Below are 113158 nucleotides of genomic sequence, written 5' to 3' on the forward strand. Positions count from 1 at the left end.
TAATCGGGGTTTTCTTTTTCGCGCACTTCTCTTTGAGATAATCTGCGTTAAACGCCTCTGAGAGCGGCTCAGGTCCGAGATGCGCCAGCACGTTGTGTCCTTCCAGCTCTTTGGTCCACAGCCATGCGCCAAAGCGACGCGGGTCGGTGTAACGCAGCACTTTGCCGTTACTCATCACCAGATCAACGTGGTCGTGCTTTTCCGCAGGCAACTCTTCGGTAAGAATACGCAGGCTTCCCGACATGCCCAGATGGATAATGATCCAGCCGTCAGGCAGCTCCAGCAGCAGGTATTTCGCGCGGCGCTGCACGCTCAGGACGGGTTTGTCACTTAACGCGTGGATCTCATCGGACACCGGCCAGCGCAGACGCCCGTTGCGAACGACAGCATGAAGAATAGTCGCGCCAACCAGATGGGGCTCAATGCCGCGGCGGCTGGTCTCTACCTCAGGTAATTCAGGCATGGTTCCTCCGTTGAGATGCAGAATGCAAAAAACCCCGCAGTTGCGGGGTTTTTCAATACAAGGAGACTAAAATTATTTGATTTTAGCTTCTTTGTACATTACGTGCTGGCGTACAACTGGATCGAATTTTTTCAGTTCCAGTTTTTCCGGCTTAGTACGTTTGTTCTTCGTGGTGGTGTAGAAGTGACCTGTACCAGCAGAAGAAACCAGCTTGATTTTCTCGCGAATACCTTTAGCCATGATTTATTTCCTCTTTAAGTACTTAGTACTTTTCGCCACGGGCACGCAGTTCGGACAGAACTGTATCGATGCCTTTCTTATCGATTACACGCATACCTTTAGCAGATACGCGCAGGGTGACAAAACGCTTCTCGCTCTCAACCCAGAAACGGTGAGAGTGCAGGTTCGGCAGGAAACGGCGTTTAGTCGCGTTCAGTGCGTGGGAACGGTTGTTACCGGTCACCGGACGCTTGCCAGTAACTTGGCAGACTCGGGACATGTCTATTCTCCAAAAATCAAATTAGCTCGAGCTTCGTATGGGGTATCGGCGCCTCGTCAGGCTTTACAGCCCGGTCATCGCATAGTTCTATTGAACTCTCGATTGCCAGGCCCAAATGCCAAACCCGAGATTCTCAAAGGTGGCGTAGTATACGCTGACTCGGCGGTGTGCTCAAGTCCCGAACAGACAAAGATCCCGATGGATCGCGAGAAAAGGCCTAAATCCAGCCACGTTCGGCAAAAGAAATGTACTCTCCGCGGCCAATTATCAGATGGTCCAGCACACGAATGTCCATGAATTGACAGCATTTGATAATACGTTCGGTAATTGCTTTGTCAGCTCTGCTTGGTTCTGCACAGCCAGAGGGGTGATTATGCGCGAGGATCACGCCGGCTGCATTCACTTTTATCGCTTCCCGCACAATTTCACGCGGATGCACCTCAACATGGCTCAATGTTCCCGAAAAAAGGCGGGTATGTTTCAGTACCCGGTTTTTGTTGTCGAGAAAGATCACCATAAAGATCTCCCGCTCCAGATCGGAGAGCTGGCTTTGCAGAAATTCGCGGGTCATGTCGGGGGTGAGGATCGGGTCTTCTTCCTCCATACGCACGTTGTAAAATCGCCGGGCCAGCTCGGCAATGCCCCGCAACTGGGCATATTTCGCCACGCCAATGCCCTCAACGTGCGTAAACGCCTCCAGCTCAGCGGTCAGCAATCCATACAGTGAACCGAAATGGTCTATCAGTTCTTTCGCCAGCGTAAATACCGTTTTCCCCGGCGTGCCTGTGCGTAAAAAGAGCGCCAGCAGCTCGTCGTCCTTTAACAACGTGACGCCATGACGCAGCATTTTTTCACGCGGTAGCAGCAGTTCAGTCTCTTCCATGCCTGGCCTCCTTCTGTTTGCCATTATGCTGCCACAGGCAAATTCGGGGTTCGATGCTGGCATTTCGTTCTTGCGTAACGCCTCGCAAAGTGAATTAAGGACATCATCACCCCGTTTTAGGGATTGTGATAAAATGCCCGCTCTCTGGTGAAACCCAACAGGAAAGAATCATGATGAGCCTGGCCGGTAAAAAAATCGTTCTTGGCGTCAGCGGCGGTATTGCTGCCTATAAAACGCCAGACCTGGTGCGCCGTTTGCGCGAGCGCGGGGCCGACGTACGGGTCGCGATCACCGAAGGCGGCAAAGCCTTTATCACCCCGCTGAGCCTGCAAGCCGTCTCGGGATACCCGGTATCCGACAGCCTTCTCGACCCGGCGGCCGAAGCCGCAATGGGCCACATTGAGCTGGGGAAATGGGCCGATCTGGTTATCCTTGCCCCCGCCACGGCAGATTTAATTGCCCGCCTGGCAGCCGGTATGGCGAACGATCTGGTAACGACCATTTGCCTCGCCACGCCTGCGCCCGTCGCGGTTGTGCCCGCAATGAACCAGCAGATGTACCGCAACGCCGCTACCCAGCACAATCTGGACACGCTGGCCTCGCGCGGCCTGCTGATTTGGGGACCGGACAGCGGCAGCCAGGCCTGCGGCGACGTGGGGCCAGGGCGTATGCTCGACCCATTAACGATTGTTGATATGGCCGCCGCCCATTTCTCGCCTGTCAACGATCTGCAACATCTCAACATCATGATTACCGCGGGCCCCACGCGCGAGCCGCTGGATCCGGTGCGTTACATCACCAACCACAGCTCCGGCAAAATGGGCTTTGCGATTGCTGCCGCGGCAGCCAAACGCGGCGCGAACGTCACGCTGGTGAGCGGCCCGGTGTCGCTTACCACCCCTGCGTTTGTGCAGCGTATTGATGTGACGACCGCGCTGGAAATGAACGCCGCCGTACAGGCACATGCTCAACAGCAGCATATTTTTATCGGCTGTGCGGCCGTCGCTGATTACCGCGCCGAAACCATTGCTGACGCCAAAATTAAAAAGCAAGGCGATGAATTAACAATAAAAATGGTGAAGAACCCGGATATCGTTGCCGGTGTCGCCGCACTGAAAACTCATCGTCCTTACGTTGTTGGGTTTGCCGCAGAAACGAATAATGTGGAAGAATATGCCCGGCAAAAACGTACCCGCAAAAACCTCGATTTAATTTGCGCGAACGACGTATCGCTGTCCACGCAAGGATTTAACAGCGACAGCAACGCATTGCACCTTTTCTGGCAGGATGGAGATAAAGTCTTACCGCTTGAGCGCAAAGAACTCCTGGGCCAACACTTACTGGACGAGATCGTTACCCGTTATGATGAAAAAAATCGACGTTAAGATTCTGGACCCGCGCGTTGGCGAGCAATTTCCGCTGCCAACGTATGCCACCTCCGGCTCTGCCGGTCTTGACCTGCGCGCCTGTCTCGATGACGCCGTAGAACTGGCGCCGGGTGCAACGACCCTGATCCCGACCGGGCTGGCGATTCACATTGCTGACCCGTCACTGGCAGCGGTGATCCTGCCGCGCTCTGGCCTGGGCCATAAGCATGGCGTCGTGCTGGGTAACCTGGTCGGCCTGATCGACTCTGACTATCAGGGTCAGCTGATGGTATCCGTATGGAACCGTGGCCAGGACAGCTTCACCATTGAGCCGGGCGAGCGTATCGCGCAGATGGTGTTTGTACCGGTGGTGCAGGCAGAATTTAACCTGGTGGCAGACTTCGACGCTACCGACCGTGGCGAAGGCGGCTTCGGCCATTCCGGGCGCAAATAACCGCCCGACAAACACGCATCTCACAGCGCCATAATGCAATAACAAACCGCAAACGTCAGTTTGCGGGTCGCTGTGTGGTTGCCAGCCTGACAAGTGCTTATTTTCAGGGGTATTTTGTAACATGGCAGAAAAACAAACCGCGAAAAGGAATCGTCGCGAAGAAATACTTCAATCTCTGGCTCTGATGCTTGAATCCAGCGACGGCAGTCAACGCATCACCACCGCAAAACTGGCGGCCTCTGTGGGCGTGTCAGAGGCGGCGCTGTATCGTCATTTCCCGAGCAAAACCCGGATGTTTGACAGCCTGATCGAGTTTATCGAAGACAGCCTGATCACGCGCATCAACCTGATTCTGAAGGATGAAAAAGACACCAGCACGCGTCTGCGTCTGATTGTGCTGCTGATTCTGGGCTTTGGTGAACGTAACCCGGGTCTGACCCGTATTCTGACCGGCCACGCGCTGATGTTTGAACAGGATCGTCTGCAAGGCCGTATAAACCAGCTTTTTGAGCGTATCGAAGCCCAGCTGCGTCAGGTTCTGCGCGAGAAGAAAATGCGGGAAGGCGAGGGATATAATACGGATGAGACCCTGCTGGCAAGCCAGATCCTGGCATTTTGCGAAGGGATGCTCTCCCGGTTTGTGCGCAGCGAGTTTAAATATCGACCAACGGACGATTTTGACGCCCGCTGGCCGTTAGTGGCTGCTCAGTTACAGTAACGCCATCGCCGGATGGCGGCTTCGCCTTATCCGGCCTACGAACGGGTAGGCCCGGTAAGCGCAGCGCCACCGGGCAATTGAATTAAACGCCAAACTCTTCGCGGTATTGACGCACCGCCGCCAGATGATCAGCCATCTCAGGCTTCTCTTCCAGATACGCAATCAGATCTTTCAGAGTGATAATCGACGTCACTTTGCAGTTGTAGTCGCGCTCCACTTCCTGAATAGCAGAGATGTCGCCGCGCCCACGCTCCTGACGATCGAGCGAAATCAGCACGCCCGCAAGCGTTGCACCGTTAGCCTGGATTATCTCCATCGATTCACGGATCGCGGTACCTGCGGTGATCACGTCATCCACCAGCATCACGCGGCCCTGCAACGCACTGCCTACCAGATTGCCGCCTTCACCGTGGGTTTTGGCTTCTTTACGGTTAAAGCAGTACGGTACGTCGCGGTCATGGTGCTCCGCCAGCGCCACTGCCGTGGTGGTTGCGATTGGAATGCCTTTGTACGCGGGGCCAAACAGCAGGTCGAAATCAATCCCGGAATCCACCAGCGCTTCGGCATAGAAGCGGCCTAACAGTGCCAGGTCGCGCCCGGTATTAAACAGCCCGGCGTTGAAGAAATACGGGCTTTTACGCCCGGATTTCAGCGTGAACTCGCCAAACTTAAGTACCTGCTTGTTAAGCGCAAACTCAATAAACTGGCGCTGATACGATTTCATGGATTTGCTCCTTTGTCTTTTCAGTCTTACAGGCAAAAAAAAGGCGACTCATTGGTCGCCTTAAAATCAATTTTCTAACGCCGCTTTCTGCGTCGCTACAATAGATTCGATTCCCCCTCGGGCCAACGCCAGCAAGGTGAGCAGTTCTTCGTGGGTGAATGGCTCGCCTTCTGCCGTACCCTGCACTTCAATGATGCGACCATCTTCGGTCATCACCACGTTCATGTCGGTTTCTGCGGCAGAATCTTCAACGTATTCCAGATCGCAAAGCGCTTCGCCGTTAACGATACCAACGGAGACAGCAGCAACCATCCCTTTCATTGGGTTGGTTTTCAGCTTACCGGCGGCAACCAGCTTGTTCAGGGCGTCTGTCAGCGCCACACAGGCACCGGTAATAGAGGCCGTACGCGTGCCACCATCGGCCTGGATCACGTCGCAGTCCAGCGTGATGGTGAACTCACCCAGCGTTTTCAGGTCAACCGCGGCGCGGAGCGCACGCGCGATCAGGCGCTGAATCTCCATAGTACGGCCGCCCTGCTTACCTTTTGCCGCTTCACGGGCATTACGGGTATGGGTTGCGCGCGGCAACATACCGTATTCGGCGGTGATCCACCCCTGGCCCTGACCTTTCAGGAAGCGAGGCACGCCCTCTTCAATGGACGCGGTGCAAAGCACTTTGGTGTCACCAAACTCAACCAGCACGGAGCCTTCAGCGTGTTTTGTATAGTTACGGGTCAGGGTGACGGGACGCACCTGGTTGGCGCTACGACCTGCTGGACGCATGATGGATTCTCCGGCTTGAAACGAATGTGGCTGCGCATTATACGGATAAAGGACGCTTATTCCTATCCTGAGAAGCCCCTGAAAGCTATAATCCCCCCATCTCTCCTTTAAAAACGGGAATGTCTATGATCCGCAGTATGACCGCCTACGCCCGGCGTGAAATCAAGGGTAGCTGGGGTAGCGCTACCTGGGAAATGCGCTCGGTAAACCAGCGCTATCTGGAAACGTATTTCCGTATGCCGGAACAGTTCCGCAGCCTGGAGCCTGTGGTGCGTGAGCGTATCCGTACGCGTCTGACCCGCGGGAAAGTGGAATGTAACCTGCGTTTTGAGCCTGATGCCAGTGCACAGGGCGAACTGATCCTGAACGAAAAGTTGGCAAAACAGCTGGTTAATGCGGCGAACTGGGTCAAAATGCAAAGCGATGAAGGCGAGATCAACCCGGTTGATATTCTGCGCTGGCCTGGCGTGATGGCCGCCGGAGAGCAGGATCTGGACGCGATTACCGCTGAGATCCTGGCTGCACTCGACGGCACGCTGGACGACTTTATCGTTGCCCGCGAAACCGAAGGCCAGGCGCTGAAAGCGATGATTGAGCAACGCCTTGAGGGCGTGAGCGCCGAAGTCGCTAAAGTGCGCGCTCATATGCCAGAAGTGCTGCAATGGCAGCGTGAGCGTCTTGTCGCCAAACTGGAAGAGGCGGAAGTCCAGCTGGAAAACAACCGTCTGGAACAAGAGCTGGTGCTGATGGCGCAGCGTGTGGACGTGGCTGAAGAGCTGGATCGTCTGGAAGCGCACGTTAAAGAGACCTACAACATTCTGAAGAAGAAAGAAGCGGTAGGCCGCCGTCTCGACTTTATGATGCAGGAGTTCAATCGCGAGTCGAACACGCTGGCGTCTAAGTCTATCAATGCAGAGGTAACCAATTCAGCGATTGAACTGAAGGTCCTGATTGAGCAGATGCGCGAGCAGATCCAGAATATCGAGTAATTCCTTTCAGGGTGGTATTGCCTCGCATACCACCCATTACTTTTTCTAATCCTTTCTTATCCCAACTTCCTTTCTATCCCGCCTTATATCAAGCCTGCCTGGCATGCGTTGATAATTTTATGTAGGGCAAACTCCCTCACCTTAGAAAATCTCAATCGTGATCTTCCGCACAAATCGCTAATCTCCTTCTCTTCATTCCGGAGGGTTTATGCTGCTTCACATTCTTTATCTTATTGGCATTACCGCAGAAGCCATGACCGGCGCGCTCGCTGCCGGACGTCGCCGTATGGACACCTTCGGCGTGATTATCATTGCCACAGCCACCGCGCTCGGCGGCGGGTCCGTACGCGATATCCTGCTTGGCCATTATCCGCTCGGCTGGGTAAAAAACCCTGAGTACGTCATTATCGTGGCAACGGCAGCCGTGCTAACCACGATTGTGGCCCCGGTGATGACTCATCTGCGCCGCGTGTTCCTGGTGCTGGATGCGCTTGGGCTGATTGTTTTTTCCATCATTGGCGCACAAATCGCTCTCGATATGGGTGAAGGCCCGGTTATCGCCACCATTGCTGCCGTGATCACGGGCGTGTTTGGCGGGGTGCTGCGGGATATGTTCTGCAAACGTATCCCGCTGGTTTTCCAGAAGGAACTGTATGCCGGCATCTCCTTTGCCGCGGCAGTGCTTTATGTCGCCTTGCAGCACTATGTCACCAGCCACGATGTGGTGGTTATCTCCACCCTGCTGTTTGGCTTCACCGCGCGTATGCTGGCATTGCGCCTGAAGCTGGGCCTGCCCGTTTTTCATTACAAACACAATGCGCATTAATGTCAGAATGGGCAGGCGCCGGATAATCAGTTACTCGAATAGTTGTAACCGTAGTGATGGTAGCCGTAGCCGTAAGCGTTGCTTGCCCGCTTAACGACGCCGTTGAGAATCACTCCTTTGGTATTGACGCCACTCTGCTCCAGACGCTGTACACAGACCAGCATCTCCTTCACGCTGTTCATCCCGAAGCGGGCGACCAGCAGCGTGGTGCCTGCGCGACGGCCGACAACCGCCGCGTCGGTGACCGCCAGGATCGGTGGCGTATCGATAATCACCAGATCGTAGCGTTCATTCGCCCAGTCCAGCAGCTGCTGGAAACGCGTATGCATCAGAAGCTCCGCCGGATTAGGAGGGATCTGCCCGCGCACGATGGTATCGAACCCGCCTTTATCGAAGGTCTGAACGCTCTGGGTATACTCCGCCTTACCGGACAATATCTCCGACAAGCCGCAGGTATTGTCGAGCTTAAACAGATCATGGGCATACCCGCGACGCATATCCGCATCAATATAGAGCACTTTCTGGCCCGCCTGCGCCACGACGGCCGCCAGGGTACTGCTGACAAAGGTTTTACCGCTGTCAGGCGTGGCGCCAGAGATCATTAGTATATTGTTCGCTGACTCCATCATCGCAAAATGCAGACTGGTGCGCAGGCCGCGAATCGCCTCCACGGAGAGATCGACCGGGTTATCCGCCGCCAGGAAGGGGATATGTTTGGTTTTATGGCGCAGCCCTGAGGACATAAAGTCTTTTTTGCGCAAACGCATCTTTTTAGCCAGCCATTCCGACAGCGGTACGGTGGCATAGACGTTAATCCCGTGCTCCTCCAGCTGCTCCGGCGTTTCAATGCCCATACGCAGCATACTGCGCGCCAGGATCCAGCCCGCAGAGACGAACAGACCCAGGAGAACCCCCAGAACGACGACCAGCGCTTTTTTCGGCTTGACTGGCTGCGGCCGGGTCACGGCCGGATCGATAATGCGGACGTTACCAATTGCGCTCGACCGGGCGATGCTCAGCTCCTGTTCGCGGTTAAGCAGCTGCTGGTAGATAACGCGTCCCGACTCCACATCACGGCTCAGGCGCAACACCTCCTGCTGAGTTGACGGCATGGACGATACCCGTTTATTCAGGCGGTTTTTTTCCTGCTCCAGCGTCTGGCGTTTCTCAATCAGCGCCCGGTAGGTGGGGTGATCTTTTTTGTAGAGCTGCGAAATTTCCGCTTCCCGGAAGGTCAGTTCATTGAGCTGATTGTCCGCATTCACAATCTGCTCCAGCACCGCTTTTGCCTCCAGGTTCAGGTCAACGGAGTCGTTTTGCTGGCGATAGCGGTTGAGCTTCTCCTCGGCCTGGTCCAGCTCGCTGCGCACCTGCGGAAGCTGCTGCTTCAAAAATTGCAGGCTTTTCGCATCCTGCGCCGCCTGGCGAGCCACGTTCTGTTGTAAATAGTTGTCGGCGATGCAGTTAAGCACGCGAGCCATCTCGTCGGGGTCTTCCCCCGTGATGGTCAGGCCAAGCATCCCGCTGTCCTTGCTGCGCTCGCTCACGGAAAAACGCAGCTGTAGCGCGTCAATGGCCTCCAGCTCACTCTGCTGTGTAATCGTAAATTGCGTACCCGGCTTCGCCTGGATATCGGCAATGGTAATGGCGATATTCGCCGCGCTCAGGGATTGTCCCACAACGCCCTGTAACGTCACATTATCGCCTTCCAGCTGATAGTGGCCCTTCTCGCCGACGGTCAGCGTCAGCTTTTGCGCCCGGCCCGCAACAGGGGGAAGATTGAGCATACGGATATCGACGATGCCAGGCTGTTGCCCGGTGAGCCGCGCCCAGCCGCGTCCGACAAGGGGAAAATAGTTTTCACTTACCTGCGTGCGCAGGTTCAGGTCATCAATCGTTTTACCGAGGATCATGCGCGACTGGAGAAGCTGAAGCTCCGGTGCCGACTCCGGCGAGGAGTCAGGGATGAACTCGCTAAGGTTACTGAGTAGCGCGTTGCCCTGCTTCTGTTCCACCTGTATCAGCGCATCGGCCTGATAAACCGGTGTGGCAAAGAGCGCATAAAGCAGGGCCACCAGCGTGAACAGCGCGGTAAGGATGAGAATGAATTTTCGGTGGTCGAGCAGCTCACCCAACAGGCGCACAAGATCGATCTCGTTATTCGCGGCAGACGCATCATGGGCGTGAAGGTTATTTGTTGACATAAAACGTAACTATCCCGTGTGATTAACTGAGCCGTTTCGCCCATTCCAGACTGGCCTGCTCCAGCAGCCCATAAACATATTCAAATGCGTCCCGGTTTTTACGGTAGGGGTCCGGGATCTCTTTTCTGCCCGTCCAGTGACCAAAGAGCATCATTTTGCCGCGCGCCTCCGGTGCGATAGCCGTGACCTGCTCGATATGTTCCAGCTCCATCGCCAGAATCAGATCGTAGTCGCGCACCATGGCGGGGGTGAGCCTGCGCGCCACGTGGCCCTCAAGCAGGGTGCCGCGTTCGGCGGCGATCTCTGTCGCCTGTAAATCGGCGGTGCGCCCTTCCAGGCCACACGTTCCCGCTGAATCGACCCGGGCAGCGGGAAGCAGCCGGCGCAGCAGCCGTTCCCCAATGGGGGAGCGGCAGATATTGCCGGTACAGATCACCAGGATGGCGTTAAACGTTAGTTTGGCCATGTTCTGATATATCTCCCTGTTTCAGTCAGGTCATGTACGCCGGTAATGGTCGGCACAAGCTGAGAGATCACGCGGTTCCAGCGCACCAGCGGCGCGGTGGTGACATAGACGATGTCGTAGGGCTCAAGCTGAAATTCGGTGCTCAACACCATCGCGGTGGCATCCCGGGCGTTAAGCTGGTAGACGTTGGCGATTTTGCCGTTCTGCTTGCCCTGCAACGGACGAATCACAAAGATTCCGGTGGCGTCGGCCATATCCTGATTCACGCCCTGTGCATTACCCAGCGCTTCCGCCAGCGTCATGCCGCTACGGTCCATCTTCAGGGTGCTCTGTTTACCCACCTCGCCCATGACAAACACTTTCAGGTCGTCATTACGGGGAATGAAGAGAATATCGCCCGGATAGAGGAGTTTGTTCTGGGTGAGATCGCCGCGCTGCATCAGCGCGTAGAGCGAAATGTGCGTGTCCTGGCCGTTGTGGGTCAGCACCACATGGCGCCAGTCCGCCTCAGATGTCAGGCCGCCAGCCGCATTGATCGCATCCATTATCGTCAGCGGAATGTTGGTGATGGGCTGCTGGCCCGACTTAGCCACTTCGCCCGTCACGTAGGCTTTTTGCGAGCGGAATGCCGCGACGCTGACATCCACCTGCGGGCTCTCAATCACCGAGTCCAGCCGGGCGGCGATCTCATCGCGCACCTGGGCCAGCGTTTTGCCGACGACGCGGATTTTGCCGATATAGGGGTAGAAGATCGTGCCATCGGCATTCACCCAGTTGCCCGTATCGCTGGCGCTGCGGTACTGACCTGCGGGGGTGGTCAGCTCCGGGTGGTCCCAGACGGTAACCATCAGCACGTCGCCGACGCCGATGCAATATTGGTAGTTCTGAAGCTGGCGATCCAGTTCAGGATTCGCGCGGGAGTCGACTTTGCCAGGCAGCAACTGCTCCACCAGCCCCGGCGTGAGGGGATAGACGTTGACCATCTTATTCAGATCGTAATTGCTGTCAGGCAGATCGATAATATCTTTGCCCTGGGTGCTAAGTCCCTGGCCCGGTACGATAGTACAACCGCTTAACGCCATCATAGCCAACGCCAGCACGGAAAATTTAACGTTTTTCATTCAGGAAAATCATCTGGTTAAGTAATGCCTGTTTCATCCGGTACTACTGCCCTACCGGGGTTTCGCGTTCTGACGTCATGTCATAGAGCTGATATTTACGGCCTAACATCTGGCCGCCATCACGCGTGAGAGGCGTCCACGAGACTACCGCCCGGTTGCGATTTGGGCCGATCGTCATCAGATCAAGCGGGATCGAGATGTAGAAGCCTTTGCTAAAGCCACCTTCGCCATAATCCTCTTTCGAGACGTTGGTCAACGCCGCCCAGACGCCTACCGTCACGCCGCTGTCGAATCGTTTCGCGACGTCGAGGGTGGCGCCTTTATCCTTCGCCAGGTACTGCCCGACGCTCAGCTTCATTAGCACACTGTTGAGCTTCGCCGGGTTCCAGTAGGCGGTGATAAATCCGGTTGGCACGCTGTAGTCGGTGAAGCGCATCATGTCGTCCCAGTCGCGCTGCTTGACGTAATTCGCATCCACGCCCAGCGCCCAGTCGCTATCCAGCGGGCGCCAGAGCGCCTCTGCTCCCACGCCGCCGTACATGGTTTCGAGGTAGCCGCCATAAATCTGGGCATAGAAGCCGTTCCCCAGCGCATCGACATAGTTGGCTTGTAAGTTGTTGATGTAGACGTCATTGCTGACATAATCGCGAATATGGGTTCTGACGCGCGGCAGGCTGGAGTCAGCGGGAAGTAGCGAGGATTTGAACTTGTCGTAGTTGTTATAGAGGTTGGCGAACACGCCGCCGTCGAGCAGCAGACGATCGGTCAGCCAGTAGCTGGCGCTGGCCATCACCCCCACCTGGAACATATAGAAATCTTCCGGACCGCCCAGCGACTGCGCCAGCGTCGGTTTAACGCTGTAGCTGAAGCGATCGGCGCGAATACGGTAGCCACGCCCGAATGCTGTGGTATCCACAGGCTCGACGCGCTGCTGCCTGAGCGCCTCCTCCTGGCCGAGCGGCTGCCCCGCCAACTGTTTGCGCAGGCTGGCGACATCGGTTTGCGTCGTGACCAGCGGCAGATGATCACGCTGCTGGGTGATAGCGATCGTGTCGACCCCGTCGGGCAGGTTATTGATCAGAATACGGTTGGCACGATCCACCGCTTCGCGCGGATCGCGATAGCGATACTGTTCGCCGGTCATGTATAAGGTATTGCCGTGCTGAAGGATCTCCGGCGCATCGAAGCCTGCGTTGTACTTAAGCGCGGTGAGCTGGTTCGCCGCAGAGGAATAGTCCAGCGTCTCGCCTGCCGGTGCCGGTTGCCAGGCCGGTTTCGGGTTATCACGCAGCGCGGGGCGCAGGTCGTTAAAGTTGGTCCGCAGGGTGAAGCCAAACATCAGCGTATTGCCGCGCTCGTAGCTGAGGTTGAGATCGGCCCAGTCGGCAACGCGATAGACCGCCCCCACGTTAATATGGCTCGACTGCTTAATGGAGCCGGCAAAATCATCGGCATAATTGTTGCCGTCATACTCAAGCTTCAGGCGCAGGGGCTGCCAGGGCGTCTGATACTGGAGGCCGCCAAACAGAGACGCCGGACCACGAAACATATCGCTAAAGCTGATATCTCCGGCATCATGCGACTCGCCGCGGGTGCAATACTTATTGTTGTCATGGCAAAGCGGGTTACCCACGTTGTCGCTATTACCGGGATATCCCCAGGCTATTCCAAAGGTAAAATCGACCGGTCCGGCCATTTTACTGGCAACCAGATATTCACCATCGAACAGGCCGGTGCCTGCAATATCACGCTTGCCGAGCGCCACCTGCGGCAGGCTATAGTCCCCTTCCCACAGACGAACTTTAAAGTCGAACGACTTATCCTTGTAGCTTTGATCGCCGCTGAAATCCTCGTCGCTGCTGTATTTGCGGGTGCGGACGTCAGTATAGCGAATTGTCCCTTCCAGCCACGGGAAGAGCACGACCGAAGAGGAGTAAAAACGGTACTGGTTGTTATCGCGGTAGTTGACGCTGAATTCCCCTTCCCGGCCAAAGCGCGCGTCGGGCATTTGCATCAGGCCGGTGCCGCCAAAATCGGACTGTGACGGTCCGGTCGGATCGGGCCAGGTACGCAGCTCCGCGTGGCAGGCAGAAGAGATCGCCAGAGCAAGGCCGCTCAGTAAAAAAAGTTTGTTCATCAGTCAGGTATCCGCCGCGTCAGGAGCGCAACGATTTGCTCATTCAGACCGGTAAAATCGTCCGGTACCGCCCGGGGATCAAACCCCACCCACAGAACAGCGCCCGGCTCTGCTTCAATATGGCGTGCGTTCCAGTACGCCACCGGCGCAACAACCTTACTGCCGTCAGGATCGATAACGGTTACGTTATTCCTGTCGGCGCCGGCCAGCCGCAACTGCCCCTGTAAGTAGTCCCGGATGCTTGCGCCCGGTCGCCAGGCCCGTTTCCCCGGCGTGACGACCGCCCCCATCAGCGTGACGGTACGGGGCGCAGGAGAGAGCCACAGATCGTAACGGCCCTCAAGGGAGCGATCGCCGCGGGCGTCGGTACGCACGGCATCTGGGTCGAGGCTGACAAACTGCCGCCCGACGATCCGCAGGGAGCGGATCTGTGCAGCGACAGCGCGAATGGTCGCGATCCGCTCGTCATCGGCGCGATTCTGCCAGGCTGAAAGCGACGCCAGCACCTGCTGTTGCGTCTGTTGCGCGCGCAGCGTGGCGGAAGGGGTTGCGATGACAGCCCCCTGCCACCAGACGTTGTTCAGCTGCGGCTGGGTGACCAGCCGGGAGAGCGTATCAGCCGGTTCAGCAGACCACGTTTTGCCCGGCTGATGCACGGTAACGACGCTTGCGCATAGGGCGGACAGGCTGAAGAGAGATAGCCCTACGCCAGGTAACCATTTTCTGAGTCTGTTCATGGGGCGGGCTTCAACATCGTCATGGCGACAGGGAATACGCCCGCGCCGAGCATCTGTTCGCTCTGGCGTACCTGGCCGGTAGCGGAATCAATCCAGAAGGTGTTATGCCAGCGACGATCGAGGCCGTCGGCCTGCACCGCCTCCTGCCAGACCTGACAACGTAGCGTGTTTCCGGCAAGGGTCAGGTTTTCCGTCCCGCTCAGGGAGAAGCGCGAGGTCAGGTGTGCGGAGCGATACCGCCCCTCTTCCTGCCAGCGCACATCACGCGACCACTGGCTGCCGTCGCGGAGCTGCGGCGTGTGGCGCAGCGGATCGTGCTCAAGATTGGTTACCTCAAGCAGGTTATAAGGAAGCTTGAGCGTGTGGATAAGGCGACCGTTATGCGTGACGATCATCGCATTATCCTGCGATAACCATTTACTGTTTCCCTGTTCGATGTATCCGAGAACCACCAGGATCCTCGGGCCATTATCCAGTCGCAGGTACATGGTTGAGTATGGGAACGCCTGAATCTGCCCGTCCGTTACCGTCACATCCTGGCGCCCGTCCAGACTGGCGTTAAAGGTCTCAATAATGCTCTGCTGGCTCGGCGTACACCCCTGGATCAGCAGAGTCATGATGAGCAGAATAAACAGTCTCACCAGAAATCCTTGATTAAATAACATTGAAATCAATTAAATACCCGGCTTTGATATCGACGCCGGGTCAAGTCGTTGCGCTGTTCAGCACAAGGTTATATCGCCTTGCGCACCAGCCTTAGCGGGTAACTGTCGTCGTGGAAGTACCATTGCTTGAGTCATCGCCACTGTCGCTTGCCGCGACAACGGCTAATGTCGCTACGCCGGCAATCGCAGCGGTGGTGACAACAGCGGTTGTCCCAATCGCCCCTGCCGCCAGTCCCCCCGTAGTGCCAGCGGTAGTTCCCACCGTTGCTCCGGTTGTTGTTCCGGTTGTTGCTGCGCTGGTGCTACCTGCTTCGGTGGTAGCGCCTATAGCAGGCAAGGCAGTCGCCAGCGTGAGTGCCGTCAGCACTGTACAAAGCGTCCTTTTCATTTTTGGTCCTCATTCAAATGAAGGAAAATATGAGCACCTGGAAACCAGGTCCCGGTTAACGGGCATAAAGCCCGGGGCTGAATTCCGGCCCGACAGGGACGGAAAATCATCCATGTAAAAGCCCTGGGCTCTGAACACCAGCGCATATAAACCGCCAGGATATATTTCGGTACCCTTAATTGCTTCAATTGGAGTTCAGATAGTTAACTCCCTCACGGGGTGCAAAAAGAAAGGAAAACGCAGAAGTGATGCAAAATGCACCCCAGCGGTAACTACCTTAAAAATTTTGGATAAGATAATTCTTATAATAATTTGACGCAATGATTTCCGGCAGAATAAATATGACCAATTGTTAACCAGAAAAAACTCAATATATTATTAATTAAACATTTAACCAACTGAAATTAAAAGCAAAACCACGTCAAGCAAACAGACTACATCACCTATAACGCCTTCATTACCGGCTAGTGTTCTCGATTAATAATGATTGAGATCAATTAAACCAACCTCTCGAGAAAAATAAAAACACAAGCAGAGTAAACCCTGAAATCAGGATCGGGAATAATATTTCCTCAAAATATATTTATCATGAATAATTCATTTATATTCATAATTACTGCGTATATAAACCGCGTCTCATAAATACGCTATTTCACGGCAGCGAAAATGTTTTCCTCCCTCGCCAGTCTGTTCAGGAGCGCACGCAGATTAAAATCCACCGATGTGCTCTGCGGCCAGCCACTTTGCCAGGGCATCAATCTGAGGCTGATGCAGCCAGTTTACGATCTGGCGGGCTTTCTCCTGCCCGACACCCGGTAGCATCCGCCACTCCGCTTCGCTTCGCTGAATCAGCGCCTGCCAGGTGCGATCCCCTGCCGCCTTGAGCGTCGACCGGGCCAGCGGTATTCCCATCGCGGTGATCCAGCGGATAAAAGGACGCTCCCGCGCCAGGTTAAACTGATGCCACAGCGCAGCGCCATGCGATGCCGATATCCCCGGCGTCGCGGTGAGCTGCGCCTGCGTGAGCTGTAGCCAGGAGAAGAGGTGCTCAAACCGATGCGCCTGATAGAGGGTCCGCCATCCTGATTCGCCCATACCTTCGATATCTAACGCCTGCCTGGAACTTAGCCACGTCAGCCGGGCAAAAAATTGCTCCATGCACTCCGGGGAGGCATAGAAACAGGTTAAGCCGTTATAGCGCGATGAGGGCGGCTGCGGTTTACGGCGATCCACATTGCGCCACACCACGTTATCCAGCCGGGGAATACCTTGTCCCGCCAGGCTTACCAGCACCTGATCGCCGGGGGCAATATCCAGCCTCTGCCAGCGGTTAACTGACCCTAAGCTGACGCGCTGTACGCGTTTATCGTCGAGCATCAGCGGCTCAAGCTGCGCAATCGCGGTGATCCGCCCGGTACGGCCAACGGTAAAGTGAATCGCTTTGACTTCAGTCACCTGGGCCACAGGAAGGTATTTCCATGCGACGACCCAACTTCCTTCCCCCGGCAGCCACTCCTCGCCCGGCGGCTCTGCCGAGGCGCGGACCACGATGCCATCCGTGGCGAAGGGCAACGAAGCCTTAAACCAGGCCGTCCGCTGCGCTTCCACGTCAGCCGCGTTTTTAACCGGCAGGGTATATCGCGCCGTCAGGGTAAAACCAGCCTCCGCCAGCGCGGAAAGGCGTGCTTTCATCACTTTTGGGCCGTTCGGCCAGGCCCAGATAAAAATGCCTGTCTGCTTCAGCGCTGCGCGATCGGTCGCGCGCATCATCGCCCCCGCTACCTTCGCACGCGCGTTCATCCCCCCCATCCGCTGCTGGATATGCCCCTCGCGCAGCAGAAAAAGTTCCCCCTGCAACACACTGTTGGCAAGCGGCCCGGCCAGCGTTTGCGGAATAGCGGGGATCATTCGCGCCTGTGCCGTCCACTCTTCCCCCTGTAAGCCGTCGCCCCGGCTGATCGCCTGCGCCAGCTTGCCGTTTTTGTAGACCAGGGTGACCGCAACACCATCCACCTTTGGCTGTACCCAGAGATCCTGCTGCGTCGCCATCCAGCGGCTAAGCGCCTGCTTGCTTTCTACCTTATGCACGCCGGTATGGGCGAAGGGATGCTTCACCGTCCCGCTGGCGGCAGGAGGATCGTCATGCAGCGGCTCATCGTGAAAACAGCGCAGCCACTGTTTTAAGCGGGCGTTAAGCCTGTCGTAAACGTCGTCGCTTACCTCGCTGCTGCCCTGCTTCCAGTAATCTTCATTCCAGCGGGTCAGCTGCGCCTTCAGGGCCGCGATCTCCTGCCCGGCTTTAGCCGGTGACCAGACCGGGCAGATAGCCATCGCCCCGCTGCTTAAGAAGATCATCAGTATGCTTATCCATTTCACCATTATTACCCCTCCCTGTTTTGCGAAGGGTATACCCTGCCCGGGAGCCGCAGACCAGCTGCAAAAATGCATTTTACGAGCGCGCTTCAGCGCATTGTTTTTGTTGCAGCAAAAGGAAGGTAAAAGCTGAAAACGGCACGCAAAATTTAATCATCCGGGGGAAAAAGTGTGACAAAGGCTACGTCACACAGCGGCGACGTGTATAATAAGCCCGTATGTAGGACTTCTTCGTTAACACATACAAAAGACTCTCATGGCTCAAGGCACGCTTTATATTGTTTCTGCCCCTAGTGGCGCGGGTAAATCCAGCCTTATTCAGGCACTGTTAAAAACCCAACCGTTGTACGATACGCAGGTTTCTGTTTCTCACACCACGCGAGCACCGCGTCCGGGTGAAGTGCACGGTGAACACTATTTCTTTGTGAATCACGACGAATTCAGAGCGATGATTGGCAGAGACGCGTTTCTTGAACACGCAGAAGTATTCGGTAACTACTACGGTACTTCTCGTGAAACCATTGAGCAGGTTCTGGCGACCGGCGTGAACGTGTTCCTGGATATCGACTGGCAGGGCGCGCAGCAAATTCGTAAGAAAATGCCGGATTCGCGCAGTATCTTTATTTTACCGCCATCGAAAGATGAACTGGATCGCCGCCTGCGTGGTCGCGGCCAGGACAGCGAAGAAGTTATCGCGAAGCGTATGGCGCAGGCTGTTGCAGAAATGAGCCATTACGCGGAATATGATTACCTTATTGTGAATGATGATTTTGATGCCGCGCTGAGCGATCTCAAAACTATCCTTCGCGCAGAACGCCTGCGTATGAGCCGCCAGAAGCAGCGACATGACGCATTAATCACCAAACTGTTGGCAGACTGAACCCACTTTCAGTATCATGCCCAGTCATTTCTTCACCTGTGGAGCATTTTAAGTATGGCACGCGTAACTGTTCAGGACGCTGTAGAGAAAATTGGTAACCGTTTTGACCTGGTGCTGGTCGCCGCGCGTCGCGCTCGTCAGATGCAGGTAGGCGGTAAAGATCCGCTGGTACCGGAAGAAAACGATAAAACCACCGTTATTGCACTTCGCGAAATCGAAGAAGGTCTGATCAACAACCAGATCCTCGACGTGCGTGAGCGCCAGGAGCAGCAAGAGCAGGAAGCCGCTGAATTACAAGCTGTTACCGCTATTGCTGAAGGTCGTCGTTAATTAAACCTGCGGGTCGCCCTTGTATCTGTTTGAAAGCCTGAATCAACTGATTCAAACCTACCTGCCTGAAGACCAGATTAAGCGTCTTCAGCAGGCGTATCTCGTTGCACGTGACGCTCACGAGGGCCAGACACGTTCAAGCGGTGAACCCTATATCACGCACCCGGTAGCGGTGGCCTGTATTCTGGCCGAGATGAAACTCGACTACGAAACGCTGATGGCCGCCCTGCTGCATGACGTGATTGAAGATACCCCTGCCACCTACCAGGACATGGAACAGCTGTTTGGCAAAAGCGTTGCCGAGCTGGTGGAAGGGGTCTCTAAGCTTGATAAGCTGAAATTCCGCGACAAGAAAGAGGCGCAGGCCGAAAACTTCCGCAAGATGATCATGGCGATGGTGCAGGATATCCGCGTCATCCTCATCAAACTCGCTGACCGCACCCACAATATGCGCACGCTGGGCTCACTTCGCCCGGATAAACGTCGCCGCATCGCCCGTGAAACCCTCGAAATCTACAGTCCGCTGGCGCACCGTTTAGGTATTCATCACATTAAAACCGAGCTGGAAGAGTTGGGTTTTGAGGCGTTGTACCCGAACCGCTATCGCGTGATTAAAGAGGTGGTGAAAGCCGCTCGCGGTAACCGTAAAGAGATGATTCAAAAGATCCTCTCTGAAATCGAAGGGCGTTTGCAGGAAGCGGGCATTCCGTGCCGCGTGAGCGGTCGCGAAAAGCATTTGTACTCTATCTACTGCAAAATGGTGCTCAAAGAGCAGCGTTTTCACTCGATCATGGATATCTACGCATTCCGCGTGATCGTCCACGACTCGGACACCTGCTACCGCGTGCTGGGGCAGATGCACAGCCTGTACAAGCCACGCCCGGGGCGCGTCAAAGATTACATCGCCATTCCAAAAGCGAACGGATACCAGTCTTTGCACACCTCGATGATTGGCCCGCACGGCGTTCCGGTTGAGGTGCAAATTCGTACCGAAGACATGGATCAGATGGCGGAAATGGGTGTCGCGGCACACTGGGCCTATAAAGAGCACGGTGGTGAAAGCAGCACCACCGCGCAAATCCGCGCCCAGCGCTGGATGCAGAGCCTGCTGGAGCTGCAACAGAGCGCAGGTAGCTCGTTTGAATTTATCGAGAGCGTTAAATCCGATCTCTTCCCGGATGAGATTTACGTTTTCACGCCGGAAGGGCGCATTGTCGAACTGCCTGCGGGCGCGACACCGGTCGACTTCGCTTACGCCGTGCATACCGATATCGGCCACGCCTGCGTAGGTGCCCGCGTCGACAGGCAGCCTTATCCGCTGTCGCAGCCGCTTTTCAGCGGACAGACGGTGGAGATCATTACCGCGCCGGGGGCACGTCCTAACGCCGCCTGGCTGAACTTTGTCGTGAGCTCAAAAGCGCGCGCAAAAATCCGCCAGCTGCTGAAAAACCTTAAGCGCGACGACTCCGTTAGCCTGGGGCGTCGTCTGCTCAATCACGCGCTGGGTGGCAGCCGCAAACTGGCAGAGATCCCGCCAGAAAACATTCAGCATGAGCTGGAGCGTATGAAGCTCGCCTCGCTGGATGACCTGCTGGCAGAGATTGGTCTCGGCAACGCCATGAGCGTGGTCGTGGCGAAGAATCTGCAACAAGGCGAAACGACAGCCGTTCCTGCCACCACGCAAAATCATGGTCACCTGCCGATCAAAGGCGCTGACGGTGTGCTCATCACCTTCGCCAAATGCTGCCGTCCTATCCCGGGCGACCCGATTATTGCGCACGTCAGCCCGGGTAAAGGGCTGGTGATCCACCACGAATCCTGCCGTAACATCCGTGGCTATCAGAAAGAGCCTGAGAAGTTCATGGCGGTCGAGTGGGATAAAGAGACGGCGCAGGAATTTATCACTGAAATCAAGGTGGATATGTTCAACCACCAGGGTGCACTGGCGAACCTGACGGCAGCGATTAACACGGCCTCGTCCAACATTCAAAGCCTGAATACGGAAGAAAAAGATGGCCGCGTTTACAGCGCCTTTATTCGCCTGACCGCCCGTGACCGCGTGCATCTGGCAAATATTATGCGCAAGATCCGCGTGATGCCGGATGTCATTAAAGTCACCCGTAACCGAAACTAGCATTATGAATTCAAAACGTTACGAGCGAATCTGCGAAATGCTCGCCAGGCGTCAGCCTGATCTGACGGTCTGCATGGAGCAGGTCCATAAACCTCATAACGTCTCTGCTATCGTCCGCACCGCAGATGCCGTCGGCGTGCATGAAGTCCACGCCGTCTGGCCAGGCGCACGTATGCGTACCATGGCCTCCACCGCCGCAGGCAGCAACAGCTGGGTATCCGTGAAAACTCACCAGACTATTGGTGAAGCGGTCTCGCACCTAAAAGGGCGTGGCATGCAGGTTCTGGCAACCAACCTCTCTGCTAAAGCCGTGGATTTCCGTGAGATCGACTACACCCGTCCGACCTGTATTTTAATGGGCCAGGAGAAAACGGGGATCACGCAGGAAGCACTGGATTTGGCCGATCGGGACATCATCATTCCGATGATTGGCATGGTCCAGTCACTCAACGTGTCGGTCGCCTCAGCGCTGATCCTGTATGAAGCGCAGCGCCAGCGTCAGAATGCCGGAATGTACGAGCGCAGCAACAGCATGCTGCCGGAAGAGGAGCAGCAGCGCCTGCTGTTTGAAGGTGGCTATCCGGTGCTGGCTCGCGTTGCGAAGCAGAAGAAATTGCCTTACCCCCACGTCAACGCGCAGGGCGAAATTGAAGCCGATGCCGAGTGGTGGTCCACCATGCAGTACGCGGGATAAATCATGAAAGGCCGCCTGCTGGACGCTATACCGCTCAACAGCCTGACGGGCGTGGGCGCGGCACAAAGCAGTAAACTGGCGAAGATTGGCCTGCACACCGTGCAGGATCTCCTGCTCCACCTCCCCCTGCGTTACGAAGACCGTACTCAGCTTTATAAAATTGGCGATCTGCTGCCCGCTATTTACGCCACCGTTGAAGGGGAAGTGCTGAACTGCAACATCACCTTTGGCGGACGCAGGATGATGACCTGCCAGATCAGCGACGGCACCGGTATTCTTACCATGCGCTTTTTCAACTTCAATGCGGCAATGAAAAACAGCCTTGCCACTGGACGACGCGTACTTGCGTACGGTGAAGCCAAACGGGGCAAATACGGCGCGGAGATGATCCACCCGGAATACCGCGTGCAGGGCGATCTCAGCTCACCTGAGCTACAGGAGACGCTCACGCCGGTCTATCCAACCACTGAAGGCATTAAGCAGGCTACGCTGCGCAAGCTCACCGACCAGGCGCTGGAGCTGCTCGATACCTGCGCCATTAACGAGCTGCTGCCGCCGGAGCTGGCGCAGGGCATGATGAGCCTGCCAGAGGCGTTGCGCACCCTGCACCGCCCACCGCCAACGCTTCAGCTTGTTGATTTAGAGAGCGGTAAACACCCCGCCCAACGGCGTCTTATCCTTGAGGAATTACTGGCTCACAACCTGAGCATGCTGGCCCTGCGCGCAGGTGCGCAGCGTTTCCACGCGCAGCCATTAAGCCAGCGTGATGAGCTCAAAGATAAGCTGCTGGCCTCACTGCCGTTTAAACCCACCGGCGCCCAGGCGCGGGTGACCGCCGAGATCGAACGCGATATGGCGCTGGATGTGCCGATGATGCGCCTGGTGCAGGGCGATGTGGGTTCCGGTAAAACGCTGGTCGCCGCGCTGGCCGCTTTGCGCGCTATCGCCCACGGCAAGCAGGTGGCGCTGATGGCACCGACGGAACTGCTGGCCGAGCAGCACGCCAACAATTTCCGTAACTGGTTTGCCCCGCTGGGAATTGAAGTGGGCTGGCTGGCCGGGAAGCAGAAGGGCAAAGCGCGCCTTGCGCAGCAGGAGGCGATAGCCAGCGGGCAGGTGCAGATGATTGTCGGCACGCACGCCATTTTCCAGGAACAGGTGCAGTTTAACGGCCTGGCGCTGGTGATTATCGACGAACAGCACCGCTTTGGTGTTCATCAGCGTCTGGCGTTGTGGGAGAAAGGTCTGCAACAGGGCTTCCACCCGCATCAGCTGATCATGACCGCCACGCCGATTCCGCGCACCCTGGCGATGACGGCCTATGCCGATCTGGATACCTCCACCATCGACGAACTCCCCCCGGGTCGTACGCCGGTGACAACGGTCGCCATTCCGGACACGCGCCGCAGCGACATCATTGACCGCGTGCGCAACGCCTGCACCCACGAAGGACGTCAGGCTTACTGGGTCTGTACCCTGATTGAAGAGTCTGAGCTGCTGGAAGCGCAGGCTGCCGAAGCCACATGGGAAGAGTTAAAGCTCGCCCTGCCGGAGCTGAACGTCGGTCTGGTTCACGGGCGCATGAAGCCTGCCGAAAAGCAGGCGGTGATGCAGTCGTTCAAACAGGGTGAACTGCATTTACTCGTTGCGACCACGGTTATCGAAGTGGGCGTGGACGTGCCGAACTCCAGCCTGATGATTATTGAGAACCCGGAGCGCCTGGGCCTGGCGCAGCTCCACCAGCTACGAGGCCGCGTGGGCCGTGGCGCGATCGCCTCTCACTGCGTGCTGCTCTACAAAGCCCCGCTGTCGAAAACCGCGCAGATGCGTTTGCAGGTATTACGCGACAGCAATGACGGCTTCGTCATTGCGCAAAAAGATCTGGAGATCCGCGGCCCGGGTGAACTGCTGGGCACGCGTCAGACGGGTAACGCCGAATTTAAAGTGGCGGATTTGTTGCGCGATCAGGCCATGATCCCCGAAGTACAACGCCTTGCGCGTCATATTCATGAACGCTACCCCGAACAGGCGGCAGCGTTAATTGAACGCTGGATGCCGGAAACCGAGCGGTATTCCAACGCCTGACGATCAGCCAAACATCGGCAGCATCAGGTAGAGCTTAATGACCAGCGCGTTGACGATATCAATGAAGAATGCCCCCACCATCGGCACCACCAGAAACGCCATGTGCGACGGACCGAACCGTTCAGTGATCGCCTGCATGTTTGCGATGGCCGTTGGCGTTGCCCCCAGTCCAAACCCACAGTGGCCCGCTGCCAGTACCGCCGCATCATAGTTTTTGCCCATCATGCGCCAGGTAACAAAGATGGCATACAGCGCCATAAACACGGCCTGTACCGCCAGGATCGCCACCATCGGCAGCGCCAGCGAGGCCAGTTCCCACAGTTTGAGGCTCATCAGCGCCATCGCCAGGAACAGCGACAGGCTGACGTTCCCCAGCACGGACACTGCGCGCTCAAAGACGCGGTAGAAGCCCATCTGCGCCAGACCGTTGCTCAGGATCACCCCGATAAACAGCACGCAGACAAAGGTTGGCAGTTCGAAAGCCGTTCCCGCCAGCCATTGCGCAACGATTTTGCCCACGGTGAGGCAGATAGCAATCATGGCGATGGTTTCAATCATCACCAGCGAGGTGATGCTGCGGCCAACGTCCGGTTTTTCAAACGCGGTCGGCACCATTTCATCGTCTGGCCTGCCTTCCGGCGTGGTGGAGTGTTTCACAAGATAGCGCGCCACCGGGCCACCAATCAGGCCGCCAAGCACCAGACCAAAGGTCGCGCAGGCCATCGCCACTTCCGTTGCGTTTTCAAAGCCATAGCGTTCGATGAACAGCTTGCTCCACGCCGCGCCCGTTCCGTGGCCGCCTGAGAGGGTAATCGACCCCGCCAGCAGACCCATCAGCGGATCCAGCCCCAGCAATGACGCCATACCGATGCCGATGGCGTTTTGCATCAGAAGCAGGCCCACCACAACAATCAGAAACACGCCCAGCACCTTGCCACCCGAACGCAGGCTTGCGAGGTTAGCGTTCAGGCCGATAGTGGCAAAGAAGGCCAGCATCAACGGATCTTTCAGGGACATATCAAAATCGATTTCCCAGCCCATACTTTTTTTCAGTATCAGCAGGGCCAGCGCCACCAGCAAACCACCGGCGACGGGTTCAGGAATGGTGTACTTTTTCAGAAAGGAAACACTGTGTACCAGCTTGCGACCAAGCAGAAGAACCAGCGTTGCGGCAACAAGGGTCGACAACGTATCGAGATGAATCATAAAAGGCTCCTGTTATGCGCGTATTCCATACACACGCGGCGTTATCCTGGGCCGGGTGATGCTCGTCATGAGCCGCCGGCGCGAAAAGTGTAATTTTTTTTTGCTGTTCGTTGTAGAAAAGCTGCTCACACCGGCAGATTTTCTCTCTTTTTTTTGCTGGCAATCGTTTGCTTTTACCAGGTGGTCAGCTAAAATGCCCGCTTTTCCACCGTGGGATTGCCGCCGATGTCTGTTAACACTCTGGAGTCTGCTAATGCGCAACCGATTGCGCAGAAGCAAAACAGCGAACTGATTTACCGCCTTGAAGATCGTCCCCCGCTGCCTCAAACCCTGTTTGCCGCCTGCCAGCACCTGCTGGCGATGTTCGTTGCGGTCATCACGCCGGCTCTGCTGATTTGCCAGGCGCTAGGGTTACCGGCGCAGGATACGCAACACATCATCAGTATGTCTCTGTTCGCTTCCGGCGTGGCCTCCATCATTCAAATTAAAGCCTGGGGTCCGGTGGGTTCAGGTTTGCTGTCGATTCAGGGCACCAGCTTTAACTTTGTGGCTCCGCTGATCATGGGCGGTACGGCACTGAAAACCGGCGGCGCAGATGTCCCGACGATGATGGCGGCGCTTTTCGGCACCCTGATGCTGGCAAGCTGCACAGAGATGTTCATCTCCCGCGTTCTGCACCTGGCGCGCCGGGTGATTACCCCGCTGGTCTCCGGCGTGGTGGTGATGATTATCGGCCTGTCGCTGATTCAGGTGGGTCTGACCTCCATCGGGGGCGGCTACGCGGCAATGAGCGACCATACCTTCGGCGCGCCGAAAAACCTGCTGCTGGCAGGCGTGGTGCTGGCGATCATTATTCTGCTTAACCGCCAGCGTAACCCGTACCTGCGCGTGGCATCGCTGGTGATCGCCATGGCGGCCGGTTACCTGCTGGCGTGGGCGCTGGGTATGCTCCCGGAAAACACCACCCCACCCAACAGCGCGTTGATTACCGTGCCAACGCCGCTCTACTATGGCCTGGGCATTGACTGGAGTCTGCTCCTGCCGCTGATGCTGGTCTTTATGATTACCTCGCTGGAAACCATTGGCGATATCACCGCCACCTCCGACGTGTCCGAGCAGCCGGTCTCCGGCCCGCTGTACATGAAACGTCTTAAAGGCGGCGTGCTGGCGAACGGACTGAACTCGTTTGTCTCGGCGGTGTTCAACACCTTCCCGAACTCCTGCTTCGGCCAGAACAACGGCGTGATCCAGCTGACCGGCGTGGCCAGCCGCTACGTGGGCTTCGTGGTGGCGCTGATGCTCGTGGTCCTCGGCCTGTTCCCGGCGGTAAGCGGATTTGTACAGCACATTCCCGAGCCGGTGCTGGGCGGCGCGACGCTGGTCATGTTCGGTACTATCGCGGCCTCCGGCGTGCGTATCGTCTCCCGCGAGCCGCTGAACCGCCGCGCAATCATGATTATTGCGCTGTCTCTCGCCGTAGGGCTTGGCGTCTCCCAGCAGCCGATGATTTTGCAGTTTGCCCCGGACTGGGTGAAAAACCTGCTCTCTTCCGGCATCGCCGCGGGCGGTATTACCGCTATCGTGCTGAATCTCATTTTCCCGCCTGAAAAGAACTGATCCCCACACGGCAGGCTGTCAATGCCTGCCGTGACATCTCTTTACACCATTCCCGCCTTGAGCATTGCGCATAATTCGTGCATAACACCCTTATGTGCGTTTCGCGGGAGGGAAGACCATGAAATTTATTGGAAAGCTGCTTATCTATCTTCTGGTAGCCCTGCTCATTGTAGTGCTAGCCTTTTATTTTCTGCTCCAGACCCGCTGGGGCGCATCGCAGGTCAGCAGCTGGATCACGGTGAATACCGATTACGAGCTCAACTTTGACCTGATGGATCACCGCTTTTCATCCCCTTCTCACATCCTTCTGGAAAACGTTACCTTCGGACGAGATGGCAAACCGGCCACGCTGGTCGCTAAAAAAGTGGATATTGGCTTAAGCAGCCGCCAGATCACCGACCCGCTGCATATGGATGCCATCACCCTGTTCGATGGCACGCTGAATTTATCGCCGCAGACGGCGCCGCTGCCGTTCCAGGCCGACCGTCTGCAACTGAATAACATGGCCTTTAACAGCCCGAATACGGAGTGGGATCTCAGTGCGCAAAAGGTGACCGGCGGCGTCAGCCCGTGGCAGCCCGAGGCGGGGAACGTACTGGGGAAAAATGCGCAAATCCAGATGAGCGCCGGGTCGCTCACCCTCAACGGCATACCGGCCAACAACGTGCTGATTCAGGGACAACTCAACGGCAAAGAGGTGGCGCTGAATACCATCAGTGCCGATATGGCGCGCGGCTCGCTTACGGGCTCGGCTCTGCGTAATGCCGACGGTGGCTGGGTTATCAACACCCTGCGTCTGAATGAGATCCGCCTGCAAAGCGACAAATCGCTGCTGGATTTCTTCGCCCCTCTCTCCACCCTGCCTTCGTTACAGATTGGGCGGCTGGAAGTGACCGATGCCCGTCTACAGGGGCCAGACTGGGCGGTAACCGACCTCGATCTCAGCCTGCGTAACCTCACCCTGAGTAAAGGTGACTGGCAAAGCCAGGAGGGACGGTTATCCATGAACGCCAGCGAATTTATCTACGGCTCGCTGCATCTGTTTGACCCTATCCTGAATGCGGAATTCTCCCCGCAGGGCATTGCGCTGCGTCAGTTCACCTCCCGCTGGGAAGGGGGCATGGTGCGCACCTCCGGCAACTGGCTGCGCGAGGGTCAGGCGCTGGTGCTGGACGACGTTGCGATTGCCGGGCTGGAATATACGCTTCCGGAAAACTGGAAAACGCTGTGGATGGACCCGCTCCCGGCATGGCTGAACAGCGTGACGCTGAAAAAATTCGGCCTGAGCCGCAACCTGGTGATCGACATCGATCCGGCGTTCCCGTGGCAGATCACCTCCCTCGACGGTTATGGCGCTAATTTGCGGCTGGCGCAGGATCACAAGTGGGGCGTGTGGGGCGGTAACGCAACCCTCAACGGGGCGGCAGCGACCTTTAACCGCGTCGACGTGCGTCGCCCGTCGCTGGCGCTGAATGCCAACGCCGCAACGGTAAATATTACCGACCTGAGCGCCTTTACCGAGAAAGGGATCCTGGAAGCGACCGCCACCGTGTCACAGCTGCCACAGCGACAAACCACCGTGAGCCTGAACGGGCGCGGTGTACCACTCAACGTCTTGCAGCAGTGGGGCTGGCCAGCGCTGCCGATTACGGGCGACGGCAATATTCAGCTCACCGCCAGCGGCAGCGTGCAGGCGAATGCGCCGCTGAAGCCGACGGTGAACGGGAAGCTGAGCGCGGTGAATATGGATAAACAGCAGGTGCAACAGACGATGACGGGTGGTGTGGTGTCGACGGTGGCTCCGGCACAGTAAATAGCCGGGTGGCGGCTTCGCCTTACCCGGCCTACGATCTCATGTAGGCCCGGTAAGCTAAGCGCCACCGGGCATTTTTCCAGCTCAGAGGTGAACCACCACCTCATCCCCCTCGGCTTTCACCACCACACCCCACTCGCTGCCCGCATGTGAACCGCCTTTTACGCCGCCGACCTTCTGCACGTTGCGCAAGCACACCGACCAGTTTTGCGCATCTCCCGTGCCGGTAAAGGTCACGACGTCGCCCTGACGTGACGCCTTCAGCGTAAACAACACGGAACCGTCCGCCGCAGGCACTTCACTCACCGCCGTTGCGCCATCGCTCAGGTTGAAGAGCTGGAAGGCTGTCCCCTCATGCCACGCATAGTCCGGCTTCTGGTTATTATTGCCGAGCGCCAGCAGCGTGTTGTCGCGCACATAGACCGGCAGGCTCTGGAAATCGTGCTGCTGCTTATGCCAGCGGCTACCCTCGATTTCGTCGTTGTGCCACAGGTGCGTCCAGCGCCCTTCCGGCAGCCAGAACTGCACGTCGCCCGCCTCGGAGAACACCGGCGCCACCATCATTGAATCCCCCAGCATGTACTGACGGTCAAGATAGTCACACGCCGGATCGTCCGGGAACTCCAGCATCATCGCCCGCAGCATCGGCGTGCCGAACTCACGCGCCAGAGCCGCCTGACGATACAGGTACGGCATCAGCTGGCATTTCAGCTGCGTGAAGTGGCGCACCACGTCGCAGGACTCGTCATCGTACGCCCACGGCACGCGGTAGGATTTGCTGCCGTGCAGGCGGCTGTGGCTGGAGAACAGCCCGAACGCGCACCAGCGTTTGTAGACGTGCGCCGGAGCGGTGTTTTCGAACCCGCCGATATCGTGGCTCCAGAACCCGAAGCCGGACAGGCCAATCGACAGCCCGCCGCGCAGGCTTTCGGCCATCGATTCATAGTTGGCGTAGCAGTCGCCGCCCCAGTGTACCGGGAACTGTTGCGCACCCACGGACGCGGAGCGGGCAAACAGCACCGCCTCTTCTTCTCCCACCGTCTCTTTCAGCACGTTCCACACCAGCTCGTTATAGATGTAGGCGTAATGGTTGTGCATCTTCTGCGGATCGGAACCGTCGAACCACTGGACGTCCGTCGGGATACGCTCGCCGAAATCGGTCTTGAAGCAGTCGACTCCGATCTCCACCAGGCCTTTCAACTTGTCGGCGTACCACCGGCACGCGTCCGGGTTGGTGAAGTCGTAGATCGCCAGCCCCGGCTGCCATTTGTCCCACTGCCACAGGGAGCCGTCCGGGCGCTTCAGCAGGTAGCCCTTCTCTTTCAGCTCGCGGAAAATCGGGGATTTCTGGCCGATGTACGGGTTAATCCACACGCAGACCTTCAGCCCTTTCTCTTTCAGGCGGCGGATCATCCCTTCCGGATCGGGGAAGGTCACCGGGTCCCACTCGAAGTCGCACCACTGGAAGGCCTTCATCCAGAAGCAGTCGAAGTGGAAGACGTGCAGCGGCAGGTCGCGCCCGGCCATGCCGTCGATAAAGCTGTTCACCGTCGCTTCATCGTAGTTGGTGGTGAAGGAGGTGGTCAGCCACAGGCCGAACGACCACGCAGGCGGCAGCGCCGGACGGCCAGTGAAGCGGGTATAGCGGTTCAGCACTTCTTTCGGCGTCGGGCCGTCGATCACGAAGTACTCAAGATATTCGCCTTCCACGCTGAACTGCACCTTAGAGACTTTCTCGGAGCCCACTTCAAACGAGACGTTTTCCGGGTGATTCACCAGCACGCCGTAGCCGCGGTTGGTCAGATAGAACGGGATGTTTTTGTAGGACTGCTCGGTGCTGGTGCCGCCGTCGCGGTTCCAGGTCTCGACCGTCTGGCCGTTGCGCACCAGCGCGGTAAAGCGCTCGCCCAGACCGTAGACCGTTTCCCCCACGCCCAGATCCAGACGCTCAAAAACGTAATTGCGGTCGGTATTGCTGTCCTGCACGTAGCCGTTGTTTTTCAGCTGGCTGCCGGTAATGCGCTGGCCGTTGCGCAGGAAATCCAGCGCCCAAAACTCGCCTTTGGTGACGCGCACGCTGACGCTGCCGCTTTTCAGCTCGGCAAAATCGGCGTTGTTTTCGATCTCTACCTTCACGTCTTTCAGAACATTCAGCGGATAGTGCGGGCCGTTGTTTAGCGCGCCCTGGAAGTGCTCGATGCGCACCCCGACAATCCCTTCCTGCGGGGAAAACAGACGCACCGTGAACATCAACGTGTCGAGCTGCCAGGTGCGCTCACGCACGTCGCGCGGCGCAACATACACCACCAGGTCATTGCCCTGCTGCTCCACGTCGAACACCTGAACCGGACAGGTCACGTTCAGGCCCGGTTGAATAAGCCAGTTTCCATCACTGATTTTCATGCTTTCGTCCTCTTAATTCTGCAATTCTTTGCTGACCGGCAGGGTTTCAAATTCCTGCTGATTACGGCGCGCGCCCTGTGCCAGCTCGCCCAGGATTTTGGTCAGGAAGGGGGTTTTCAGCGTGTAGTAGCGTTTGGCGATGATGGCGCTCAGCACGTAGCAGACCGCCGGGGCCAGGGTAAACAGGCCGATAATGATGCTGATGGTCGCGCTGTTCTGGGTTTTGGCCGCCGCGTCGTAGCCGCCGCCTGCCAGCATCCAGCCGATCATCGCCCCGCCCAGCGCCAGGCCGAGCTTCAGCACGAACAGCGTGCCCGCAAAGCTGATGCCGGTCAGACGTTTGCCGTTGGTCCATTCGCCGTAGTCGACGGTATCGGACATCATTACCCACTGAATCGGCGTCACCAGCTGGTGCAGCACGCCGATAACGAAGATGAAGCCGAACATCAGCACGGTGGCATGCATCGGCACGAAGAACATCGCCACGCTGACCACCGCCAGCGCGGCGTTGGTCCACCAGAAGATGCTCACCTTGCACTTCCAGTCGGTGAGCGGTTTCGCCAGCGCGGAGCCGATCAGGTTACCGACGCAGTAGGTGGTGAGGAAGGCGACGAACACCTCCGGCGAGCCCATGATCCAGGTGCAGTAGTACATCATCGCGCCGCCGCGCACGCAGACGGCGAGGATGTTGAGGATGGTGAGCACGCCGACGATACGCCACTGGTCGTTTTGCCAGATGTCGCGCAGATCTTCACGCATGGAGGTGGTGCTCGGCGGCACCTGGATGCGCTCTTTGGTGGTGAAGAAGCAGAACGCCAGCATCAGGAACGCGACCACCGACAGCACGGCGATCCCGCCCTGGAAGCCGAACGCTTTATCGTCGCCGCCAATCAGGTTCACCAGCGGCATCATCAGCACCGTAGAGAGCATGCCGCCCGCCGTCGCCAGCACAAAGCGCCAGGACTGGAGGGAGATACGCTGCGTCGGGTCGTTGGTGATCACGCCGCCCAGCGCGCAGTACGGGATGTTGACCACGGTATAGAGCAGGGTCAGCAGCGTGTAGGTGATGGCGGCGTAAACCATTTTGCCGTTGAGGCTCAGGTCCGGCGTGGTATACGCCAGCACGCAGACGATGCCGAACGGGATAGCGCCAAACAAAATCCATGGACGGAACTTGCCCCAGCGGCTGCGGGTGCGGTCGGCAATCAGCCCCATGCACGGGTCGGAGATCGCATCCAGCGCGCGGGCCAGCAGGAACATGGTGCCGACAAACCCGGCGGGAATACCAAAAATATCGGTGTAGAAAAACATCATATAAAGCATAACGTTATCAAAAATGATATGGCTGGCGGCGTCTCCCATGCCGTAGCCAATCTTCTCTTTTACTGACAGTACTTCGCTCATATTTTTATCCTTCACGCTGTAGGGGGCGCTGAGACCGGTTACCGTTTTTTAAACCATTGTTTCAGGAGCGGGTATTGCGTTTTCTGGTTAAGAGATTACGTTTCTTGTTTTTTGTGATCGGGATAAAAGTTGATGAGCACGAAATGCTAACCTGAGGATTTTCTTAAGAATTAGCTGAAACAGGGGGATTCAGGTCAAAAGAGAGGTGAAAAAAGTGGTGTGGGGTATGTGGTAAATGCCTGAAAGTAGCTATAATGCGCCCCGCCTCCATGTAGCAATGCAGGCGCGGAAGATCGTCATCTCCGGTGAGGTGGCTGGACTTCAAATCCAGTTGGGGACGCCAGCGTTCCCGGGCAGGTTCGACTCCTGTGATCTTCCGCCAAAATCATTCTATTTTTCCTAATCTTGTTAATCCGTTCGGTTTATTAATTCCACTTACGTCTCTATGTTCCTTCTACTCTTAATGAAATTTAATATTTCCTATAATTGTTAAAAATGCACTATTTGTGCTCTTTTTTCACCTACCAGAATACAATATAAAATAAGCTTTGAAATTTTATTGGTAAAGGATTATTAATATCTATGCTCTGCTAACTGAACAGGACACGTAGCATTTAAAACAATCTGGTAACAGATTTAACATTAAGGTGAAATATGTCTCAGCAAAAAGGGAATTATTGTGCTTTTTATGTTTCTGAGCCTTTTAATCAGAGTTCATTAGGGGCACATGCAACTAAAGATTTTGTATATTATAATTTACTAAGATCATGGAAAGGTGCTGACGCCTCATTTCCATTTATTGATTCTCATAGCTCAACTTACAGTGTTCGGGATGGAAGTGATTGGGAAAAAACTCTTAAACCGAGATTACATCAAAGACTTAAAAATTCAAAAAACATAATTCTATTTTTAAGCTCTTCCACCATCAACTCAAGAGCGATAAGAGAAGAAGTTGATTATGCTATAAATGTTTTATCATTGCCTGTAATAGTAATATATCCAGAATTTGAAAATAAAGAAGATATACATGATGCTAATGGCTTCACGAAGAAAATAACTAATCTTTGGGATCTGCTTCCAATTTTCCGTGATTCTAAACACAAAGTTCCAGTAATGCACATTCCTCTAAAAAAGGAACTCGTACAATCAGCATTAAAAGATAAGGACTTCTTTTTAGGTAGCGCCGCTAAAAATATTGGATATTACTATAACTAATAACTTACCGCATTATGTTTTTATATAATGCGGTTTATTGGGACTCTTTATCATGAAGAAAGTAAAATTTTTCGATAGCAGAGTGAGAGATAAGTTCTCTAAGCATATATCAGCAATAAGTACACTCGCCTCTGTTTTATTAATTTTTTTTAATATACCGGAGAACAAAAAAATCATTTTATTCGCTGTTTTTTCGGCGTGTCTTTTTTTACTTTACTGCAAAATATGGTGGCACTTTAATAACCTTCAAGAGATTGAGTTGGATGTTGAAGGTAGTAAAGTTTCAATTAAGACTGGAGACTTATTTTTACAGCCCGGTTTGAAATGTATAGCATTTAACGAGTATTTTGATACCAAGGTTGACGAAAAAATCATATCATCAACATCTTTAAACGGCCAATATATTAATAAGTTCTTCCCTAACTCGGTTAATGAGTTAGACAAAATAATAACTGAGTATGAATTTGAAGAAGAAGAAAAAATAGGTATTAATAATGAGAGAAGAGTAGGGAAAAAAGTAAAGTACTCTTTAGGAACAACTTGCGTTATTGATGATTATTTACTTACTGCCTTCAGCCATTTTGATAAAAACAATAAAGCATATCTTTCTATGCCAGATTATTTATCTTTTTTAATAACCTTCTGGGATAAAGTAAATAAAGTATATGCTCAAAGGAATGTATCTGTTCCTATCTTTGGTTCAGGAATCACACGAATAAAAGAGCATAAGAACATTAGTGATGAAGAACTTTTGAAGATCATGCTTTGGACATTCAGAATAAGTGAAATGAGATTTAAATATCCAGCTAAACTTTCTATTATTATAAATTATGACAAGATAAAAACCATCAATTTATTAGATATCAAATCTGCACGAAATGGAATTTAATTACAGCTCGATATTATCCCTTTGGTTTGACACCTCGGGCGACTAGCGCCTCCCTCGCCAGTTCCTTCAACCAGCTGGCGAGACTCACTCCTTCCTCAGCCGCCACAGCATCCAACTGTTCCTTCAATGCCGGATCAATACGCATCTTAAACTGCGGAGACTGCCCGCCGCCTTTTGGTTTTTTTTCGCGCGATATGATTGACATGAGGCCACCTATCCATCTACTCTGATACATATAGGAGGCCACCTAAACCTCCTGTATTTCAACGCCCCGATGTGCGGGAACACAACCGGAGCGTCTAACCTCACCAACTATCAAGGAGTTGATTATGGCTGATTCGCATTCTACCCCAGACACCGACCAATCCGGAACCGAGCGTTCGTTAATTGTGGGATACCGCCCGAATGTTTACGACAAATCTACGCCAAAAATCATCCTTTCCGGCAAGTGGCTGCGCGCGGCGGGGTTTGATACCGGGCAGCAGGTCACGGTAAAGGTCATGAAAGGATGCATCGTTCTGGTGGCGTATAACGAGCAGGAGCAGCGTTTGCAGGACGATTATAAACGGACGAAAGCAAAGCTTATTGAGATAGAGGACGCGCTTGCAGCGATCCAAATTCCACATGCTGGAAAGCGCCTCGCAAAATCAAATACAAACCACCTGGCTTAGCGGCTGTTTCTGGCATACTACCTGCCTGGTGCATTAGATGTGGAGGCGACATGGCAGATAAAGACGTAATCCAATCCCCGGTAGGCGAATTTGTTATGTTTGCCAGTGATGATGGAACGGTTCGCATCACATGTCGCTTTGAACATGAAACACTCTGGCTGTCGCAAGCAGCCATTGCGTCTCTTTACCAGGTCACCCCTCAAGCTATTACTCAGCATATTAAAGCTATTTATGAAGAAGGTGAGCTTGAACAAAAAGCAACTTGTAAGGCTTACTTACAAGTTCAGCAAGAAGGTCAGCGCAAGGTCAATCGCAACACACTTCACTATAGCCTGCCCGTCATTCTCGCCATCGGCTATCGCGTCCGATCCACGCGAGGTACACAGTTCCGCCAGTGGGCCACCCAAACGCTACAGGAATACCTGGTTAAAGGCTTCGTTATGGACGACGAGCGCCTGAAAAATCCGCCTGTGGGATCTTCCGCCGTCCCTGACTATTTCGATGAAATGCTGGAACGCATCCGCGATATACGAGCCAGTGAACGCCGGGTCTATCTTCGCGTGAGGGAGATTTTCGCATTAGCCGCTGACTATCAGCCGTCGCTCAAAGAAACCACGCAATTCTTTCAGACCATCCAGAATAAACTGCATTTTGCCTGCACTGGGCACACCGCTGCTGAGTTGATTCACCAACGTGCGGACGCCACTCAACCGCATATGGGGCTGACCAGCTATAAAGGCGAAGAAGTCCGTAAAAGCGATGTCACCACCGCAAAAAATTATCTGTCTCAGGATGAGGTGAGCGAGCTTAATCGCGTCGTTAATATGTGGCTCGATTTTGCCGAAGATCAGGCCAAACGCCGCAAGCAGGTATTTTTACGAGACTGGCAAACCAAGCTCGATCAGTTCCTGCAATTCAACGACCGGGACGTTTTAGAAGGCGCAGGAAAAATCAGCAAGAAAGCGGCTGATGAAAAGGCGTGCTCAGAATACATCGAATATGAAAAAAAGCAGCGCCTGCTGAAAGAGGTCGAAGGTGAGAAAGATATTGTCGGCTTATTAAAATGGGATAAGCAGGCTAAGCGCTAATCCCGGTATTCCTGCTCAGCTTCATATGCAACAGCGGAAACGGATTCCCCTGCCCGTCCAGCTCCGAGCGCCCGACCTGCTCAAACCCCATATAACGATAAAACGCCACCCCCTGCGGATTCTGCTCGTTCACATCCACTTCATTTACGCCGAATTCTGCAATGGCATATTGCAGCAGCATTTTCCCGATACCCTTCCCCCGGCTCGCATCATCCACAAACAGCATTTCACTGCGATTTTTATCCACGCCCAAAAAGCCGTGAATAATACCCACGTCATCCCGGGCAATCACAACCCTGAGATTAGGCAAATATGCGTTGAGCAATAACGGACGCAGCGCCGCGATATCGCTTTCCTGCAAAAAGCGGTGCGTGGCGCGAACGGACGACTCCCAGACTGCGACGAGGCGTTCAAATTGTGAAGGGTGTGCGGCTTCTATTTTCATGGTGATATTCCGGTTGAGTAAAGTTTCAGGGCAGCAATGTAATGATATTCAGCTCTGCGACGTGCGCCACACGCCAGGCGTACAACCGTACTCCGTATGAAAATGACGAATAAAGTGCGCGCAGTCGCTGAACCCCATCCGCTGCGCAATATCCGTCACGCTTTGCTGTGAGTTCTTCAGCAGCCAGCAAGCATAGCGCAGCCTGGCGCTGCGGATAAATTCGCGGGCCGTTTTGCCGAATTCTGCGTGGAACAGGCGGTTGAGCTGGCGTTCACTCAATGCCACTTCTCGCGCAAGCCCGGCGGTGGTGAGCGGCCGGGTCAGGAACTGTTCAATCAGCATGACGGCGCGGCGCAACCGCGAGTCAGGGATAAGCGCAAGATTCGCCGGACGTGGGGTGGCAATTTCATGCGGAACGAGCGACAAACGCTGACAGGTGGTGCTGGCGATATCATCCCCGGCATGGGCGCGGATAAGCTCAGTTGCCAGCGTCAGGGTGGAAATACCGCCCGGGCAGGTCAGCACATCGCCATCGTCGATGAAATCATACCCTTGCTCAGCATAAACCAGCGGGAAAGCCTGCCGAAATGCATCAAGGTGGAAAGGATGGATGGACGCTCGTCGTTCATTCAGCAATCCTTCCTGTGCGAGGACAAAACTGCCGGTGCCAATGCCAATGAGCGGAACCCCGGCATGGTGGGCATGTGCCAGATACGCTTTATCCCCCTGATACCCTAAGTCCAGATACTGCAATTCACCGCCGATAACAGCAAGGTAGTTAAAACTGTCCGGCGGCGCATGGGTGGAATCCGGTCTCATGATAATCCCCGCATTGCTGATAATCGGGATATCAGGAAATTCACTTATCAGGCTGATTTTAAATGCTAATTTATCCTGAGCTTTCGCTGCATAACGCAGCGCCTCCAGCAATCCGGAGACGGCCAGGAGTGAATAACGGGGCCATAATATCAACCCAATATGCAGACACTTTTCCGGTACTGATTTTCCCCCATCGGAGGAGTCAAATACACTTTTCATTTACTTGCCAAATTTAAAATTAATTACATTATCGCAACATGATCTGTCGCACTTTATATTTCTAAGATAATGCTGATATTTTAAATCAAGCATAAATGAGACGGGAGGAAAATATAATGTTTTTCTCGTTTATATCATTCTTTTTTTGAACCACGACACACATATGTCGGTAATGTTCCTAAGGTAAAGATATAGTTACCATTATGTTGTTCATTGATCCGCATATAAATACTCTTGCCCGGATAGACAAAAAATTGCGGTTCATATTTTTCCAGCCAGCTGTCGTCAACATTATCGTCCGGGAACGTCATATTTTTTTCTGACGTCAGCAAATAGAGATGATCTTGTCTCTCCACCCGAAAGGAAATTTTCCTGTCGATGGTTTTACCCGGATCGCTCTTTGCCCGGCCATTCATGCTCAGGGTGCCGAATTTCCCGTCGAAGGTGTAATTCAGCCAGACCGTCAGCGTCTCATCCGGATGGTGCTGGACCAGATTAGCCTGGCATGAAAAAGGCTGAACGTAAGTTCGGTGCCACAGGTAATAGCCCGTCAGCACGCCTGCGGTGACGAGGCCCGTCACGATGATATACAGCATCTGCCGAAAACGAGTCATGCTAGCTATCCTTCAGGAAATAATCAGATATACAGCGGTTCGGTTCTTTCATTGGCCGGTCGCAGCGAATAACCGACGCACGAGGAAGCAGAGCGTACCAGCTGATGTAAACCCAGGGATATTGCGCGCATTCAGCCTTGAATTGTTCCACATAGGTCAGCGCGGAAGCGCGTTCAGCGTGAGTCTGAATGTCGTTCGCAAGATAAACGCGACAGGCTCCGACGGATGCCGCAAAACGGTAATCCTCAACAAAACGGTTTTCTGTGGCGTTCATATATCCCGTCACGCCTGCCCCGGCCAGGACGATCAATAGCCCCATGACAACAGCCAGCCAGCGCGTGGGCTTCCTGGCAACGGGCGTTGCTGGCGCGGAGGATGCAGAGACCTCCTCGATCGCTGGCGCCTCCACACATTGTTCCTCTGCGGGTTGAGACGCGACAGGTGAAGACTCTCTGACGGTTATTTGCGTGTCGCTTGCCAGCGTCAACCCAATCCGCGGAATGGTAACGATAGGGTCAGTTTCAAAACCAATCTTTTTGAGCCCTTTGCGCAGGATGGAGATGTTCTGGTAATAGGTATTGGAGGAGACAAGCATGCCGCGGCTTTGCCAGACAACATCAAGGAACTCTTGCTGAGTGACAATCGACCCCGCTCTGTCGATTAATAACAACAGGCATCGGCCTGCTGGCGAATTTAACACAACCACACGGTCAGGATTGTTGATATCACGTAACGTGCTGGCCGCAGGATGAAATTCGACGATATTATTTATAATGTAATGCTTATGCATAGGGGCAGTATGAATTCTCCGGTTAACAGATGTTGAACCTGGGTCACCGCATGTATGGGATGACATTCACGTCGGGATTAATGTGACTGATTAACGGCATGCTGTATATCTTCGCCATTGGCGAAAAATCTTAATTTATATTTCATCCCTTAAGCTTCACTGAACCTGCATAAGAACTCAACCCTTGTAGAATGCGGCTTGCAGAGCCACTTCATCCGCGCTCATCCTCATTATGATGTTTTGTGAAGTGAATTTCCGCTCCACAGAAGTATCTCACTACCGGCAGCATCTCATTTATCAGAGCCTCACCTTTTGGCGCACTCCTCGCCTCTTGACATTGACAAATACCTACATAAAAAAACATTGTACGCCACGGACATGCGTGTCTGAAATATTCAGCACCCTTAAGCCTTAACTTTTCTCAACCAGAACAATATCAATAACTTATGTGGTTTTTGTATGCTTTTCAGCCACCTTTCTATCAGTTTTTATCGATGATAACATTCGTAAATTGTTATTCCCCGTCAGCAACTTCACACCCGCACTGACACCAGACGACAAACTCCTTACAAAACATTTATCAAAGCTAAATTTTCATTAAAAATAGAAGCTATCATAATTTACAGAAAGCGAAGCGGAATAAGACCAATCAGAGGGAAGCGTCGTAACCGGTCTCGATCTTAGTAATTAATACAATTTTAGATTAATTCAGATTACCTCTTTATTGGCCGACGTATAGTAGGCCTACACTATGCAATACGTCATTGCTTCGAGAATACTGGCGATAACCTTATAAATAATTCGCCTGATTACTATTATAAATCGAGGATTAACATGACGAACAATAGCCAAATAACACAGCATATAACTGTTGCACTGATGGGCGGCGATCATTATGCAAGAAACGGCATTAAAACATTATTAAGCAGCATCCGCGACGACCTTCACATCATTATCATCGAAGGAGGTTATCAGGAACTGGATAAGGCGCTGTCGTCGATTCGTGTCGATATCTTATTTATATCCGGCGCAGAGAAATACCATACAGGGTATGACTCACTGAAATATTTAAAAAAAATCAAAGCCACGCACCCTGAAGTGATGATCTGCCTGTACTCAACCTCTGCCCATTCCCTGTTATGGGTCCGGGAAGATATTGATGCCTATATCTCGCTACAGAACACGGTTTATCAGTGGCGGATAAAGCTAGCAAAAATGGTCGATAGCCATTATCGGCCCCAAAAGCAGCCAGCGGCGTTATCGCTGACGCCTGGAGAAAGGAGGGTATTAAAGGAACTCAGGAACGGACTGGATATACGTTACATCGCAGAACTGGAGAAACTTTCTTATCGCCGCGTGAGCGCCTTAAAAAGCTCAGCGATAAGGAAACTCGGGCTCAGGAATAAGACAGATTTGCTGGTCTTTTTAACCAGTTAGACCTGCCGCTTTCAGAGCAAATCTCGTAATAAAAAAACCAAGGAACTATGAAATGAAAGCACGCCTTACTTGCCATTCTCTGCTGGCATTAAGCATTGCCGCCCTGCTGCCAGCGGGCTCAGCACTGGCCGCCACCACCAGCGGCGGCACGGTTAACTTCAGCGGTAAAGTGGTGACCTCCGCCTGTGCCATCAGCGCCGGTAGCGCCAATATCGACGTCGACATGGGGGAAGTGCGTACCGCCACGCTGGCTGCCGCAGGCAGTGAAGCCAGTACCGCAAAAGCCTTCTCCATCACGCTGGAGGATTGCGAAATCGCCGATACCTCCGCGTCCACGGAAAATAACCCCATCGCCGCAACGACCGTGGCTATCACCTTCACCGGTACGCCGGACAGTACCGATGTCAATAGCCTGGCCGCGGGAGTAAACGGCGGCGCGGGCTCGGCGCAGCATGTCGCTATCCGTCTTTATGACGAACAGGGCAACGTCGTCAGGCTGGGTGAGCCGGCAGCAGCGATCCCCCTGCGTGCGGGGGCGAACACCCTGAACTTCAGCGCGAAATATTACTCCCCACTGGGCAACGCCACGGCGGGTGATGCCAGCGCGGTCGCCACCTACACCGTGACCTATTCGTAATCTTCAGGCCCGGTCTGCTGACCGGGTCTGACTCAGCTTTCAGGAGACGCACAATGCGCGTAAACACATGGATTTGTCTGGCTGGCACGTTATGTTCATCCGCCGTGTACGCAGGCGGCGTGGGGTTAGGCGCAACGCGGCTGGTCTACGCAGGCGCGGCTACGCAGATGATGATGCAGGTAAGAAATACCCACCCTGATGCCACGTTCCTGATCCAGTCATGGATGGAAGACGAGAAAGGGAGCCGTACCAACGACTTCGTCATCACGCCGCCGCTGTACGTCATGAAGCCCGCCAGCGAAAGCGCGGTGAAAATCATGTTCAGCGGCAACGCCCTGCCATCCGATCGCGAGACGCTGTACTGGATGACGGTCAAAGCTATCCCACAGCAGGTTAAAAACGGTTCCGGCAATTCGCTGCAATTCGCCTCTGCCAACCGCATCAAGGTCTTTTATCGCCCGGAGCGGCTCAGGGAAGGTGCAGGGGAGGCATGGAAAAACCTTGCCGGCGCCTACCGCGCGGGCAAGGTCACGCTGACCAACCCAACGCCGTATTACCTCACCACCATTAACGTGAAAATTGATGGCAGGCCGGTATCGCCCGTCATGGTACCGCCGAAAGCCAGCGTGACGCTGGCAGACACCTTCAGCCATGCGAGCAGCATGAGCTACCAGACGATTAACGATTATGGGGCCTGGACGCCCGTCACCCGCACGTCATTGTCCCAATAATAAAAACAGTAAGGCGTGACCACATGAAAATTAAAATCCTGTGCGCCACGGCGATCGCCCTGGTGATTCGGCAAGCCGTGGCTGCCGAAAGCGAGCTGCAATTTAATCCTGCGTTTCTCAACGGCGAGCGCGCCAACAGCGCCGATCTCGCCTGGGTCAACGCCGGGAGCGCGTTGCCGCCGGGCGAGTACAATCTTAACGTGTATATCAACACCCAGTTCGCGTTCACAGGTAACGTCACGTTTCGCGTCGCTGAAAGCACCGCCGGTGAAGCCCTGCCGTGCCTTACGCCTGCACAATTCGCCGCACTTGGCATCGACAGCCGTCAGGCTAAAGGGGGTGAGCTGCCGCCTGCGCAGCGCTGCATTTTTTTAACCCAGTCATTCGCCGATACCCGGTTTGATTTTGACCAGAGGACGCTTACCCTCAACTTCACCGTACCGCAAAGCGCGATGCGCGCTCTGCCGCGCGGATACGTCAGCCCGGAGAGCTGGGAATCCGGCATCCCTGCCGCGTGGCTGAACTATGTGGTCAATGGCGCGAATAATGACTACCGGGGCGAGACGCGCACGCGGGAACAACAGCTGTTTGTGAGCCTGAACAGCGGCGCCAACCTGGGCGCATGGCGGCTGCGTGATTTCACCACGTGGACCAAAGAGAGTAACGAGCTCACCCACGTCCAGACCTGGCTACAGCGGGATATCCGCGCCCTGCGTGCCCAGGTTTACGCCGGTGAAACGTTCACCTCCTCGCAGGTGTTTGACGCCGTTGGCCTGCGTGGGATTGCCCTGAAGACCGATGACAATATGTTGCCCGCCAGCCTGAGCGGTTACGCGCCTGAAGTGCGCGGCATCGCGCGCAGCAATGCCACGGTGACGGTTCGCCAGAACGGTAACGTCATCTATCAAACCTCCGTTCCGCCAGGGGCGTTTGTGCTGAAAGATCTCTATCCGACCTCTTCCGGCGGCGACCTCGCGGTCACCATTCAGGAGAGCGACGGTAGCCAGACGCAATACACCCTGCCCTTTGCCAGTGTGCCGAATCTGGTGCGTAACGGTCAGGTCAAATATGCTCTGGGGGCGGGGAAATACCGTCCTGCGGGCAATCAGATCTCGCCCTCCTTCGCGCAGGGCGAGCTGTTCCTGGGCTGGCGATACGGCCTCACGTTTTATGGCGGGGCGCAGTTTTCCGATCGCTACACCGGCCTGGCCTTCGGGATCGGGCAGAATCTCGGCCACTTTGGCGCCTACTCCCTCGACCTCACCCATGCCCGCAGCCAGCTGGCTGATAACCAGCACTACACCGGGGATTCGGTGCGCCTGCGGTACAGCAAGCTGCTGAACGATATCGGGACGCGGGTCAATTTCTTCTCGCTGCGTTACTCAACGGCAGGGTTTTATACCCTCAGCGATACCACTTACAAAGGCATGGCGGGCGGAGCGCCAGAACAGACCGTGGAAGACGATGGCACCGTCACCACTCACTACGACACGGTTTACAACCTGCATATGTCGCGTAAGGCAAAAAATCAGCTGCTGTTGTCGCAGCCGATGGGCGAATACGGCGCGCTGTCGCTGTCCTGGGATCAACAAACCTACTGGAATACGTCAAAAACCACGCAAAGTTTGCAGTTCGCGTGGAACGCGACGTTTCGTAACCTGTCGCTTGGCATCAGCGCCCAGCGTAGCTCTGGCCTGTACGACAACAAGAAAGACAATATCCTCGCGTTGTCCCTGTCGGTGCCGCTGGGTAATCCGGCGCTGTCGACCCGTCTCCGTTTTACCGCTACCCATGCGGATCCCGCTGGCACCACCGCCAGTACCGGTGTCAGTGGTTATCTGCCGGGGCAGGAGAATCTTTTCTATAGCGTCAACCAGCGCTACAGCGCGCAGCAGCACTACGGCGGCGATGCCGCGCTGCAATACGAGGGCGCGTGGGGAGACTATAACCTGGGCTACAGCTACGCCGGTGACTCCCGCAACCTCAGCTACGGGATGAGCGGCGGAGCGGTGCTGCATGAGGATGGTCTGACGCTGAGCCAGCCGCTCGGGAACACCAATATTCTGGTGAAAGCCCCGGGCGCCAGCCATGTCGCCGTGCTCAACCACAAGGGCATCAAAACCGACAGCCGGGGCTATGCGGTGATCCCGTACGCCACGCCGTATCGCGTTAATCAGGTTGCGCTGGATGTCACCACCGTGGGCAATGACGTGGAGCTTGAGAACGCCATCGCCAATAAAATCCCCACCGACGGGGCACTGGTTCGCGCCACCCTCACCACGCGTCAGGGGGCAAAAGCGATGTTTATCGTACGTCACGCTAAAGACGTGCTCCCCTTCGGCACGCTGGTCTCGTCAGAGAATGACAAAGCCAGCGGTATCGTCGGCGACGGCGGCAGCGTGTATCTGACCGGCCTGTCAGCGCAGGGAACCTTGCATGCCGTATGGGGACGCGACAGCGCCCAGCGCTGCACGATCCGCTATGCGTTGAACCCGCAGAATTATCACGCCCGCACCGGGCTTTATTCCCAGGAGGCCATATGTCAGTAACCGTCCGTTTCCTCCCCCTGATCCTGCTGATGGTCATCACCGTCCCCGCGCGCGGCTATGACGTGCTGGTTTCCGTGACCGGCAACGTGATCGGCAATACCTGCATTGTCTCGGAAGATTCGAAGGAGCAAAACGTGCCGCTGGGCACCCTCGGCGTGAAGCAATTTAGCGAGGCGGGGGCGGTCAGCAATATCAAAACGCCCTTCACGCTCACCCTTGAAGCGTGCGGCCCCACCTTTGCTGGCGTGAAAATCCGCTTCAGCGGTACGCCGGATGACGAAAACCCGCAGCTTCTGAAAGTCGCTGACGGTGGCGCGACCGGCGTGGCAGTGCAGATTCTGGATAAAGACAGCGTACTTATCCCGCTGGACACCCAAACCGCTGCTTACGGCGCGGCGGGGGATGACAGCGTAAAAATGACCTTCTATGCGCGACTGGCCGCCACGGGTGCGCCGGTCAATGCCGGAGACGTTTCGGCAGTGGCGACCTGGACGACGGAGTATCAATAATGCGTTTACTGTTTTTAGCCCTGTTTTTTATGTCCTCTCAGGCACTTGCCCTCTCCTGGACATCGGATATCACCCTTTCGCCAACACCCATGTCATGGTCCGGCCCGGCAGACTCCATCGTGCCTGGAAAGACGATCGGCTCTGAATGGAGCGCCTCTGCGAGCGTCTCGGAAGTGTTCTGGTGCGGCCTGGTATTTACCTGCTCCAAAGGGACGCTGGAGCCGAGCAGCAGTATAACCGCCACCGGCATCACGGTTATTCTTGATGGCGCAAATTACATGGTATTTGAAACGGGCGTGCCCGGCATCGGCTTCATTCTTGGGCTCAAAGATTATAACGGCACCACCTATGTGCCGATGCAGACGGGCATTACGCAGAGCTATCCGGCCGATGGGACTAACGGTTACGCCACCGCACTGGGCTGGTCGGCAAAAGTGACGTTTATCAAGACCGGCGTTCCGCTGAAATCCGGCGTATACCAGACCCCGACCATTAACGCGGCGATCCTGACGGCCTATAACAACGAAGTGAAAACCGCGCAGGTGATCATCAACCCCACCACCATCACGGTGACGGCAAGCGGCTGCACGGTAGGCACAAAAAGCGCCAACGTCGACCTGGGCACCATTGATGTTCACACGCTGCCCAGCGTAGGCAGCACCTCGCCGTCAGGGGAGTTTAACGTCAGCCTGACCTGCGATGAGAACGTGGCGGTTAACGCAGTGATGACCGATCAGACCACACCGTCAAATACCTCGTCGGTCGTGACGCTGACCGGGGACTCCACGGCCTCCGGCATTGGCGTGCAGTTTTTCTATAACGGTACCGGGCCGCTGATGATGGGGCCAGACAGCTCGGCCGCAGGCACGACGGGACAGTTTTTCATCCAGACCACCAGCGCAGCACAAACGCTATCCCTGCCGTTCCAGGCGCAGTACATCCGAACCGGAGACCTGGTCCCCGGCTCGGCCAATGCCCTGGCAAGCATCACCTTTTCGTATCAGTAGGTTAGTGCTTCACCCACACCAGCTGATCGACCCGGAAGCCCAGACCGCGTGCGGTGTTCAGGTAGTCCTGTTTTACCGCATCCGGAATGGTCGGGGTGCGCGATAAAATCCACAGGTAGTCACGGTTCGGGCCGCTGACCAGCGCGTACTGGTACTTATCGTCCAGCTTGATCACGTTATAGCCGCCGTAGAACGGGCCGAAGAACGATACCTTCAGCGCAGCCGTAGTCGGTTCGCCGGTAAAGTACGCCTTTCCTTCGCTCTCATTCCATTTGTTCTTCACCGGATCATAGCCGCGGTTCAGTACGCTGATACCGCCATCGCTGCGCTTGCCGTACGTCGCGGTGACCTGTTCCAGACCGCGCTCAAAGCGGTTTTCCAGTCGGGCGACTTCATACCATTTGCCGAGATAGCGGCTGGCATCAAAGCCGGTAATGGGCTGCACGCCTTTCGGCGGCGTGGGAGATTTACAGGCAACCAGAGTCAGCGCAATGGCGACACCGGTAACTACAGGCCATAGCCTCATGAGAACTCCTTTCATTTACGCGGTTGGACGTTAAGTGTAGCGCACCCGTGCGGCGCTTCATCCCGTCGGAGAATATTCGTAGTATATTGAGACAACTCCTTCTCTTCGGATGCAGACATGGCTTACTCCATCGGCGAATTCGCCAGACTCAGCGGCATCACCGCCACCACGCTGCGGGCGTGGCAGCGACGCTATGGCTTGCTCAAACCCGAGCGTACGGACGGCGGTCACCGCCTGTACAGCGATGAGGACGTTCAGCAGGCGCTGAAAATCCTCGACTGGGTAAAAAAAGGCGTACCCATCGGTCAGGTTAAATCACTGCTGGAACGCCCTGCGCCGCGCCGCGCCAATAACTGGCAAACCCTGCAACAGGCCATGATGCAAAAGTTGCAGGAGGGGAAAATTGAATCCCTGCGTCAGATGATTTACGACGCCGGACGCGAATACCCAAGGCCAGAGCTGGTCACTAACGTGCTGCGTCCGTTGCGCAGCCAGATATCGGCCAACGTCGCCGCCGCCATGACGCTGCGTGAGATCCTCGACGGCATCCTCATCGCCTATACCTCGTTTTGCCTTGAGGGCGATAAAAAAGCGCCGGGCGATAACGTTCTCATCAGCGGCTGGTACCTCAACGACCCGTGTGAGATCTGGCTTGAAGCCCTGACGCGCACCGGCCAGGGCCACCGCATCGACATCCTGCCGGTTCCCCCTGCCGCGCTGGCCCCGGAAATTTTCCCGGATCGCAAATGGCTGCTGGTCACCAGCGGCAAACTCACCGCCGCGCGGAAAAAGCAGGTTGCGCAGTGGCAGCAGCAGGTTTCCCTTGAGGTAATTATCCTCTGATTATTTTCTGCTGTGGCAATCTTCACGAAAAGTTGAATATTTTTTCGCGCAGCGAGTGCTAACGTTTTCCTGTCACCGACAACTCAACAGGAAAACACGATGAAAAAGACACTCCCTCTGATGATGCTGGCTGCAATGGCTTTCGCGCCTGCCGCATTCAGCGCCCCGGCAGGCACCCTGAGCGTCCACGTTCTGGACCAGCAAACCGGTATGCCGCCAGCGGATGTGACCGTTACGCTGGAGAAGCAGGAGCAGGACAAGTGGACCCCGATTGCCAGCGGTAAAACCGACCACGACGGGCGCATTAAATCGCTTTATCCGCAGGATCAGGATATGGCACCTGGCGTGTATAAAGTGACCTTCAAAACCGCCGATTACTTCCACGGCAAAAAGCTGGACTCCTTCTTCCCGGAAGTGCCGGTGCTGTTCACCGTCACCCGCACCAATGAAAAACTGCACATCCCGCTTCTGCTCAGCCAGTACGGTTACTCAACCTACAAGGGCAGCTGATTGCTCTTGATTTTAAAGACGATTAAAAAATAATCCCGCCAATACTTGGACAAACTCGCATTGTTGTGTAACTTTTAGATATGAGATCGGGAGGTGCACACCATGACAACAAAACCTGTGCTGGGTATTAGCGGATGTTTGACCGGTTCCGCCGTTCGCTTTGACGGCGGGCATAAGCGTATGGGCTTTGTGATGGATGAGCTGGCGCAGTGGGTCGCTTTCCGCCCGGTATGCCCTGAAATGGCTATCGGCCTGCCCACGCCTCGTCCGGCGCTGCGCCTGGTGATGACCACCGGCGGCGAGACAGAAATGCGGTTCAGCAAAGCGCCCCACGATGACGTCACGCAGAAGATGGCCGCATTTACGGCAGATTATTTGCCGAAAATCGGCGATCTGTCGGGGTTTATCGTCTGTGCAAAATCCCCCAGCTGCGGCATGGAGCGCGTGCGGCTGTACGACGAAAACGGCAACCGGGGCCGCAAGGAGGGTGTCGGGCTGTTCACCGCCTCCCTCCTTGAAACTTTCCCCTGGCTGCCCGTCGAAGAAGACGGTCGCCTGCACGATCCGGTACTGCGGGAAAACTTTGTTGAGCGCGTTTTTGCCCTCCACGAACTGAACGTAATGCGTAAAAATGGCCTGACGCGCCGTGCTCTGCTGGACTTTCACAGCCGCTATAAGCTTCAGCTTCTGGCGCACCATCAGGCAGGCTACCGTGAAATTGGCCCGTTCGTGGCATCACTGCACGAGTGGGACGATCTGGACGCGTATTTCGTGGCCTATCGCGACAAACTGATGACCATCCTGAAAAAACCTGCTTCGCGGAAGAATCACACTAACGTGCTGATGCACATTCAGGGCTATTTCCGTAACCAGCTGAACAGCCGCCAGCGCGGAGAACTGCGTGATGTGATCCTGCATTACCGGGACGGACTGCTGCCGATCCTCGCGCCGCTGACGCTGCTTAAGCATTATCTGGCTGAATACCCTGACCGGTATCTGATGACGCAAAACTACTTTGATCCCTATCCTGATGATTTGGGTCTGCGTCTGGCCGTTACCTGATAAGAAAGAAGCGAAGGCCCCATTGACCCACAGAGGCCCAAAGCTGTACCCCGTTTAGACGACACCCTCACTGTCGTCTTTTTTTTGCGCTCAGCGTAAAATACTGTAATTCTGTACAGGTTAAGCGTGCACAGCGGAGTAACCCGATGATCAAAAATCTGCATATTCAAAACTATCGCTCAATTCGCGATATGTCGCTTGAGCTGGAACAGCTCAATATCGTGTTCGGCCCCAACGGCACCGGAAAATCCAATATTTATAAGGCGATTTACCTGATGCACAGCGCGGCGCAGGGGCAATTCTCCCAGGCGCTGGCAAACGAGGGGGGCATTTTGAAAGTGTTCTGGGCGGGCAAAACCCGCAGCGACCAGCTGCGGCGCATGAACCTGGCGGTGGAAACGGAAACCTATGAATATGAGCTTCAGGTCGGGTTCGTGGAAAAGCTGCCCTACCCCTCACAGTTTCAGCTCGATCCGGTGATCAAAGAGGAATCTATCTGGCTGAGCGGCCAGCACCGTCGTCCGTCGTCACAGCTGATGAAGCGTAAGAACCAGGCCGTATTCCTGAACAACGTACATCACGAAAAAGTGACCCACAGCGGTACGCTGTATGAGAACGAGTCAGTGTTCGGTCAGCTCGGTGAACCGCACCTCTACCCCGAAGTGTCGCAGATGCGTGAGTCCCTGCGTAACTGGCGCTTTTATCATGAGTTTTCCGTTTCATCCGGCTCGGCGATCCGCGCGCCGCAGGTGGGTTTCCGCTCCCCGGTGCTGGCCAGCGACGGCGCGAACCTGGCCGCCGCGTTTCAGACCATTGTCGAAATTGGCGACGAGCTGCTGCTGATGCGCATTCTCGACCAGGCCTTCCCCGGCTGCGTGTTTTACAGCGACAACACCGGCGGGCGCTTCCGCATGATGATGCAGCGCGAGGGGCTGAGCAGACCGCTGGAACCGGCAGAGTTCTCCGACGGCACGCTGCGTTTTTTATGCCTGGCGGTGGCGCTGTTAAGCCCGCGCCCTCCCGCATTTATCGCCCTCAACGAACCGGAAAACAGCCTGCATCCGCAGATGCTGCCCGCCCTGGCAAGCCTCATTGCCGAGGCCAGCCGCTATTCGCAGATCTGGCTCACCAGCCACTCGCCGGAGCTGGCGCATTTGATTGAGAAGCACCGATCGTTTTCGCTGTATCAGCTGTCGATGGCGGAGGGGGAGACACGGATGGAGCGGCTGGGGTAATGCACTTCTTTTATGCTGTCACCACTTTCAAGGTCGCCATCAACGACGAAGATGATTTCCGTCGGTATATACCTTCGGCGAATTCTGCGCTCGCGACAGATTATCCAATTTATTGTTGCCAGTTTCTGATGTCAGGATAATCTGTAAACGTTGGTTATCAGATGAGAAAATTAAAATGGATATTGTAATTTTCCCTGGTCAGAACGCCCGCGCATGGGCTGAAACAATGATAAATCTTGAAGCCCGCAAGCTCATCAATACTGCGAATATTGTCGGAGGGCAACATCTCAGCGACGGACTCGCACGGATTAAATTTATGGATGATATTCGGCAGTTTGTGATGCAACAATTTAGTGCTACCCGGGCAGCCAGAAGTAATGAGGAGTGCATGGAATGCCTGAAAAACATCCGGGCTGAGAACGAAAGTCTTCTTGAGCAAAGCAGAATGCTTCGCTCCCGTACAGCTCAGCTTTTTGCTCAGATTGAACTGGTTAAAGAAAATAACAAAGTCGTCGGTTACGTTATCTCATCGATTAAGGTTGTGCTTTCAGGGTTACAGATTGTTGCAGGTGTTGGTGCAATGATGACAATGAATCCAGTGGGTGCGCTTGCAGGAGCGATTCTGGTTATGGATGGTGCAAATGCCATTTCAAAAGAAATTAACAGAACGCTTCAACATCAACCAAACTCCGAAGGTATGCTGGCAGATGGCGTCATGGATATCGCTCAGTTTATGGGATTTAAACGTGAATCAGCACTTGGGGTATTCAATAGCGTAAGCCTGGCAGCAAGCGTCTATACGGTATTTGGCGCCATCCGGAAACCCGAATCATGGCGTCTGTTTCGTTATCTCCCGCTGGATTTCTACCGCAAAGTCGACGGAATGAATCGCGCAGCGCTCACTATGAAAATTGTCGGCTGGGGTGTCTCTGCAAAAGTCTCGTTTGATTTAATTTCTAATGCGTCTGGACAGAACTAATGTATTTCTTTCTGAAGCGCCAGGCTTTGTAGGTAATGATCGGGGGTTGAAAAAACCAGGCAATAATCAATACGATGAAAAGAGAAATGCCACCGGAAACAATATTATAATGTTCAGCGAAAAAAAGAAGCGCCAGGAAAATCAGGGCCACAGTCGCAGTAATACACAGAACCATGATAAATCGCTTACCTAACTCAAGCACTACCTCGAGCAGGGATGAACCATAACGGCTAATGTTTCGGTTCAGATACGCTAATTCTTTTACGGTGAAACCTGATTCAAGTAACTGCGTTTCAATATTGTTCATGCCACTACCTTTTCTTCTGGAAAGTAACGTGGATTATCTTAACCGGAAGAGAAGTGCTTGTAACCCGTCTGATGCATATCCATTGCCGCCAGCTTTAAAGGCAAAGAAGCCGCCCACGTCTTTTTATTCCATCGCGCCAGCATTATTTTTCGCTGCATACGGCTTAACGCGAAACGTCTTACGCCACTCCGCCGGACTGACACCAAAGCGCGCCTTAAACTGCTGCCGATACGTCACCGCTGATAAAAACCCCACCTGCTCAGCGACGCTTTCGATTGGCAGACTGCCGGACTCCAGCAGGATCTGGCTGCGCCGCAGGCGCTCGGCGGTAAGCCAGTCGGCAACGCTCATGCCCGTCGCCTTGATAAAATGGCGGGTCAGCGTGCGTCGGCTCATCGACACCACGTCCGCCAGCGAATCCAGGTTATGCGGCTCGGAAATGTGCTGCTGAAGGTAGTCAATGAGACAGTTAATCCGCCCGTCGCGGGTATCTTTCGGCACAGGTTGCGCAATAAACTGCGCCTGCCCGCCCTCGCGGTGCGGCGGGACGATCATCCGGCGGGCAATCTGATTGGCGACGACGCTGCCAAAGCGCTGGCGGATGATGTACAAACAGCAGTCGAGCGCGGCGGCGGTACCCGCCGAGGTGATCACATTGCCGTCGTCCACGTAGAGCGCGTTGATGTCCAGTCGAACGTCCGGAAACAGCGTCTGAAACTGGTGTTCAAACTCCCAGTGGGTGGCGGCCCGTTTGCCGCTGAGTATGCCCGCATAGCCCAGTACAAACGAGCCCAGACACAGCCCAACAATTTCCGCCCCGTTGTCTCTGGCCTGAACCAGGCTGTCGAGCAGCGTCTGAGGCGGGCGCTCCAGCACGTGCTGCCAGTAGGGTACAACCACAATTTCAGCCGATGCGATTGCAGAAAAATCCTGCGTCGCATGCAGGGCAAAACCGTCTTTCGAGGTCAGGAATCCCGGTTTTTCAGCACAGATCGTAACGTTAAAGCGCTTTTCCCCGGATACCGTATCGCCAAACAGAATGCAGGGGACGGAGTAGTGGAACGGGCTAAACCCGTCCACCGCGACAATAGCAACGTTAACAAGCGGCATCTGTCTCTCCTTTCCCCTTTAACACTCAGAATATAACGGTTTCGCCGTCCTGAGGAATGCTCACCGCGTCACTTATCTCGTTGGCGTCAACATACTCGCGCAGCGCGCGGCGGGTCAGCAGGCAGTGGTTGATAACTTCCATATGGGTCGCCACGATTTTCGCCTGCGGCAGCAGGAAATGCACGTTAAGCAGATCTTCTTCCCCCATGATAATCGGCCCAAACCCAATGACATGAGCGTAACCGGCGTTGAGCACGACGATATCCGGCTGGTGCTTTTGCAGATCGGCCGCCACCGCATCGCGCCAGATGGTATCCCCTGCGATATAAAGCGTCTTCTCATCGGGATGACGGAACACCACGCCGCAGGCTTCCCCCAGAAACTCTGCCAGCTCCGGCACGGCGTAAGCGCGGTCAGTACCGTGCTGGCCGCCGTGGGTTTTCACTATACGGATATCGCCGTATGTTGTTTCCCCGGTCATGATCGTCAGGTTGGTAAATCCCTGGCTGCGCAGTAGCGCGGCATCGCTATCATTTTGCACGTAGATCGGCTTGCCTTTGGCGATCAGCTCAACGGCGTACTGATCCCAGTGATCGGCATGGGTATGGGTGACGATCACCGCGTCAGCATCCAGAAGCGTTTGAACGTCAACGGGAAGCTCGACCATCGGGTTGCGAATATCAGCCCGCGCCGTGCCGGGAAAACCCGGATAAGTGCCTTTTGGCGCCAGCATTGGGTCGATTAAAAAGCGTTTTCCCGCGTAAGTGATCAGTTGGGTGGCATTGCGAATTTGCGTAATGTTCATGGGCTATCCTCCGGTTGGTATGAGAAGGAGAATAGCCCCAGGGTGCCGTTAAGAATGTGGGCCAAAGGGCGATGATCGATGAAATCGGGTCAATCGATAAACCGCTTGCGCACCCTTTCCAGCGGGGCAATCAGCAGATTGATAAGCGGCTTACGATCGATAACGATATCGGCGTTCACCGTCATCCCGCCCATCAGCATGCGCTTTTTCTTGTCCGGGTCGGTAAACCAGGAGGGGACGCGCACTTTAGCCAGGTAGTAGTTCTGCCCTTCCTGGAGCGGGATCAGCGCCGAATGGGCATCAATGTTTACCTCATAGAAATCGGACAGCGTCGCCTCCACCGAACCGTATTTGTCCACGGGCCAGGAGTCGAAGCGCAGCTTGACCTTATCGCCTTTCGCCACGCGCCCCACCCCCGTTGCCGGAACATACAGGTACCCCTCCATCGTCGCCGCGGTATTTTTACGGATCACCACCACCACCTCGCTATTTTGCGTAATGGCCCGGCCAGGCGGGAAGTTAATCGCCACCACGTAACCATCGGCAGGGGCCAGCATCGCCATGGTGGAACTTCCCCGGCTGGACAGGTTGCGATCGATTTCGCTGATGCGGTTTTTCACATACAGCTGCTCTTCGCTCAGAGAGTCAATTTGCGACTGGGTGCTGTCGGTCAGGCTGGTTTTGCGTGCCTCAAGCTCAAGAATAGTGCTCTCCTCCAGCGTCAGGTTGAGCTGCGCATTGAGCACATCATTGTGGCTTTTATCGAGATCCACTCTGGAGACATAGCCCTTCCCGGAGACGGATTTCCACGCCTCGTAGGTGTCGGTGCTGTTTTTTAACAGCGCGCGCAGCTTCTTCACCTTATCGCGGGAAACGGCGATCTGCTTGTCGGTGAGAGCCAGCTGCTGCGCCAGATTTTTGCGATACGACGCAATCGAGTCCTCAATGGCCTGAATGCGCTGCTCGCTGCGCTTCTTCTCCGCTTCCATCTGCTGGCGGTCAAACTGCACCACCGAGCCCTGCTTGCCGCCATAGTCCTGCGACACGGTGAACAGCGGATCGTTTTCCTTCACGTACTGACCGGGCCGGACGGCAAAATCGACAAGGGTACCGGACTCTCTGGCGCGGACTTCCACATCGCCCTGCGCCGGGATCAACACCCCGCGTGCCAGCGTGGTTTCCGAAAAATTAAAGACAATCGCAAAGACCAGCAGGCAGAGAAAAAAGGCGATGAACAAGGTCAGCACGGCTTTCAGCCGTGGCGCGTTGATGTGATAGCTTTTTGAGAAGTGATGCGGGATCAGCGCCCGCCGCTGTCCGCTTCGGTTTTTTAATTTCACGATATGTCATCCATGATAAATCACTGAAAGATCATCCCATGCACTCCAGAGCGTGGGGGTTTTGCGCAGCGCGTTCAGCGTGTCGGCGGCGGCCTGACGGTAATCCTCCGGCGCATACGTCTGACTCTCCAGCCCAAACTCCGCCGCGTGCAGCGAACAGATCGGCAGCAGCGTTCGGACGCTGTAGCCATAGCGCGATAAAAACCGCGTTGAGACGTCCGTTAACCACGCCTTTTGATCCCCTGCCTGGGTGGAGAACAGCGGCGCATCCGGCAGGCGTTCGTCCATCAGCAGCACCGTCACCAGGCGGTGAGGGGCGAAAAACGAGCTGGCGCGTCGGCCTTCGTGCGCGGCCATCAGCTTATGCAGCGCAGGGTGACGGGTAATAAACTGAAAGCGCACATCGGCTGGCGCGGTGGCGAGCAGCGCATCCACGATCAGACCAAAGCCCGCCCAGCGCATGCCCAGTAGCAGGGTGCGAGATGAACTGTAAAATGCCTGCTCCCGCGTCCACTGCGCCACGTACCCGTGCAGATCAAAACTAACGTTGCGCGCCCAAAGCGCGGGCGGGAAGATCTGCTCCACGAAGTTAAACCCGCTCAGCTCATGCGCATTCTGATGCAGAAAATCAGCCGGAACATCGGCCTCCGGGCAACGCATAAACTGGCTGTAGTTTTGCGTGATCCGGTTTGCCAGCAGCGTGCGCCCGGCCTGGCGCGCGCAGAGTCGCGCATAGAGACGCGGCAAAAACATCATTGCTCACTCTCCCGCAGGGTGCCGTTTTCCATGGTATAGAGACGCCCCTGACAGCCCACCACGTCCGGCGAGTGGGTGACAAACACCAGGCCAATCCCCAGGCTACGCAGGTTCGCCAGCACTTTCTGCGCGGTCGTTTTATCCAGATTCGCCGTCACTTCGTCACAGAGCAGAAGCTTAGGCTGGCTGTACAGGGCGCGCGCCAGAACCAGACGCTGCATCTCCCCGGCAGAGAAAAAGGTGTTCCCCGGCAGCATCTCCGTTTCGTAGCCGTGCGGCAGCCGGGCGACGACGTGATCCACCTCCGCCAGCCGACACGCGGCAATGACCTGCTCTTTATCCGGTGCGCTGTCAAAGCAGGCGATGTTGTCCAGAATCGAGCCGGTGAAGAGAATATCGTCCGCATGGACGATGCGGATGTGCTGACGCAGCGAGGAAAGATCGCACTCGTCAATGGGGATCTTATTGATCCGCAGCGTGCCAGACGATGCCAGCAGCATGCCGGAGATCAGACGCAGCAGCGTGGTTTTTCCCGACCCGCTCTGGCCCACAATCACCGCTTCTTCGCCCTGCTTCAGGGTCATGTTGATATGCTGTAGCGTGGCCTCCCGGCTAGGATAGGCAAATGAGACATCCTCAAATTGCAGACAGACCGGCGAGGTGACAATCCGCTTCCCAAACTGGCTGGTTTCAGAGGGGGCAAACAGCAGGTCGCCCACGCGATCCAGCGGCCCCTTGAGGGCATTTTTGTCCAGCAGCTTCTGCGCCACCTGCACCATGGCATCGGAAAAATAGCGCTTATAGCTGATATAGGCGTAAAGCATCCCGATGCTCATCTGCCCTTCCAGGATCAGCCACGCGCCAAAGCAGACCACCAGCAGCTGCTCGGCATTGATCACCAGCAGCGAAGCCACGTCAAAGCGGGCCAGTAGCCGCTCTTTACGCATCAGCCCGGCGATGTGCTCGCGCTGGGATTTGTCCATCACCGCATCCCGGGCCTGCTCCATGTTGTTCGCTTTGAGCGTTATGATCCCTTTCTGCGTCTCCACCAGCAGAGACTCATACTGGGCGGTGCGCTCGATGGAGTCATCCACCGCGCGTTGATAGGGGCCGATCAGCGAAAAGCGGATCAGAAAAAACACGCCCATCAGCAGCATTGTCAGCAGCGCAATTTTGACGTTATACAGCAGCATAAACAGCAGGCTGGTGACGGCGATCAGGCTGGAAAAGAGAATTTGCACGTAACCATTGCTGATGAACTCCGCGCAGGCGTGGAGCGATTTCTCAATAGCCAGCACGATGCCCGGCGGGCGCGAGCGGAACCAGCTGGTCTGGGTGCGCAGCATGTAGTGGCGCACGGACTGGCTTAAATCGTCATAGGCAATGTTACGCATCAGGATCTCAAGCAGCTGCTTGAGGAATTTACCGATGACTTCAAAGATAAAGACGATAGCGAAGATCGCGGTGAGCAGGATCACCAGATCGCTGTCGCTGCGGGAAATGGCCTCATCCATAATCAGCTGCACGTAGGTGGGGCTTGCCAGCATGGTGATGAGAGTAAAAATACAGAGCACAAACAGCAGCAGCTGGCGCTGGAACAGGCTCGGAGATTTATTGGCTAAACGGCCAAGCGTGAGCGTTTCATCCGGAGATTTCTTTTCGAAGCACGGCGTGGGCTTAAGCTCAAGCACATAGCCGGAAAAGAGTTTTTCCGCCTCTTTCAGACGGTAACGACGCACGCCGCTGGCCGGGTCGTGAACGGTCACGCTGCGGCTGTCGATCTTCACGATGACCACGAAATGGTTGCCGCGCCAGAAGGCGATGAGCGGCAGCTCAGACGTTTCTATTTCAGTGATTTCGCCTTTAAGCACCCGGCCAGACATATTTTTATCGCTGGCAAGGGTCATCAATTCCGCCATTGAGGTTCCCGCATCGGCGGAAACGGAAATCTCCCGGCGCAGCTGGCTGACGGAGACATGGTGGTCGTAGTGCCCCAACACCATCGCCAGGCAGGCCAGTCCACATTCGGTAAATTCATGCTGGCGAATAACAGGGGTCTTACCCTGTTTTTTATACTGAAAGAGCGAAAACATAATGATCCGTGGCTGAAATAAAAAAATGGCCCGGCAATGCGGGCCATGCGTACAACGTGCTTCTCGCTTAGGCGCTGAAGAAACCGCCGATGAAGCCGCCCACCAGGCCGAATACGCCGCCGATGGTGCCGCCCAGCGCGCCTAACATCTGGCTGCCCGCGTTATAGCCCGCGCTTGCGCCCTGAATAGCGGCAGCAAACGGATCCCAACCACCGATGATGGCCTGTGCTTTTTTGAAATCGATAACTTGCATGATACTTTTCCTGTTAACGTGAATTAGTTGTAGCTACCAACCAGCGCGCCCAGGAAGCCCATTGCGCCACCCAGAACTCCGCCAACCACACCGCCAACCATGCCCATGATGCTGGCGCCAGTGTCGTAACCCAGCTGTGCACCTTTAACCAGACCAGCGAACGGGTTTAACGCGCCGCCAATAATGTCTTTCGCTTCTACGAATGAAATCGCTTTCATTTTTATCTCCTGTAGTGATGGATCTTTAGCATGATGCTAAAGGCTAATTTCCTTTTATGAAGGAAAGCGGTTGCTACGGGCAGGTGGTCAGCGGAATGATTTTATTGCCATAAATAATCATCCGCCTTGCAGCCTGCCCGGCATTATCTATTTCCAGCCGTTGCCCCGGTGGAATATATTTTGAATTGTTGTATTGCGTACTGCACCCGACCGAGGAAACATATTTAAAATAGGTATTCCCGGTATTACTCACCACCCCGTTGCTAAACGCATAATCAAAATGTCGTGTCCATGGGCGGACAATCAAAATAGCCTCAAGCGAGACCACCACATCCGACTGGATGCGCTGGCCTTTGCGCGTGATAACCTTTGCCTGGAGCGGCGTCTCGGTGAATTTTACGCGATAGTATCGCTCTTTGTTGTCATGCGGGCCGGTATAATAAAATTTAAAACCCGCGCGCTCACCGCTCCCCAGCGTTAATTGCTTAGGCGAATACATGACTTCGCCGTCTTTTATTTCGGTTTCTTTTCCCTTCTCTTTAGGAACGTCTACCTGAATAAGCGACACGGTATAATTCTGACGCTCGCTGGTATCGTTTTTTATCGGCTGAAAAACAACTTCTCTTTCGGGAAGAAAATCAATATTCAGACTTTCGATAATTAAAGCATTTGCCCCTGTGGAAATGAAGCAATTTATTGCAAAAATAGCCAGGAATTTTCCAGTCATGGTTGATTAATTCCAGGATGCGCTAACATCTATTCTTCCCTGCGCGGTCACTTCACCAAACCAGCTATTTCCGTCATAGGTGGTTTTCGATACCGGATTATCCATAACGAACTGGAGGATCAGCGGTGTTTTCCAGAGCCACATATCGGTCACGCCGGAACTCATTTTGTCCCACTCTTCCGCATGGGTGGCCGGCGCCGGGATCGACAGTACTTCGCCTTTACAGTTGTGCGCCATCAGCGTCTGGCTTTTCCCCACCAGCACGTTGCCCGGAATGGGAACCGTAAAGCCGTTGCCGCTAAAGGCGCAGTAGTCCACCCCATTCAGGCTTTGGGTAGGCCCGGTGACTTTTACCGTGACCGCAATCGCCGCATCTTTTTGCGCCCCGCTGTAGGTGATGGTGTAGGGGATCTCAATGGGCGCTTCGCCGATAATGCCTTTCCCTGAGCCGCCCAGACCGTCAGGATCGAGGGTGTAATCCGGGTTGTCTGGCACAATTTCCAGCCCGGGTTCGATCGGGTTAATCACCAGGCCGCCCCCCGGCTGGAAGCAGAAATCCGCCGCCAGCGAGCTGTTGCCGGGCGTCAGACACAGGCTGACGATATTGCCAATGTTGCTGCCGTCCCCCGCCTGCGCCACGCTCAGAATTAACGCTTTCGGCAAAAAGATTTTAAGGTACGCTTTGCCGCCGTTTTTCTGCGGCGCTGCAAGGAAGGTGTTCGCCAGGACACGCGTATCGCTCAGGATACCGCCGGAGATACTGTACCAGGTGTTTTCATCGAAGGTCAGCTCGGCGGCAAGCCCGGTGCCGCCGCTCATGTGCGATTGCAGCACGCTGTTGACGCGGGAAGAGGTGAGCGCCAGCCCTCCGTTGTAACCGGAGATATCTTCCCCAACAAATGTGTATTCGAGCAGGTCGCACAGGACGCCAGAGACCGTGTTACGGGTGTACTTGGTGCAGGTGGCCCCCGTTGATCCATCGACAATCGTCACCTCGCCGCTGATCGGGTCAATACCCAGGTTAAGCGCTCTGGAGTTGGTCATGGTCAGCGTGCCCACCTTGTGAAGCGTATTGGTGGTGGTCACTTTGTTGATGGAGCTGATTTGCGGCGTGGAGGTGATGGTCACTTCATCCCCTGGCGCGGCGTTGAGCAAATAGTTAAAGAACGGATCGCCCAGTACCCAGCGCCCGTATGACGTGCCGGGCTCCATCACCGGCGGCTTAACCACCATCGACGTGTCGGTATAGCTGGTCGTCGGGGTGTACCCCGTGTTGCCGCAGGACGAGGAACACGCCGTCCCTTTAAAGAACGGAGAAGCGCTGGAACCGGTCACCGAAAAGTCGATAGTTAACGCGCTGCCTGCCGGGCCGTTGAAGCTGTTGTCCGGGATGTAAGTGGCGATACCGTTATTCGTTTTCGCACTCAGGGTCGGCCACTCGCGCGAACCGTGTAAAAACGCGGTCGACGTGCTGTTCAGACTAAACAGCCCCGCGCTGTTTCCCGTACCGTTATTGTCCGGGTTATTAATGGCGAAATAGGGCAGCTCCTGCGCCTGGGCCGCCGCGCTCATCAGCAGTAAATTAAGAGCGAATATCTTTTTCATCGTCACGTTCCTGCGTTCCTTTTGCTTCCTGCCAGACGAAATCGCCTTTGTCGCAGGAGATGTCCCCAAGCCACAGCGCACCGCGGTTAGACTCGATGTCCAGGCGCACTTCGCAGACGCTGTCGTCCGGCGTGGCGATACTCAGGACAGGGTTGTTCTTATCAACGTCGATCACGAAGCGTCCGTCGTTTTCCGTCCGGGTCAGCCCGACGTGGTTTTTGATCTGCATGGCGCCAATCGGGGCCCCGTTTGCATCCACAAGACGACCAAACAGAGTGACGATTTTCTTCACCTGTGGCTTCATCACCACGGTATTGCCCGGATAAACCGTGATATGGCGACGCGCATTCGCGCCAATCTCATAGCTTTCCGTACCGGTTTCACTGTTCATCACTTCCAGGTCATAAGCCTGGTATGCCGGCAGCGACAGCCAGGTCTTATCCCCTTTGATGCGTTCTGCCCGGCCGTTAAGCTTCAGGGTCAGAGCTTCATCAGATTTGAGACCGGTACTGACAATCACCCCTGCGCTTTCGGTGCCTTTCCCGGCGGCGATGGCCTCTTTGGACCAGCCCACGCTGCCGTCACTGGTCAGCGTGGAGTTCCAGCCTTTACTCATGCCGCTCTGGACGCTGAGGATGTTGCTGTTCCACGGCGTGTCGAAGTTGACGCTGCCGCCGCCGCTTACGCTGCGATCCTGACGGCTGTTAAAGGCTTTCGAGACGTTGGCGGTAGCCGATTTCAGGTAATCGCCTTCAAACTGGCGGCTGGCGCTGACGTTCAGCGCCGTGCCGGTATCGCGATTGTGGGAAACGCCAACCGACACGGTATTGCCGAGCGGTATAGCGAAATCGAGCATCACGTAACGATCTTTCTCTTCGTAATACCCATCGTATTTGTTGCGCGACATTCCCACCCGCAGGCGCGCCGTACCGTAGCGACCGGCGTATAACCCCTGGGAGTAGTCCAGCTGATAGCGTTTATAGCGATAGAGGTCGTCCTCCTGGCGCATCAGGCTCAGGTTGCCCGCCGAGGGCAGACCGAACGACGGCAGGCTAAAGGAGGCGCCCCAGGTATTGCCCTTGCTCTCATAGATATCGAGGAACTTGCCACTGGAGAGCTGTTCATGGGAGTACCACACCGAACCGATCTGCCACGGCAGGCTGAGATTCGCCCCATAGTTGGCGCGATACGTTCCGTCGGAGGCGGCCATGGTCTGGGTATTCACCGAGAAATAGCCCGTCAGGTTCAGGGAGGCCCACAGCTCGCTGACGATGTGTTCCCGCATCATGTAGGTGGAGGCGTTCCAGTCGACCATCCCGCTGCGCTTGCTGAACGAGGCTCCCACCAGCGACATGGTGTCTTTATGTTTGGTGTCGTAATCGTAGTAGTAGGTGTTGTCCTGCTCGTTTTTGCGTTTCGCGTATTTTTTATAATTGACGACGGATTTATCGCGGCTATACATCCCGCCCCACATCTGCCAGCGCAGCGTTTCCGACACGTTGCTGGAGAACGGCTTATTTACGGTGTACATGCTACGCGACACGGTGCGGCTTCCGCTCACCACCTCAACTTCGATGCTGTAGATCCCGTAGGGCAGGCTGCTGGTGTCAATTTCATGGTTGCCGACGTCAAAGCGCTGAATGCCGATAAGCTGCCCGTCACGACGAATACGGGCCTCGCCCGCCGTGGGGAAATAGACCACCACCGGCGTCAGAGAGAGCGTGTTATCGCGTTTGCGGGAGTTGGCCTGGTTGCCCATGGAAACGCCGTAGACTTCACCGCCGGAAATCCCGCTGACGCTCGCCAGAGACTGCATCGCCCAGCCGTTCAGCATGCCTGCGGCGTAGCGCATCCCCTGATAGTCGCGCTCCCACATAACCGCGTTCATCTGGGTATCGCTGCTGCTCTCGTTGACGTAGCCAGAGCCATCGATCAGCACATGATCGACGCCCATTGAGATCCAGTTTCTCGCGTTCAGATAGCCCGACGACCAGCTGTCACCGTAGCCGCTCTCGGTGTGATACGCCCCGAGGTTGTAGGAGAACGTGCCGCTCAGGTCGTCAGACTCCGGCGCATCAATATCCACCTCACGCGGGCGAATATTCACCCCGTAGTCGCTCTGCGACAGATTCAGCAACAGGCGCATTTTTTTCTGATCCAGTTCGAACGCCGAACCCGCGCTAACCGGAATACGCATCTGGTCATCAAACTGCTTATCGTTAATGCTTTGCAGTAACGCCCGCATCTCTTTTGACAGACGAATGCCGTTATCAGACTCCTGGACCTGAACGTCCCTCAGCCCCAGCTTCAGATCTTTTGCAAAGAGCGTCACGTCACCGATACGAACATATTCACTCGCCGTGCCTTCGTGGTTCCCTTGTTGTGCTGAGTGTGGACGCGTATTCACCAGATAGACGGGAATTTTGATCCCCTGCTCCAGCAGTGCATAAAGCGAGTCGGGAAAACGGTAATTAGCGATAACCACGGAGCTTGAGGCTGCATGCGCAAGCGCGGGCAGCGTGCCGGATGCGCAAGCCATCATCACCGGCAACACTAATTTATTTTTCACCATGCATCCTTACTTAACAGGAATGAACTGTTTCAGGTCCCATATTCCGAGATGAAAATGGTTATCCGTAACGTTGATATCCTCGATAGCGCGCGAGGTCTCTGGCATCAGGTAGAAGTTTTTGCTACACGGCGTGCCGGGGGATTCCGGATTCGGCTTCAGGCAGGTCCCGGTCGCATTGACGCGAAACGAGGTGTTCCCTTTATTGGTTATTTTTCCCGCCACATAGACGAAATCAATCTTCTTATCCCGGGGCTGAACCACCAGAATGGTGCTCACCACCGCGCGCGTCATCCCGGTGCCGTTTTTTGGCGAACCGCTGTCCACCTCTTCGCTTACCCCTTCATCCGTGAAGGTAATGCGGTAGTAACGCTCTTTGTTATCGGCGTTCCCGTGATAGTAAAATTTGACGATATTGCTGGTACCGGCGGGCATCACCATGCGCGTGGGCGTCAGCAACAGTTCGTCCACTTTCTCCGGATTAATGACGATCCCTTCATCCATTGGGCTGCTGATCCGCTGTGCGCGAACAGAAACAATACGCACGCTGTCTGCTTCGTTTTTTATTTCCTTGGCGGTGGAGTCAGCATCCGCAGAAATAATGGTGGTGACTTTTCCCACATTAATGGCCAGCGCGGAGGAAGAGATAAATAATAAAAATAAGAAGGCGGATTTGAGGTTAAACATGCTATTTCCCTAAACAGGGGCTTGCGCCCCTGGATCGATCAGGCCTTAGCCCCAGGTTGCGCGGAACGCAACAGACACGGTCCCTTCCCACAGGCTGTTGGTCAGGTCTTTGAACTCTTTCGCCGTACCGGCATTGTCCTGAGCGGAGTCAACGTAGAAGACGAATTTGTCCTGGCCGGTAATTTCGGTATCTGCCGCCGCGCCTGCGCTGGTGGTCAGGTTCCACAGGCCAGAAGAGACGCCGGTGTTAGAAGAGGAATCAACCAGCGTGGTCCATGCGGTTGATTTCGCCCCCACGGTGCCACCGATAGAGCCCAGGTCGTTACCGCCCCAACGCGCACCCACTTTCAGCTTGGTCGCTTCACCACCCACGCTGAACAGCGTGTTGTTTGAATCGTCGAGGATAGCTTCGAGTTTGAAGCTGGTCGCCGTAGAGTGATCGCCACGGATAGCCACATCAAACAGACCGGTGTCGGTGTTGAAAGATTTGGTGTTGGCGCTGTAAACAAAGTTCAGAGCACGCGTTGGCGTAACAACCAGATCGGATTCGCTGTCTTTGGTCGCGGTTGCCTGCCATGTGGCAGAAGCCGTCGTTTCTGCTGCATTAACTGCGCTCAGGGCAGAAACAGACAGCAGGGAGCCCAGAACGATAGCGTTCAGTTTGTTCATTTATTTAGTCCTTCAAAAAAGAATCCACGTGTATAAAAAGGGGAGCCCCTTTTTCGAGGCGGAGTATAGACAGCCGCAAAATAACGAGGCAATACAGAAAAATTCACTCGACGGAGAGCAACAATAAAAATATAAATAAATTTCTCGTATCTTATTGTTACGTATTGAGTAAATTACTCATTTTCCCGAGCAATAGATAAATATCGATTTTTTAATAAAGAGAAATATCAGGACGTCGGTACAGCCACACACATCATTACAGGCAACACCAGCCCCTTAATTAACCACGCATGTTTTTTTACGCTGGTAATATAGAAGAAGTTGATATTATCAAGTAACATTTCGTTTACAACGCCATCCGGCGCCGCATCATCTTCAGATTTATTCAGCTTTTTATCCTTAATATAAAAGATATTGCTTCCATCGACTTTTTCCACGCTGAGCGTGTAATTTCGGTCAATCAGGTAGCTTTTGCCCTCTTTCTTGAGCACGCCTTTATGAATAACCGTTACAACATCTTTGTTGTTAAACAGGAAAAGCGTGGTTAGCGACATATCGGTTGACTCACCCGTGGAATATGTTTTCCAGGAAATGGTATCTGACTGGCAGCCAAACCCCTCATCCTGCGTTCTGGTAAAATAGATCCATAACAACGCGATGACAGACAGCGCCAGTACGATACTGAACAGTACACTCATTTTAGTCCTTGACATATTTTAACTCCCGGTCAGGCTTCTGTAAGAAATGCAGTTCTTATAATCGTCGATACTGTCCTGCTGATAACAGATGGCCAGGAAATAATTTTCTATCTGCGACTTTTTAAACCTGGAATAGTAAGCATCTGCAACCTGATGTTGACAGTCGATATGTTGACTGCCGATGACCTCTTTTACGTGATTAAAGTAGTGCTGTCGCGGCTGATACATATTCTTATCGATCAGGTATACCGTACACCGGTCCACTTTACCGAGCAGATGCATATCAGAATCTTTCAGGCTCTCGGCATAGGAATCCCTTTGGTGCAACAGTAAAACAGCGGTGCCGATAACGGTAATCAGTAATAAGGTGCAGAGAGAAATAAAGAGTCTGTGCAGCGATATTAATTGTTTAGGCGGATCGGCATCTTTCTTATGCGCTAGCGTATCGAATGATTCAGAGGCAGATTGTTCACTAAGCGTTGAAACAACCGGCGGCCTGACCGTGTGGTGTTCAATATGCGCGGCAAGGCTAAATCCCTTGCCACGTATCGTTTTTATCAGTAAAGGGTCGCATCCTAATGTACGAAATGCTTTTCTGATTTCACTTATGGCAACATTCAGACTCACCGAAGAACCAGAGAAACCATGATCCTCCCAGACCTTCTTTATCAGGTCGTCTCTGTCGAGAGTTTTACCATTATTGATGATAAGTTCATAAAGCAGACGATCCGCCTGGTTAGATAACTTAATGGATGACTCTTCCTCTCCATTAATCATGATCATACCGGTGTCGACTTCATAAAGCATTGTAAGATCAATGAGATACTTCATATTATTATTACGCCATTGTTAAAATTATGTGCATTTGCCAGGCAATAATAAGTCTAAAGTTTGTGTGGTCAAGTCGCGTGATATTAATTGAGAGATGAATTCATAAAGCTTCATTAATTAACAATTATTAAATCATTAATAAAAATATTTGAACCAACGCATTTAGGTTAAAACATTAAAAAAAACTAACACACAAGATTATAATCTTAAACTTTAGAAATTGTTGGAATAATGTTTTGTTATGTACTTTTTTAGTGCAACATAATATCGTCAAAGCATTCTCCCGAGTCGCCATGCGTCTAGCCGGTACATCAGGGACATGTGTAGCCGATTAACATTCATTTTAAATAACACAAATCTTCATGGAGTTTATCATGTTCAAATCGATCATGACCGTATCACTGCTGGCCGCCGCTATTGCCTCTACCAGCGCAGTGGCCGCAGACAATTCGGCGGGTGGTATTATTAACTTTACCGGCGCTATTACCGATACAACCTGTACCATTAACGGCGGTAAAAGCGCAGACTTTACCGTTGCGCTTTCCCCTATTTCGGTAAAAGATGCGGGCACCACGGTTGGCCTGATCACTAAGAATAAAAAATCTATTGCGCTGACTTTCTCAGGTTGTTCACCAGCAGCCGAAACGACCGGCACCCCGCTGAAAGTGTATTTCTCCAGCGCGGATAATATTTCCACTGACGGTAAATACCTGCTGAATAACAGCGTGAACGAAAGCGATGCCAGCGTGGCACGTAATGTCGGTTTTGCGCTAGTGGAGCCAGGTTCGTCCACGCCAATTACCCTGAACCAGCCTTACACCACGGATATTATGGGTACAGCGACCGCGCCAGATTCCGAGACGCTGACGCTGGATGTTTATTATTATAAAACGAACGCCGCTGCCGCCACCGTGGGCGAGTTAAGCTCCAACGTAACGTATACCATTTCCTACCTGTAATAATGATTATTCAGGCTCTGTTTTCGCAGAGCCTGTATTTAAGGTTGCAATCATGCGCAAGGCAATTTTGCTGGCAGGTTTACTGCTAAGCACCGGTCACTCGTGGGCCAATATTGTCATTAATGGCACCCGTGTCCTTTATCCTGAAAATAACAAAGAGGTGATCGTCCAGTTAATGAATACGGGCGATGCGCCCGCTCTGGTGCAATCCTGGATAGATGACGGTGATATTAATTCCACGCCGGAAACAGCCAATGTGCCGTTTTTGCTGTCGCCGCCAGTGATAAAGGTTAACGAACATAATGGCCAACAGCTTCGTATTAAAAAGCTGCCGTCCAGCTTGCCTGCGGATCGCGAATCCGTCTTTTTCCTGAATGTTCTCGACATTCCGCCCAGACCTGAAAATCTGCAAAATCAGAATACCGTTCAGCTGGCGATTAAATCCCGTATCAAACTTTTTTACCGGCCCGCTGCGCTGAAAGGCACGCTGGATGACGCGGTGGCGAAACTGACGCTCGCCGCCGAAGGCGATCGCTTTCGCATTACAAATAACAGTCCGTTCCATATTACGGTCGCCAATATTTCGCTGGGTAAAACGAAATTGCTCCAGGAGTCCCCTATGGTTTCCCCGTTTGGGCAGGTGACGGTCGCCGCAAAAAATACGGTTAAGCGGGGACAGACCTTCCAGCTGATGTATGTGGACGATCTTGGCGCGTATAAAACCCGGACTTTCACCAGTCAGTGATCGGAAAGACTCACCATGAAAATGAAACAAAACAGACTCTGTCTGCTGGCAGTCTGCACGCTTCTGCTTTCGCATAAATCAGGGGCCGTCTCGTTTGATCCCTCCCTGCTTGCTGGCGCATCCGGTGAGTCCGATCTGTCTCGCTTTTCCGAAAACAACGCCATGCCTGCCGGCAGCCAGGAGATGGATATCTACGTAAACGGCAGCTGGAAGGGACGTTATACCGTCATCTACGGCGAGCAGCGTGACGACATCCGCATTGCCTGGAAAGATGCCCGGTCGCTTGGCATCAACACCACGTCCGTGCCTGCGCCCGCCATTGCGCACGGGCAGGTTCAGCTGCGCGATCTGGTTCAGGGCGGTGAAGTCAAAACCGATACCAGCACCCTGAGTCTGGCGCTTACCGTTCCGCAGGCGGCCGTGCTGCGTACTGAAGAAGGTTACATTGCCCCCCAGTTCTGGGACGAGGGGATACCGGCGCTGATGCTCTCGTGGAACACGACCTGGTACAACACCCGCGCGAAAGGCGCTGCGAAAGACACAAATGATGATTTTTATGCCGGGCTGGATTCCGGCGCCAACCTGTTCGGCTGGCAGTTTCGCGACAGCAGCGCCTGGCGGAAAACGGCCAGCGGAGAGAGTAGCTGGCAGAATAATACCCGCTACCTGCGCCGTCCCCTGGCCTCGCTGAAATCCAACCTGACGCTGGGTGACTTTTATATTCCTGGCGATCTGTTTGATTCCCTGCGCGTGCGCGGCGTGTCGCTGGCGTCGGACATGAAGATGCGCCCAAATTCACAGCAGGGTTTTTCACCGGTGGTTCACGGCGTGGCACGGACGAACGCCCTGGTGAAAGTTATCCAGAATGGCAACGTGATCTATCAGGAGAATGTGCCGCCGGGCCAGTTTACCCTCGACAGCATTCAGCCTACCGGCTCCGCGGGCGATTTGCTGGTGGTGGTGCGTGAAGCGGACGGTTCACAGCAGTCCTTCACGGTGCCGTTTTCCGCCGTACCCGGGATGCTAAAAGAAGGGGTGAGTCAGTACAGCGTGGTGGCGGGTAAAGTGCATCAGAACACGCTCGATGCCGAACCCGCATTCATGCAGGCCACGCTGCGCTACGGGTTTAATAACCTCATCACCGGGTATACCGGGACGATTATTAGCGATAACTACCAGGCCGGGCTTGTCGGTACCGGGTGGAACCTTCCCTTTGGCGCGGTCTCGTTTGATGTCACCCACGCCAAAACCACCCTACAGGATCGCACCAGCAGCGGTCAGAGTTATCGCGTGTCGTACAGCAAATTTATCGATACCACCGCCACCAACTTCACCCTGGCGGCCTATCGCTATTCCACTAAAGGCTATTACAGCTTCAGCGACGCGCTCTATTCGCGCGAAGGGTATCAGCGCCTGAGAGCGCAGTACGACGACTATGAAGATCGGTTTGGCGTTGCGCCCGACATGTCGCTAAGCACCTGGGACGCCATGCGCGCGGCGCAGCCCAAGAATACCTTTACGCTTAACCTTAATCAGCGCCTGCTCAATAACTGGGGCACGGTGTTTGTCTCCGGCACACAGCGCGATTACTGGAACTCACAGCAAACCACGCGCGAATACCAGATGGGCTATTCCAACGCCATCGGCCGCGCCAGCTATACCCTGTCGGCCAGCCGGGTACGGAACAGGGACAGTGAAGAAGAGACGCGCCTTTACCTCTCCCTCAGCCTGCCGTTCTCGCTGTTTGATAATAATGCGTGGATCACCTCCAGCCTGACGGCCAGCGATTCGCATTACGAGCAGAGCAATATCAGCATGAGCGGGAACGCGCTGGAGTCGAACCGACTGAGCTACACCCTCTCCGGCAGTAATGCGCGGGGGGGGAAAAATGCGGCAAGCGTTAACGCCGCGTACCGTTCGAACTTCGCGACACTCGGTGGCTCTTACAGCGAATCCTCCGACTACCGCCAGACCGGGCTCAGCGGACGCGGCAGCCTGGTGGCCTACCCGTGGCACGTTCTCGCCTCAAACGAAACCGGCACAACCATGACTATCGTCGATGCGCCAAAGGCGGAGGGGCTGATGGTGAACGGCGATGAAAGCATTATGACGAACCGCGATGGCGTGGCGCTGGTGCCTTACGCCACCCCGTATCGCAAAAACGCCATTACGTTAACTGAAACTGAAAACAGCGCTGGCGCGGAAGTGATCGGCAATATGGCTAACGTGGCTCCTTACGACGGGGCGGTGAGCTATATCCGCTTTGAAACCGACAAGCGCCAGTCATGGGTACTTCATGCGACGCGCGCCGACGGCAAACCGCTGCCCTTTGGCACCGAAGTGCTGGATGAACATGGTGAATCTGTCGGGTATGTCGGACAGGCCAGCGTACTGTATATCCGTGCTGAACAGCCGCCACGCGCGCTCAACGTGCATCTCCGCGGCGGAAAGTGCGAAATCTCCTCCCCGGCCTGGGGGCTGAACAGCCCCTCATCGGTTTGCCATTAATTACGGATTATCAAAATGTTACGATCATTCATGTTCCTGCTCCTCACCAGCGTTAGCGGGATGAGCTATGCCACCTGCTCCGGCAGCAGCATCGTTTATGGCACACCGATTACCATTGATTTATCGGATAAGCTGAGCCCGGCCACGCCCACATGGACCGGCAGCTTCACCACCCAGTACAGCGGCTCGTTCAACTGTACGACGGGTAATAGCGAATTTTCTTACACGCCGATCCTCTCGACCGACAGCAAATACGCGACCATCCTCGGATTCAGCAACAACAAGTATATGGTGCGGGCGGAGATCACCAATCCCCCGGCCAATAAAACCCTGTCTGCCAGCGGTAGCCATACGGCGTCTGAGCTGAATACACCGTTTACGGTTCGCTTCACCCTCGTTAACCAGAGCGGCACCACCCTGACGGGGGATACGGCGAACATGAGCGACGTTCTGTTCGTCAGCGACATGAGCGGGTTATCTATCTGGGAAATCATCACCTGGCCAATCAATCAGGTCATCAAGATAGCGCAGTGGTTATTCAGCGGGTTCAAGTGGCCTTACGACAACCGCGATATGTTTGGTCAGCCGATGATCATCAAATACGCGCCAAAACTGACTACCTGTTCCTTTGATAATGCGGGGCTGACCGTGGCGCTGCCGACGCTCGGCATTCCCCAGCTCAGTGCATCCTCACAGCCGGGGCTGACGCCTTTTTCACTGAACATGAGCTGTCAGAACGTCGGGGTTAATGGCAATTCCGATCGGGCAATTGAGATGTTTCTGTCCAGCACGCAGCTGCTTTCGACCGACAGCTCGGTGCTGATCGACAGCAGCAGTAGCGCGGCGCAGGGCGTGGGGCTCCGCCTGATAAAACGTGACGCCCCGCAAACGCCGGTGACCTTCTCTACCTCGACCACCAGCCGTGGCAACGCCACAATGATCTTCAGCGTGGCGGCTGGCGCGGCGCTGGACGAACATTTCACCCTTCCGATGGCGGCGTACTATTACGTGTGGGCACCCGCCCAGGTGAGCCAGGGTAAGATCAATACATCGGCTACGCTGAATATTATCTACCCCTGATGTGGACTATTCCTCCATCTTTCCAACCGCCTGCACATACTTAATCAGTTCGCTGTGGTTGGAAAGATTCAGCTTTTTCATCGCATTATGCTTCTGCGTCGCAATAGTACTGACCGAACGGTTTCGATGACGGGCAATCTCCGTCGTTGAAAATCCTTCCACAATAAGATGAAGCACCTCCCACTCTCTGGCCGAGAGGATGGAGCGCGCCCGGGAGCCGGACCGCATTACCCGCCTGAGCCACGAAGAGATCGACGGTTTTTGCCCGTCCGCCATGAGCAACGCGGGTAATTCCTTTTTCAGTTCAGTCAATTCATCCTGCTGACTGATGGTTAATTCAAATTTCATCTCCAGAACTTTTTTTAACAGCCCGTAAGGCAGCTCGGGCACCAACAGAACACGCCTGACGTGATGGGTTTTACATAAAGATGTAAAACGGCTGCTGACCTCCGCGCTCCACTCTTTATGATTAAGCAGATAATTAAATTCAGTGAAGAAAACATCCACGTTATTATCCGCCACCGCCGCCAGCGCCTGTTCTGTGGAATCGACCTGAGTAATGTTCAGTACGTAATCGGGTAAAAGATCCTGGAGCGCCCGGAATATTATCTCTTTAAATATATTTATTTTGTAAAACACCATTACCCTTACGATACGTTCAGTATTATTCATGTCTTTTCTAAATTCTCGTGACCGGAGGAAAATGATAATAGTTTATGTACTCACCACTCACAACCTCTTCGCGCCAGGATTTTATCCTTCTCAGGCTTAAAAATCTGAACAAGGACATTAAATTCATAGAAAAAATTCTATTTTATTCTGCGCGCCGTTTCCCCTTGCAGATAAAGCCTTGTTGATAACTCTGCCACGATCACAATTTTTCTTACAGGAATAGCATTAAGCCACTGAAAAATCGGTGGATTAACCCCATTAATTAACCGTCCGATACTTATTATCCGCTCATTTACAGAATAAAAATCTGGCATGAATATTATTTGAAGATTAAAACAATTGCATATACCATTAAAACCATTTTTCAATTTTATCTTCCTCTAATAATTGGCATCAGCTTTACTCGACGGTTTGTATTGGCTTACATTGATGCCATCGCATCGCGTTATTTAAAAAAGTGCTCGCTATTCTTTTAATAAGAGAGTGCGAACCGCCATTTTCTCTTATATGGACTGTTTACTCAGCGAAAGGAGAATGCCAATGCAAAATAAAAAAACAATTCACGTTGCCGTTGTTGACAGCTGCGAATTCACGATGATTGGCCTGCAATCGCTTGGAAAGCGTGAGCCTGATGAAAAACACGACGTTATTTTCCATGGGTTTACCCATATCGAAGAACTTGCTATGAGTGAACAATTCTTTGATATCATCATTTATGATCCGTTGAATACGCGTCATTTCCGGGTGACGACGAACGACGACATTCTCTGCATTAAACAGAAACAAGTGACGGCGAAGATCTATATCTATTCGTTATCCGCTGGCTATTTGAAATTCAAACATGTTGATGGGGTAATCAGCAAAAGAGTCTCCCTGGGGGATATCAAAGCGCTGTGGCAAATACTGATGAGCCAGACGCCGCAAGAGTCTGGCCGTTACAACGTAGGCATGACGACCCGCTTACGCACCCCGGCGAGGCTGTCCAGCGAGGAGGCCAGCGTATTGCGCGGCTATTCCTGTAATCTCAAAACCAAGCAAATCGCCCGTCAGCTGGGGTGTAACGTCAGGCTGGTTTACTTTTATAAGAACAACGCCATGAACAAGCTTAAAGCCGTGCGTGGCCCCTCGTTTTACCAGAGCATTCGCTGGATCCTGAATTAAGAATTTGACCGTGTGTCGTTTGCCTTTTGTTCCCGTGTCCGCGGGAACCTTTTTTTCATTTCCTGAAGGCTGTTCCATGTATACCGTTCTTCCCTCTCCCCTGTTGCAACGTATCTCAGGGCTGCGCTTCCAGCCGCTTGTCGATCTTCATTCGGGCCAGGTGTTCGCGCATGAAGTGCTTGTGGAGATCCGTAACGTCAATCTTGAGGTGCTGTTTGCCTCGCTGCCCTCGCGCAGCGCGCTGCAAATCTTCTTCTGGCAGGCCAACACTCTCTTACAGATACCCGCCCGGGACGGTTACTGGCTAAACCTTCCGGCAGAGCACCTTCTCGACGAACGCGCTATCCGGTTGTTGCTGGCGTTACGCCATCAGCAGCGGTTAACGATTGAAATTCAGGATCCCCTGACCATCACACGGCTGAGCGAGGCTGAGCAACGTCATCTTCATGCCACGCTTGTTCGGTTAAAAGAGGCGGGATGGCAAATCTGGCTGGACGATTTAACCCGGGAGTTGGCTGAGGCGTTCGCGCGGCTTGCGCTACCGCTGGATGGGGTAAAAATTGACCGCTCAGCGCTGCGCGAGCGCGCGCCGCTTGCCCCGTTTGTGCAGGAGGTCAGGACAGGTATCGCGCAATCAATTCTTATCGAAGGCATCGAAAACTCGCGGGATCTGGCGCGCGCCCGCACGTCCGGCGCACAGTCTGGCCAGGGTTTTCTGTGGCCCGAAAGCCGAACCGATGCCCGCGTAACGCTTTGACGGCCAGCGGAGCGCTGGCCTTTTTACCGGGGCTTACCAGCCCGGCACCGCGCCACCGTTAAAAAGGGTCTCTGCCGCTTTCGCCACTTCCGGCGACTGATAGGACTGGATAAATTCCTTCACGTTTTCAGCGTCTTTGTTGTCTTCACGCGTGACCACAATATTCACATAGGGTGAGTTTTTGTCTTCAATAAAGACGCTGTCGTGTACCGGAGACAGCCCCGTTTGCTGGAGATAGGTGGTACTGATGATGGCCACATCCACTTTCGGATCGTCCAGCACGCGCGGCAGCTGCGCCCCTTCCAGCTCCATAATCTGTAAGTTTTTCGGGTTCGCGGTAATATCCAGCGCCGTTGGCAGCAGGCCAACATCCGGTTTAAGGGTAATCAGCTTCTCTTTTTGCAGCAGCAACAGCGCGCGGCCAAGGTTGGTGGGATCGTTTGGAATCGCAATGGTTGCGCCGTCCTTCAGCTCAGAGACCGATTTAATCTTTCGGGAGTAACCCGCCATCGGGAAGACGAAGGTATTGGCCACGGCGACCAGCTTGTAATTGTGCGCCTTGTTATCTTCTGCGAGGAACGGGCGATGCTGGAAGACGTTGGCGTCCAGTTCGCCCTGGTTGGTGGCATCGTTGGGCAGCAGCGAGCCGCTAAAGCCCACCAGCTCAACATCCAGACCGTATTTCTCCTTTGCCACCTTTTTGGCGACTTCCGCCACGTCCTGCTCAGCGCCATTGATCACGCCGACTTTAATGTGTCTGGCATCATTGCCGCCCTGATCACAGCCCGCGAGCAGCAGGCCAGTCAGGAGAAGCGCACCCAATCGAAGTTTCACGAGACAGTTCCTTTTGATAGACGTTTTGAAGACTATATCGACAACGAGACGGCAGGCTAAAAAACGAAAAGGAATCAGTAAGACGGTTAAGTTATATGCGGCCTGTTGCCGGGTGGCGCTGCGCTCACCCGGCCTACGTGACGGGGGAAGTGTAGGCCCGGTAAGCGTAGCGCCACCGGGCGATGGGCATCAGGCTACGGTAGTCCAGGCGCAAGCAGAACCGCTTCCCTCACGCCTGCCGACGCAGCGGCGCTTCGCGCAAAAACCACGACAGCACAAACGCCAGCACCATAATCCCCGCCGCCAGCATGAATACCGCATGGATCGCCGAGCCGAACGCATCCAGATAGTCCAGACGCAGGGCATCAGGCAGATGGTGTATGGCAACGGGATTAAGTTCGCGCGGCAGTTCCGCCCCTTCCGGCAGCCTGTCGATCAGGCCTGATTGCAGAATATGGGTGAACACCGCGCCAAACAGCGCAACGCCAATCGCCCCGCCAATGGAACGGAACAGCGTCACCCCAGACGTCGCGACGCCGTATTGATCGGCTGACACGCTGTTCTGCACCGCCAGCACCAGCACCTGCATCACCAGTCCCAGCCCCATGCCCAGCACGCCGGTAAACAGGTACAGCTGCCAGGTTGGGGAGGTGATTGAAATGCGCGTCAGTAACACCATCCCCACCACGCCGAGCAGCGTGCCGAGGATCGGGAACAGACGATATTTCCCGGTACGGCTGATGATGCGCCCGCTGATAATGGAGGTGAGCAACAGCCCCCCCATCAGGGGGATCAGCTGCAAACCGGCCTGCGTCGGCGTGGCGTCTTTTACCACCTGTAAATAGAGCGGCAGGAAAGTGACGGAGCCAAACAGCGACATGCCGATAATAAAACCGATCAGGCTACAGAGCAGGAAGCTGCGGTCGCGGAAGAGCGACAGCGGGATAATCGGCTCCCACGCCAGCCGCTCTTCGTAGATAAACCCGGCGATCCCCGTCAGGCCGAAGGCCAGAATACACCACAGCTGCGGGTCGCTCCATTGGCGGATCGTCCCGCCCTCGGTGGTAAACAGAATGATGCACAGCAACGCCATGCTGAGGTAAATCGCCCCCAGGTAGTCAATCTCATGCTTGCTGCGCCGCGCGCTGCCGTGGAAAACCGCGCCAATCACCAGCAGGGCAAACAGCCCCAGCGGCAGGTTGATGTAGAAAATCCAGCGCCAGGATGCGTGCTGAACGATAAACCCGCCGATCAGCGGCCCTATCACCGTCGCCAGGCCAAACACGCCGCCAAACAACCCCTGATAGCGACCCCGATCGGCAGGCGGGATCACGTCCGCCACGGCAGCCATGCTGATCACCATCAGACCGCCGCCCCCCAGCCCTTGCAGGGCGCGCATCAGCACCAGCTGGGTCATGTTCTGCGCCAGACCGCACAGCGCGGACCCTACAAGAAACAGCACAATCGCGATTTGCAGAACGATTTTTCGGCCAAACAGATCGCCGAATTTGCCGTACAGCGGCACCACGATGGTCGAACTGAGGATATAGGCCGTTACCACCCACGAGAGCTTATCCAGCCCGCCCAGCTCACCGACGATGGTCGGCAGCGCGGTGGAGACAATGGTCTGATCCAGCGCCGAGAGCAGCATCACCAGCAGGAGTGCGCTGAACAGCAGCTTAATCGACGGCGCCTTTTTCGCAGGTTGAGTCATTACGTCGGACTCCATAAGACATCACTTGAAATTAATTAATCGTATAATTAATATTTGTGGAAGTGATGAATAAGATCAAGAGATACGGTGACCATGCCAGCACAAAAGGACAATTCTGAACCCCGCCGCCCCGGTCGGCCACGCGGCGGCAAGCGCGTTACCGCCAGCCGTGAACAGCTGCTGGACATCGCCCTGAACCTCTTTTCCCGCCAGGGGATCGCCAATACGTCGTTGAACGCCATCGCCCGCGAAGCAGGCGTGACGCCCGCCATGCTGCACTACTACTTCAACTCCAGAGAACAGTTACTGGATGCGATGATTGAGGAGCGCTTCCTGCCGTTACGCGAGCGGATCGGGGCGATTTTCGCCGACAACCGGGATTCGCCGGTGGATGCCCTGACGGAAATGGTCAGGGTGCTGGCCGAACTGGCGGAAAAGTATCGCTGGTTTGCCCCGCTGTGGATGCAGGAGGTGATTGGCGAGATGCCGGTACTGCGCACCCATTTGCAGGCACGCTTTGGCGATGAGAAATATCACACCACGCTGGCAACCATCAAAGGCTGGCAGCAGGAAGGAAAGCTGAATCCGGCGCTGGCCCCCGAACTGCTGTTCACTACGCTGCTGAGCCTGGTGCTGGTGCCGTTCTCCCGCATGCGCAATGACGAGAGGCTTAGCGCCCTCTCGCCGGAGATCGTGGTGCGCCACGTGTTAGCCGTGATAGGCACCGGGATCGGCGGTTAAAGATTTTTGGACAGATAGTGTCTCTGCATTCCCTGATAAGGGTAATCCTGCAAGGACATCTGCACCTGATAACCCTGTCTTTCATAGAACGGACGCGCCTGGAAGCTGACCGTATCCACCAGCGCGTGACGACAGCCTTTGCGACGGGCCTCCTCTTCAGCCGTTTTGATAAGCTGGCTTCCCACACCCGTACCCCGCACGCTGTCACTGACCCACAGATAGTCGATGTTCAGCCAGTCGCCTTTCCGTACGCCGATTAACCCGCCCAGCATGACGCCATTATCGTCTCGCATATATACGCCAATATCGCCACTAAACGTCGCCAGATCTAAATACTGCGCGTTATAGGCTCTTAGCCCCGTTAATAATTCTTCTTTTTCTTCAGCCGTGACTTTATCTGTAATGCTCAGGTGCATAAATCTCTCCTTATTTTCAGCGCAATCTGAATATCTCACAGCTTAACCTTCATAAAAACTCCTTATTTCCTCCATTGTTTAAACAAGGAAATATTCATTCAATATGTAAATAAAAAAAACCTTTCCAATAGGCTCCGAAAACGTATAATGAGAACGATCATTCTCACTTTTTACGGTAGCCGACGATGAGCACAAAGCTGGAAGAACGACAAAAACTACGGCAGGACGAAATCATCACCGCCGCGCGCCGCTGCTTTCGCGCCAGTGGATTTCACGCTGCCAGCATGTCGCAGATCGCCAGCGAAGCCAGGCTCAGCGTCGGACAAATCTATCGCTATTTCAGTAACAAAGACGCGATCATTGAAGAGATGATCCGGCGCATTATCGACTCACGTATTGAGGAGATGCAGGGCAAAACCCTGGTTGAAGGGATGCCGCAGGCGCTTGCCTGGCGCCAGACGCTTAACGAAGATGATGACGCGCTAATGCTCGAAATGTCCGCAGAGGCCACGCGCAATCCGCTGGTGGCAAACATGCTGATCGAAGCCGAAGCCCGCATGTTCGCCAACGCCTGTGAGCACCTTAAAAAGCAGTTCCCCCACCTGAGCGATGAGCATATTCGCTGCTGCGTGGAGATTACCGCTGTGATGATCGAAGGCACGATTTACCGTCGACTCACGCCTTTAAAAGTACCGTCAGAACAATTAGAGCCCATATACCAGAATATTTTAAATATGCTTTTCTCTGCGAAGTAATCGCATGTGAATAATTAGCGGAAATAATTAATTTCCCTTTTTTCATTTCTGGCTCTGCCAGAGATGCGGGATCGCTGTGCTTTTAATTAGCCCTTCTCCCTGTTAAGCGATTAACAGGGCAGGCTTCGTTCACCCTGGAAAAAGATTATGAAAACCATAACAACCTCCATCGCAGCATTACTCCTCCTGACAGGGTGCGATAATGCGCAAACATCTGCTCCCCAGCGTCCTCTTCCGGAAGTGGGGATTGTCACACTCATGAGCCAGCCGGTGTCCGTCGTCAGCGAGCTGACCGGCCGCACCGCCGCCGCAATGAGCGCCGAAGTGCGCCCCCAGGTAGGTGGCATTATCCAGAAGCGCCTGTTCACCGAAGGCGATACGGTCAAGGCCGGGCAGGCGCTGTATCAGATCGATCCTTCCAGCTACCGCGCCGCTTATAATGAAGCTGCCGCCGCACTGAAACAGGCGCAGGCGCTGGTGCAGGCCGACTGCCAGAAAGCCCGACGCTATGCGCAGCTGGTGAAGGACGACGGCGTATCACGTCAGGATGCGGAAGACGCGAAGTCCACCTGCGCGCAGGACAAGGCCAGCGTCGAGTCAAAGAAAGCCGCGCTGGAAAGCGCCCGCATTAACCTCAACTGGACCACCGTCACCGCGCCGATTGCCGGACGTATCGGCATCTCCTCTGTGACCCCCGGCGCGCTGGTGACCGCCCAGCAGGATACCGCGCTGGCCACCATTCGCGGGCTGGACAGTATGTACGTCGATTTAACCCGTTCCAGCGCCGATCTGCTGCGTTTACGCAAGCAAACCCTCGCCAGCAACAGCGATACGCTGAACGTGTCGTTGATCCTCGAAGACGGCAGCAGCTACAGCGAAAAAGGCCATCTGGCGTTAACCGAAGTGGCGGTGGATGAGTCTACCGGCTCAGTTACCCTGCGCGCCGTCTTCCCGAACCCGCAGCATCAGCTTCTGCCGGGCATGTTCGTCCGCGCCAGAGTGGATGAAGGCATCATGAATGACGCGATCCTCGCCCCGCAGCAGGGCATCACTCGCGACGCCAAAGGCACCGCCACCGCGCTGGTGGTGAACGCCAGCAACAAGGTCGAACAGCGTCAGCTGGAGACGGGTGACACTTACGGCGACAAATGGCTGGTGCTGAGCGGTTTGAAGGCTGGCGATAAGCTGATTGTGGAAGGCACCGACAAAGTCACCGCCGGGCAGGAAGTGAAAGCTGAAGAGATGAAAACCAACGGAGGAAACGCCTGATGTTTTCCCGTTTCTTCGTGCGTCGCCCGGTCTTTGCCTGGGTTATCGCCATTCTCATCATGCTCGCCGGGATACTGGCGATCCGCACGCTGCCCGTTGCGCAGTACCCGGACGTTGCCCCGCCGTCGATCAAAATATCCGCCACCTACACCGGCGCCTCCGCACAAACGCTGGAGAACAGCGTGACGCAGGTGATCGAGCAGCAGCTCACCGGGCTGGATAACCTGCTCTACTTCACCTCCACCAGCAGCTCGGACGGGTCGGTGAGCATTAACGTCACGTTTGAACAGGGAACCGATCCGGACACCGCTCAGGTACAGGTGCAGAATAAAGTCCAGCAGGCAGAATCGCGCCTGCCGACCGAGGTGCAGCAGTCCGGGATCACCGTCGAAAAATCCCAGAGCAACTTCCTGCTGATCATGGGCGTATATGACAAAACCGACACCGCCAGCAGCTCGGATATCGCCGACTGGCTGGTGAGTAATATGCAGGATCCGCTGGCGCGCGTGGATGGCGTCGGTAGCCTACAGGTGTTCGGTGCAGAATACGCGATGCGCATCTGGCTCGACCCGGCGAAGCTGGCGTCGTACTCGCTGATGCCCTCCGACGTGCAGAGCGCGATTGAAGCGCAGAACGTGCAGGTTTCCGCCGGTAAAATCGGCGCGCTGCCCTCGTCGAACGCCCAACAGCTGACCGCCACCGTCCGCGCTCAGTCGCGTCTGCAAACGGTCGATGAGTTCAAAAAGATCATCGTCAAGAGCCAGTCCAACGGTGCGGTGGTGCGCATCAGCGACGTCGCGCGCGTGGAGATGGGCAGCGAAGATTACACCGCCACCGCGAAGCTGAACGGCCACCCGGCGGCGGGTATGGCGGTGATGCTCTCACCGGGCGCCAACGCGCTTAACACCGCCACGGCGGTAAAAGATAAGATCGCCGAGTTCAAAAAGTCGATGCCGGAAGGCTACGACGTGGCCTACCCGAAAGACAGCACCGAGTTCATCAAGATCTCCGTTGAGGACGTGATTCAGACCCTGTTCGAAGCCATTATCCTCGTGGTGGTGGTGATGTACCTGTTCCTGCAAAACATCCGTGCGACGCTGATCCCGGCGCTGGCGGTGCCGGTGGTGCTGCTGGGCACCTTCGGCGTGCTGGCGCTGTTCGGTTACTCCATCAACACCCTGACGCTATTTGCGATGGTGCTGGCGATAGGGCTTTTGGTGGATGACGCCATCGTGGTGGTGGAAAACGTCGAGCGTATTATGCGCGACGAAGGGCTGCCCGCCCGGGAAGCGACCGAAAAATCGATGGGCGAAATTTCCGGCGCGCTGATCGCCATTGCGCTGGTGCTCTCTGCGGTATTCCTGCCGATGGCCTTCTTCGGCGGCTCTACCGGGGTCATTTACCGCCAGTTCTCGGTCACCATTATTTCGGCGATGTTCCTCTCCGTGGTGGTGGCGCTGACCCTGACGCCCGCGCTGTGCGGCTCGATCCTGAATCACACCGCTCCGCACAAAAAGGGCTTCTTCGGCGCGTTTAACCGCTTCTACAGTAAGACCGAGCACAGCTATCAGAACAAGGTGCTGCGCGCCCTGCGCCGTTCCGGTGGCATGCTGGTGATCTACGCCCTGCTCTGCGGCGCGATGGGGTTCGCCATGCTAAAACTGCCGGGCAGCTTCCTGCCAACCGAAGACCAGGGTGAAATCATGGTGCAGTACACCCTGCCTGCCGGCGCAACCGCGGTGCGTACCGCCGAGGTAAGCCGCCAGGTACGCGAGTGGTTCCTCACCAAAGAGAAAGCCAATACCGACGTGATCTTCACCATTGAAGGCTTCAGCTTCAGCGGCAGCGGCCAGAACGCCGGGATGGCGTTCGTCTCCCTGAAAAACTGGTCAGAGCGCAAAGGCGATGAGAATACCGCCCAGGCCATTGCCCTGCGCGCCACGCAGGAGCTGAGCACCATTCGGGATGCCACAATTTTCGCCATGACGCCCCCGGCGGTGGATGGTTTAGGCCAGAGCAACGGCTTTACCTTTGAGCTGATGGCCAGCGGCGGCACCGACCGCGACGCGCTGCTGAAACTGCGTAACCAGCTGATTGGCGAAGCCAACCAGGACAGCTCGCTGCACGCCGTGCGCGCCAACGATCTGCCGCAGATGCCGCAGCTTCAGGTGGATATCGATAACAACAAAGCCGTGTCGCTGGGGCTCTCCCTGAGCGACGTGACCGACACCCTCTCCAGCGCCTGGGGCGGCACCTACGTGAACGACTTCATTGACCGTGGCCGCGTGAAAAAGGTCTACATCCAGGGCGACAGCGACTATCGCGCGGTGCCGTCGGATCTTAACAAATGGTATGTGCGCGGCAGCGACAGCACCATGACCCCGTTCTCCGCCTTCGCTACCACCCGCTGGGAGTATGGCCCGGAAAGCCTGGTGCGCTACAACGGCTCGGCGGCGTATGAAATTCAGGGCGAGAACGCCAGCGGCGCCAGCTCCGGTACGGCGATGAGCAAAATGGAGCAACTGGCGAATAACCTGCCGTCCGGCAGCACCTGGGCATGGAGCGGTTTGTCGTTGCAGGAAAAACTGGCGAGCGGTCAGGCGATGAGCCTCTATGCCCTCTCCATCCTGGTGGTGTTCCTGTGCCTGGCGGCGCTGTATGAGAGCTGGTCGGTGCCCATTTCGGTCATCCTCGTGATCCCGCTTGGGGTGCTGGGCGCGGCCATTGCCGCCTCCCTGCGTGGCCTGAGCAACGACGTCTACTTCCAGGTGGCGCTGCTGACCACCATCGGTCTGTCGTCGAAGAATGCCATTCTGATTGTCGAGTTTGCCGAAGCCAAAGTCGCCGAAGGCTACTCCCTGACGCGCGCCGCCCTGCGGGCCGCCCAGACGCGTCTGCGTCCGATCATCATGACCTCGCTGGCGTTTATCGCAGGCGTGACGCCGCTGGCGATTGCCACCGGCGCCGGGGCCAACAGCCGCGTGGCGATCGGTACCGGCATTATCGGCGGGACGCTGGCCGCGACGCTGCTGGCCATCTTCTTTGTTCCTTTATTCTTTGTACTGGTGAAACGTCTGTTCTCCGGTAAGCACGCAAACCGGAGGTCATAATGTTTCGTGTAACTGTTTTAGCGTTAGCCCTGCTGAGCGCGGGCTGTGTGTCATTAGATCCCACGTATCAGCGCCCGGACGCGCCCGTTCCGGCCACCCTGCCCGGCGCGCACGGCGAAGCCAACGCCGTGGTGAGCCAGTGGCAGCAGGTGATGAATGATGCGCGGTTGAAAAGCGTGGTGACGATGGCGCTCAACAGCAACCGCGACGTGCAAAAAGCGATTGCGGATATCGACGCCGCCCGTGCCCAGTATGGCGAAACGCGCTCGTCCCTGTTCCCGACGGTGGACGCGGAACTGAGCCACACCCGCAGCCGCACGCTGGCGAGCGGTGTCGCGACAAGTGACGAAGCCAACGGCGCGGTCTCCAGCTTCGAACTGGATCTGTTTGGCCGCAACCAGAGCCTGTCGCGTGCCGCGCGTGAAACCTGGCTTGCCAGCGAATTCACCGCGCAGAACACGCGCCTGACGATGGTCAGCGAGCTGACCACGGCCTGGGTGACGCTGGCGGCGGATAACAGCAATCTGGCGCTGGCGAAGTCCACCCTGGAGAGCGCCGCAAACTCACTCAAGATTGTGAAGCGCCAGCAGGAAGTAGGCGTGGCAGCGGCAACGGACGTCAGTGAAGCGATGGCGGTTTACCAGCAGGCGCGCGCCAGCGTGGCGAGCTACCAGACGCTGGTGATGCAGGACAAAAACGCTCTCAACCTGCTGGCGGGCGATACGGTGCCCGAGAACCTGCTACCCGGCACGCTGGAGAGCCTGAGCGACAACGCCATCACGCTGATCCCGGCGGGCGTTAGCTCCAGCGCGCTGCTGCGTCGTCCGGACATTCAGGAGGCGGAACACAACCTGCTGAGCGCCAACGCCAACATCGGCGCGGCGCGCGCCAACTTCTTCCCGACCATCTCGCTCACCGCCAGCGCGGGCGTCGGCAGCGATTCGCTGTCGTCCCTGTTCAGCCACGGGATGAAGGTCTGGTCGTTTGCACCTTCCATCACCCTGCCGCTGTTCAGCGGCGGCAACAATATGGCGCAGCTGCGCTATGCGGAAGCCGAGAAAAAAGGGTTAATTGCGACCTATGAGAAAACCATCCAGAGCGCGTTCAAGGACGTGGCCGACGCGCTGGCGCGGCGCGAAACGTTGAGTGAACAGCTTGATGCCCAGCGTGAATACGTGGCGGCGGAGCAAAAAACGCTGGATGTGGCGACGCGCAGTTACAAGGCTGGCGCGGGCGATTATCTGACGGTGCTCACCGCGCAGCGGTCGCTGTGGTCGGCGCAGGAATCACTGATTGCCTTGCAGCAAACCGACCTGGAAAACCGCATCACGCTGTGGCAGTCGCTGGGCGGCGGGATACAGTAACATCACTGCCGGGCGGCGCAACGTTGCCCGGCCATCAGAGTAAATACCTATGGCAAAACTCTCTTTTTCTTTCGCGGCCATCCTTGGCCTGCTGACGGCGATCGGGCCGCTGTGTTCCGATTTTTATCTTCCGGCGCTGCCGGAGATCGCCACCCAGCTCAACACATCCACAACGCTGACGCAGCTTTCTCTCACCTCGGCGCTGATTGGCCTGGGGCTGGGACAACTCTTTTTCGGCCCGCTAAGCGATCGCATCGGACGTAAAACGCCGCTGCTGTTCTCACTTTTGCTGTTTGTACTGGCTTCAGTGCTTTGCGCCAGCACGCAGAATATTTACGCCCTGATCGGCTGGCGATTTGTGCAGGGCGTTGCCGGGGCGGGCGGCTCCGTACTTGCCCGCTCCATCGCCCGCGATAACTATCATGGCACGATGCTAACGCAGTTTTTTGCCCTACTGATGACGGTCAACGGCATCGCGCCCGTGGTGTCCCCGGTACTCGGTGGCTATATCGCGTCGCATTTCGACTGGCGGATGCTGTTCTGGGTAATGGCAGGGGCGGGTCTGGCGCTGCTGATCGCCAGCCAGCTTTTTATCCGCGAGTCCCTCACAGAGAAACAGGGCAGGGGATCGCTGACGCAAACAGCCAGGACGGTACTTAAAAATCGTCGCTTTATGCGCTACTGCCTGATCCAGGCCTTCATGCTGGCGGGGCTGTTCGCCTATATCGGGGCATCCTCCTTTGTGATGCAAAACGAGTATGGCCTGAGCGCCATGCAGTTCAGCCTGCTGTTCGGTGTGAACGGTATCGGCCTGATCGTCTCAGCGCTGATTTTCTCCCGTCTGGCACGCCGCCATCTGGCGGAAAGATTGATGCGAACAGGCCTCGTTCTGGCGTTGTCCTGCGCGGGGCTGACATTGCTCTTTGCGTGGATGCAGCTTTCCGTTCCGGCACTGGTTGCACTCTTTTTCACCGTCGCCTTTAACAGCGGGATCAGCACCATTGCGGGTTCAGAAGCGATGAGCGCAGTCGACACGAAGGAGTCCGGCACAGCGTCAGCCATTCTGGGCATGCTGATGTTTTTATTCGGCGGGATCGCAGCGCCTCTCGCGGGTATCGGCGGAGAAACGATGCTGAAAATGAGTCTCGCGGTGTTAGTAAGCTATGGCATTGCACTGGCGATCGGATCCCGCACGCAGAATGCGTAAATTCATACTTTTGGCTTGAATCGCGTTGATGAATGTAACGATATATTTCAGGGGAAGCATGTGACTTTCAAAGGAGGTTTCGATGAAATCTGCACACCTGGTTTGCCTGCTCGTTTGCCTGATTTTCGCTGCGTTTGTTCACGCGCAGGAGAAGAGCGCTCCGGAGAAAGAGGCCCAGATAAAACAGCAGGTCCTGAAAGATGTAAAGAAAACCTGTACCCCGCAGAAAAAGCAGAACGATAAAGCCTGGCAGGCGATGATTTTGTCGTCTGAGGCCAATCAGCTGCTGATCAAAAACGCCATCACCGCCGTGAAGCGTGACAACCTGGACGCCTACTGGGATGCAGTAAGTCAGGTGGATTGTATGGAAGATTACTGAGGGTTGAGCGCCGGGTGGCGCTGCGCTTACCCGGCCTACATCACACGTTTAACGCTTCCGCACATCCGGAATAATTAAATCCCCGCGCAGCACGTAGGACCCCAGCATCTGCGTTTTCTCTGTCAGCCAGCTCACGATGCGCGCCGCCATGGCGTCCATGGAATACTCAATGGCCGGGATCACCGGAATACCCGGCAGATGCAGCGAACCGCCGAGGCTGAAAACCATGATGTCTTCCGGTACCGATTTATTAAACGCCTGTAACTGCGGGATCACCCGCTGGGCTTCCTGCTCATCCGCCACCAGCAGCGCGTTGAAGTTCAGCGTGGACGCGTTATTGAGTAATTCCTGAAGCGCAACGGACGATGAAGTTGCGTCCATAAACACGAGGTTGCGATTAAAGGGCAGGAAGTTTTTCTCCAGCGCATGTTTGTAACCCAACAGCACCTGATCGGCAAAGCCGCTGCCGTGCGGGTGGATGAGCGCTATCTGGCGACGCCCCTGGCTGGTGAGATAGTTGCAGGCTGTTTCAGCCGCGAACGCGTGATCGAACTGAATGCTGTTGGCGTTATCGGCTTCCATACAGTCAACCAGAATCACGTTGTCCATGTCCACGTCCAGCGGGAAACGCGCGCCAATCACCAGAATGTCATCACATAAGCCGCAGGAGAGTTCTTCAAGGGCGTTCATCACTTCTGTTTTCGTGTGTGCGAAACGCAGCAGCAGATGTTTTTGATGCTGGCTGAGGTGTTTTTCCAGCGCGTACAGGTAACCGGTGGTCTGGTTAATGTTTTCCTGCGCGCAAATCACCCCAATGCAGCCCGTCGACTGGCTGAGCAGAGACTGGGCGATCACGTTGGGACGATAGTTCAGCTCGTCCACCGCTTTCAGAACAGCCTGGCGGCTGGCTTCTTTAACGCCACGCGACCCGCTCAACACCCGTGATACCGTGGCTTTGGACACCCCGGCCAGACGCGATACATCGTTGATTGTAGACATCTCTCTCCCCTGTCAGACGCAACTGGCGTCTGTAATTTCCATCACCGCTACGGCTCACATTATAGCCAGAACGGAGTATATCCGTTTCCGTTTTCCATGGAAACCGTTTTTCCGTTTCCACTCAATTTGATGCCAAAACAGCCAAATTATGTGACCCACATCCGGTTAATTAGCCTCATAAGTATTGGATCTTGATGGTTGTCACACTTCTGTCTTTTATAAATGGAAACCGGTTTCCGTATCATGTCCAATCATCCTCGCAATAACTTTTTACATTTTGAGGATGGTTGTCGATGTTCAAGATTATGCTGTGCTGCTCTGCCGGGATGTCCACCAGCCTGCTGGTCAGCAAAATGATCGATGTTGCAAAAGAACGGGGCTTACCCGTGAAGATAGATGCGTATGGCGTATCCGAATTTGATACGCAGTTTCCGCACTATCAGGTGGTGCTTCTCGGACCGCAAGTGAAATACATGTTAAAGACACTCTCAGACAAGGCAGCGACGCAAGGCATTCCGGTGCAGCCCATCGACATGATGGATTACGGCATGCAGCGTGGCGATAAAGTACTGGACTATGCTCTGTCGCTTATCGAAGCGGCACACTAAAAGGTGTTCACATGAGTTCGTTATATCAATCTATGGTCGCGGTCATTGAGCAATCAATTACCCCGCTGGCCGCGAAGCTGGGTCAGCAAAAGTATGTGATTGCCATCCGCGACGGCTTTACCGCCGCGCTGCCGTTTATGATCATCGGCTCGTTTATGCTGGTGTTCATCTTTCCGCCGTTCTCGGCGGATACCACTAACAGCTTCGCCCGCGGCTGGCTGGATTTCTCCCAGACCTACCGCGAACAGCTGATGCTGCCGTTTAACCTCAGCATGGGCGTGATGACCTTCTTCATCTCGGTAGGGATTGGGGCGAGCCTGGGGCGTCAGTTTAACCTCGACCCGGTGATGTCCGGCCTGCTGGCCTTTATGGCCTTCCTGCTGGTCGCCGCGCCGTATGCCGACGGCAAAATCTCAACCCAGTACCTCTCCGGCCAGGGCATCTTCACCGCGCTGATCACCGCCATTTACTCAACCCGCGTGTACGCCTGGCTGAAGCAGAACAACGTCACCATCCGCCTGCCGAAGGAAGTGCCCACCGGCGTGGCGCGTTCGTTTGAGATCCTGATCCCGGTGATGGTGGTGATCGGCACGCTGCACCCGCTGAACCTGTTCATTGAAGCGCAGACCGGGATGATTATCCCGCAGGCGATCATGCACCTGCTGGAGCCGCTGGTGTCCGCGTCTGACTCCCTGCCCGCCATTCTGCTCTCCGTGCTGCTGTGCCAGATCTTCTGGTTCGCGGGTATCCACGGCTCGCTGATTGTTACCGGCATCATGAACCCGTTCTGGATGGCGAACCTCTCGGCAAACCAGGCGGCACTGGCCGCAGGCGCGGCGCTGCCGCACGTTTATCTGCAGGGTTTCTGGGATCACTACCTGCTGATTGGCGGCGTCGGTTCCACCCTGCCGCTGGCCTTCCTTCTGCTGCGCAGCCGCGTTACCCACCTGCGCACCATCGGCAAAATGGGCGTGGTGCCAAGCTTCTTTAACATCAACGAGCCGATTCTGTTCGGCGCGCCGATCATCATGAACCCGATGCTGTTTATCCCGTTCGTGTTTGTTCCGCTGGTCAACGCCTGCCTGGCGTACGGCGCCACGAAGCTCGGCTGGCTGGCACAGGTGGTCTCGTTAACCCCGTGGACTACGCCCGCGCCGATTGGCGCCTCGTGGGCGGCGAACTGGGCGCTGAGCCCGGTGGTGATGTGCCTCGTCTGCATGGTGATGTCGGCGCTGATGTACCTGCCGTTCCTGCGCGCCTATGAGCGTACGCTGATTAAAAACGAAGAGCAGAAAGCCCAGGCTGCAACCGTGGGTGCCGCTGAAGCCACAAGCAATTAAGTCAAAGAGGAAGGGTCATGAAATACGCATTTCCCGATAACTTCTGGTGGGGCAGCGCAAGCTCCGCTCTCCAGACGGAAGGGACACGAGAGGGTGAAACCACGTGGGACTACTGGTTTGCCCGCGAGCCGAACCGTTTTCACAACGGCGTGGGGCCGCAGCACACCTCCACGTTTTATCAGCACTGGAAAACGGACATTCAGCTGTTAAAACAGCTGAACCACAACAGCTTTCGTACCTCGATTAGCTGGGCGCGCCTGATCCCCGACGGTATCGGTGAAGTGAACCCGGACGCGGTCGATTTTTATAATCAGGTCATTGATGAGCTGAATGAACAGGACATCACGCCGTTTATCACCCTGTTCCATTTCGACATGCCGATGGCGATGCAGGAGATAGGCGGCTGGGAAAACCGTGACGTGGTGGACGCGTACGCCCGCTATGCGCAGATTTGCTTCGAGCTGTTCGGCGACCGCGTGCTGCACTGGTTTACCTTCAACGAGCCGATCGTGCCGGTGGAAGGCGGTTATCTGTACGACTTCCACTACCCCAACATAGTGGATTTCCGCCGGGCGGCCACCGTGGCGTATCACACCGTGCTGGCCCATGCGAAGGCGGTTCAGGCCTACCGCGCCGGGCACTACGCGGGGGAGATCGGCATCGTGTTGAACCTGACGCCGTCGTATCCGCGTTCGCAGAACCCGGCAGACGTGAAGGCGGCGCACGTTGCGGATCTGATGTTTAACCGCAGCTTCCTCGACCCGGTCCTGCGCGGCGAATACCCGGCGGATCTGGTGGCGCTGCTGAAATCTTACGACCAGCTGCCCGCCTGCAAGCCGGAAGACGGTTTCCTGATTGCGGAAGGGAAAATCGACCTGCTCGGCATTAACTACTATCAGCCGCGTCGCGTGAAGTGTCGCGACAGCACGGTGAACCCGCAGGCGCCGTTTATGCCGGAATGGTTCTTTGATAGCTACGAGATGCCGGGCCGCAAGATGAACCCCTACCGCGGCTGGGAAATCTACGCACCGGGTATTTACGATATTCTGATTAACCTGCGCGACAATTACGGCAACCCCCGCTGCTTTATTTCTGAAAACGGCATGGGCGTCGAAAACGAACAACGCTTTATTGAAAATGGCCAGATTAACGATCAATACCGCATCGAGTTTATTTCCGAACATTTAGCCTGGCTGCATAAGGGTATTAGCGAAGGGTGCAATTGTCTTGGTTACCATATGTGGACGTTTATTGATAACTGGTCGTGGTGTAATGCGTATAAAAACCGCTACGGTTTTATTCAGCTCGATGTAGAGACGCAGCAGCGCACCATTAAAAAAAGCGGAGAGTGGTTTGCCGCCACCGCCTTAAATAATAGTTTTGATAAAGAGTAAAGATAATGATCGCACTAGAAGAAGCCGTAATGGAAATTATCGTCAACGCCGGGCAGTCCCGCAGCCTGTGCTTTGAAGCCCTGCACGCGGCGCGCCAGGGCAACCTTGACGAGGCCAAAAGCCTGCTGCGCGAAGCCGACGGCTACGCGCGCCAGGCGCACAAGATGCAGACCAAACTGATTGAGCAGGACGCGGGCGAAGCCCGCCAGCCGATGACATTAATTATGGTGCACGCGCAGGATCATTTAATGAATTCGCTATTAGCGCGTGAATTATCTGAAGAGATTATTCATTTATATCAGAGATAGTCTATGGCGAAATAATTTAATGTAATACCTCTGTACCTAAAACTAGAAATCCACTTGTTCTGATGATAGCGACATATTCTGTCAGATCGGAGCGGGATGGTTATTGTCTGAATAAAATTAAACTATATTGAGATAACCATGAATACGATTAAAAAACTTCCATTAACCATGGCGGTTATCGCCGCGCTTTGCCCAATTTCCGTCCTCGCTCAGGAATTCACTCAGGAGCAAATCGACGCCATTGTGGCGAAAGCGGTGGATAAAGCCCTGGCCGAGCGTCAGGCTAAAATGGATGCGGCGGTCGCGAAAAAAGCGGACGTGGTGACCGAGCCGCAGAGCGCGGCGCAATCCCCGGATATGGCGATCCCGTTCGGGGTTAAATTTACCGGCTACGCCCGCTACGGCGCGCACTTCCAGGCTGCCGATCAGAAATACGTGGCTGTCGATGGCTCCTACAACGGCGCGTCCGCGATCGGTCGTCTGGGTAACGAAGGCAACGGCGGCGAGTTCCAGCTCTCCAAAGCTTTCAAGGGCGAAAACGGCGCCATCTGGGACATCAACGTGATGATCGACCACTGGGGCGACGAAGTTAACCTGAAAAAGGCCTACGCGGGGGTGACCAACATTATGGCCTCCAACCCGAACGCCTATTTCTGGGCCGGTCGCGACTTCCACCAGCGTCCGCAGCAGGGTATCAACGATTACTTCTGGATGAACCACGACGGCCAGGGCGCCGGGGTGAAGAACTTCGATATCGGCGGCGTGCAGTTTGACGTCGCTGCCGTGGCGGCAGTGGAATCCTGTAGCCCGGAAGTGATGGAAGACGAAGCGAACCCGTCACGCATCACCTGTACCGGCGGGTCCGGCACGGGCGACAAAGGTAACTACGCGGCCACCTCTAAAATCCACGGCATGAAGCTCGGTCCGCTGGATCTGGAGCTGTACGCCAACTACGGCTTTGATTCAAAAGCGGTAGAGAGCGACGAGCGTCTTAACGCCTGGCAGGGTGGCGTGGTGCTGAGCCACACAAACGACAGCGGCGTGAACAAGGTGATCGCCCGCTACTCCGATAATTCGGACAACAGCGTGTTCAATAAAACCGAAGACCTGACCACGGTCTACGCCAGCTTCGAAGGGCTGTACAAATTCACCCAGGCGACGCAGGTGGAGTACATCCTCGCCTTCCACGATTACGACAATAGCCGCGATAAGACCGACAACCGCAAGAACTACAATGCCATCGTGCGCCCGATGCACTGGTGGAACGACGTTCACTCCACCTGGCTGGAAGCGGGCTGGCAACACGTGGATTACGACAACGGCGGCGACAACAAGGGCTGGAAGTTGACCCTGTCGCAGAACATGTCTATCGCCATGGGGCCGGAGTTCCGCCCGATGCTGCGCTTCTACGTGACCGGCGGCAAGGTGGATAACGAACGCACCGCGCGCGTGAACAACACCAAAGATGAGACGCTGGACGACTTCAACGTCGGCGCGATGTGGGAGGCGTGGTTCTAAAGTAAAAGCAAAACGGCAACGAAAGTTGCCGTTTTTAGTGTTCGCTCCCTCTCCCCGTGGGAGAGGGCCGGGGGGAGGGCATCAGGCCGCACACAACCATGCTATGCTGTTGACCGAATTAACGACAACATAACAGGGGAGAACATGGGTTCCACACGCAAAGGGATGCTCAACGTCCTGATCGCCGCCGTTTTATGGGGCAGTTCCGGGGTTTGCGCGCAGTACATCATGGAGAAAAGCCACATTTCTTCGCCTTACCTGACCATGGTTCGTCTGCTGTTTACCGGCGTGATCCTGTTGACGCTCTCCTTCGTTCACGGCGACAAGATTTTCTCGGTCATCAAAAACCGCAAAGACGCCCTCAGCCTGCTGTTTTTCTCGCTGGTTGGCGCGCTCACCGTGCAGCTCACCTTCCTGCTGACGATTGAAAAATCCAACGCTGCGACGGCCACCGTGCTCCAGTTTCTGTCGCCGACCATTATCGTGGCATGGTTTGCGCTGGCGCGGAAAACGCGTCCCGGCATATTTGTCTTATCCGCGATTTTCACGTCGCTTGTGGGTACCTTCCTGCTGGTCACCCACGGCGACCCGACGTCGCTCTCCATCTCGCCTGCCGCGCTGTTCTTCGGTATCGCCTCAGCGTTTGCCGCGGCGTTTTACACCACCTATCCATCAACGCTTATAGCCCGCTACGGCACGCTGCCGATTGTCGGCTGGAGTATGTTGATTGCGGGATTAATGCTGACGCCGTTCTACGCCGGACGCGGCACCACCTTCGTGATCGACGGCGGCCTGCTGCTGGCGTTTTTCTACCTGGTGGTGATTGGCACCGCGCTGACGTTCAGCCTGTATCTGAAAGGCGCACAGATGATCGGCGGGCCGAAAGCGAGCATTCTGAGCTGCGCCGAACCGCTGAGCAGCGCGCTGCTGTCGGTGGTGTTGCTGGGGGTGGCATTCACCCTGCCGGACTGGCTGGGGACGCTGTTGATTGTGTCGTCGGTGGTGTTGATTTCGATGGATTCACGCAGAAGGGTTAAGGCATCGGCGTAGCCTGATGCCCTCACCCCAACCCTCTCCCACGGGAGAGGGAGAAAAGCACTACTTCGCCTTAACCTTCCCCGCCACCAGCAGCGCCGTCAGCAGCATCAGCGTGCCGGAAATCACCAGCGGTGACGTCAGCCCCAGATGGTCGAGCGCTACGCCGCCCACCGCCGCGCCGCAGGTGTTCGCCAGCTGGATCACCGCTACCTGAATCGACCCGGCTTTTTCCGCCTGATCGGCAAGCGAGCGGGTGATCCACGTCGACCAGCCCACCGGCACCAGCGCAAAGGCAAAGCCCCAGATAATCGCGATCGCCGAAGCCACCCACTTATCGCTACCCCACAACACCAGCACCGCGGCGCTGATCGCCAGCACCAGCGGGGCACCCGCCAGCGCCACCTTCAGGGAGCGCTTCAGGAACTGAGACGACAGTGAGGTGCCGACAAAACTGGCGATACCGAAGCTCAGGAGCACCAGCGTCAGGCCGTCCACGTCAAAGCCCGCCATGGTCATATACACCGGGCGGATATAGGTGAAGAAAGCAAACTGCCCGGCAAAGGCCATGAAGATGGCGGTCATCCCCGCCAGCACGCCCGGACGTTTCAGCAGCGCGAACATGTTCTGTTTGTGGTGCGCCGCTTCCCCCGGCAGGGACGGCAGCGCTTTCCACACCCAGATAATGCACAACACGCCCATCACCGCCGCCGCGTTGAACACGTTACGCCAGCCGATAATCCCGCCGAGGAAGCTGCCCAGCGGCGCGGCAATCACCAGCGCGATAGAGACCGCACCGAAGATAACGGAAAGCGCTTTTGGCACCGTCCGCGCGGGCACCAGGCGCATGGTCAGCGAGGCGGACATCGCCCAGAAGCCGCCTAACCCCAGCCCCAGGCAGGCGCGACCCAGCAGCAGCAGGGTGAAGCTTTCAGCGAAAGAGACCAGCAGGCAGGAGAGCGTCAGCAGCACGCTGAACAGAATGACCACTTTACGACGGTCAATGGTGCCGATCGCCTGAGTGATAAACAGGCTGGCGAACATCGCCACAAACGCGGTGACGGTAACGGACTGCCCCGCCACGCCCTCGGAAATGCCCAGATCCTGCGCCATCGGCGTCAGCAGGCTCACCGGTAGAAACTCGACGGTGATCAGGCAGGCGACGCAGAACGCCACGGAGAAAACCGCCGACCAGTTGGGGCGCGACACCTCTTTGGTCTGCGGTCTGGTTGTGGGCTGGATATGTTCTGTCATGGCATCACCTGAAGATAAAAACGTGCGGAAAAGTCGCGCAGTTTATCATCAAAAGTGTGACGAATTTAACGTTTCGACAACTTTTCTTGCATCGCTGCATTCGCCAGCCCAACGATCCACTCCTGGTGCCCGTTGATCATCGGATTCGGCACGGTGCGAGCAAGTTCCTGTGCAGGAACGCCTTTCTGCGACTCCTGAGTCAGAATACGGACGCGGTTTCCCGGCAAGTCTTCAAACAGCCAGGCGTGGATCACATCCAGACGCGAGCTGGCATCGCCCTCCATCCAGCCGTGCCAGGCGATCCGTGCGGCTTCGCCGTCAACGGGCGGAACATACTCCGTGACCTGCGCCTCAACCGGGAAGCCAAAGGTCGTAAAGCGGAAGCGGGCGTTGGCGCTCAGTTCCGGACCGCTGCCGTCGTGAAAACGAATATCTTCGGCGTTACTGTAGTAGTTCGGCCACAGGGTAGTGTCGTTAAGCTGCGCCCAAATCTCTTTTGCGCTCAGCCCGGCGACGATGATTTCGTTGGATGCAAAGTTATCGGTTGTGCCTGGCAGGTAGTCGTTTGGCCAGATAATGGCGGATTGTTTCATGGTTCACCTCATCAGCGAGTGGATGAAGTGATGGTGCGCCTGCGGCAGATATAAATCTAATGACGATGCTTTATACTCTTCATCACGTTTCGTGATATCAGTGCAGATAAAACACGCCCTCTTCCGGGAGGAAAAGCTGGTTATAGCGCAGCTGGAAGGCGTCAAGCTCCTGCGGATCGGGCTCTATCTCGCGCATGAAGCCGAGCGCGAGGCGGATTTGCGCATCGGTGATCGGTGCGGCCAGGCGGGCTTTACGCAGCATGCGGTGCCAGGTATGCAGATTCTCTTCGCTACCGTCGACGATGCAGACCTGCCAGATAAGCAGGACCTGGGCGGCGTTTTGCAGGTGCGCTTCGTCTGGGCGCTCAAGGTAGCGGATAAACTCATTGCCCGGCGTTTTACCGAACTGGTCGATCATCGATTCTACCGGCATCGGGGTGATACCCAGCCGTTCGCTCAAGCGTTTGATGGCGCGGCGGGAATCCGAGGTCAGGACACGAAACCCAACTACAAACACCACGGCAAGCGTTGCCAGCATTATCCAGACCATGCGTTCTCCTTAGACTAGCCGCCCATCATAGCGGGAAACGCAACGCGTCGACAGCGGGCAGCGCCATAATAGTGAACGGAAAAGAGGTAGCAAAACATCATGAAAGCGGATCTGCGCACGCTGGATCTAAACCTGCTGAAAACGCTTCACGCTCTGCTGGATGAACGCAGCGTCACCCGCGCGGCGGCGCGTCTTGCTCTGAACCAGCCCGCCGTGAGCGGCATGCTCAACCGCCTGCGGGACTACTTCGACGATCCGCTCTTTATCCGCGCCCCGCACGGCATGGTGCCAACCACGCGCGCGGAAGCGCTGGCCGCTCCGGTGAAGCGCATTCTCGCGGATATCGACGTGCTGCTTCAGCCCGTTGCCTTTGACCCAAATACCGCTCGCCTCACCTTCACTCTTGCCGCTACGGATTATGCACTTCGGGCGGTTGTTGTGCCGTTTATCGCCGCCCTTAAAACACAGGCGCCTGACATACGCGTGCGCGTGGTGCCCGTTACCCCCGGTAGCCTTGTCAGCCAGCTTGAGCAGGGCGCTATTGACGTAGCGCTTATCACCCCCCACACCACGCCCGATGAGCTTCACAGCCGTGCGCTTTATGATGAACGGTACGTATGCATGATGCGCGCCGATCATCCAAACGCCGGAGAGCCAATGACGTTAGACCGATTTTGCGCCCTTGAGCATGTGCTGGTCTCTTACGAGGGAGACGGCTTTCGCGGGGTAACCGATAGCGCGCTGGAGAAAATTGGCCGGACGCGGCACGTGGGGCTCTCGGTGAGCCACTTTTTGGTTCTGCCGGACGTGCTGGCCCTCAGCGATATGATTGCCGTCGTGCCGTCACGCATCGCGGAAAATCAGACGGGGATGTTCATCTGCGAGACACCAGTTCCCGTGCCAGGCTTTACCAAGAGCATGGCCTGGCACGGCAGAACGCACCGCAATCCCGCGCAGGCGTGGCTGCGCGGGCTGTTGCTGCAAACCAGTCAGCGGGCCTGAAGCCCCTTAAGCAGCGCCTCGTGGAAGCGCTCAGGATCCTGCATCTGCGGCGCGTGGCCCATGTCGTTAAATTCCACCAGCGTAGCGTGCGGGATGCGCTTCGCCGTCTCCTTTCCCAGCACCGCATAGTTGCCGAGCGTTTTGCGGATCTCAGGCGGGGCGAGATCTTTCCCGATGGCGGTGTTGTCCTTCGTGCCGATCATCAATAATACCGGCATGCTGAGTTCGCTAAATTCGTAGATCACCGGCTGGGTGTAGATCATGTCGTAGAGCAGCGCCGAGTTCCAGGCCACACGTTCTTTTCCCGGCCCGTTGTTCAGCCCGGCGAGCATGGTCACCCAGCGTTCGTATTCCGGCTTCCACTCTCCGGCATAGTAGGTATTTTTCTCGTACTGACGAATGCCGTCGGCGCTAACCTTCAGCTCGCGCTGGTACCACTGGTCGACCGTAATATGCGGCACGCCGCGCGCTTTCCAGTCCTCCAGGCCTATCGGGTTGACCATCACCAGCTGCTCCACCTGCTGCGGCCACATCAGCGCGTAGCGGGTCGCCAGCATGCCGCCGGTCGAGTGGCCGATAACCGTCACGCGATCGACGCCGAGGGTTTTCAGCAAGGCGTGGGTGTTATCCGCCAGCTGCTGGAAGGTGTACTGATAATGCTCCGGCTTGGTGGATTTGCAGAAGCCGATCTGGTCGGGTGCGATCACGCGATACCCGCTGGCTGAAAGCGCGCGGATCGTGCCGTCCCAGGTACCGGCGCAGAAGTTTTTGCCGTGCATCAGCACCACGGTGCGGCCGTTGGGTTTTTCCGGCTTCACGTCCAGGTAAGCCATATCCAGAGGCTGGTTCTGCGAGGTAAAGGTAAAGTGTTTTACCGGCCAGCCGTAGTCAAAACCTTCCAGCTTCTCGCCGTAGGTAGGTGCATTCGCGGCCATTGCGGGGGAGGCCAGCGCCATCAGCAGCGCCAGGCAGGACAATCGTCGGGTTAACATGCAAGCTCTCCGTTAGCAAAAGGGGCTAAGGCTGCACGAAAGGCGGCAGCAAAAACACTGTAGAGCATGGAGAGGAGCGGGTGTGTAAAGCGGGGTAAAGGTGTGGCGTACAAATAAAAAAGCCCGGCATCACACACCGGGCAAAGAAGTTACCTGCACACTCAGGCTACTTTTAATTTCTGCGCACGATTCTCACGGCGAATTTTACGTTCTTCCAGCACCGCTACCATCGCCATCAGGACGATACAGCCGATCGCTGCCGCATCCAGCGCCGCGAAGGTGCCCGCCCAGCCGGTGAGACCGAAAATCGGCGTGCCATCGGCGATCATGCCCAAGCCCAGCTTGGCGAAGCTGTCGCCGATCAGGTAGGCGAAGGTGCCCTTAATCCCATCGGCGGCGCCGATCGCTTTTTTCGGGACAAAGCCAACCGCCGCCACGCCAATCAGCAGCTGAGGGCCAAACACCAGGAAGCCGAGCGCGAACAGGGACGCCAGATAAACGTACTGGTTGCTGGCGTGCTGGTAAACGCCGAGCGTGGCGATAATCAGCGCCAGCGCGATGCAGGCCACCAGCGCGCGACGGCCGTTGGCGAGGTCGGAGAGCCAGCCCCACAGCAGCGTGCCGACCAGCGCGCCCACTTCGAACAGGGTGAAGCCCTGAATCGCCACCTCTTTAGAAAGCTTCAGCTCCTGGAAAGCATACACGGTTGACCACTGGTCAATGCCGATACGCACCACGTAGAGGAAGATGTTTGAGAAGCAGAGCAGCCAAATCACTTTGTTTTTCAGCACGTACTCAACAAAGATCTGCCATTTGGTCATCTCGTTCTCTTCGGTCTCTTTGTCCTCTTCGCTGATCTCCTCGCCGAACAGCTCTTCGGCTTTGCCGAGGCCGTACGATTCCGGGGAGTCGCTGCCGTAGCGAAGGCCGATAAAGCCGACGATCAGGGCGATAATCGACGGGAAGATAAACATGCCGATCACATGGCCGTCGAACAGGTAGTTTGCGCCGAACAGCGCTACGCCAGCCGCGCCCGCCCCGCCGAGGTTGTGGGAGATGTTCCACATGCCGAGGTAGGAACCACGCTTGCGGCGCGGGGTCCATTTGGTAATGGTGGAATAGCTGCACGACCCGCCGGTACTCTGGAAGAAACCGCTCAGGGCGTAGAAGGCGATCATCAGGAACAGGCTAACGGAACCCGCGCCCATGCTGGCGCTGAAGCCGAGCATACAGATGGCGGAGAGGATCAGCATAAACGGCAGGAACTGCTTGGTGTTTTTGCCGTCTGCATAGTACGAGACAACGGTTTTCCCCACGCCGTACGTAATGGAGAAGCCCAGGCCAATCATCCCCAGCTGCGTCATGCTCAGCCCGTAGGTCGAGATCATGTCGTTCTGCGCGATGTTAAAGTTTTTGCGGATCAGATACATGGTCAGGTAGCCGATGAAGACCACCAGATAAGACTGCATGAACGGTTTGAACCACATCTTGCGCCGCACGTCGAGCGGCAGATCCAGGGTCGGCTTGCGCACCTGGTTTAAGAAGGCCAGCATGGTTGGTTTACTCCTGAGCTGATTTTTGCAGCATTGTAAAAACCAGCCAGGAGAGATGCCTGAGACAGCGTCCAGGTGAAACCGGGAAAATTTCTTAGTTTTGCGCGTCTCGGCAGCAAAAGGTGAGGCGCGTCACGCTTCGCGCGGCGCCTGCGCGTGCAAAAACGGCAGTAAAAGCAGGGCGGAGATGCCCGCCGCGATGGCGATCACCGCGAAGAACCCGCTCCAGTGCCAGATGTCGATCACCCGCGCCAGCGGCCAGCCGGAGAGCGATGCGCCAAGATAGGCAAACAGCCCGACAAAGCCCGTCGCCGCGCCGGCCGCCTCTTTGTGGGAACACTCCGCCGCCGCCATGCCGATCAGCATCTGCGGGCCAAAGACGAAAAATCCGATGGTGAAGAAGCACGCCGCCTGCATCACGTAGCTGGCGAACGGCATCAACCATAGTGAGCCGACGGAGAGCAAGATCCCGGCGGCAAAAATCAGGTTCATCGGGCCGCGGTTGCCGTTGAACAGCTTGTCCGAGCCCCAGCCCGCCACCAGCGCGCCGATAAACCCGCCCAGTTCAAACATGGTCACCGCCGAGTTGGCGGTCACCAGATCCACGCCGAGCGTCTCGGACATGTACAGATTGCCCCAGTCGTTGATGGCCGCGCGCACCACGTAGACCAGCACGTAGCAGAGCGACAGCAGCCAGATGTAGGGGTTTTTCAGCACGTATTTGGTGAGGATCTCCTGGCGGGACAGCCCGGCCCCTTCCTGCTGCTGGGCGATCTCCATCTCGTCGTGCCGCCAGTCGCCCACCGGTGGAAGGCCGACGGTCTGCGGCCTGTCGCGCAGGCGCCAGCAGAGGAACAGCCCGGCGACAATCGCGAGGCCACCGGCTATCATCATCCCCGCGCGCCAGCCGTAGTGCAGCGCCGCGGCACCCACCACCATCGGGATCAGCGCCCCGCCGACGTTATGCGCGGTGTTCCATATCGCCCACCAGCCGCCACGCTCGTTGCGTGAGTACCAGGCGGTCAGCAGGCGGGCGCAGACCGGCGCGCCCCAGCCCTGGAAAAAGGCGTTCAGCGCCCACAGCAGGGCGAAGGCCCAGAGCGAGGTGGAGAAGCCAAACAGAATATTCACCACGCCGGTGGCGATCAGCCCGACGCCCATAAAATAACGCGCGTTGGAGCGATCGCTGACGATGCCGGAGAAGAACTTCGACAGGCCGTAGGTGATGTAAAACAGCGTCGCCAGCAGGCCGATATCGGTGCGGGTCATCACGCCGCTCGCGAGGATCTCCGGCGCGGCGGCGTTGAAGCTTTTGCGGGTAAAGTAGAACAGCGCGTAGCCGAGCCAGATGGTAATCAGGATATGGCGACGCCAGTAGCGGTAGCGGGAGTCGATTTCCGCTTTGTTGCTTAGCGGGGCGGCGCTGGCGGGGGTTTTAAACATGATGCGTCCTTAACGGCAAACTGACGCTGACGCGCGTCCCGTGGGTGCAGGAGAGGCTCAGCGTGCCGCCAAGCGCCTTTACGCGCTCGCGCATGCCCGCCAGGCCAAAGCCCTGCTGGCCGGAGCCCGGCGGCAGGCCGCAGCCGTCGTCTTCAATTACCAGCATCAGGCGCTCGTCCTGCTGCCAGCCCTGGATCGTGACCGCGCTGGCACTGGCATGTTTGACGATATTGTTCAGCCCCTCCTGACAGACGCGGAACAGGGTTACGCGCTGGCCTTCGCTCAGCGCAGATTCGTTAATTCGCCAGTCGAGATGGCTGACAATGCCGCGGCTTTCCAGCTCCATCTCGCGCATCAGGGAGCGTACCGCCTGCTCCAGGGAGAGATCGTCAAGCTGGCGCGGGCGCAGCCGCCCTAACAGGCGACGAACGGAATCATAGACGCCCAGCGAAAGCTGTTCGATATGCGCCCCGCCCTGCTTCACGCCCGCGTTTTCTGCCGCCAGGCGCTGAACAATGCCCGCCTGGGTACGGATGGCGGTGATGGTCTGGCCGATGTCGTCGTGCAGCTCGCGGGCAACCTCTTGCCGCACGCTCTCTTCCGTCTCCAGCAGACGCTCCGCCAGACGGCGGTTGCGCGCCAGCTCGTTTTGCAGGGACTGGTTCAGCTCGCGCAGGCGCTGTATGCCCGCGCCGAGCAGCAGCCCGGTCAGGCTCTGGGCCAGCAGGGAAAGCAGTAAATCTACCGGATGATCGTGCCAGGTCTGGCTGGCAATCAGCGCGATGGCGTTCATCAGCGTGGCGATCAATGCGCCCTGCCAGCCGTAGTGCCAGGCAAGGGCGATGATCGGCAGCGCCAGACAAAACGGCGTGAAGCGTGATAATTCAGCGGGGAGACCAAGCTGGAGCCACAGGCTCACCACAAACAGCAGCAGATACCAGATGAGATGCCGGGCGCGCCAGTTCACCGGCTGGGAGACCAGCGCCGGGCCGAGCGGCTGCCAGACAGTGCTTGTAAGATAATGCCAGATCACAAGGCAGGTCGGGGCCAGCGTCAGGCCGCCGGTAAGGGTCAGCAGCAGGGCGTTAAGCACCTCCTTTTCACCCACCCACGGCAGGGACTGCAACAGCGCGGCGGCAATTAGCGCCGCCCCCTGACGCAGCAGCGTGCGCCAGTCGCGCTGGTGACGGTAGCGGGAAATCAGGGCGACCGGGATAAGCGTGAGCAGGCTTCCGGTCATCAATAACGGCAGATGCGCCAGCGCCACTTCCTGCGCCAGCCAGATCAGCATCAGCCACTCTGCGCCCAGCAGCACCGGCCAGTAGCCGCGCGGGCATTGCAGCATCAGCCCCAGACGCAGGCCAAAGGGGAACAGCAGCACCGCCAGCTCCGGGCGTTCCACCAGATGCAGGCTGATACTCCACAGGCAGAACCACGCGGCGGAGAAGATAAAAAAGCTGGCGACAACGGCGATCAGCCGCGAAAAAAGGGAGTTCATTGCCAGCTGTCAAACATACGGCGCGCCAGCTCGACATCGTTACTGACGTTGAGTTTTTCCATCAGGTTGGCGCGATGAACGTGAACGGTCTTTGGCGACAATCCCAGCTCTACGGCAATCTCTTTCACCGACATGCCCTGGGCAAGTTTCTCTGCCACCTGACGCTCGCGTCTGGTGAGTGGATCCTGCCGTCCCGCCGCCAGCTTGATGGCGATATCCGGCGTCAGGTAGCAGCCGCCGGTGGAGACGGTGCGCACGGCGGCGATCAGCTCATCCGGGCTACAGCGTTTTGAGAGGAACCCGCGCGCCCCCGCGTTGAGCGCCTGCTCGACCAGCGCCGGGCTGTCGTGGACCGAGAGCATAATGGTCGCCATTCCTTTCGGCAGCTGGCTTAACAGCTCAAGCCCGGAGAGATCCGGCATTGAGATATCGCAGATACAGACCTGCACCCCGCGCCCCGGCAGGCCCGCCAGCGCCTCGCGACCGGAGCCAAACTCGGCCACGACCTGGAAATCCGGTTCGAGGTTGAGAAGCTGGGCAAAGCCAGAGCGGACGATAAGGTGGTCGTCAATAAGGGCGATGGTGGTCATGTGTGTTCCTGCGGTCTGAAAAAGCCGGATGGCGCTGCGCTTATCCGGCCTACAAGAGCGAAAGACGCTTACCTTAAGCGATCTATTCGAAGAACACCGCAATTTTGTTAAACATGGTGGGATCGGACTGGTTGCGCGCCACGTTGGTGACGTCTTCCAGCTTGTCGATCTGCGCTATCATCTGCTCCAGACGCTGGTCGTCGTTGACCAGTAGCCAGATGCGGCTGTGCTCGCTGCCCTGAATCGGCAGGCAGAGAATGCCTTCCACGTTAAATGCCCGGCGGGCAAACAGCCCGCAGACGTGGGTCATGACGCCAGGGTGGTTGCGGACGGTGAGTTCCAGAATGACGTTATCATGTTGTTTCTGCATGGCTTATTCTCCCACCATCTCAGTATTTGCCGCACCCGGCGGCACCATCGGATACACTTTTTGTTCAGGGTCGATACGCACGTGGATCAACGCCGGGCCAGGGCGAGAAATCGCATCCTGCAACGCCGCGTGGGCATCTTCTTCGGCGTTCAGATCGCAGGTGTGCAGGCCAAAACCAGCGGCAATCTGCATGAAGTTGATCATCCCCGGATAGGTCGCCGCAAACACGCCCTGCTTATAGAACAGGCTCTGCTGCTGGTGTACCAGACCCAGCGCCTCGTTGTTCATCAGAATGATTTTGACGTCTAACTGGTTTTCGGCCGCCGTCGCCATCTCCTGAATATTCATCATCAGGCTGCCGTCACCGGAGAAGCAGATCACCTTACGGTCCGGGTTGGCGAGCGCCGCGCCAACCGCTGCGGGCAGGCCGAAGCCCATGGTGCCAAGGCCGCCGGAGGTCAGCCACTGGCGCGGGCGGTTCAGCGGATACGCCTGGGCAGTCCACATCTGATGCTGGCCGACGTCGGTGGTGATAATCGCGCTGTCATCCACGCAGGCGGCAACAGCGTTGATAAGACCATAGTGGCTCAGCGGGTCGCCCTCGGTTGGGATAGCGCCCGGGAACTCGCGTTGCAGATCGGCCACCAGCTGGCGCCAGTCGGCGCGGTCGGTTGCCACCGTCTGCGGGATCAGCTGCGCCAGCACCTCGGCCACGTCGCCCTGGATCGCCACGTGCGGCTGCTTGATTTTACCCAGCTCGGCGCGGTCGATATCCACGTGAATGATTTTGGCGTTCGGGCAGAACTGCTCGGTTTTGCCAATCGCCCGGTCATCAAAACGCGCCCCCATAACTATCAGCAAATCCGCCTCTTGCAGGATGTAGTTGGTGCTGCGCGCGCCGTGCATGCCCAGCATCCCTAAAGATAATGGATGCGCTTTGGGCAGCATACCCAGCGCCATCAGGGTCATGGTGGTCGGCAGGTTGGCTTTTTCCGCAAACTGGCGGATTTCATCCGCGGCGTTGATCGCCCCGCCGCCCAGATACAGCACCGGGCGTTTGGCGGCGTTGATCATTGCCGCCGCATCGCGCACGCTCTCAGCGCTGAACTCCGGCGCGGGGGCACGCTCGCCCGGCTCCGGCAGAATGTCGATCTCGATCTCTGCGGTCTGGACATCCTTAGGAATGTCTATCCACACCGGGCCCGGGCGGCCAGACTGCGCAATGCGGAACGCATCGCTGATAACCTGAGGCAGCTCGCTGATATCGCGAACTAAATAGTTATGTTTGGTGATGGGGATAGAGATGCCGTAGGTATCGACTTCCTGGAACGCATCGGTGCCGATCATCGAGGACGGCACCTGGCCGGTAATGCAGATCAGCGGAATGGAGTCGAGACGCGCGTCGGCGATGGCGGTCACCAGGTTAGTGGCGCCCGGCCCGCTACAGGCCATACAGACCGCCGGTTTACCCTGGGTACGCGCCATGCCCTGGGCGATAAAGCCTGCGCCCTGCTCGTGGCGCGCCAGCACGTGGCGGATCTGTGTGCTTTGGCTTAACGCATCATACAGCGGCAGCACGGTCCCACCCGGGATGCCCGCAACGGTGGTGATGCCCTGTCGTTCCAGTAAATGAACAATCAGCTGCGCGCCTGTAAAACGCGTCTTGGTGGATGTTGTGCCCGAACTTGCCATGCTCCAGTCCTTTTCTTCTGAGCCAGCTTTACGCGTCGTAGTTCAGGTTGCAGATGCGTTGGCTGCGTTCCCTCACCCCAGTCACGTACCTATGTACGCTCCTGGGGATTCGCTCACTTGCCGCCTTCCTGCAACCCGAACTACTTAGCGTATCCGGGAGGGGTCCTAAACGAAAAACCCCGCCCGGTTTGCGCCGGCGGGGTTTTGGATTCGTGTGTTGATCCAGTCCCTACGGCGCATTGCCGACGACCACCACCACACGCACGACGACCACTGCGGCAGGTTGCGCAGTTTTTAGTAGGGTCGAAGTGAAGATGGATGAAGTCATTGGGGACCTGTGTTTGGAATCATTGATTGAATTTATACAAACACAGGTTTTCGGGCGTGACAATGGAAATATTTTCATCTGCGCAAAAATGCGTCAGGGATCACGTTTCAGTAAGTTGCTCGCTCATTCCAGGCATCACTATAGATGACATTGCCGTCACAATACTTCCAGGTGATTTTCTCGTAGCGTATAAGAACCGTTTCAAGGTGTGTTCCGGTGTTTGCGCCGGGATACAGGTCTGGTGTGATTGAGGTTATTTTCACATTCTCAAGGAGGATATTAAAATATTCCTGTTCTAAACCCGCCTCATTAATCTGATACATCTTAATAGTGGCTGACTTGAGCATTCTTCCCGTACTCAGCGCCCGAAATAAAATCGGGGTTACACGATCAAATTCCTTCTGAAACATGACGGGCATGTGTATGCGCGTGCCCGTTAATTTCCCGGTATTTCCGTCGACTGGGATATTGACATTATGAGTGAACGATTTGAGTTCAATTGCACCTTCACGCCCTGACACAAGGCAAGAGCCAACCATGGGAGAACCATTTTCATCTGTTAAAAACAAATAAGCTGGGTTTGACATAAAAAAATCCTTTTTATATTATTTAATCGTACTTATCAAAGTGGCCGAAAATTATCGGATGTACAATAATAAATACAATGATAGAAATGAATGTTAGTAATACCCAGTGGTCAGGCACTAACCACAGAAACAAAGAGGCGCACGCAAAAATATAAACAGGGAATAAAATATCCGTGAATAGAATTGATAACAGACTCTTAAACATGCTCCGTGCTCTTTAAGTCTTTATAAATTGCATCGAAATCCTTATAGAATCCCAACTGCACCTTCTTAATGAGTTCAGACAGGAAAGGCTCAAAAAAGTAGTAAAGCATCTCCAGTTGTGCGGCATAGAGGGTGGCGTAATACTTAGGGTCCAATGTTTTCAGGCGGCGAGCAGCAAGAGCGCACTTCTGTTCCGTTCCAATCAATTGAAGCGCCATGACAACGTTAGGTACGCGGCGTGCAAGCCGTTCGACGACGATTTCAGACAGCAGGCCTGATTCGGACAGGGATTTGGCCAGACCCCATGCTATTGCTAAACGCGCGGCCTTGCTGGTCGGTATGTTATTAACAAGCCCTGTTACTTTTGAATCTATCTTGCGAACGCGATTGTGTTCATTCCCGTTTTCTGAATCGGAAATAACATGTTCAAAATAAAGATAGAGCATGTGTGCTATTACATCGCGATAACGGTAAAGCGAGAGGATTGAGAGGTACATTCTCTTTTCTTCGGAGAGAAGCTCGTCACACACATCGTGATAGCTGGGGATTAAGCATGATGAGTACCAACTTACACACTCAATTCCTGAGTAAATATCAGAGCCAATCCCCTTTAATGCTCGCCATGTTCCTGCAACACCTTGCTGTCCATAAATAGCCAACTGCCTGTCACTCTGGAACTTCATCTTTAAATAATCAGATGCTTGCATAATGTGTCCACACAATGATTGCAGCTATAGAAATATACATTGAAAAGTCCAGAAATTCAAACCAGTAAAATTGCTTTACATAAACATTCACATAAAAAATAAGTCAGTACGATTTTATTTATTAGGTTATATACGAAACAACTTAATTACTTGAAGGGCATTAGCGGTTTTTATTAGTTCACACATTTTTAGTTTAATCATTGCAAAATGAGTCTAATACCTATCTCTATAAAGAGAGTTGCATAAGCGATGCTATCCCGTTCACAACGAAGCTAAATAGCAGAAACCTCGCTTTTACAGCAGTCTTTTTATGGGCAGACCAGAAAACAAAAAACCCCGCCTAAGCGAGGTTTTTATCAGGGTTTTGCGGTTGGTTGCCGCAGAACACACTGTGTTACGTCAACGCGAAAAGTATACGCGATCGAAGACGAACGCGCAATTCCGGCACGGATTTTGACGTTTTTGAGTATGGATCGCCTTCCAAAATTTGTCCATAAAATACTGTTCATGCATACAGTATTTATCTATACTGAGGGTGTTCGCAGTGAGCGAGGGGGCCGCAGTTTACCGGCGCAACGAAGTCCTGGCTGAAACGGGTGGTGCCGTCAGTGCCTTAACCCCTGAAGTGAGCACACTGTGTTACGTCAATCCAGGTGCTGGCCACAGGCGGCGGAAAGGTACGCCAGCATCGTGCTCCTTTTAACCAAAAGGAGACGCGTATGAGCGTCGTGGATATGGTCATACTTGTCCTCAAACTCATTGTTGCTGTATTGCAACTGCTTGATGCTGTCCTGAAATACGTTCGGTGATTCAGGTTCAAGTCGCACCTGAGAGGGGCGGGCAACCGCCCCTCTTTAATAACGAGGGAATGCTATGTCGCGTCTGTTAATTGAGCCCGTCACGCCCGATGAACCCGGGTATATCGCCCTGAAGGCGGAGAGTATCGCGTTGAATTTCAATATGCTGCGCAGGCTGGAAGAGAACTGGCAGCGGGGTGAAAACCGCTTTAACGCGCCGGGTGAAAAACTGCTGGGGGCGTTTCTTAACGGCAGGCTGGTGGGCGTGTGCGGCCTCAACCGCGATCCGTTCAGCCAGCAGCCGCGCGCCGGACGTATTCGTCATCTCTACGTCAGCGAAAAGTGCCGTGGGCAGGGCATTGGCAAACAACTTTTGACCGTGGTGATGGCGGATGCCAGCATCTGGTTTGATTTTCTTAATACCCATGCGCCGGAAACCGCGTACGGATTTTACCATCGGGCGGGCTTCAGGCTGGTGTCAGACGAACCCCGGGTGACGCACCGCCTTTTTTGCGCAGTGTAAGCGGCTGGCAGCATCGACGGGTGAATGTTACAGTTGGATGACATTTCACCAACCGATACGCCATGACCATCACCGTTTTCTGCATTTTACTGTTCGCCGCACTGCTGCATGCCAGCTGGAACGCCATCGTTAAAGCCGGAACGGATAAACTCTACTCGGCGATCGGGGTCAGCGGTTCAGCCGCGCTTATTGCCCTGATTTTACTGCCCTTCTCTCCTCAGCCAACTGCCGCAAGCTGGCCATATTTGTTCGTCTCCTGTGCGTTACAGGTGGTGTATACGGTACTGGTGGCAAAAACTTATCAGGTCTCCGACATGAGCCAGACCTACCCCCTTATGCGCGGGACGGCCCCTATGCTGGTGGCGCTGATCAGCGTAATGGTGCTCGGGGATCATCTCTCCCGGTTTGCGTGGTCCGGCATTGGGGTCATTTGTCTTTCGATTCTGGCGATGGCGATGAACGGCCGCATGCAGTCACGCAAGGGGATCTGGCTGGCGCTGCTGAACGCCTGTTTTATCGCCGGGTATACCCTGGTGGACGGCACCGGTGTGCGACTCTCGGACACTGCGCTGGGCTACACGCTCTGGACCTTCTTCATGAACGGTTTCTGTCTGCTGAGCTGGGCAATGGTGGCGCGGCGTCGCGAAGCGTCCAGCTACCTGCGCCTGCATTGGAAAAAAGGGCTGCTCGGCGGCGTCGGGACGATGGGATCTTACGGTCTGGCACTCTGGGCGATGACCCAGGCACCGCTGGCTGTGGTCGCCGCACTGCGTGAAACCTCTATTCTCTTCGGCGCATTAATCGCATTTGTGCTTTTAAAAGAGAAGGTTGCCGGCCTGCGCATCGCGGCGGCACTGGGAATTGCTGCCGGTGCGATCCTGCTGCGCCTGGCGTAATTCACTGGCAACATTAGTTGCCGATCTTGTTTACAAATCCTGCCTTCACGTCTTCTGTCATTCATCACAGTAATGCTTAAATTGTCATCTCTCTGTGGTAGATTCCTCGCGCATTTATGGGAATGCATAGTCACTTATTCTTCATTTATCTCTTTTGGCAAAAGTATTCAGCGACATGAAAAAGCAACGGAACGTGAACTTATTGTTGATGCTGGTGTTACTGGTGGCCGTCGGGCAGATGGCGCAAACCATCTACATTCCAGCGATTGCCGATATGGCAAAAGATCTGAGCGTCCGCGAAGGTGCAGTCCAGAGCGTGATGGCAGCCTATCTGCTAACCTATGGCGTTTCACAGCTGGTTTATGGTCCCCTGTCCGATCGCGTCGGGCGTCGTCCGGTCATTCTGGTGGGCATGAGCATTTTCATGGTAGCGACGATGATCGCCATTACCACTCACAGCCTGACCGTCCTGATTGCCGCCAGCGCCCTTCAGGGTGTGGGCACCGGCGTCGGCGGGGTTATGGCGCGTACCCTGCCGCGTGATATGTACCAGGGCACACAGCTTCGCCACGCCAACAGTCTGTTAAATATGGGTATTCTGGTCAGCCCGCTGCTGGCCCCGCTGATTGGGGGTCTGCTGGACACCGTCTGGTCCTGGCGCGCCTGTTATGCCTTCCTGCTGGTGCTGTGCATTATTGTCACCTTCAGCATGGGGCGCTGGATGCCGGAAACCCGCCCAAAAGACGCGCCGCGCACGAAGCTCATCGCCAGCTACAAAACGCTGTTCGGTAATGGGTCCTTTACCTGTTATCTGTTGATGCTAATCGGCGGCCTGGCGGGCATTGCGGTGTTTGAAGCCTGTTCCGGCGTGCTGCTGGGCGCGGGCCTTGGCCTGAGCAGTATGGTGGTGAGTATTCTGTTTATTCTGCCGATCCCGGCGGCGTTCTTCGGCGCATGGTTCGCCGGACGTCCGAACAAGCGTTTCTCCACCCTGATGTGGCAGTCGGTGATCAGCTGTCTGCTGGCCGGGCTGATGATGTGGATCCCGGGGCTGTTTGACGTAATGTCGGTCTGGACGTTGCTCATCCCGGCAGCGCTGTTCTTCTTCGGCGCGGGCATGCTGTTTCCCCTCGCCACCAGCGGCGCGATGGAGCCGTTCCCGTTCCTCGCAGGCACGGCAGGCGCGCTGGTGGGCGGTTTGCAGAACATCGGTTCCGGCGCGCTGGCCTGGCTTTCGGCTATGATGCCGCAGACCGGGCAGGCGAGTTTAGGCTTGCTGATGACCCTGATGGGGCTGCTGATTTTGCTGTGCTGGCTGCCGCTGGCGTCGCGTGTCTCGCATCACGAACAGCCGGTTTAACCGAATGATGGCCCGGCTTCTCGCCGGGCTTTTCACAGACGGGCGCAATCATCGCCTGCAATAGCCGCTCTGGGGCAGGCCGCCACGCCCCCTCTTCCCCGTCATAAAACTGAACATCGGCGTTTATCGCATACGGGATGTTGGCATGTTGCAGCTCGCACGCCATAAACGTGGCAAACGCCATCTGCGAGGCGGTTGGCGTCAGGCTTTTCGATTCGCCCACCCCCCAGCCGCCAACCCAGCTCACATGCCCGGTTTTTTGTTGCCAGTGCAGCGCGGCGTTGATTCGGTTACGGATAGCCGCTTTCTCAGCCGCAGTTCCGGACGTCCACGGGTATTTACCGTTCGTTTTCAGCGGACCCCAGGGGAAAATATGCCACTCCGCCAGCAGGTAATTCTGGCTGTGCGCGGGTAGCTTCAGGCTGGATAAATCCTCCGGCGCGGCGCGCAGACGAGGGGCGATAAAAATCATGCGGCTGGCATCAATGGCGTGAATGTCTTTGATCGCTTTCTCATACACCCGGTTGAGCGAAGCAACGTTGTGGTTGAGCTTGTCCGCCGGTTCGTAGATCAGGTCAAAGCCCAGCAACGGCGAGCGCTGACCAAAATAGTGCGCCACGGCAATCCACCAGTTAATCACCTCTTTTTCGGTATCCGCTTTCGGGTCGTTTTTATATTCATCGGCCTGATAAGCGATGATGGGGATGACGCCGTATTGCTCGCAGGCCTCCACCAGCTTACGCAGGTGAATCAGCCGCGCTTCCGTCGGTTCGCCCGCCACCCGAATACGGACATGGTGTATGCCTTTCGCCTGAAAATCACGGACCACCAGCGGGTCGAATTCGCGGATACCGCGCTCGGTGCGTGCCCAGTCCACATCCATCCCGACGCCCAGCTGCTGCGCATAACGGGCAGCCGTCAGCGGCGGCTCAGCGGCAGTCGCCCAGCCGGAAGAGAGTAAGATCGCAGTGGCAATAAAAGGCTTTAACACGGTTTACCCTGGAAAAATCAAAAGCATTACCTGTATTTAGCACGCTTTTTCACATTTGGTGTAGAGCGAAAGCGTAATAATTCTTCAACCCGCCAGCTCTCTTAGCCAGCCGATAAAGGCGTCAATTTTCGGCCACTGACGGCCGGGAAGCGTTGAGACGTAATAATGCTGATGGCACTTGAGGGTTTCCCCATCAAAGGGTGCGATCAACTCCCCCCGTTCGAGACGTTTTTGCACCAGCCGCTTTCTCCCCATCGCCACCCCGACATTACTCATGGCCGCGATAATGGCTAAATCAGAACGATCGAAGCCAATACCCGATGATAACGGCATATTCACCGCGAAATGCTGCGCCCAGCTCAGCCACTCATCCGTACCGGAATCATTGCTCCAGGCCTGACGGTCGTGCAGTAACGTGCAGTGGCTGAGGTTATGGGGGTTTTTCAGCAGTTCATGCTCCCGGGCATACGCTGGCGAGCAGACGGGCAAAATCTCTTCATCCATCAAAAAGTGATGAGAAAGGTGGTTTGGCGGCGTATCGTCGAAATAGAGCGCCAGATCGATGCCGGTTCGCTGCATGTTGACGTAATCATTACCAGTCAGAATAGTAAGTGAAATCGACGGGTAGCGGCGGGTAAAATCCCCCAGCATCGGCACCAGCCAGCACTGGGCGATCGAGGGCCGGGAGTACACCGTTAGCGTACCTGACAGCGCCTGGTTTTTAATGTCCAGGATCTCCTGATTCAGGGTGTCGAGGGACGATTTCAGCGTCCAGTAAACGCGCTTGCCTTCCTGCGTCAGCTCCACTTTACGGTGTGAGCGGACAAACAGCTGAATGCCCAGCTCCTCTTCCAGCAGGTTAATGCGGTGGCTCACCGCGCTGGGGCTGAGCGACAGCTCCGCCGCCGCCAGGGCGAAGGACTCATGCCGGGCAGCCACTTCAAAGGTGTACATTTTCGACAGCTGCCAGCCGTTTAACAGCCGGTTTCTGCCTTCATTCGCATCGGTCATCACAATTCCCACACGTAATTTCTGCGTACAGCATACCGCTCAAGAATGAATTTATGTGAACCAACGGCAAAATAAGTGCGCTTTTTAGAGTCCAGTCACTCAGTTGATCCAATCTGGCTCATCTGAACGCCAATTTATATCGTTTGTCAGCCCAAGCCGTTTTTTCGTCCAATATCCCCAGATGACATAAGGGTGAGGTGAGATATGGGATCTCAGGTCTGGGTTGTGGCAACGCTGCTTGTCAGCATCGTGTTGATTGTTTTAACCATCGTAAAACTGAAGTTTCACCCGTTCCTCGCGCTGCTGCTGGCAAGCTTTTTCGTTGGCGCGATGATGGGGATGAGCCCGCTGGATATGGTTAACGCCATTGAGAGCGGGATTGGCGGTACGCTGGGCTTCCTGGCGGCGGTTATCGGTCTTGGCACTATTCTCGGCAAAATGATGGAAGTCTCCGGCGCGGCAGAGCGCATCGGGATTACGTTGCAGCGCTGCCGCTGGCTGTCGGCGGACGTGATTATGGTCCTGGTCGGCCTGATCTGCGGCATTACGCTGTTTGTTGAAGTGGGCGTGGTACTGCTGATCCCGCTGGCGTTTTCCATCGCCAAAAAGACCAACACGTCGCTGCTCAAGCTGGCCATTCCGCTCTGTACCGCACTAATGGCAGTGCACTGCGTGGTGCCTCCGCATCCGGCCGCACTATTTGTCACCAACAAATTAGGGGCGGACGTCGGGACGGTGATTGTCTACGGTCTGGTGGTGGGCCTGATGGCGTCTCTGGTTGGTGGCCCGCTGTTCCTGAAGCTGCTCGGCAACCGTCTGCCCTATAAGCCGGTTCCGGCGGAATTTTCAGACCTGAAGGTGCGGGAAGAGCACACTCTGCCGTCGCTGGGCGCCACGCTGTTCACCGTGCTGCTGCCGATTGCCCTGATGCTGGTGAAAACCATTGCCGAGCTGAACATGGCAAAAGAAGGCTCGCTGTATACCCTGCTGGAGTTTATCGGCAACCCCATCACCGCGATGTTTATCGCCGTGTTTGTCGCCTACTACCTGCTGGGGATCCGCCAGCACATGGGCATGGGCGCAATGCTGATCCATACGGAGCACGGCTTTGGCTCTATCGCCAACATTTTGCTGATTATCGGTGCGGGCGGGGCGTTCAACGCCATCCTTAAAATCAGTGGTCTGGCGGAGACGCTGGCGCATATTCTCTCGAACCTGCATATGCACCCTATCCTTCTCGCCTGGCTGGTGGCACTGGTGCTGCACGCCGCCGTGGGTTCGGCAACGGTAGCGATGATGGGTGCCACGGCGATAGTGGCGCCGATGCTGCCGCTCTACCCGAACGTAAGCCCGGAGATCATCACCATTGCCATCGGGTCCGGCGCTATTGGCTGCACGATCGTGACCGACTCTCTCTTCTGGCTGGTGAAGCAGTACTGCGGCGCGACCCTGAATGAGACCTTCAAATACTATACGACGGCGACGTTTATCGCCTCGGTGCTTGCACTTGGCGGCACATTCCTGCTTTCTTTCATTAT

At 55.6% G+C, this 113158-nt stretch carries 109 protein-coding genes, 1 tRNA gene and 1 pseudogene (2 of these 111 only partly in view); 53 read left to right on the forward strand and 58 right to left on the reverse strand.

Going from position 1 to position 113158, the window contains the following annotated elements:
- The 4 genes from mutM to radC form a co-directional block, all read right to left on the reverse strand.
- Nucleotides 1–463 carry the 5' portion of a bifunctional DNA-formamidopyrimidine glycosylase/DNA-(apurinic or apyrimidinic site) lyase gene (mutM, locus tag ACOTX1_RS11115; protein ID WP_003860879.1) on the reverse strand. 347 nt of this gene lie to the left of the window's left edge, so only the first 463 of its 810 coding nucleotides appear in the window; its start codon is at nucleotides 461–463; its stop codon lies off the left edge, out of view.
- 72 nt (nucleotides 464–535) lie between these two features.
- Complete coding sequence (gene rpmG / locus ACOTX1_RS11120; protein WP_013094893.1) at nucleotides 536–703, reverse strand: 50S ribosomal protein L33; 168 nt, start codon at nucleotides 701–703, stop codon at nucleotides 536–538.
- 22 nt (nucleotides 704–725) lie between these two features.
- Nucleotides 726–962, reverse strand: coding sequence for a 50S ribosomal protein L28 (gene rpmB / locus ACOTX1_RS11125; RefSeq protein WP_002436699.1), 237 nt, complete (start codon nucleotides 960–962; stop codon nucleotides 726–728).
- A gap of 217 nt (nucleotides 963–1179) precedes the next feature.
- Nucleotides 1180–1845, reverse strand: coding sequence for a RadC family protein (gene radC / locus ACOTX1_RS11130; RefSeq protein WP_006812419.1), 666 nt, complete (start codon nucleotides 1843–1845; stop codon nucleotides 1180–1182).
- Between the two features lie 173 nt (nucleotides 1846–2018).
- Here radC and coaBC point away from each other — a divergent pair, with 173 nt between their 5' ends.
- The 3 genes from coaBC to slmA all read left to right on the forward strand — a co-directional run bounded on the left by coaBC (nucleotide 2019) and on the right by slmA (nucleotide 4384).
- Entirely contained in the window at nucleotides 2019–3230 is a 1212-nt protein-coding gene (gene coaBC, locus ACOTX1_RS11135) for a bifunctional phosphopantothenoylcysteine decarboxylase/phosphopantothenate--cysteine ligase CoaBC (protein ID WP_168714451.1), read from the forward strand.
- Nucleotides 3208–3666, forward strand: a complete 459-nt coding sequence (gene dut, locus ACOTX1_RS11140; protein ID WP_015570042.1) for a dUTP diphosphatase — start codon at nucleotides 3208–3210, stop codon at nucleotides 3664–3666. Before coaBC ends, dut begins: the two co-directional genes overlap by 23 nt.
- Nucleotides 3667–3787: 121 nt before the next feature.
- Nucleotides 3788–4384, forward strand: coding sequence for a nucleoid occlusion factor SlmA (slmA, locus tag ACOTX1_RS11145; protein WP_003860901.1), 597 nt, complete (start codon nucleotides 3788–3790; stop codon nucleotides 4382–4384).
- 82 nt (nucleotides 4385–4466) lie between these two features.
- Here slmA and pyrE read toward each other — a convergent pair whose 3' ends face one another.
- Nucleotides 4467–5108 (reverse strand): orotate phosphoribosyltransferase, encoded by a 642-nt coding sequence (pyrE, locus tag ACOTX1_RS11150; RefSeq protein WP_003860903.1) that lies wholly within the window; start codon nucleotides 5106–5108, stop codon nucleotides 4467–4469.
- Nucleotides 5109–5174: 66 nt separating this feature from the next.
- Nucleotides 5175–5891 (reverse strand): ribonuclease PH, encoded by a 717-nt coding sequence (gene rph / locus ACOTX1_RS11155; protein WP_023315163.1) that lies wholly within the window; start codon nucleotides 5889–5891, stop codon nucleotides 5175–5177.
- Between the two features lie 125 nt (nucleotides 5892–6016).
- Here rph and ACOTX1_RS11160 point away from each other — a divergent pair, with 125 nt between their 5' ends.
- Together ACOTX1_RS11160 and ACOTX1_RS11165 are read left to right on the forward strand one after the other, a co-directional pair.
- Nucleotides 6017–6880: a YicC/YloC family endoribonuclease gene (locus tag ACOTX1_RS11160; RefSeq protein WP_003860907.1), complete on the forward strand. Its 864-nt coding sequence runs from the start codon at nucleotides 6017–6019 to the stop codon at nucleotides 6878–6880.
- A gap of 208 nt (nucleotides 6881–7088) precedes the next feature.
- On the forward strand, nucleotides 7089–7706 hold the full coding sequence (locus ACOTX1_RS11165) for a trimeric intracellular cation channel family protein (protein WP_023315162.1): 618 nt from the start codon (nucleotides 7089–7091) through the stop codon (nucleotides 7704–7706).
- Nucleotides 7707–7732: 26 nt separating this feature from the next.
- Here ACOTX1_RS11165 and etk read toward each other — a convergent pair whose 3' ends face one another.
- From etk to ligB, 8 genes are all read right to left on the reverse strand, one after another.
- On the reverse strand, nucleotides 7733–9910 hold the full coding sequence (etk, locus tag ACOTX1_RS11170; RefSeq protein ID WP_023315161.1) for a tyrosine-protein kinase: 2178 nt from the start codon (nucleotides 9908–9910) through the stop codon (nucleotides 7733–7735).
- A 22-nt stretch (nucleotides 9911–9932) separates the two neighbouring features.
- Nucleotides 9933–10376, reverse strand: coding sequence for a protein-tyrosine-phosphatase (locus ACOTX1_RS11175; protein ID WP_003860912.1), 444 nt, complete (start codon nucleotides 10374–10376; stop codon nucleotides 9933–9935).
- Nucleotides 10364–11497, reverse strand: a complete 1134-nt coding sequence (locus ACOTX1_RS11180; RefSeq protein ID WP_003860914.1) for a polysaccharide export protein — start codon at nucleotides 11495–11497, stop codon at nucleotides 10364–10366. The genes ACOTX1_RS11175 and ACOTX1_RS11180 overlap by 13 nt, the downstream gene beginning before the upstream one ends.
- A 43-nt stretch (nucleotides 11498–11540) precedes the next feature.
- Nucleotides 11541–13634 carry a YjbH domain-containing protein gene (locus ACOTX1_RS11185; protein ID WP_023315160.1) on the reverse strand — a complete coding sequence of 698 codons (2094 nt, stop codon included), beginning with the start codon at nucleotides 13632–13634 and terminating at the stop codon, nucleotides 11541–11543.
- Nucleotides 13634–14371 carry a capsule biosynthesis GfcC family protein gene (locus ACOTX1_RS11190; RefSeq protein WP_023315159.1) on the reverse strand — a complete coding sequence of 246 codons (738 nt, stop codon included), beginning with the start codon at nucleotides 14369–14371 and terminating at the stop codon, nucleotides 13634–13636. The genes ACOTX1_RS11185 and ACOTX1_RS11190 overlap by 1 nt, the downstream gene beginning before the upstream one ends.
- A complete protein-coding gene (locus ACOTX1_RS11195; protein ID WP_023315158.1) occupies nucleotides 14368–15012 on the reverse strand; it encodes a YjbF family lipoprotein in 645 nt (214 codons plus the stop codon). The genes ACOTX1_RS11190 and ACOTX1_RS11195 overlap by 4 nt, the downstream gene beginning before the upstream one ends.
- A gap of 115 nt (nucleotides 15013–15127) precedes the next feature.
- Nucleotides 15128–15424, reverse strand: coding sequence for a hypothetical protein (locus tag ACOTX1_RS11200; RefSeq protein WP_022650140.1), 297 nt, complete (start codon nucleotides 15422–15424; stop codon nucleotides 15128–15130).
- 708 nt (nucleotides 15425–16132) lie between these two features.
- Nucleotides 16133–17803: an NAD-dependent DNA ligase LigB gene (gene ligB / locus ACOTX1_RS11205; protein ID WP_023315157.1), complete on the reverse strand. Its 1671-nt coding sequence runs from the start codon at nucleotides 17801–17803 to the stop codon at nucleotides 16133–16135.
- Between the two features lie 250 nt (nucleotides 17804–18053).
- Here ligB and gmk point away from each other — a divergent pair, with 250 nt between their 5' ends.
- Genes gmk through recG form a run of 5 tightly spaced genes read left to right on the forward strand, consistent with a single transcriptional unit; the run spans nucleotide 18054 to nucleotide 23920 of the window.
- Nucleotides 18054–18677: a guanylate kinase gene (gene gmk / locus ACOTX1_RS11210; RefSeq protein ID WP_006177710.1), complete on the forward strand. Its 624-nt coding sequence runs from the start codon at nucleotides 18054–18056 to the stop codon at nucleotides 18675–18677.
- Nucleotides 18678–18731: 54 nt separating this feature from the next.
- Nucleotides 18732–19007 (forward strand): DNA-directed RNA polymerase subunit omega, encoded by a 276-nt coding sequence (gene rpoZ / locus ACOTX1_RS11215; protein WP_000135058.1) that lies wholly within the window; start codon nucleotides 18732–18734, stop codon nucleotides 19005–19007.
- Nucleotides 19008–19026: 19 nt separating this feature from the next.
- Entirely contained in the window at nucleotides 19027–21141 is a 2115-nt protein-coding gene (gene spoT / locus ACOTX1_RS11220) for a bifunctional GTP diphosphokinase/guanosine-3',5'-bis pyrophosphate 3'-pyrophosphohydrolase (RefSeq protein WP_003860921.1), read from the forward strand.
- Nucleotides 21142–21145: 4 nt separating this feature from the next.
- Complete coding sequence (trmH, locus tag ACOTX1_RS11225) at nucleotides 21146–21835, forward strand: tRNA (guanosine(18)-2'-O)-methyltransferase TrmH (protein ID WP_003860922.1); 690 nt, start codon at nucleotides 21146–21148, stop codon at nucleotides 21833–21835.
- 3 nt (nucleotides 21836–21838) lie between these two features.
- Nucleotides 21839–23920, forward strand: coding sequence for an ATP-dependent DNA helicase RecG (gene recG, locus ACOTX1_RS11230; protein WP_015570052.1), 2082 nt, complete (start codon nucleotides 21839–21841; stop codon nucleotides 23918–23920).
- A gap of 3 nt (nucleotides 23921–23923) precedes the next feature.
- Here the strand turns inward: recG and gltS are convergent, their stop codons facing one another.
- Nucleotides 23924–25126, reverse strand: a complete 1203-nt coding sequence (gene gltS / locus ACOTX1_RS11235; RefSeq protein WP_023315156.1) for a sodium/glutamate symporter — start codon at nucleotides 25124–25126, stop codon at nucleotides 23924–23926.
- A 225-nt stretch (nucleotides 25127–25351) separates the two neighbouring features.
- Between gltS and xanP the strand changes: the two genes are divergently transcribed.
- Nucleotides 25352–26743, forward strand: coding sequence for a xanthine/proton symporter XanP (gene xanP / locus ACOTX1_RS11240; protein ID WP_023315155.1), 1392 nt, complete (start codon nucleotides 25352–25354; stop codon nucleotides 26741–26743).
- Nucleotides 26744–26861: 118 nt separating this feature from the next.
- Nucleotides 26862–28556, forward strand: coding sequence for an AsmA family protein (locus tag ACOTX1_RS11245; RefSeq protein WP_023315154.1), 1695 nt, complete (start codon nucleotides 26862–26864; stop codon nucleotides 28554–28556).
- Between the two features lie 84 nt (nucleotides 28557–28640).
- On the opposite strand, the gene yicI is transcribed toward ACOTX1_RS11245, so the two are convergent.
- Nucleotides 28641–30959: an alpha-xylosidase gene (gene yicI / locus ACOTX1_RS11250; RefSeq protein WP_023315153.1), complete on the reverse strand. Its 2319-nt coding sequence runs from the start codon at nucleotides 30957–30959 to the stop codon at nucleotides 28641–28643.
- 12 nt (nucleotides 30960–30971) lie between these two features.
- Nucleotides 30972–32363: a glycoside-pentoside-hexuronide family transporter gene (locus tag ACOTX1_RS11255; RefSeq protein WP_023315152.1), complete on the reverse strand. Its 1392-nt coding sequence runs from the start codon at nucleotides 32361–32363 to the stop codon at nucleotides 30972–30974.
- A gap of 287 nt (nucleotides 32364–32650) precedes the next feature.
- Here ACOTX1_RS11255 and ACOTX1_RS11260 point away from each other — a divergent pair.
- From ACOTX1_RS11260 to ACOTX1_RS11270, 3 genes are all read left to right on the forward strand, one after another.
- Nucleotides 32651–32745: transfer RNA gene (locus ACOTX1_RS11260), tRNA-Sec, on the forward strand.
- Between the two features lie 272 nt (nucleotides 32746–33017).
- The gene (locus ACOTX1_RS11265) at nucleotides 33018–33578 is read left to right on the forward strand and encodes a TIR domain-containing protein (protein WP_023315130.1); all 561 of its coding nucleotides are present in this window, start codon (nucleotides 33018–33020) and stop codon (nucleotides 33576–33578) included.
- A 52-nt stretch (nucleotides 33579–33630) separates the two neighbouring features.
- Nucleotides 33631–34467: a macro domain-containing protein gene (locus ACOTX1_RS11270; RefSeq protein ID WP_023315129.1), complete on the forward strand. Its 837-nt coding sequence runs from the start codon at nucleotides 33631–33633 to the stop codon at nucleotides 34465–34467.
- A gap of 13 nt (nucleotides 34468–34480) precedes the next feature.
- Here the strand turns inward: ACOTX1_RS11270 and ACOTX1_RS11275 are convergent, their stop codons facing one another.
- Nucleotides 34481–34672 (reverse strand): toxin-antitoxin system HicB family antitoxin, encoded by a 192-nt coding sequence (locus ACOTX1_RS11275; protein ID WP_032634623.1) that lies wholly within the window; start codon nucleotides 34670–34672, stop codon nucleotides 34481–34483.
- A 124-nt stretch (nucleotides 34673–34796) separates the two neighbouring features.
- On the opposite strand from ACOTX1_RS11275, the gene ACOTX1_RS11280 reads away from it, so the two are divergent.
- Nucleotides 34797–35138 (forward strand): SymE family type I addiction module toxin, encoded by a 342-nt coding sequence (locus tag ACOTX1_RS11280; RefSeq protein WP_006812446.1) that lies wholly within the window; start codon nucleotides 34797–34799, stop codon nucleotides 35136–35138.
- 50 nt (nucleotides 35139–35188) lie between these two features.
- Nucleotides 35189–36226: a virulence RhuM family protein gene (locus ACOTX1_RS11285; RefSeq protein WP_023315127.1), complete on the forward strand. Its 1038-nt coding sequence runs from the start codon at nucleotides 35189–35191 to the stop codon at nucleotides 36224–36226.
- Here the strand turns inward: ACOTX1_RS11285 and ACOTX1_RS11290 are convergent.
- The 4 genes from ACOTX1_RS11290 to ACOTX1_RS11305 all read right to left on the reverse strand — a co-directional run bounded on the left by ACOTX1_RS11290 (nucleotide 36216) and on the right by ACOTX1_RS11305 (nucleotide 39113).
- A complete protein-coding gene (locus ACOTX1_RS11290; protein ID WP_023315126.1) occupies nucleotides 36216–36671 on the reverse strand; it encodes a GNAT family N-acetyltransferase in 456 nt (151 codons plus the stop codon). The genes ACOTX1_RS11285 and ACOTX1_RS11290 overlap by 11 nt on opposite strands.
- A gap of 48 nt (nucleotides 36672–36719) precedes the next feature.
- Complete coding sequence (locus ACOTX1_RS11295; RefSeq protein WP_032634355.1) at nucleotides 36720–37601, reverse strand: GlxA family transcriptional regulator; 882 nt, start codon at nucleotides 37599–37601, stop codon at nucleotides 36720–36722.
- 242 nt (nucleotides 37602–37843) lie between these two features.
- Nucleotides 37844–38323, reverse strand: coding sequence for a hypothetical protein (locus ACOTX1_RS11300; RefSeq protein WP_017693981.1), 480 nt, complete (start codon nucleotides 38321–38323; stop codon nucleotides 37844–37846).
- Nucleotide 38324: 1 nt separating this feature from the next.
- Entirely contained in the window at nucleotides 38325–39113 is a 789-nt protein-coding gene (locus ACOTX1_RS11305; protein WP_023315124.1) for a winged helix-turn-helix domain-containing protein, read from the reverse strand.
- A gap of 834 nt (nucleotides 39114–39947) precedes the next feature.
- On the opposite strand from ACOTX1_RS11305, the gene ACOTX1_RS11310 reads away from it, so the two are divergent.
- The 6 genes from ACOTX1_RS11310 to ACOTX1_RS11335 are packed head-to-tail and all read left to right on the forward strand — an operon-like array spanning nucleotide 39948 to nucleotide 45983.
- On the forward strand, nucleotides 39948–40550 hold the full coding sequence (locus tag ACOTX1_RS11310) for a helix-turn-helix domain-containing protein (protein WP_022650132.1): 603 nt from the start codon (nucleotides 39948–39950) through the stop codon (nucleotides 40548–40550).
- A 52-nt stretch (nucleotides 40551–40602) separates the two neighbouring features.
- On the forward strand, nucleotides 40603–41187 hold the full coding sequence (locus ACOTX1_RS11315) for a fimbrial protein (RefSeq protein ID WP_023315123.1): 585 nt from the start codon (nucleotides 40603–40605) through the stop codon (nucleotides 41185–41187).
- Between the two features lie 53 nt (nucleotides 41188–41240).
- Nucleotides 41241–41918 (forward strand): fimbrial biogenesis chaperone, encoded by a 678-nt coding sequence (locus ACOTX1_RS11320; protein ID WP_023315122.1) that lies wholly within the window; start codon nucleotides 41241–41243, stop codon nucleotides 41916–41918.
- A 23-nt stretch (nucleotides 41919–41941) separates the two neighbouring features.
- Nucleotides 41942–44467: a fimbria/pilus outer membrane usher protein gene (locus ACOTX1_RS11325; RefSeq protein WP_023315121.1), complete on the forward strand. Its 2526-nt coding sequence runs from the start codon at nucleotides 41942–41944 to the stop codon at nucleotides 44465–44467.
- The gene (locus ACOTX1_RS11330) at nucleotides 44458–44976 is read left to right on the forward strand and encodes a fimbrial protein (protein ID WP_022650129.1); all 519 of its coding nucleotides are present in this window, start codon (nucleotides 44458–44460) and stop codon (nucleotides 44974–44976) included. Before ACOTX1_RS11325 ends, ACOTX1_RS11330 begins: the two co-directional genes overlap by 10 nt.
- The gene (locus tag ACOTX1_RS11335; RefSeq protein ID WP_023315120.1) at nucleotides 44976–45983 is read left to right on the forward strand and encodes a fimbrial protein; all 1008 of its coding nucleotides are present in this window, start codon (nucleotides 44976–44978) and stop codon (nucleotides 45981–45983) included. The genes ACOTX1_RS11330 and ACOTX1_RS11335 overlap by 1 nt, the downstream gene beginning before the upstream one ends.
- A gap of 1 nt (nucleotide 45984) precedes the next feature.
- Here ACOTX1_RS11335 and ACOTX1_RS11340 read toward each other — a convergent pair whose 3' ends face one another.
- Nucleotides 45985–46509, reverse strand: coding sequence for a lipocalin family protein (locus tag ACOTX1_RS11340; RefSeq protein WP_003860954.1), 525 nt, complete (start codon nucleotides 46507–46509; stop codon nucleotides 45985–45987).
- Nucleotides 46510–46626: 117 nt separating this feature from the next.
- Here ACOTX1_RS11340 and ACOTX1_RS11345 point away from each other — a divergent pair, with 117 nt between their 5' ends.
- The 5 genes from ACOTX1_RS11345 (at nucleotide 46627) to ACOTX1_RS11365 (ending at nucleotide 51138) form a co-directional block, all read left to right on the forward strand.
- Nucleotides 46627–47352, forward strand: a complete 726-nt coding sequence (locus ACOTX1_RS11345; RefSeq protein ID WP_022650127.1) for a MerR family transcriptional regulator — start codon at nucleotides 46627–46629, stop codon at nucleotides 47350–47352.
- Between the two features lie 99 nt (nucleotides 47353–47451).
- Complete coding sequence (gene uraH / locus ACOTX1_RS11350; protein WP_022650126.1) at nucleotides 47452–47862, forward strand: hydroxyisourate hydrolase; 411 nt, start codon at nucleotides 47452–47454, stop codon at nucleotides 47860–47862.
- Nucleotides 47863–47964: 102 nt separating this feature from the next.
- Entirely contained in the window at nucleotides 47965–48924 is a 960-nt protein-coding gene (locus ACOTX1_RS11355; RefSeq protein ID WP_023315119.1) for a YbgA family protein, read from the forward strand.
- A 146-nt stretch (nucleotides 48925–49070) separates the two neighbouring features.
- The gene (locus ACOTX1_RS11360; RefSeq protein ID WP_006812462.1) at nucleotides 49071–50159 is read left to right on the forward strand and encodes an AAA family ATPase; all 1089 of its coding nucleotides are present in this window, start codon (nucleotides 49071–49073) and stop codon (nucleotides 50157–50159) included.
- A 175-nt stretch (nucleotides 50160–50334) separates the two neighbouring features.
- Complete coding sequence (locus tag ACOTX1_RS11365) at nucleotides 50335–51138, forward strand: DUF4225 domain-containing protein (RefSeq protein ID WP_023315118.1); 804 nt, start codon at nucleotides 50335–50337, stop codon at nucleotides 51136–51138.
- Here the strand turns inward: ACOTX1_RS11365 and ACOTX1_RS11370 are convergent.
- From ACOTX1_RS11370 to ACOTX1_RS11440, 15 genes are all read right to left on the reverse strand, one after another.
- Nucleotides 51116–51445 (reverse strand): hypothetical protein, encoded by a 330-nt coding sequence (locus tag ACOTX1_RS11370; protein ID WP_023315117.1) that lies wholly within the window; start codon nucleotides 51443–51445, stop codon nucleotides 51116–51118. The genes ACOTX1_RS11365 and ACOTX1_RS11370 overlap by 23 nt on opposite strands.
- Before the next feature lie 123 nt (nucleotides 51446–51568).
- Nucleotides 51569–52555 (reverse strand): GlxA family transcriptional regulator, encoded by a 987-nt coding sequence (locus ACOTX1_RS11375; RefSeq protein ID WP_022650122.1) that lies wholly within the window; start codon nucleotides 52553–52555, stop codon nucleotides 51569–51571.
- A 25-nt stretch (nucleotides 52556–52580) separates the two neighbouring features.
- On the reverse strand, nucleotides 52581–53360 hold the full coding sequence (locus tag ACOTX1_RS11380; RefSeq protein ID WP_023315116.1) for an MBL fold metallo-hydrolase: 780 nt from the start codon (nucleotides 53358–53360) through the stop codon (nucleotides 52581–52583).
- Between the two features lie 89 nt (nucleotides 53361–53449).
- Nucleotides 53450–54700, reverse strand: coding sequence for an HlyD family secretion protein (locus tag ACOTX1_RS11385; RefSeq protein ID WP_023315115.1), 1251 nt, complete (start codon nucleotides 54698–54700; stop codon nucleotides 53450–53452).
- Between the two features lie 6 nt (nucleotides 54701–54706).
- Nucleotides 54707–55456, reverse strand: a complete 750-nt coding sequence (locus ACOTX1_RS11390; protein ID WP_263522118.1) for a hypothetical protein — start codon at nucleotides 55454–55456, stop codon at nucleotides 54707–54709.
- Nucleotides 55453–57549 carry a peptidase domain-containing ABC transporter gene (locus tag ACOTX1_RS11395; RefSeq protein ID WP_023315113.1) on the reverse strand — a complete coding sequence of 699 codons (2097 nt, stop codon included), beginning with the start codon at nucleotides 57547–57549 and terminating at the stop codon, nucleotides 55453–55455. Before ACOTX1_RS11395 ends, ACOTX1_RS11390 begins: the two co-directional genes overlap by 4 nt.
- A 67-nt stretch (nucleotides 57550–57616) precedes the next feature.
- On the reverse strand, nucleotides 57617–57802 hold the full coding sequence (locus ACOTX1_RS11400; protein ID WP_001196016.1) for a hypothetical protein: 186 nt from the start codon (nucleotides 57800–57802) through the stop codon (nucleotides 57617–57619).
- 23 nt (nucleotides 57803–57825) lie between these two features.
- Nucleotides 57826–58020 (reverse strand): hypothetical protein, encoded by a 195-nt coding sequence (locus ACOTX1_RS11405; RefSeq protein WP_022646586.1) that lies wholly within the window; start codon nucleotides 58018–58020, stop codon nucleotides 57826–57828.
- A 73-nt stretch (nucleotides 58021–58093) separates the two neighbouring features.
- Complete coding sequence (locus ACOTX1_RS11410) at nucleotides 58094–58747, reverse strand: hypothetical protein (RefSeq protein ID WP_006812468.1); 654 nt, start codon at nucleotides 58745–58747, stop codon at nucleotides 58094–58096.
- Between the two features lie 6 nt (nucleotides 58748–58753).
- Nucleotides 58754–60352 carry a hypothetical protein gene (locus ACOTX1_RS11415; protein WP_023315112.1) on the reverse strand — a complete coding sequence of 533 codons (1599 nt, stop codon included), beginning with the start codon at nucleotides 60350–60352 and terminating at the stop codon, nucleotides 58754–58756.
- Nucleotides 60330–62924 carry a CS1-pili formation C-terminal domain-containing protein gene (locus tag ACOTX1_RS11420; protein ID WP_032634353.1) on the reverse strand — a complete coding sequence of 865 codons (2595 nt, stop codon included), beginning with the start codon at nucleotides 62922–62924 and terminating at the stop codon, nucleotides 60330–60332. Before ACOTX1_RS11420 ends, ACOTX1_RS11415 begins: the two co-directional genes overlap by 23 nt.
- Before the next feature lie 6 nt (nucleotides 62925–62930).
- Nucleotides 62931–63608, reverse strand: coding sequence for a hypothetical protein (locus tag ACOTX1_RS11425; RefSeq protein WP_022650117.1), 678 nt, complete (start codon nucleotides 63606–63608; stop codon nucleotides 62931–62933).
- 45 nt (nucleotides 63609–63653) lie between these two features.
- A complete protein-coding gene (locus ACOTX1_RS11430; protein WP_003860995.1) occupies nucleotides 63654–64277 on the reverse strand; it encodes a common pilus major fimbrillin subunit EcpA in 624 nt (207 codons plus the stop codon).
- Between the two features lie 227 nt (nucleotides 64278–64504).
- The gene (locus tag ACOTX1_RS11435; RefSeq protein ID WP_003860998.1) at nucleotides 64505–64975 is read right to left on the reverse strand and encodes a hypothetical protein; all 471 of its coding nucleotides are present in this window, start codon (nucleotides 64973–64975) and stop codon (nucleotides 64505–64507) included.
- A gap of 18 nt (nucleotides 64976–64993) precedes the next feature.
- A complete protein-coding gene (locus tag ACOTX1_RS11440; RefSeq protein WP_263522119.1) occupies nucleotides 64994–65806 on the reverse strand; it encodes a winged helix-turn-helix domain-containing protein in 813 nt (270 codons plus the stop codon).
- Between the two features lie 374 nt (nucleotides 65807–66180).
- Here ACOTX1_RS11440 and ACOTX1_RS11445 point away from each other — a divergent pair, with 374 nt between their 5' ends.
- The 4 genes from ACOTX1_RS11445 to ACOTX1_RS11460 are packed head-to-tail and all read left to right on the forward strand — an operon-like array spanning nucleotide 66181 to nucleotide 71098.
- Complete coding sequence (locus ACOTX1_RS11445; protein WP_023315109.1) at nucleotides 66181–66765, forward strand: fimbrial protein; 585 nt, start codon at nucleotides 66181–66183, stop codon at nucleotides 66763–66765.
- Between the two features lie 52 nt (nucleotides 66766–66817).
- Nucleotides 66818–67510, forward strand: a complete 693-nt coding sequence (locus tag ACOTX1_RS11450) for a fimbrial biogenesis chaperone (RefSeq protein WP_023315108.1) — start codon at nucleotides 66818–66820, stop codon at nucleotides 67508–67510.
- A gap of 15 nt (nucleotides 67511–67525) precedes the next feature.
- On the forward strand, nucleotides 67526–70018 hold the full coding sequence (locus ACOTX1_RS11455) for a fimbria/pilus outer membrane usher protein (RefSeq protein ID WP_023315107.1): 2493 nt from the start codon (nucleotides 67526–67528) through the stop codon (nucleotides 70016–70018).
- A 15-nt stretch (nucleotides 70019–70033) separates the two neighbouring features.
- Nucleotides 70034–71098, forward strand: coding sequence for a fimbrial protein (locus tag ACOTX1_RS11460; RefSeq protein ID WP_022650114.1), 1065 nt, complete (start codon nucleotides 70034–70036; stop codon nucleotides 71096–71098).
- A 6-nt stretch (nucleotides 71099–71104) separates the two neighbouring features.
- Here the strand turns inward: ACOTX1_RS11460 and ACOTX1_RS11465 are convergent, their stop codons facing one another.
- Nucleotides 71105–71740, reverse strand: a complete 636-nt coding sequence (locus ACOTX1_RS11465) for a LuxR C-terminal-related transcriptional regulator (RefSeq protein ID WP_015570092.1) — start codon at nucleotides 71738–71740, stop codon at nucleotides 71105–71107.
- 570 nt (nucleotides 71741–72310) lie between these two features.
- Here ACOTX1_RS11465 and ACOTX1_RS11470 point away from each other — a divergent pair.
- Both ACOTX1_RS11470 and ACOTX1_RS11475 read left to right on the forward strand, forming a co-directional pair.
- A complete protein-coding gene (locus ACOTX1_RS11470; protein WP_023315106.1) occupies nucleotides 72311–72931 on the forward strand; it encodes a LuxR C-terminal-related transcriptional regulator in 621 nt (206 codons plus the stop codon).
- 76 nt (nucleotides 72932–73007) lie between these two features.
- Nucleotides 73008–73688, forward strand: a complete 681-nt coding sequence (locus tag ACOTX1_RS11475) for an EAL domain-containing protein (protein WP_023315105.1) — start codon at nucleotides 73008–73010, stop codon at nucleotides 73686–73688.
- Nucleotides 73689–73721: 33 nt separating this feature from the next.
- Here the strand turns inward: ACOTX1_RS11475 and nlpA are convergent, their stop codons facing one another.
- Both nlpA and ACOTX1_RS11485 read right to left on the reverse strand, forming a co-directional pair.
- Complete coding sequence (nlpA, locus tag ACOTX1_RS11480; protein WP_023315104.1) at nucleotides 73722–74522, reverse strand: lipoprotein NlpA; 801 nt, start codon at nucleotides 74520–74522, stop codon at nucleotides 73722–73724.
- 229 nt (nucleotides 74523–74751) lie between these two features.
- On the reverse strand, nucleotides 74752–76251 hold the full coding sequence (locus tag ACOTX1_RS11485; protein ID WP_015570095.1) for an MDR family MFS transporter: 1500 nt from the start codon (nucleotides 76249–76251) through the stop codon (nucleotides 74752–74754).
- Nucleotides 76252–76329: 78 nt separating this feature from the next.
- Here ACOTX1_RS11485 and ACOTX1_RS11490 point away from each other — a divergent pair, with 78 nt between their 5' ends.
- Nucleotides 76330–76977: a TetR/AcrR family transcriptional regulator gene (locus ACOTX1_RS11490; protein ID WP_017383663.1), complete on the forward strand. Its 648-nt coding sequence runs from the start codon at nucleotides 76330–76332 to the stop codon at nucleotides 76975–76977.
- Here ACOTX1_RS11490 and ACOTX1_RS11495 read toward each other — a convergent pair.
- Nucleotides 76974–77393 (reverse strand): GNAT family N-acetyltransferase, encoded by a 420-nt coding sequence (locus tag ACOTX1_RS11495; RefSeq protein ID WP_023315102.1) that lies wholly within the window; start codon nucleotides 77391–77393, stop codon nucleotides 76974–76976. The genes ACOTX1_RS11490 and ACOTX1_RS11495 overlap by 4 nt on opposite strands.
- Before the next feature lie 185 nt (nucleotides 77394–77578).
- Here ACOTX1_RS11495 and ACOTX1_RS11500 point away from each other — a divergent pair, with 185 nt between their 5' ends.
- From ACOTX1_RS11500 to ACOTX1_RS11525, 6 genes are all read left to right on the forward strand, one after another.
- Nucleotides 77579–78148 (forward strand): TetR/AcrR family transcriptional regulator, encoded by a 570-nt coding sequence (locus ACOTX1_RS11500; protein ID WP_022646570.1) that lies wholly within the window; start codon nucleotides 77579–77581, stop codon nucleotides 78146–78148.
- Nucleotides 78149–78295: 147 nt separating this feature from the next.
- A complete protein-coding gene (locus tag ACOTX1_RS11505) occupies nucleotides 78296–79417 on the forward strand; it encodes an efflux RND transporter periplasmic adaptor subunit (protein ID WP_023315101.1) in 1122 nt (373 codons plus the stop codon).
- Complete coding sequence (locus ACOTX1_RS11510; protein WP_023315100.1) at nucleotides 79417–82527, forward strand: efflux RND transporter permease subunit; 3111 nt, start codon at nucleotides 79417–79419, stop codon at nucleotides 82525–82527. Before ACOTX1_RS11505 ends, ACOTX1_RS11510 begins: the two co-directional genes overlap by 1 nt.
- On the forward strand, nucleotides 82527–83891 hold the full coding sequence (locus tag ACOTX1_RS11515; protein ID WP_017383667.1) for an efflux transporter outer membrane subunit: 1365 nt from the start codon (nucleotides 82527–82529) through the stop codon (nucleotides 83889–83891). The genes ACOTX1_RS11510 and ACOTX1_RS11515 overlap by 1 nt, the downstream gene beginning before the upstream one ends.
- A 49-nt stretch (nucleotides 83892–83940) precedes the next feature.
- A complete protein-coding gene (locus tag ACOTX1_RS11520) occupies nucleotides 83941–85098 on the forward strand; it encodes a multidrug effflux MFS transporter (RefSeq protein WP_023315099.1) in 1158 nt (385 codons plus the stop codon).
- Between the two features lie 82 nt (nucleotides 85099–85180).
- Entirely contained in the window at nucleotides 85181–85477 is a 297-nt protein-coding gene (locus tag ACOTX1_RS11525) for a YicS family protein (protein ID WP_023315098.1), read from the forward strand.
- Nucleotides 85478–85525: 48 nt separating this feature from the next.
- Here ACOTX1_RS11525 and ACOTX1_RS11530 read toward each other — a convergent pair whose 3' ends face one another.
- Nucleotides 85526–86476 carry a LacI family DNA-binding transcriptional regulator gene (locus ACOTX1_RS11530; protein WP_003861033.1) on the reverse strand — a complete coding sequence of 317 codons (951 nt, stop codon included), beginning with the start codon at nucleotides 86474–86476 and terminating at the stop codon, nucleotides 85526–85528.
- Nucleotides 86477–86769: 293 nt separating this feature from the next.
- Between ACOTX1_RS11530 and ACOTX1_RS11535 the strand changes: the two genes are divergently transcribed.
- The 6 genes from ACOTX1_RS11535 to ACOTX1_RS11560 all read left to right on the forward strand — a co-directional run bounded on the left by ACOTX1_RS11535 (nucleotide 86770) and on the right by ACOTX1_RS11560 (nucleotide 92694).
- Entirely contained in the window at nucleotides 86770–87084 is a 315-nt protein-coding gene (locus ACOTX1_RS11535) for a PTS sugar transporter subunit IIB (protein ID WP_003861034.1), read from the forward strand.
- 11 nt (nucleotides 87085–87095) lie between these two features.
- A complete protein-coding gene (locus ACOTX1_RS11540; protein ID WP_023293713.1) occupies nucleotides 87096–88424 on the forward strand; it encodes a PTS sugar transporter subunit IIC in 1329 nt (442 codons plus the stop codon).
- Between the two features lie 17 nt (nucleotides 88425–88441).
- On the forward strand, nucleotides 88442–89818 hold the full coding sequence (locus ACOTX1_RS11545) for a glycoside hydrolase family 1 protein (protein ID WP_023315097.1): 1377 nt from the start codon (nucleotides 88442–88444) through the stop codon (nucleotides 89816–89818).
- 5 nt (nucleotides 89819–89823) lie between these two features.
- Nucleotides 89824–90126 (forward strand): PTS lactose/cellobiose transporter subunit IIA, encoded by a 303-nt coding sequence (locus ACOTX1_RS11550; protein ID WP_014168006.1) that lies wholly within the window; start codon nucleotides 89824–89826, stop codon nucleotides 90124–90126.
- A 138-nt stretch (nucleotides 90127–90264) separates the two neighbouring features.
- Nucleotides 90265–91644: a carbohydrate porin gene (locus tag ACOTX1_RS11555; protein ID WP_022650103.1), complete on the forward strand. Its 1380-nt coding sequence runs from the start codon at nucleotides 90265–90267 to the stop codon at nucleotides 91642–91644.
- Between the two features lie 144 nt (nucleotides 91645–91788).
- Nucleotides 91789–92694 carry an EamA family transporter gene (locus ACOTX1_RS11560; RefSeq protein ID WP_023315096.1) on the forward strand — a complete coding sequence of 302 codons (906 nt, stop codon included), beginning with the start codon at nucleotides 91789–91791 and terminating at the stop codon, nucleotides 92692–92694.
- 48 nt (nucleotides 92695–92742) lie between these two features.
- On the opposite strand, the gene nepI is transcribed toward ACOTX1_RS11560, so the two are convergent.
- The 3 genes from nepI to ACOTX1_RS11575 form a co-directional block, all read right to left on the reverse strand.
- Nucleotides 92743–93933 (reverse strand): purine ribonucleoside efflux pump NepI, encoded by a 1191-nt coding sequence (gene nepI, locus ACOTX1_RS11565; RefSeq protein WP_022650101.1) that lies wholly within the window; start codon nucleotides 93931–93933, stop codon nucleotides 92743–92745.
- 65 nt (nucleotides 93934–93998) lie between these two features.
- On the reverse strand, nucleotides 93999–94526 hold the full coding sequence (locus ACOTX1_RS11570; protein ID WP_032667173.1) for an SRPBCC domain-containing protein: 528 nt from the start codon (nucleotides 94524–94526) through the stop codon (nucleotides 93999–94001).
- Nucleotides 94527–94623: 97 nt separating this feature from the next.
- Nucleotides 94624–95076, reverse strand: a complete 453-nt coding sequence (locus ACOTX1_RS11575) for a DUF1198 domain-containing protein (protein WP_003861042.1) — start codon at nucleotides 95074–95076, stop codon at nucleotides 94624–94626.
- 99 nt (nucleotides 95077–95175) lie between these two features.
- On the opposite strand from ACOTX1_RS11575, the gene ACOTX1_RS11580 reads away from it, so the two are divergent.
- Nucleotides 95176–96078 carry a LysR family transcriptional regulator gene (locus ACOTX1_RS11580; RefSeq protein ID WP_023315094.1) on the forward strand — a complete coding sequence of 301 codons (903 nt, stop codon included), beginning with the start codon at nucleotides 95176–95178 and terminating at the stop codon, nucleotides 96076–96078.
- Here the strand turns inward: ACOTX1_RS11580 and ACOTX1_RS11585 are convergent.
- From ACOTX1_RS11585 to ACOTX1_RS11630, 10 genes are all read right to left on the reverse strand, one after another.
- Nucleotides 96066–97070: an alpha/beta fold hydrolase gene (locus ACOTX1_RS11585; protein WP_023315093.1), complete on the reverse strand. Its 1005-nt coding sequence runs from the start codon at nucleotides 97068–97070 to the stop codon at nucleotides 96066–96068. The genes ACOTX1_RS11580 and ACOTX1_RS11585 overlap by 13 nt on opposite strands.
- A 161-nt stretch (nucleotides 97071–97231) precedes the next feature.
- A complete protein-coding gene (uhpT, locus tag ACOTX1_RS11590) occupies nucleotides 97232–98623 on the reverse strand; it encodes a hexose-6-phosphate:phosphate antiporter (protein ID WP_023315092.1) in 1392 nt (463 codons plus the stop codon).
- A gap of 132 nt (nucleotides 98624–98755) precedes the next feature.
- Entirely contained in the window at nucleotides 98756–100066 is a 1311-nt protein-coding gene (locus ACOTX1_RS11595; protein WP_003861050.1) for an MFS transporter, read from the reverse strand.
- Nucleotides 100059–101564 carry a signal transduction histidine-protein kinase/phosphatase UhpB gene (gene uhpB, locus ACOTX1_RS11600; protein WP_003861052.1) on the reverse strand — a complete coding sequence of 502 codons (1506 nt, stop codon included), beginning with the start codon at nucleotides 101562–101564 and terminating at the stop codon, nucleotides 100059–100061. Before uhpB ends, ACOTX1_RS11595 begins: the two co-directional genes overlap by 8 nt.
- A complete protein-coding gene (gene uhpA / locus ACOTX1_RS11605) occupies nucleotides 101561–102154 on the reverse strand; it encodes a transcriptional regulator UhpA (RefSeq protein ID WP_003861054.1) in 594 nt (197 codons plus the stop codon). Before uhpA ends, uhpB begins: the two co-directional genes overlap by 4 nt.
- A gap of 82 nt (nucleotides 102155–102236) precedes the next feature.
- Complete coding sequence (gene ilvN, locus ACOTX1_RS11610; protein WP_003861055.1) at nucleotides 102237–102524, reverse strand: acetolactate synthase small subunit; 288 nt, start codon at nucleotides 102522–102524, stop codon at nucleotides 102237–102239.
- Nucleotides 102525–102527: 3 nt separating this feature from the next.
- Complete coding sequence (gene ilvB / locus ACOTX1_RS11615; RefSeq protein WP_003861056.1) at nucleotides 102528–104216, reverse strand: acetolactate synthase large subunit; 1689 nt, start codon at nucleotides 104214–104216, stop codon at nucleotides 102528–102530.
- A gap of 229 nt (nucleotides 104217–104445) precedes the next feature.
- Nucleotides 104446–104544, reverse strand: coding sequence for an ilvB operon leader peptide IvbL (gene ivbL, locus ACOTX1_RS11620; RefSeq protein WP_057979964.1), 99 nt, complete (start codon nucleotides 104542–104544; stop codon nucleotides 104446–104448).
- Between the two features lie 107 nt (nucleotides 104545–104651).
- A complete protein-coding gene (locus tag ACOTX1_RS11625) occupies nucleotides 104652–105131 on the reverse strand; it encodes an Hcp family type VI secretion system effector (protein WP_023315091.1) in 480 nt (159 codons plus the stop codon).
- Between the two features lie 197 nt (nucleotides 105132–105328).
- Nucleotides 105329–106042 (reverse strand): hypothetical protein, encoded by a 714-nt coding sequence (locus ACOTX1_RS11630; RefSeq protein WP_023315090.1) that lies wholly within the window; start codon nucleotides 106040–106042, stop codon nucleotides 105329–105331.
- A 719-nt stretch (nucleotides 106043–106761) separates the two neighbouring features.
- On the opposite strand from ACOTX1_RS11630, the gene tisB reads away from it, so the two are divergent.
- The 4 genes from tisB to emrD all read left to right on the forward strand — a co-directional run bounded on the left by tisB (nucleotide 106762) and on the right by emrD (nucleotide 109618).
- Nucleotides 106762–106851, forward strand: coding sequence for a type I toxin-antitoxin system toxin TisB (gene tisB, locus ACOTX1_RS11635; protein ID WP_017383683.1), 90 nt, complete (start codon nucleotides 106762–106764; stop codon nucleotides 106849–106851).
- A gap of 64 nt (nucleotides 106852–106915) precedes the next feature.
- A complete protein-coding gene (locus tag ACOTX1_RS11640) occupies nucleotides 106916–107362 on the forward strand; it encodes a GNAT family N-acetyltransferase (protein WP_003861064.1) in 447 nt (148 codons plus the stop codon).
- 62 nt (nucleotides 107363–107424) lie between these two features.
- Nucleotides 107425–108258 carry a DMT family transporter gene (locus ACOTX1_RS11645; protein WP_023315089.1) on the forward strand — a complete coding sequence of 278 codons (834 nt, stop codon included), beginning with the start codon at nucleotides 107425–107427 and terminating at the stop codon, nucleotides 108256–108258.
- A 175-nt stretch (nucleotides 108259–108433) separates the two neighbouring features.
- Nucleotides 108434–109618, forward strand: a complete 1185-nt coding sequence (emrD, locus tag ACOTX1_RS11650; protein ID WP_003861070.1) for a multidrug efflux MFS transporter EmrD — start codon at nucleotides 108434–108436, stop codon at nucleotides 109616–109618.
- On the opposite strand, the pseudogene ACOTX1_RS11655 reads toward emrD, so the two are convergent.
- Both ACOTX1_RS11655 and dsdC read right to left on the reverse strand, forming a co-directional pair.
- Nucleotides 109524–110609 (reverse strand): annotated as a pseudogene (locus tag ACOTX1_RS11655) (cellulase family glycosylhydrolase); the annotation flags it as partial. The gene emrD and the pseudogene ACOTX1_RS11655 sit on opposite strands and share 95 nt — an antisense overlap.
- An 84-nt stretch (nucleotides 110610–110693) precedes the next feature.
- Complete coding sequence (gene dsdC / locus ACOTX1_RS11660) at nucleotides 110694–111620, reverse strand: DNA-binding transcriptional regulator DsdC (RefSeq protein ID WP_003861073.1); 927 nt, start codon at nucleotides 111618–111620, stop codon at nucleotides 110694–110696.
- 204 nt (nucleotides 111621–111824) lie between these two features.
- On the opposite strand from dsdC, the gene dsdX reads away from it, so the two are divergent.
- Nucleotides 111825–113158: the 5' portion of a D-serine transporter DsdX gene (gene dsdX / locus ACOTX1_RS11665; protein ID WP_003861075.1), read on the forward strand. The gene runs 4 nt beyond the window's last position; 1334 of the gene's 1338 nt are visible here — the first part of the coding sequence; its start codon is at nucleotides 111825–111827; the stop codon falls past the right edge of the window.

The sequence above is a fragment of the Enterobacter cloacae complex sp. IR5401 genome (genome assembly GCF_049238425.1).
Lineage (GTDB): Bacteria > Pseudomonadota > Gammaproteobacteria > Enterobacterales > Enterobacteriaceae > Enterobacter > Enterobacter hormaechei_C.

What these genes read in the sequence shown, in the direction of transcription:
- rpmG (WP_013094893.1), bottom strand. Translation starts at nt 703, where the DNA reads ATGGCTAAAGGTATTCGCGAGAAAATCAAGCTGGTTTCTTCTGCTGGT.
- rpmB (WP_002436699.1), bottom strand. Translation starts at nt 962, where the DNA reads ATGTCCCGAGTCTGCCAAGTTACTGGCAAGCGTCCGGTGACCGGTAAC.
- radC (WP_006812419.1), bottom strand. Translation starts at nt 1,845, where the DNA reads ATGGAAGAGACTGAACTGCTGCTACCGCGTGAAAAAATGCTGCGTCAT.
- coaBC (WP_168714451.1), top strand. Translation starts at nt 2,019, where the DNA reads ATGAGCCTGGCCGGTAAAAAAATCGTTCTTGGCGTCAGCGGCGGTATT.
- dut (WP_015570042.1), top strand. Translation starts at nt 3,208, where the DNA reads ATGATGAAAAAAATCGACGTTAAGATTCTGGACCCGCGCGTTGGCGAG.
- slmA (WP_003860901.1), top strand. Translation starts at nt 3,788, where the DNA reads ATGGCAGAAAAACAAACCGCGAAAAGGAATCGTCGCGAAGAAATACTT.
- pyrE (WP_003860903.1), bottom strand. Translation starts at nt 5,108, where the DNA reads ATGAAATCGTATCAGCGCCAGTTTATTGAGTTTGCGCTTAACAAGCAG.
- rph (WP_023315163.1), bottom strand. Translation starts at nt 5,891, where the DNA reads ATGCGTCCAGCAGGTCGTAGCGCCAACCAGGTGCGTCCCGTCACCCTG.
- ACOTX1_RS11160 (WP_003860907.1), top strand. Translation starts at nt 6,017, where the DNA reads ATGATCCGCAGTATGACCGCCTACGCCCGGCGTGAAATCAAGGGTAGC.
- ACOTX1_RS11165 (WP_023315162.1), top strand. Translation starts at nt 7,089, where the DNA reads ATGCTGCTTCACATTCTTTATCTTATTGGCATTACCGCAGAAGCCATG.
- etk (WP_023315161.1), bottom strand. Translation starts at nt 9,910, where the DNA reads ATGTCAACAAATAACCTTCACGCCCATGATGCGTCTGCCGCGAATAAC.
- ACOTX1_RS11175 (WP_003860912.1), bottom strand. Translation starts at nt 10,376, where the DNA reads ATGGCCAAACTAACGTTTAACGCCATCCTGGTGATCTGTACCGGCAAT.
- ACOTX1_RS11180 (WP_003860914.1), bottom strand. Translation starts at nt 11,497, where the DNA reads ATGAAAAACGTTAAATTTTCCGTGCTGGCGTTGGCTATGATGGCGTTA.
- ACOTX1_RS11185 (WP_023315160.1), bottom strand. Translation starts at nt 13,634, where the DNA reads ATGAACAAACTTTTTTTACTGAGCGGCCTTGCTCTGGCGATCTCTTCT.
- ACOTX1_RS11190 (WP_023315159.1), bottom strand. Translation starts at nt 14,371, where the DNA reads ATGAACAGACTCAGAAAATGGTTACCTGGCGTAGGGCTATCTCTCTTC.
- ACOTX1_RS11200 (WP_022650140.1), bottom strand. Translation starts at nt 15,424, where the DNA reads ATGAAAAGGACGCTTTGTACAGTGCTGACGGCACTCACGCTGGCGACT.
- ligB (WP_023315157.1), bottom strand. Translation starts at nt 17,803, where the DNA reads ATGGTGAAATGGATAAGCATACTGATGATCTTCTTAAGCAGCGGGGCG.
- gmk (WP_006177710.1), top strand. Translation starts at nt 18,054, where the DNA reads ATGGCTCAAGGCACGCTTTATATTGTTTCTGCCCCTAGTGGCGCGGGT.
- rpoZ (WP_000135058.1), top strand. Translation starts at nt 18,732, where the DNA reads ATGGCACGCGTAACTGTTCAGGACGCTGTAGAGAAAATTGGTAACCGT.
- trmH (WP_003860922.1), top strand. Translation starts at nt 21,146, where the DNA reads ATGAATTCAAAACGTTACGAGCGAATCTGCGAAATGCTCGCCAGGCGT.
- recG (WP_015570052.1), top strand. Translation starts at nt 21,839, where the DNA reads ATGAAAGGCCGCCTGCTGGACGCTATACCGCTCAACAGCCTGACGGGC.
- gltS (WP_023315156.1), bottom strand. Translation starts at nt 25,126, where the DNA reads ATGATTCATCTCGATACGTTGTCGACCCTTGTTGCCGCAACGCTGGTT.
- xanP (WP_023315155.1), top strand. Translation starts at nt 25,352, where the DNA reads ATGTCTGTTAACACTCTGGAGTCTGCTAATGCGCAACCGATTGCGCAG.
- ACOTX1_RS11245 (WP_023315154.1), top strand. Translation starts at nt 26,862, where the DNA reads ATGAAATTTATTGGAAAGCTGCTTATCTATCTTCTGGTAGCCCTGCTC.
- yicI (WP_023315153.1), bottom strand. Translation starts at nt 30,959, where the DNA reads ATGAAAATCAGTGATGGAAACTGGCTTATTCAACCGGGCCTGAACGTG.
- ACOTX1_RS11255 (WP_023315152.1), bottom strand. Translation starts at nt 32,363, where the DNA reads ATGAGCGAAGTACTGTCAGTAAAAGAGAAGATTGGCTACGGCATGGGA.
- ACOTX1_RS11265 (WP_023315130.1), top strand. Translation starts at nt 33,018, where the DNA reads ATGTCTCAGCAAAAAGGGAATTATTGTGCTTTTTATGTTTCTGAGCCT.
- ACOTX1_RS11270 (WP_023315129.1), top strand. Translation starts at nt 33,631, where the DNA reads ATGAAGAAAGTAAAATTTTTCGATAGCAGAGTGAGAGATAAGTTCTCT.
- ACOTX1_RS11275 (WP_032634623.1), bottom strand. Translation starts at nt 34,672, where the DNA reads ATGTCAATCATATCGCGCGAAAAAAAACCAAAAGGCGGCGGGCAGTCT.
- ACOTX1_RS11280 (WP_006812446.1), top strand. Translation starts at nt 34,797, where the DNA reads ATGGCTGATTCGCATTCTACCCCAGACACCGACCAATCCGGAACCGAG.
- ACOTX1_RS11285 (WP_023315127.1), top strand. Translation starts at nt 35,189, where the DNA reads ATGGCAGATAAAGACGTAATCCAATCCCCGGTAGGCGAATTTGTTATG.
- ACOTX1_RS11290 (WP_023315126.1), bottom strand. Translation starts at nt 36,671, where the DNA reads ATGAAAATAGAAGCCGCACACCCTTCACAATTTGAACGCCTCGTCGCA.
- ACOTX1_RS11300 (WP_017693981.1), bottom strand. Translation starts at nt 38,323, where the DNA reads ATGACTCGTTTTCGGCAGATGCTGTATATCATCGTGACGGGCCTCGTC.
- ACOTX1_RS11305 (WP_023315124.1), bottom strand. Translation starts at nt 39,113, where the DNA reads ATGCATAAGCATTACATTATAAATAATATCGTCGAATTTCATCCTGCG.
- ACOTX1_RS11310 (WP_022650132.1), top strand. Translation starts at nt 39,948, where the DNA reads ATGACGAACAATAGCCAAATAACACAGCATATAACTGTTGCACTGATG.
- ACOTX1_RS11315 (WP_023315123.1), top strand. Translation starts at nt 40,603, where the DNA reads ATGAAAGCACGCCTTACTTGCCATTCTCTGCTGGCATTAAGCATTGCC.
- ACOTX1_RS11320 (WP_023315122.1), top strand. Translation starts at nt 41,241, where the DNA reads ATGCGCGTAAACACATGGATTTGTCTGGCTGGCACGTTATGTTCATCC.
- ACOTX1_RS11325 (WP_023315121.1), top strand. Translation starts at nt 41,942, where the DNA reads ATGAAAATTAAAATCCTGTGCGCCACGGCGATCGCCCTGGTGATTCGG.
- ACOTX1_RS11330 (WP_022650129.1), top strand. Translation starts at nt 44,458, where the DNA reads ATGTCAGTAACCGTCCGTTTCCTCCCCCTGATCCTGCTGATGGTCATC.
- ACOTX1_RS11335 (WP_023315120.1), top strand. Translation starts at nt 44,976, where the DNA reads ATGCGTTTACTGTTTTTAGCCCTGTTTTTTATGTCCTCTCAGGCACTT.
- ACOTX1_RS11340 (WP_003860954.1), bottom strand. Translation starts at nt 46,509, where the DNA reads ATGAGGCTATGGCCTGTAGTTACCGGTGTCGCCATTGCGCTGACTCTG.
- ACOTX1_RS11345 (WP_022650127.1), top strand. Translation starts at nt 46,627, where the DNA reads ATGGCTTACTCCATCGGCGAATTCGCCAGACTCAGCGGCATCACCGCC.
- uraH (WP_022650126.1), top strand. Translation starts at nt 47,452, where the DNA reads ATGAAAAAGACACTCCCTCTGATGATGCTGGCTGCAATGGCTTTCGCG.
- ACOTX1_RS11355 (WP_023315119.1), top strand. Translation starts at nt 47,965, where the DNA reads ATGACAACAAAACCTGTGCTGGGTATTAGCGGATGTTTGACCGGTTCC.
- ACOTX1_RS11360 (WP_006812462.1), top strand. Translation starts at nt 49,071, where the DNA reads ATGATCAAAAATCTGCATATTCAAAACTATCGCTCAATTCGCGATATG.
- ACOTX1_RS11365 (WP_023315118.1), top strand. Translation starts at nt 50,335, where the DNA reads ATGGATATTGTAATTTTCCCTGGTCAGAACGCCCGCGCATGGGCTGAA.
- ACOTX1_RS11370 (WP_023315117.1), bottom strand. Translation starts at nt 51,445, where the DNA reads ATGAACAATATTGAAACGCAGTTACTTGAATCAGGTTTCACCGTAAAA.
- ACOTX1_RS11375 (WP_022650122.1), bottom strand. Translation starts at nt 52,555, where the DNA reads ATGCCGCTTGTTAACGTTGCTATTGTCGCGGTGGACGGGTTTAGCCCG.
- ACOTX1_RS11380 (WP_023315116.1), bottom strand. Translation starts at nt 53,360, where the DNA reads ATGAACATTACGCAAATTCGCAATGCCACCCAACTGATCACTTACGCG.
- ACOTX1_RS11390 (WP_263522118.1), bottom strand. Translation starts at nt 55,456, where the DNA reads ATGATGTTTTTGCCGCGTCTCTATGCGCGACTCTGCGCGCGCCAGGCC.
- ACOTX1_RS11395 (WP_023315113.1), bottom strand. Translation starts at nt 57,549, where the DNA reads ATGTTTTCGCTCTTTCAGTATAAAAAACAGGGTAAGACCCCTGTTATT.
- ACOTX1_RS11400 (WP_001196016.1), bottom strand. Translation starts at nt 57,802, where the DNA reads ATGCAAGTTATCGATTTCAAAAAAGCACAGGCCATCATCGGTGGTTGG.
- ACOTX1_RS11405 (WP_022646586.1), bottom strand. Translation starts at nt 58,020, where the DNA reads ATGAAAGCGATTTCATTCGTAGAAGCGAAAGACATTATTGGCGGCGCG.
- ACOTX1_RS11410 (WP_006812468.1), bottom strand. Translation starts at nt 58,747, where the DNA reads ATGACTGGAAAATTCCTGGCTATTTTTGCAATAAATTGCTTCATTTCC.
- ACOTX1_RS11415 (WP_023315112.1), bottom strand. Translation starts at nt 60,352, where the DNA reads ATGAAAAAGATATTCGCTCTTAATTTACTGCTGATGAGCGCGGCGGCC.
- ACOTX1_RS11420 (WP_032634353.1), bottom strand. Translation starts at nt 62,924, where the DNA reads ATGGTGAAAAATAAATTAGTGTTGCCGGTGATGATGGCTTGCGCATCC.
- ACOTX1_RS11425 (WP_022650117.1), bottom strand. Translation starts at nt 63,608, where the DNA reads ATGTTTAACCTCAAATCCGCCTTCTTATTTTTATTATTTATCTCTTCC.
- ACOTX1_RS11430 (WP_003860995.1), bottom strand. Translation starts at nt 64,277, where the DNA reads ATGAACAAACTGAACGCTATCGTTCTGGGCTCCCTGCTGTCTGTTTCT.
- ACOTX1_RS11435 (WP_003860998.1), bottom strand. Translation starts at nt 64,975, where the DNA reads ATGAGTGTACTGTTCAGTATCGTACTGGCGCTGTCTGTCATCGCGTTG.
- ACOTX1_RS11440 (WP_263522119.1), bottom strand. Translation starts at nt 65,806, where the DNA reads ATGAAGTATCTCATTGATCTTACAATGCTTTATGAAGTCGACACCGGT.
- ACOTX1_RS11445 (WP_023315109.1), top strand. Translation starts at nt 66,181, where the DNA reads ATGTTCAAATCGATCATGACCGTATCACTGCTGGCCGCCGCTATTGCC.
- ACOTX1_RS11450 (WP_023315108.1), top strand. Translation starts at nt 66,818, where the DNA reads ATGCGCAAGGCAATTTTGCTGGCAGGTTTACTGCTAAGCACCGGTCAC.
- ACOTX1_RS11455 (WP_023315107.1), top strand. Translation starts at nt 67,526, where the DNA reads ATGAAAATGAAACAAAACAGACTCTGTCTGCTGGCAGTCTGCACGCTT.
- ACOTX1_RS11460 (WP_022650114.1), top strand. Translation starts at nt 70,034, where the DNA reads ATGTTACGATCATTCATGTTCCTGCTCCTCACCAGCGTTAGCGGGATG.
- ACOTX1_RS11465 (WP_015570092.1), bottom strand. Translation starts at nt 71,740, where the DNA reads ATGGTGTTTTACAAAATAAATATATTTAAAGAGATAATATTCCGGGCG.
- ACOTX1_RS11470 (WP_023315106.1), top strand. Translation starts at nt 72,311, where the DNA reads ATGCAAAATAAAAAAACAATTCACGTTGCCGTTGTTGACAGCTGCGAA.
- ACOTX1_RS11475 (WP_023315105.1), top strand. Translation starts at nt 73,008, where the DNA reads ATGTATACCGTTCTTCCCTCTCCCCTGTTGCAACGTATCTCAGGGCTG.
- ACOTX1_RS11485 (WP_015570095.1), bottom strand. Translation starts at nt 76,251, where the DNA reads ATGGAGTCCGACGTAATGACTCAACCTGCGAAAAAGGCGCCGTCGATT.
- ACOTX1_RS11490 (WP_017383663.1), top strand. Translation starts at nt 76,330, where the DNA reads ATGCCAGCACAAAAGGACAATTCTGAACCCCGCCGCCCCGGTCGGCCA.
- ACOTX1_RS11495 (WP_023315102.1), bottom strand. Translation starts at nt 77,393, where the DNA reads ATGCACCTGAGCATTACAGATAAAGTCACGGCTGAAGAAAAAGAAGAA.
- ACOTX1_RS11500 (WP_022646570.1), top strand. Translation starts at nt 77,579, where the DNA reads ATGAGCACAAAGCTGGAAGAACGACAAAAACTACGGCAGGACGAAATC.
- ACOTX1_RS11505 (WP_023315101.1), top strand. Translation starts at nt 78,296, where the DNA reads ATGAAAACCATAACAACCTCCATCGCAGCATTACTCCTCCTGACAGGG.
- ACOTX1_RS11510 (WP_023315100.1), top strand. Translation starts at nt 79,417, where the DNA reads ATGTTTTCCCGTTTCTTCGTGCGTCGCCCGGTCTTTGCCTGGGTTATC.
- ACOTX1_RS11515 (WP_017383667.1), top strand. Translation starts at nt 82,527, where the DNA reads ATGTTTCGTGTAACTGTTTTAGCGTTAGCCCTGCTGAGCGCGGGCTGT.
- ACOTX1_RS11520 (WP_023315099.1), top strand. Translation starts at nt 83,941, where the DNA reads ATGGCAAAACTCTCTTTTTCTTTCGCGGCCATCCTTGGCCTGCTGACG.
- ACOTX1_RS11525 (WP_023315098.1), top strand. Translation starts at nt 85,181, where the DNA reads ATGAAATCTGCACACCTGGTTTGCCTGCTCGTTTGCCTGATTTTCGCT.
- ACOTX1_RS11530 (WP_003861033.1), bottom strand. Translation starts at nt 86,476, where the DNA reads ATGTCTACAATCAACGATGTATCGCGTCTGGCCGGGGTGTCCAAAGCC.
- ACOTX1_RS11535 (WP_003861034.1), top strand. Translation starts at nt 86,770, where the DNA reads ATGTTCAAGATTATGCTGTGCTGCTCTGCCGGGATGTCCACCAGCCTG.
- ACOTX1_RS11540 (WP_023293713.1), top strand. Translation starts at nt 87,096, where the DNA reads ATGAGTTCGTTATATCAATCTATGGTCGCGGTCATTGAGCAATCAATT.
- ACOTX1_RS11545 (WP_023315097.1), top strand. Translation starts at nt 88,442, where the DNA reads ATGAAATACGCATTTCCCGATAACTTCTGGTGGGGCAGCGCAAGCTCC.
- ACOTX1_RS11550 (WP_014168006.1), top strand. Translation starts at nt 89,824, where the DNA reads ATGATCGCACTAGAAGAAGCCGTAATGGAAATTATCGTCAACGCCGGG.
- ACOTX1_RS11555 (WP_022650103.1), top strand. Translation starts at nt 90,265, where the DNA reads ATGAATACGATTAAAAAACTTCCATTAACCATGGCGGTTATCGCCGCG.
- ACOTX1_RS11560 (WP_023315096.1), top strand. Translation starts at nt 91,789, where the DNA reads ATGGGTTCCACACGCAAAGGGATGCTCAACGTCCTGATCGCCGCCGTT.
- nepI (WP_022650101.1), bottom strand. Translation starts at nt 93,933, where the DNA reads ATGACAGAACATATCCAGCCCACAACCAGACCGCAGACCAAAGAGGTG.
- ACOTX1_RS11570 (WP_032667173.1), bottom strand. Translation starts at nt 94,526, where the DNA reads ATGAAACAATCCGCCATTATCTGGCCAAACGACTACCTGCCAGGCACA.
- ACOTX1_RS11575 (WP_003861042.1), bottom strand. Translation starts at nt 95,076, where the DNA reads ATGGTCTGGATAATGCTGGCAACGCTTGCCGTGGTGTTTGTAGTTGGG.
- ACOTX1_RS11580 (WP_023315094.1), top strand. Translation starts at nt 95,176, where the DNA reads ATGAAAGCGGATCTGCGCACGCTGGATCTAAACCTGCTGAAAACGCTT.
- ACOTX1_RS11585 (WP_023315093.1), bottom strand. Translation starts at nt 97,070, where the DNA reads ATGTTAACCCGACGATTGTCCTGCCTGGCGCTGCTGATGGCGCTGGCC.
- uhpT (WP_023315092.1), bottom strand. Translation starts at nt 98,623, where the DNA reads ATGCTGGCCTTCTTAAACCAGGTGCGCAAGCCGACCCTGGATCTGCCG.
- ACOTX1_RS11595 (WP_003861050.1), bottom strand. Translation starts at nt 100,066, where the DNA reads ATGTTTAAAACCCCCGCCAGCGCCGCCCCGCTAAGCAACAAAGCGGAA.
- uhpB (WP_003861052.1), bottom strand. Translation starts at nt 101,564, where the DNA reads ATGAACTCCCTTTTTTCGCGGCTGATCGCCGTTGTCGCCAGCTTTTTT.
- uhpA (WP_003861054.1), bottom strand. Translation starts at nt 102,154, where the DNA reads ATGACCACCATCGCCCTTATTGACGACCACCTTATCGTCCGCTCTGGC.
- ilvN (WP_003861055.1), bottom strand. Translation starts at nt 102,524, where the DNA reads ATGCAGAAACAACATGATAACGTCATTCTGGAACTCACCGTCCGCAAC.
- ilvB (WP_003861056.1), bottom strand. Translation starts at nt 104,216, where the DNA reads ATGGCAAGTTCGGGCACAACATCCACCAAGACGCGTTTTACAGGCGCG.
- ivbL (WP_057979964.1), bottom strand. Translation starts at nt 104,544, where the DNA reads ATGACTTCATCCATCTTCACTTCGACCCTACTAAAAACTGCGCAACCT.
- ACOTX1_RS11625 (WP_023315091.1), bottom strand. Translation starts at nt 105,131, where the DNA reads ATGTCAAACCCAGCTTATTTGTTTTTAACAGATGAAAATGGTTCTCCC.
- ACOTX1_RS11630 (WP_023315090.1), bottom strand. Translation starts at nt 106,042, where the DNA reads ATGCAAGCATCTGATTATTTAAAGATGAAGTTCCAGAGTGACAGGCAG.
- tisB (WP_017383683.1), top strand. Translation starts at nt 106,762, where the DNA reads ATGAGCGTCGTGGATATGGTCATACTTGTCCTCAAACTCATTGTTGCT.
- ACOTX1_RS11640 (WP_003861064.1), top strand. Translation starts at nt 106,916, where the DNA reads ATGTCGCGTCTGTTAATTGAGCCCGTCACGCCCGATGAACCCGGGTAT.
- ACOTX1_RS11645 (WP_023315089.1), top strand. Translation starts at nt 107,425, where the DNA reads ATGACCATCACCGTTTTCTGCATTTTACTGTTCGCCGCACTGCTGCAT.
- emrD (WP_003861070.1), top strand. Translation starts at nt 108,434, where the DNA reads ATGAAAAAGCAACGGAACGTGAACTTATTGTTGATGCTGGTGTTACTG.
- dsdC (WP_003861073.1), bottom strand. Translation starts at nt 111,620, where the DNA reads ATGACCGATGCGAATGAAGGCAGAAACCGGCTGTTAAACGGCTGGCAG.